This is a genomic window from Microcoleus sp. B4-C2, assembly GCF_036705265.1.
Classification (GTDB): Bacteria; Cyanobacteriota; Cyanobacteriia; order Cyanobacteriales; family Microcoleaceae; genus Microcoleus.
In genome coordinates this window covers 6,779-88,080 of record NZ_JAUBUB010000010.1, presented here as the reverse complement: position 1 = coordinate 88,080, position 81,302 = coordinate 6,779, and the positions used below count along the sequence as shown (strand labels likewise).

At 45.5% G+C, this 81,302-nt stretch carries 64 protein-coding genes and 1 tRNA gene; 27 read left to right on the top strand and 38 right to left on the bottom strand.

Annotated elements, in window-relative coordinates; genetic code table 11:
* Nucleotides 1-280 precede the first annotated feature (280 nt).
* Nucleotides 281-1,792 carry an FAD-dependent oxidoreductase gene (locus QUB20_RS06155; RefSeq protein ID WP_333250919.1) on the bottom strand — a complete coding sequence of 504 codons (1,512 nt, stop codon included), beginning with the start codon at nucleotides 1,790-1,792 and terminating at the stop codon, nucleotides 281-283.
* A 101-nt stretch (nucleotides 1,793-1,893) separates the two neighbouring features.
* Between QUB20_RS06155 and QUB20_RS06150 the strand changes: the two genes are divergently transcribed.
* The 4 genes from QUB20_RS06150 (at nucleotide 1,894) to QUB20_RS06135 (ending at nucleotide 6,122) form a co-directional block, all read left to right on the top strand.
* On the top strand, nucleotides 1,894-2,739 hold the full coding sequence (locus tag QUB20_RS06150; protein WP_333250922.1) for an ABC transporter permease: 846 nt from the start codon (nucleotides 1,894-1,896) through the stop codon (nucleotides 2,737-2,739).
* Nucleotides 2,740-2,849: 110 nt separating this feature from the next.
* Nucleotides 2,850-3,701: an ABC transporter permease gene (locus tag QUB20_RS06145; protein ID WP_333250925.1), complete on the top strand. Its 852-nt coding sequence runs from the start codon at nucleotides 2,850-2,852 to the stop codon at nucleotides 3,699-3,701.
* 51 nt (nucleotides 3,702-3,752) lie between these two features.
* Nucleotides 3,753-4,814 (top strand): spermidine/putrescine ABC transporter substrate-binding protein, encoded by a 1,062-nt coding sequence (locus tag QUB20_RS06140; protein WP_333250927.1) that lies wholly within the window; start codon nucleotides 3,753-3,755, stop codon nucleotides 4,812-4,814.
* A 219-nt stretch (nucleotides 4,815-5,033) separates the two neighbouring features.
* Complete coding sequence (locus QUB20_RS06135) at nucleotides 5,034-6,122, top strand: ABC transporter ATP-binding protein (RefSeq protein WP_333250934.1); 1,089 nt, start codon at nucleotides 5,034-5,036, stop codon at nucleotides 6,120-6,122.
* Nucleotides 6,123-6,412: 290 nt separating this feature from the next.
* Here the strand turns inward: QUB20_RS06135 and QUB20_RS06130 are convergent, their stop codons facing one another.
* Nucleotides 6,413-8,500 (bottom strand): thioredoxin domain-containing protein, encoded by a 2,088-nt coding sequence (locus QUB20_RS06130; RefSeq protein WP_333250929.1) that lies wholly within the window; start codon nucleotides 8,498-8,500, stop codon nucleotides 6,413-6,415.
* A 293-nt stretch (nucleotides 8,501-8,793) separates the two neighbouring features.
* On the opposite strand from QUB20_RS06130, the gene QUB20_RS06125 reads away from it, so the two are divergent.
* Nucleotides 8,794-10,368: an outer membrane protein assembly factor BamB family protein gene (locus QUB20_RS06125; protein ID WP_333250932.1), complete on the top strand. Its 1,575-nt coding sequence runs from the start codon at nucleotides 8,794-8,796 to the stop codon at nucleotides 10,366-10,368.
* Between the two features lie 362 nt (nucleotides 10,369-10,730).
* Here the strand turns inward: QUB20_RS06125 and QUB20_RS06120 are convergent, their stop codons facing one another.
* The gene (locus QUB20_RS06120) at nucleotides 10,731-10,994 is read right to left on the bottom strand and encodes a DUF255 domain-containing protein (protein WP_333058451.1); all 264 of its coding nucleotides are present in this window, start codon (nucleotides 10,992-10,994) and stop codon (nucleotides 10,731-10,733) included.
* Nucleotides 10,995-12,150: 1,156 nt separating this feature from the next.
* On the opposite strand from QUB20_RS06120, the gene QUB20_RS06115 reads away from it, so the two are divergent.
* From QUB20_RS06115 to QUB20_RS06105, 3 genes are all read left to right on the top strand, one after another.
* Nucleotides 12,151-12,825 (top strand): PEP-CTERM sorting domain-containing protein, encoded by a 675-nt coding sequence (locus QUB20_RS06115; protein WP_333291242.1) that lies wholly within the window; start codon nucleotides 12,151-12,153, stop codon nucleotides 12,823-12,825.
* Nucleotides 12,826-13,633: 808 nt separating this feature from the next.
* Nucleotides 13,634-14,470: a cyanoexosortase A gene (crtA, locus tag QUB20_RS06110; RefSeq protein ID WP_333240286.1), complete on the top strand. Its 837-nt coding sequence runs from the start codon at nucleotides 13,634-13,636 to the stop codon at nucleotides 14,468-14,470.
* 165 nt (nucleotides 14,471-14,635) lie between these two features.
* Nucleotides 14,636-15,133, top strand: coding sequence for a 2TM domain-containing protein (locus tag QUB20_RS06105; protein WP_333246637.1), 498 nt, complete (start codon nucleotides 14,636-14,638; stop codon nucleotides 15,131-15,133).
* Between the two features lie 236 nt (nucleotides 15,134-15,369).
* Here QUB20_RS06105 and QUB20_RS06100 read toward each other — a convergent pair whose 3' ends face one another.
* From QUB20_RS06100 to QUB20_RS06075, 6 genes are all read right to left on the bottom strand, one after another.
* Nucleotides 15,370-16,389, bottom strand: a complete 1,020-nt coding sequence (locus tag QUB20_RS06100) for a CHAD domain-containing protein (protein ID WP_333240290.1) — start codon at nucleotides 16,387-16,389, stop codon at nucleotides 15,370-15,372.
* Between the two features lie 436 nt (nucleotides 16,390-16,825).
* On the bottom strand, nucleotides 16,826-17,164 hold the full coding sequence (gene petJ / locus QUB20_RS06095; protein WP_333240292.1) for a cytochrome c6 PetJ: 339 nt from the start codon (nucleotides 17,162-17,164) through the stop codon (nucleotides 16,826-16,828).
* Between the two features lie 125 nt (nucleotides 17,165-17,289).
* The gene (psbV2, locus tag QUB20_RS06090) at nucleotides 17,290-17,790 is read right to left on the bottom strand and encodes a photosystem II cytochrome PsbV2 (RefSeq protein ID WP_190733403.1); all 501 of its coding nucleotides are present in this window, start codon (nucleotides 17,788-17,790) and stop codon (nucleotides 17,290-17,292) included.
* 154 nt (nucleotides 17,791-17,944) lie between these two features.
* Entirely contained in the window at nucleotides 17,945-18,433 is a 489-nt protein-coding gene (gene psbV / locus QUB20_RS06085) for a photosystem II cytochrome c-550 (RefSeq protein ID WP_190663569.1), read from the bottom strand.
* Between the two features lie 145 nt (nucleotides 18,434-18,578).
* Nucleotides 18,579-18,770, bottom strand: a complete 192-nt coding sequence (locus QUB20_RS06080; protein WP_333058460.1) for a translation initiation factor IF-2 — start codon at nucleotides 18,768-18,770, stop codon at nucleotides 18,579-18,581.
* 199 nt (nucleotides 18,771-18,969) lie between these two features.
* Complete coding sequence (locus QUB20_RS06075; protein ID WP_333291240.1) at nucleotides 18,970-19,131, bottom strand: hypothetical protein; 162 nt, start codon at nucleotides 19,129-19,131, stop codon at nucleotides 18,970-18,972.
* Nucleotide 19,132: 1 nt separating this feature from the next.
* Between QUB20_RS06075 and QUB20_RS06070 the strand changes: the two genes are divergently transcribed.
* Nucleotides 19,133-19,288, top strand: coding sequence for a hypothetical protein (locus tag QUB20_RS06070; RefSeq protein WP_333291238.1), 156 nt, complete (start codon nucleotides 19,133-19,135; stop codon nucleotides 19,286-19,288).
* On the opposite strand, the gene accD is transcribed toward QUB20_RS06070, so the two are convergent.
* From accD to QUB20_RS06050, 4 genes are all read right to left on the bottom strand, one after another.
* Entirely contained in the window at nucleotides 19,285-20,235 is a 951-nt protein-coding gene (accD, locus tag QUB20_RS06065; protein WP_333240294.1) for an acetyl-CoA carboxylase, carboxyltransferase subunit beta, read from the bottom strand. The genes QUB20_RS06070 and accD overlap by 4 nt on opposite strands.
* A gap of 129 nt (nucleotides 20,236-20,364) precedes the next feature.
* The gene (locus tag QUB20_RS06060) at nucleotides 20,365-20,586 is read right to left on the bottom strand and encodes a hypothetical protein (protein ID WP_333058464.1); all 222 of its coding nucleotides are present in this window, start codon (nucleotides 20,584-20,586) and stop codon (nucleotides 20,365-20,367) included.
* Nucleotides 20,587-20,647: 61 nt separating this feature from the next.
* Nucleotides 20,648-21,478, bottom strand: coding sequence for a prepilin peptidase (locus tag QUB20_RS06055; protein ID WP_333240296.1), 831 nt, complete (start codon nucleotides 21,476-21,478; stop codon nucleotides 20,648-20,650).
* 286 nt (nucleotides 21,479-21,764) lie between these two features.
* Nucleotides 21,765-22,025 carry a hypothetical protein gene (locus QUB20_RS06050; RefSeq protein ID WP_333058467.1) on the bottom strand — a complete coding sequence of 87 codons (261 nt, stop codon included), beginning with the start codon at nucleotides 22,023-22,025 and terminating at the stop codon, nucleotides 21,765-21,767.
* Between the two features lie 88 nt (nucleotides 22,026-22,113).
* On the opposite strand from QUB20_RS06050, the gene QUB20_RS06045 reads away from it, so the two are divergent.
* On the top strand, nucleotides 22,114-23,691 hold the full coding sequence (locus QUB20_RS06045) for an adenylate/guanylate cyclase domain-containing protein (RefSeq protein WP_333240298.1): 1,578 nt from the start codon (nucleotides 22,114-22,116) through the stop codon (nucleotides 23,689-23,691).
* A gap of 243 nt (nucleotides 23,692-23,934) precedes the next feature.
* On the opposite strand, the gene QUB20_RS06040 is transcribed toward QUB20_RS06045, so the two are convergent.
* From QUB20_RS06040 to QUB20_RS06025, 4 genes are all read right to left on the bottom strand, one after another.
* Complete coding sequence (locus QUB20_RS06040) at nucleotides 23,935-24,444, bottom strand: N-acetyltransferase (RefSeq protein WP_333246641.1); 510 nt, start codon at nucleotides 24,442-24,444, stop codon at nucleotides 23,935-23,937.
* A gap of 38 nt (nucleotides 24,445-24,482) precedes the next feature.
* A complete protein-coding gene (locus QUB20_RS06035; RefSeq protein WP_333246643.1) occupies nucleotides 24,483-25,547 on the bottom strand; it encodes a tetratricopeptide repeat protein in 1,065 nt (354 codons plus the stop codon).
* Nucleotides 25,548-25,738: 191 nt separating this feature from the next.
* Entirely contained in the window at nucleotides 25,739-26,005 is a 267-nt protein-coding gene (locus QUB20_RS06030; RefSeq protein ID WP_333240305.1) for a hypothetical protein, read from the bottom strand.
* A 119-nt stretch (nucleotides 26,006-26,124) separates the two neighbouring features.
* On the bottom strand, nucleotides 26,125-26,418 hold the full coding sequence (locus QUB20_RS06025) for a hypothetical protein (protein WP_333056919.1): 294 nt from the start codon (nucleotides 26,416-26,418) through the stop codon (nucleotides 26,125-26,127).
* A 240-nt stretch (nucleotides 26,419-26,658) separates the two neighbouring features.
* Between QUB20_RS06025 and QUB20_RS06020 the strand changes: the two genes are divergently transcribed.
* Complete coding sequence (locus QUB20_RS06020; RefSeq protein ID WP_333246645.1) at nucleotides 26,659-27,591, top strand: LysR family transcriptional regulator; 933 nt, start codon at nucleotides 26,659-26,661, stop codon at nucleotides 27,589-27,591.
* 287 nt (nucleotides 27,592-27,878) lie between these two features.
* On the opposite strand, the gene QUB20_RS06015 is transcribed toward QUB20_RS06020, so the two are convergent.
* Together QUB20_RS06015 and ispD are read right to left on the bottom strand one after the other, a co-directional pair.
* Nucleotides 27,879-28,202: a hypothetical protein gene (locus QUB20_RS06015; protein ID WP_333291235.1), complete on the bottom strand. Its 324-nt coding sequence runs from the start codon at nucleotides 28,200-28,202 to the stop codon at nucleotides 27,879-27,881.
* A gap of 85 nt (nucleotides 28,203-28,287) precedes the next feature.
* Nucleotides 28,288-28,974, bottom strand: a complete 687-nt coding sequence (gene ispD, locus QUB20_RS06010) for a 2-C-methyl-D-erythritol 4-phosphate cytidylyltransferase (protein WP_333246649.1) — start codon at nucleotides 28,972-28,974, stop codon at nucleotides 28,288-28,290.
* A 172-nt stretch (nucleotides 28,975-29,146) separates the two neighbouring features.
* Here ispD and QUB20_RS06005 point away from each other — a divergent pair, with 172 nt between their 5' ends.
* Entirely contained in the window at nucleotides 29,147-30,109 is a 963-nt protein-coding gene (locus QUB20_RS06005; RefSeq protein WP_333246688.1) for a glycosyltransferase family 9 protein, read from the top strand.
* A 96-nt stretch (nucleotides 30,110-30,205) separates the two neighbouring features.
* On the opposite strand, the gene QUB20_RS06000 is transcribed toward QUB20_RS06005, so the two are convergent.
* Both QUB20_RS06000 and QUB20_RS05995 read right to left on the bottom strand, forming a co-directional pair.
* Nucleotides 30,206-30,925: a response regulator transcription factor gene (locus QUB20_RS06000; RefSeq protein ID WP_333246650.1), complete on the bottom strand. Its 720-nt coding sequence runs from the start codon at nucleotides 30,923-30,925 to the stop codon at nucleotides 30,206-30,208.
* 54 nt (nucleotides 30,926-30,979) lie between these two features.
* Complete coding sequence (locus QUB20_RS05995) at nucleotides 30,980-31,612, bottom strand: ATP-binding protein (protein WP_333246652.1); 633 nt, start codon at nucleotides 31,610-31,612, stop codon at nucleotides 30,980-30,982.
* 347 nt (nucleotides 31,613-31,959) lie between these two features.
* Between QUB20_RS05995 and QUB20_RS05990 the strand changes: the two genes are divergently transcribed.
* The 5 genes from QUB20_RS05990 (at nucleotide 31,960) to QUB20_RS05970 (ending at nucleotide 39,969) form a co-directional block, all read left to right on the top strand.
* Complete coding sequence (locus QUB20_RS05990; RefSeq protein ID WP_333291233.1) at nucleotides 31,960-33,321, top strand: NACHT domain-containing protein; 1,362 nt, start codon at nucleotides 31,960-31,962, stop codon at nucleotides 33,319-33,321.
* A gap of 1 nt (nucleotide 33,322) precedes the next feature.
* Entirely contained in the window at nucleotides 33,323-35,617 is a 2,295-nt protein-coding gene (locus QUB20_RS05985; protein WP_333246656.1) for a hypothetical protein, read from the top strand.
* A 1-nt stretch (nucleotide 35,618) separates the two neighbouring features.
* Nucleotides 35,619-37,886 carry a WD40 repeat domain-containing protein gene (locus QUB20_RS05980; protein WP_333291231.1) on the top strand — a complete coding sequence of 756 codons (2,268 nt, stop codon included), beginning with the start codon at nucleotides 35,619-35,621 and terminating at the stop codon, nucleotides 37,884-37,886.
* On the top strand, nucleotides 37,883-39,028 hold the full coding sequence (locus QUB20_RS05975) for an ATP-binding protein (protein ID WP_333246662.1): 1,146 nt from the start codon (nucleotides 37,883-37,885) through the stop codon (nucleotides 39,026-39,028). The genes QUB20_RS05980 and QUB20_RS05975 overlap by 4 nt, the downstream gene beginning before the upstream one ends.
* A gap of 359 nt (nucleotides 39,029-39,387) precedes the next feature.
* Nucleotides 39,388-39,969: an HAD family hydrolase gene (locus QUB20_RS05970; RefSeq protein WP_333246664.1), complete on the top strand. Its 582-nt coding sequence runs from the start codon at nucleotides 39,388-39,390 to the stop codon at nucleotides 39,967-39,969.
* A gap of 15 nt (nucleotides 39,970-39,984) precedes the next feature.
* Here QUB20_RS05970 and QUB20_RS05965 read toward each other — a convergent pair whose 3' ends face one another.
* The 5 genes from QUB20_RS05965 to ftsH2 form a co-directional block, all read right to left on the bottom strand.
* Nucleotides 39,985-41,208: an ATP-binding protein gene (locus QUB20_RS05965; RefSeq protein WP_333246666.1), complete on the bottom strand. Its 1,224-nt coding sequence runs from the start codon at nucleotides 41,206-41,208 to the stop codon at nucleotides 39,985-39,987.
* A gap of 6 nt (nucleotides 41,209-41,214) precedes the next feature.
* Nucleotides 41,215-44,142, bottom strand: coding sequence for a PAS domain S-box protein (locus tag QUB20_RS05960; protein WP_333246668.1), 2,928 nt, complete (start codon nucleotides 44,140-44,142; stop codon nucleotides 41,215-41,217).
* Between the two features lie 254 nt (nucleotides 44,143-44,396).
* Complete coding sequence (locus QUB20_RS05955) at nucleotides 44,397-45,686, bottom strand: aminopeptidase P N-terminal domain-containing protein (RefSeq protein WP_333246670.1); 1,290 nt, start codon at nucleotides 45,684-45,686, stop codon at nucleotides 44,397-44,399.
* Between the two features lie 132 nt (nucleotides 45,687-45,818).
* Nucleotides 45,819-46,229: a hypothetical protein gene (locus tag QUB20_RS05950; RefSeq protein ID WP_333246672.1), complete on the bottom strand. Its 411-nt coding sequence runs from the start codon at nucleotides 46,227-46,229 to the stop codon at nucleotides 45,819-45,821.
* A gap of 133 nt (nucleotides 46,230-46,362) precedes the next feature.
* A complete protein-coding gene (gene ftsH2, locus QUB20_RS05945; RefSeq protein ID WP_333082514.1) occupies nucleotides 46,363-48,249 on the bottom strand; it encodes an ATP-dependent zinc metalloprotease FtsH2 in 1,887 nt (628 codons plus the stop codon).
* Nucleotides 48,250-48,653: 404 nt separating this feature from the next.
* Between ftsH2 and QUB20_RS05940 the strand changes: the two genes are divergently transcribed.
* Both QUB20_RS05940 and QUB20_RS05935 read left to right on the top strand, forming a co-directional pair.
* On the top strand, nucleotides 48,654-49,736 hold the full coding sequence (locus QUB20_RS05940; RefSeq protein WP_333041971.1) for a ParM/StbA family protein: 1,083 nt from the start codon (nucleotides 48,654-48,656) through the stop codon (nucleotides 49,734-49,736).
* 20 nt (nucleotides 49,737-49,756) lie between these two features.
* Nucleotides 49,757-50,275 carry a hypothetical protein gene (locus QUB20_RS05935; protein ID WP_333056950.1) on the top strand — a complete coding sequence of 173 codons (519 nt, stop codon included), beginning with the start codon at nucleotides 49,757-49,759 and terminating at the stop codon, nucleotides 50,273-50,275.
* A gap of 188 nt (nucleotides 50,276-50,463) precedes the next feature.
* Here the strand turns inward: QUB20_RS05935 and QUB20_RS05930 are convergent, their stop codons facing one another.
* The 3 genes from QUB20_RS05930 to QUB20_RS05920 form a co-directional block, all read right to left on the bottom strand.
* Complete coding sequence (locus tag QUB20_RS05930) at nucleotides 50,464-51,387, bottom strand: hypothetical protein (protein WP_333246675.1); 924 nt, start codon at nucleotides 51,385-51,387, stop codon at nucleotides 50,464-50,466.
* Between the two features lie 148 nt (nucleotides 51,388-51,535).
* Complete coding sequence (mgtE, locus tag QUB20_RS05925; RefSeq protein WP_333246677.1) at nucleotides 51,536-52,933, bottom strand: magnesium transporter; 1,398 nt, start codon at nucleotides 52,931-52,933, stop codon at nucleotides 51,536-51,538.
* A 304-nt stretch (nucleotides 52,934-53,237) separates the two neighbouring features.
* Nucleotides 53,238-53,561, bottom strand: a complete 324-nt coding sequence (locus QUB20_RS05920) for a hypothetical protein (RefSeq protein ID WP_333211537.1) — start codon at nucleotides 53,559-53,561, stop codon at nucleotides 53,238-53,240.
* A gap of 674 nt (nucleotides 53,562-54,235) precedes the next feature.
* Here QUB20_RS05920 and QUB20_RS05915 point away from each other — a divergent pair.
* From QUB20_RS05915 to QUB20_RS05900, 4 genes are all read left to right on the top strand, one after another.
* Nucleotides 54,236-59,725: a PAS domain S-box protein gene (locus QUB20_RS05915; RefSeq protein WP_333246679.1), complete on the top strand. Its 5,490-nt coding sequence runs from the start codon at nucleotides 54,236-54,238 to the stop codon at nucleotides 59,723-59,725.
* A 127-nt stretch (nucleotides 59,726-59,852) separates the two neighbouring features.
* Nucleotides 59,853-62,948, top strand: a complete 3,096-nt coding sequence (locus tag QUB20_RS05910) for a response regulator (protein ID WP_333246681.1) — start codon at nucleotides 59,853-59,855, stop codon at nucleotides 62,946-62,948.
* Between the two features lie 10 nt (nucleotides 62,949-62,958).
* A complete protein-coding gene (locus QUB20_RS05905) occupies nucleotides 62,959-63,933 on the top strand; it encodes a diguanylate cyclase (protein WP_333246683.1) in 975 nt (324 codons plus the stop codon).
* Nucleotides 63,934-64,282: 349 nt separating this feature from the next.
* A complete protein-coding gene (locus tag QUB20_RS05900; protein ID WP_333246686.1) occupies nucleotides 64,283-64,912 on the top strand; it encodes a macro domain-containing protein in 630 nt (209 codons plus the stop codon).
* Nucleotides 64,913-65,111: 199 nt separating this feature from the next.
* On the opposite strand, the gene QUB20_RS05895 is transcribed toward QUB20_RS05900, so the two are convergent.
* From QUB20_RS05895 to QUB20_RS05880, 4 genes are all read right to left on the bottom strand, one after another.
* The gene (locus tag QUB20_RS05895; protein ID WP_333238638.1) at nucleotides 65,112-65,768 is read right to left on the bottom strand and encodes a hypothetical protein; all 657 of its coding nucleotides are present in this window, start codon (nucleotides 65,766-65,768) and stop codon (nucleotides 65,112-65,114) included.
* Nucleotides 65,769-65,996: 228 nt separating this feature from the next.
* Nucleotides 65,997-66,947 (bottom strand): PIN domain-containing protein, encoded by a 951-nt coding sequence (locus tag QUB20_RS05890; RefSeq protein WP_333249847.1) that lies wholly within the window; start codon nucleotides 66,945-66,947, stop codon nucleotides 65,997-65,999.
* Nucleotides 66,948-67,187: 240 nt separating this feature from the next.
* Nucleotides 67,188-68,816 carry a site-2 protease family protein gene (locus QUB20_RS05885; protein WP_333249849.1) on the bottom strand — a complete coding sequence of 543 codons (1,629 nt, stop codon included), beginning with the start codon at nucleotides 68,814-68,816 and terminating at the stop codon, nucleotides 67,188-67,190.
* Nucleotides 68,817-69,146: 330 nt separating this feature from the next.
* A tRNA-Arg gene (locus tag QUB20_RS05880) sits at nucleotides 69,147-69,220 on the bottom strand.
* A gap of 1,321 nt (nucleotides 69,221-70,541) precedes the next feature.
* Between QUB20_RS05880 and QUB20_RS05875 the strand changes: the two genes are divergently transcribed.
* The 3 genes from QUB20_RS05875 to QUB20_RS05865 all read left to right on the top strand — a co-directional run bounded on the left by QUB20_RS05875 (nucleotide 70,542) and on the right by QUB20_RS05865 (nucleotide 73,986).
* The gene (locus QUB20_RS05875; RefSeq protein ID WP_333055855.1) at nucleotides 70,542-71,216 is read left to right on the top strand and encodes an Npun_F0813 family protein; all 675 of its coding nucleotides are present in this window, start codon (nucleotides 70,542-70,544) and stop codon (nucleotides 71,214-71,216) included.
* A 558-nt stretch (nucleotides 71,217-71,774) separates the two neighbouring features.
* Entirely contained in the window at nucleotides 71,775-72,848 is a 1,074-nt protein-coding gene (locus tag QUB20_RS05870) for a hypothetical protein (protein ID WP_333249852.1), read from the top strand.
* A 154-nt stretch (nucleotides 72,849-73,002) separates the two neighbouring features.
* Nucleotides 73,003-73,986, top strand: a complete 984-nt coding sequence (locus QUB20_RS05865; protein ID WP_333249854.1) for a hypothetical protein — start codon at nucleotides 73,003-73,005, stop codon at nucleotides 73,984-73,986.
* 14 nt (nucleotides 73,987-74,000) lie between these two features.
* Here QUB20_RS05865 and QUB20_RS05860 read toward each other — a convergent pair whose 3' ends face one another.
* Both QUB20_RS05860 and QUB20_RS05855 read right to left on the bottom strand, forming a co-directional pair.
* Complete coding sequence (locus QUB20_RS05860) at nucleotides 74,001-74,276, bottom strand: LapA family protein (RefSeq protein ID WP_333055858.1); 276 nt, start codon at nucleotides 74,274-74,276, stop codon at nucleotides 74,001-74,003.
* Nucleotides 74,277-74,615: 339 nt separating this feature from the next.
* Nucleotides 74,616-76,049 (bottom strand): phosphoglucomutase/phosphomannomutase family protein, encoded by a 1,434-nt coding sequence (locus QUB20_RS05855; RefSeq protein ID WP_333249867.1) that lies wholly within the window; start codon nucleotides 76,047-76,049, stop codon nucleotides 74,616-74,618.
* A 1,017-nt stretch (nucleotides 76,050-77,066) separates the two neighbouring features.
* Between QUB20_RS05855 and QUB20_RS05850 the strand changes: the two genes are divergently transcribed.
* Nucleotides 77,067-78,161 carry a hypothetical protein gene (locus QUB20_RS05850; protein ID WP_333249857.1) on the top strand — a complete coding sequence of 365 codons (1,095 nt, stop codon included), beginning with the start codon at nucleotides 77,067-77,069 and terminating at the stop codon, nucleotides 78,159-78,161.
* A 41-nt stretch (nucleotides 78,162-78,202) separates the two neighbouring features.
* On the opposite strand, the gene QUB20_RS05845 is transcribed toward QUB20_RS05850, so the two are convergent.
* From QUB20_RS05845 to nagA, 3 genes are all read right to left on the bottom strand, one after another.
* Nucleotides 78,203-78,595, bottom strand: a complete 393-nt coding sequence (locus tag QUB20_RS05845; RefSeq protein ID WP_333249859.1) for a DUF423 domain-containing protein — start codon at nucleotides 78,593-78,595, stop codon at nucleotides 78,203-78,205.
* A 352-nt stretch (nucleotides 78,596-78,947) separates the two neighbouring features.
* Complete coding sequence (gene bchM / locus QUB20_RS05840; protein WP_333249861.1) at nucleotides 78,948-79,634, bottom strand: magnesium protoporphyrin IX methyltransferase; 687 nt, start codon at nucleotides 79,632-79,634, stop codon at nucleotides 78,948-78,950.
* A 208-nt stretch (nucleotides 79,635-79,842) separates the two neighbouring features.
* Nucleotides 79,843-81,072, bottom strand: a complete 1,230-nt coding sequence (gene nagA, locus QUB20_RS05835) for an N-acetylglucosamine-6-phosphate deacetylase (protein WP_333249863.1) — start codon at nucleotides 81,070-81,072, stop codon at nucleotides 79,843-79,845.
* Between the last annotated feature and the right edge of the window lie 230 nt (nucleotides 81,073-81,302).

The window sequence follows — 81,302 nt, the reverse complement described above, 5'->3', positions numbered from 1 at the left end:
CCGTCTTTTTTGGACGGGCGGGACGCCCATCCCACAATAACAATTAAAATTGTAAGTTATTTAATTCGCGATCCTTAGCTAACCAGACGGGAATCCCCCTTCTTCCTGACATCCGTTAAATCTGACATCTTGCAACAATATCAATAAGAGGATTTTTCGTGGGGTCGGGCGGGTTTAGAGAACCTATTTGCAAGCTTTAAGGCTGTTGGCGAACCCGCCCCTACGGCTAATTGAGAATGGTGCAAGATATCTGTTAAATGCGTTGCAGAATTCCTTCTTTTTATGGCAGCCAAAAATCGGGAATGAAAGTTTTAGTCATACTGCGAGTAAACTGATTAATCTTTCGCCCAATTTGAATGTGCGGTTCATCAGCTTCCACGGGAATAATTGTCGCTTTGTTTCCGATTCCGAAACGCGAAATTACCAAATTTGCCGCTTCCAAACCAGTAACATAAGCCTTTTCCTGCGACCAAGAACCGTGGCGGGTCACAACCCAATCGCCGCTCATAAATACATTATCATAACTTGTTACCGCTGGCAACAAATACTGATAGCTGCCAGGGGCAAAATGCGTCACAGCCCGCGACAGCCGAATCGCGCTGCTGTCAATTACTTTTGCCTCCCGAAAAGCCGGAATGCAAGTCGCTAAATCCCGCTGAACTAAGGAAACTATTTCCTCATCTTTTAGGGGAATTAATTGGTTTGCGTGATAAAAGTCAGCTTCGACAACTGTTCCCGGTTCGTCTCGAAATTCGTCGTGCAAAGCATTCAAATCAAAAAACGTCCATCCCGTAGTTGAACTAAATCCAAAACAGGCATTAGAAGGCAGGGGAATGTCAATTTTTCGGTCAAACCACAGGCGAACAGCTAACACGTCAACGGCACCCAAATTCATCGCGTCCCGAAACTCTTGGCGACTTTGCAAAGCTGGGCTGCTGCTGATAATTTTTTGCATTCCGGTGACGCCAACTGCAAAAATAACTGCATCTGCATCGAAGGTTTCTTCGCCGCAAACAACGCCTGTGGCTCGGTTGTTGCTGTCAACTCTTAAATCAGTAACTCGCTGCTTTGTCAATACTTTTGCACCGAGTTTTTCCAGGCGATCGACCCAGGGACGAAAGATTTTTTCTCCGACAGTTCCGCGACACCAAACTACATCAAAATCCGGTTGGTGTGCTAATATGAAATAATACAGCATTCCTAAAGCTGCGGCGGCCGAACATTGTTCTCCGGGTGCAAATAAACCTACTAATAACATTGGCTCAAAAGCATCGCGGTAGAGTCTTGCAGAAACGCCAAACTGTTTGAAGAGTTCGCGGGCTGTGACGCGATCGTACCGGCGCCAAGCTTCGTCGGAATTGTCGAAATCTAGGACGGCGTAGAGTAAGGGCAACGCTGAAAGCCGATCGACTAATGGCAGCCTTTTAAATCTGGTGTAAAGAAAGGTTCCTAACGGTGTGGGAAGGCGCGGTTCGTCCTGAAAAATTGGCGATTCTACTTCCAATCCCGCGGGTGAATACTGACAAGAACGAGTCCAAGGTGTGAAGGGATCGAGTCCTAATTCCTTGACTAAGGAAAAGATATTTTTGTAGGGATACCAGAAGCCATGAATCCCAGCTTCTACGGAACGCCCGCCGGCGGTTTTCCACCCTGCAACTAAGCCACCCGGATAAGGGCCTGCTTCTAGCAGGGTGACATCATAGCCTTGCTGGGCTAGGTGATAGGTAGCGCCTAAACCGGCCCATCCTGCACCGACGACGACTATTTTGGGGGTTGACGATTCTGCTGACATTGCGTACCTCTTGATAATTTATTAATGATGACATAATTCATAAAATGCGGATTTGATATAAAATGTGTTGCATTATGTGCTAAATTTCGCTTGAGTAAATAATGAGTGTCAAAAACCGCCAGCAAACTAACCTGTTGCTGCTCTTATTTCCCGCTACAGCCTGGCTGATGGTTTTCTTCATTTTGCCCGTGCTAATTGTACTGTTGTACAGTTTCTTAGAACGCGGTACTTACGGCGGTGTTACTTGGATATTTACTCTCAGCAACTACCAGCGTTTGTTCAGTGGACTTTTCTTAGGAGTAATTGGGCGATCGCTCTGGCTGGCTTTTCTAACAACAGCCACTTGCTTGTTAGTTGGCTATCCCCTCGCATTCTTCATCGCCACCCGTTCTCCCCGCTGGCGCAATGCTTTGCTTTTGCTGGTAATTATTCCATTTTGGACTAATTTTTTAGTGAGAACCTACGCTTGGATCATACTCCTGCGTAGCGAAGGAGTAGTTAACACAGCCTTGCAAAGCTTGCAAATTATTAGCGAACCGTTAAATTTGCTTTTTACGCCTTTCGCTGTGGCGATCGGTCTTATTTACGGCTATTTACCTTTCATGGTTCTGCCTTTATATTCTAGCATAGAACGCTTCAATTTTTCATTGGTAGAAGCCGCTCACGATTTAGGCGCAAATGATATTCGCACTTTTTGGCGCGTATTTTTACCATTAACAACTCGCGGTATTGTGGCAGGCTCTATTTTAGTTTTTGTTCCCGCTGTCGGCGCTTTCATCACACCGGATATATTAGGTGGTTCTAAAACAGTTATGGTGGGGAATTTGATTCAAAATCAGTTTATGAAAGCCCGCGATTGGCCGTTTGGATCGGCGCTTTCTATGCTGTTGACGGTAATCATATTGATTCCTGTGTTAATTTACTTCCGCGTGTCTGACGAAACTTAAACAGGTAGATTGAGATTTACAGTTGGGTGGGGGCGGGTTTATGAGATTATTGGTCTTAGGCACAGATTGTCTGTAAAACCCGCCCCTACAGGCGAACCTATTTTTGACTAATGACTAAACTAGACTTGCTCGTGCGGGCGATCGGCAAAAAGTGGCTTTGGGTACAAGCTGTACTAGCATTAGCCTTTCTTTACTTGCCAATTCTCATCTTAATTATTTACTCCTTTAACGCCTCCAGATTCAATGCCGTTTGGCGCGGCTTTACCCTAGATTGGTATCGCAGTTTGTTTAGCAATGCAGGCGCGACGATTGCTACGAGTAGCAGTGCCGGAATCTGGACAGCACTTAACAACAGCTTGCTAATTGCAGCTATTTCGACGGTGTTAGCGACAATTTTTGGTACAATGCTCGCGTTAGCACTCGAACGCTTTCATTTTCCGGGGCGCAAAGCTGTAGAAGCTTTACTGTTTTTGCCGATTATCATGCCCGAAATTACGATCGGCATTTCGCTGCTAGTTTTCTTTACCCTAGTATTTCGGATCGTAGAAAATCTCACGGGAATTCGCCTCAATCTCGGCTTACCTACTGTAATTATCGGTCACGTTGTCTTTAATATTTCCTTTGTGACTATTACTGTCAGGGCGCGTTTGGCGGAACTAGATCCTCAATTAGAACAAGCAGCTTTTGACTTAGGCGCTAACGAATGGCGGGCTTTTTGGCGCATCACTCTCCCTCTGATTTGGCCCGCTATTTTCAGCGCGGCACTGCTGGCTTTTACTCTGTCGCTAGACGATTTTGTCGTGACATTTTTTACCACCGGCGTCGGTTCCATGACGCTACCATTATTTGTTTATGGCATGATAAAATTCTCAGTGACGCCAGCGATTAATGCCATTTCAACTTTGATGTTGTTGGCTTCCTTGTTGCTGGTTATATCATCTCTCAAAGTTCAGAAAAGTTAAAAAAATTGCTTTCTGTGTCATAATTATTTTTGTCTGCAACTAACCAAACCTATGAAACGCCTGCTGACTTTCCTACTTTTGTTTGTGATGAGTGCAACGGTGGCTTTCGGCTGTAGCCGCACAGGTGGCAACCAACAGCAAGTGCTCAGCATTTACAATTATGCAAGTTATATCGCTCCAGAAGCGATCGCCCAATTCGAGAAAGAGAACAATGTTAAAATTCAATACGACACTTTCGAGAACAGCGACGCACTCTATGCCAAACTCAAACAGGGCAACCCCGGTTACGACTTAATATTTCCCGCCGATTACATGGTGAAAGTCATGATCGCAGAAAATCTAATTGAGCCGCTGAATTTAAACAATATTCCCAACAAGAAAAACCTAGAACCTAAGTTTATTAATCAAGCTTTTGACCCTGGGAATAAATATTCCCTGCCCTACCAGTGGGGAACGATGGGAATTGGCTACAACACGAAAGAAACAAAGGGCGCTATCAACAGTTGGGCGGTGATGTTCGACCCAAAATATACCGGAAAAGTCGCGTGGCAAGACGATGCCAGATACACATTAGCAGGAGTTTTAATGTATTTAGGGTTTGACCCAAATACAACCAATCCCGAAGAGATTAACAAAGCCCGCGATTTGCTGATTAAAAGTAACAATATCATTGCAGCTTTTGTCCCCGACACCGGGCAAAATATGCTAGATCAAGGAGAAGTAAATTTGACAATGGAATGGAGCGGTGATATTTTCCAAGTGATGACAGAAAATCCTAATCTCCGTTACGCTATTCCCAAAGAAGGAACAATCATTTTTTCGGACAACATGGCTATTCCCAAAGGTGCGCCCCAGAAAGAGTTAGCGGAGAAATTTATTAACTTTATTTTGCAGCCAGAAGTCGGCGCCCAAATTTCCAATTTTACCCACTTCGGATCGCCCAACAAAGCAGCAATTGATCAAGGTTTAATCGACCCGAAAGATTTGAATAATCCTCAAATTTACCCGCCGGCTGAGGTGTTTGGCAAAATGAAATTATTGGAGGATGTCGGGAAAGCAACTGCATTGTACGATCGAGCTTGGACGGAAGTTAAAGCAGGGGCCGGAAAGTAGATATAAAACAGGTTTCTGCCGGGGCTGGTTTACTTAATTTTTTAGCTTGTTTTGGAGTTGCACCATTCTCAAGAACAGGCAAGATGCCTGTTCCACAAAGAATAAATTTCTTGTGGAACGGGCAAGATGCCCGTTCCTAAACCAGTAATTGAGAATAGTGCAAGATATCAGTTTAACCGGACTCGAACTCAGATTTTTATACTCACACATACTAACACAATGCACTCTGTCGAAGTTTTAGAAGTTTCCAAAGTATTTAAAAGTGCCCGCAGTCAAGATTTCTTAGCTGTAGATAACATCAACCTGCAAATTTACGATCGAGAATTCTTTTCTTTACTCGGCCCTTCCGGCTGCGGCAAAACTACAACTTTGCGAATGATCGCCGGTTTTGAAATTCCCACAGCAGGCGAAATTTACATTCACGGCCAACCGATGCAAAATCGCCCGCCATTTCACCGCCCAGTAAATACGGTATTTCAAAACTATGCTTTATTTCCGCACATGACAGTAGCACAAAATGTCGCTTTTGGGTTGGAAATGGAGAATTTGCCTCAGCAAACAATTCGCGATCGCCTTGCTGAAGCCTTAGCATTAGTGCAGTTAACCGAGGTAGGAAAACGCTATCCCCGCCAACTGTCAGGGGGACAGCAACAGCGAGTAGCACTAGCAAGAGCATTAGTCAAACAGCCGTCTGTTTTGCTGTTGGATGAACCCCTAGGAGCGCTGGATTTAAAATTGCGTAAAGAGATGCAATTAGAATTAAAAAAAATGCAGCGAAAATTGGGAATTACGTTTATTTATGTAACTCACGATCAGGAAGAAGCACTAACGATGTCGGACAGAATTGCAGTGATGGATGGAGGAAAACTGCAACAAGTCGGGACGCCTGTTGATATTTATGAATATCCTAAAACGCGGTTTGTTGCTGATTTTATTGGCGATAGCAATTTTTTAAGTGGTCGAGTAGTAGAAAAGCAAAACGGTAAAATAATCGTGTTGGTTGACCAGGAGTTGCCCGTGTTAGTTGCGACAGCAGAATATCTGCCCGCCGGGAAAGTTGTCACCCTGGTATTGCGGCCAGAAAAAGCTGCTATTTATCCTGCTAATTATGACGCTGAAAATACCTGGCCCGCAATAGTAGAAGAGGCTATTTATATTGGCACTGATACGCGCTATACGGTGCGGTTGACTGCTAAAAGTTCGATCGCCCTTCGCCGACAAAACTTGCACAGAGATGACTTGCAGCGACACCAAGTCGGCGACAGCGTTCGAGTTGCCGTGCCGCCGGAAAGTATTTGCATTTGTTGACAGTCAAGCGGGCTGAAGCCACTGAGATTCTTTGGAAGATTAGACCTCTTGCAAAAATAGCTGGGACGGGCAAGATGCCCATCCCACAAAAAGTTTTTTTTCTTGTGGGATGGGCATCTTGCCCGTCCGAAAATTTGCTTAAAAGGACTTTTGCAAAAAGTCTATTGAGGAGCCGATTGAAGATGTACTTCCTTCCCGGTAGGAGATAATCTACTTCTTCCTTCTGCTTCCTCCTTCTTCCTTCGCGTTTTTCGCGTCTTCGCGGTTCAATAATATAGACAGTATTGGTGCTAAACTCGCGTTTGACTTTGCAAAATTTCCTCCAACAGCCGCTCTTGACTTTTCGCAGGTTCCTTGCAAGTCAAACACTCGCAAACTAACCCGATAACACCTTCAGGCAAATCAGCCTCAATCTGACAGACAGCAGTCGGATAATACTGCGAAATCAACCCAGCAATTTGATCGGGAGTCGTGCGAATCAGGGTAGAATGCTGATACCAGTCGATCGCCGAAAGTAGACTCGGACAAGCTTGCGGAGCATCTTGTACAATACTGCTGAAAGCTTGCAAACCTTGCTCCGCGCGATCGAGATATTCCAAATTCGGGCCCAACAGCGCGAGGCGAACCAAAGATGCGATCGCAATTCCATTCGCCGCCGGAGTTGCATTGTCTATATAGCTGCGTTCCCGCACCAACAAATCTCCGCTAGCATCCTTAGCAGTATTGTAATATCCTCCCAATTCCACGCTCCACAAAAACTCATCAAATTCTTCTTGCACCTGCACAGCTTTCTCCAACCAAAACTGAGAATTCGGCAACTGTTTTGCCTCTTCCCCGTTGCCTAAAGTCAAACTCGCTTGGTGCAAATCCAACAAAGCTTTCACAAACAAAGCATAATCTTCCGACTGCGCGGTAACAGCAGATTGTCCGTCATAATTCAACCGCTGAAACCGCCCATCCGTCCACTGATTGTCTAAAATAAAATTAGCCGCTTTCACAGCTAATTCTAGATATTCCCAATTTCCAAAAACAGCCGCCGCGCGGGCCAATCCCGAAATCATTAAGCTATTCCAAGCAGCAATCATTTTCGTGTCAGTAACTGCGGGAATTCTACCCGGCCAACTGTCATTTTTAGCTTCTTGATTGTTGCGAGCTGGCGGAAAGGTTTTTACAGTATCGGGATTGCCACCGTAGCGAACTTGAAAGAGTTTAGCCAAAGCCGTTTCTACTGTATCGCTTAGTTTTCCCGGATGGCGGCGCTGCAAGACATTCTTGCCTTCAAAATTGCCGCTGCGACTAACAGTAAACTGTGCTTTAATTTCCGCCAATTCCTCAGCAGTTAATAGTTGTTCCAGTTCGGCATAAGTCCAGATATAAAATGCTCCTTCTTCCGGTTCAACTTCCTCTGAAGTGTTAAAGCTGTCGGCATCCTGTGCAGCATAAAAATAGCCTGTTGGCGCAATCATTTCTCGCTTCAACCATTCTACTGTCCCCGCGATCGCACTTTCAAAAGCGGGTTCTTGTATTCCCGCGCTCCACAAATTTGCTAAATACTCAACAATTTGACCGTTGTCGTAGAGCATTTTTTCAAAGTGTGGCACAGTCCAAGTCGCATCAACCGTATAGCGGTGAAATCCGCCTCCTACGTGGTCATAAATACCGCCCAATGCTAAGTCTAATCCGCGCTGAGTGCAGACTTGTTTGCTGTCGTATTTTGACTCAAAATTAAATCGCGTTCCCCGCAGTGCTAGCTCAGCATAAGGTATCATCGGAAAACTGGGGCCGGGGTTGCTGCCCGCAATAATTCCGGTGTTGAGTTCTAAGCCTTTTTGGAAGAGTTCGCGATTTAATTCGGCGGTTACTCCTGACAGCGCTGCCGTCTGTTGGAGGTTGCCTAAAATCTCTGCTTTGAAGGCTTCTACTTTGCCTTTTTCTGTGTCGTAAAAGCGGCGAATTGCTTGCAAAACTTCTAAAAATCCGGGGCGTCCGTAGCGCGGTTCTACGGGGAAATAAGTGCCTCCGTAGAAGGGAACTCGCTCGTCTGGAGTGAGAAAAACGTTGAGCGGCCAACCGCCTTGACCGGTCATCATTTGCAAGGTTTGCATATAAATGCTGTCGATATCCGGGCGTTCTTCGCGATCGACTTTTACCGGTATAAAATGCGAATTCATGTATTGGGCGATCGCGCGATCGGAAAATGCTTCTCCTTCCATCACCGTACACCAGTGGCAGCTAGAGTAGCCAATTGACAGGAAAATCGGTTTATTTTCGCTTCGGGCCGTTTCTAGGGCTTCGTCGCACCAGGGCCACCAGTCGATCGGATTTTCGGCGTGTTTCCGCAGGTAAAGGCTTTGGGATTGAGCAAGACGGTTGACCATAATCAAATCTACTTTTACTCGTGCTGGGTAAGCTTGTCATACCAATTTTTTATGAGGCCCCGTAGAATCTGATCCCCCCTAGCCCCCCTTAATAAGGGGAGTAGGGGGTGGGACAAGATTCCGCTCAAAGTCAACCCCTACTCCCCTTCTTAAGGGGGATTTAGGGGGATCGAGATATGTGCAACTTCACATTAAATTGGTATCAGTCCTCTAGCAGTTTAGCGCGAGATGTTTTAGTTGAGTTGTTGCTGATCATTATGTTTTAATATTAAGGCTGATTATCTCGATCTAATATGAGCTTATCATCTCGGAGAACCTTCAATCAACAGCTAGGACAATTTTTGCTGAGTGCTGCTGTTCCTCCTGCTGTTATCAAACTGTACCAAACTGAAGATTCGGAGCCAGCTTTATTAGAAACTAATCTTAACAATTTGCTGGCTAAAGCAGACCCAGAAATAGAATTATTAGTCCCGACCTTTTTAGGTAACGACAAGCGTCGGTTCTACGGCAGAGGTGTTCCGAAAAGCTTGAAGTTAATCGACAAATTTCAACTCGGCAGCGGCCGGACTTTTCTGGGAAGGCGGTCTGTAGTTTGGAGCGGTGCCGGTTGGACAGGACAGCCGACAATTACCAGAGACGGGGGAAAAACTTATTTAATTATAGGTGCTTATGACCACAATTTGCGAAAAATAGATATTGCTACTAATAAAGAAGTTTGGCGCTATAAATTTGATGATGTAATCAAAGGTTCATCAACGATTTATATCGATCAAAAAGCTAGCCCCGAAAACAGAATTGTAATTTTGCAGGGAAGCCGCAGTGGCGGTGGTGGCAAAAGTATCGTGCCGAGTTTTAGGGCAATATCTTTTAGAACTGGCAAGGAACTTTGGAAATTAGACATCAGGAAAACGCCCAGCTACAGCCGGGATAATGACAGCAGCGCTTTGTACATCGGCGGTGGCGTTTTGTTCAATGCGGGGGAAAATGCGATCGGCTATTTTCTCGATAGTTCCACAAGCAATGCAAAAATCAAACAAGGCATCAAGCAGCCAAATATCTTGTCAGAAGTACAGCTTTATGCAGCAGGAGATATCAGAAAGCACGGCGGCAACTTGGTAGCGGAATCATCGCCATCAAGGCTCAAAGATAGAATATTTATAGCTGCTGGTTCCGGTCATATTTACGGTATTAGCATTGCAACTAAAAAGATTGTTTGGGATTTTTATACTGGTTCAGATTTGGATGGAAGTGCAGTAATTTCTAAATCAGGTAAACTGTTTTGTGCCATTGAAAAACAATACATTCAGGGCAACGGCGGAGTGCTGAAGCTGAATCCAAATAAAGAACCGAATGCCAGCGTCGAATGGTTTTTGCCGACGGGGAATCGCCGAGTTTCTAGCTGGGAAGGCGGGATAATTGGCTCGGTGGCTTTGAATGATGAGTACAATCCAGGGGAGTTTCCGGCGCTGTTTGCCACAAATGCACTCGACGGCAATTTGTACATCGGTTCCCAAGATATGATTACAGGTAAAAAAACTTTTGTGCCTTGGCGAAACCAGTCTTACGATACTCCGGTAATAGTATTTAAAAAAGCGATTGGTTCTTCAATTTCAACTCCGATTTTTACCGATGGCAATAAACTGATCAGTGCGGGATACAACGGTGTTTATTTGTTCAATTTGAATTGGGAACGAGCGAAGTCGGGGGATCAGAATGCTTTGAGAAATGCTAAAGGGGAGTTTTACCGTTTGAAAGTAATAGAATCGGGGAGATTTAAGCCGGGTTTGTCTTTTGAGGCGACGCCTGTAGTTTGGGACGGAATTGTGAGGATTTGCGCGAGGGATGGCTGGATGTATACTTTGGGTTAGTTATGGGTGTTTTGTACCTCTATCGGGAACAGGCAAGATGCCTGTTCTTAAAAGGGTGTTGAAATCCGCCAATGCCACTACCTGCCGTTTAACTGCGCTTATATCTTTCATATAAAGGATGTCAGGAATTATCCGAAACCTGTTATAGCAATCCTCGCATCATTTGTGAATTTCTTACTCCCTCCCCTTACTAAGGGGAGGGTTGGGCTGGGGTAAAAAATTTACGACTTATTTAGGATTAATCTAGCAGCAGTACACGGGCTTGATTGGTCGCTGTTGATTTTACTAAGGTGGGGCTTGGGATTGTCGCTGAATGCTGGGAATGTCGATCGAACTGAAGGGAAAGAGTACGAAAAAACGTTTCAACTGTGGCGGTAGAAGAAACAGGCGGGACAGTGAAAAGCGCTTTTTATCGGTATCAAGTGCGAATTCAGGTATTGGACGATCGCCCGATCGCAAAATCCTTCACATTCCATCACCCTAAACCAGTGGCAGCTAGAGTAGCGAATTGACAGAAGAAATCGGTTGATTTTCCCTCCGGGCCCTTTCTCAGGCTTCGTCGCACCAGGCCGAAAAGTCGATCGAATTTTCGGCGTGTTTTCGCTTTTGCTGGCTAAGCTTGTCATATTATGTCCGATCGATAACCCCTAATATGGTAGGGGATCCCCTCACCAACAATACCGGCCAATAATTGACAATCCCAAAAACCCGCCCCTTGTATCTTAAAAGAGTGAGACGGTAGACGCAGGGCTGTTTCATTCTCTTGTAGGGGCAATCCCCCCGTGGTTGCCCCAATCCCCCCGTGGTTGCCCCAATCCCCCGTGGTTGCCCCAATCCCCCCGTGGTTGCCCCAATCCCCCCGTGGTTGCCCCAATCCCCCCGTGGTTGCCCCAATCCCACCAAAGGCCTAACAAATTCTGGATTGGTCGGCATTCTTGGCACGAACCCTACAAAAAGCTGGTTTTCCCTAGGGGCAATCCGACCCCTACTCCCCGTGGTTGCCCCGAAACAGCCCCGACGGTAAAGGTGTTCCCAAAACTATGTCCCAGAAAGTCCAGTCGTCCCTTTAGTCTGCCAAAGTTCCGGCGTCACAGATAATAACGAGCACCGAAACCATTGGTTTCTAAACAGAGATGTTGCACCATGATCAACAAGCCTGTTTTGGGCGGCCTCTCCTGCCCACCCCCTACTCCCCACAAGAAAACTCATTCTTTGTGGAACGGGCCCCAAAGCCGGTTCTTGGTAATGGTGCAATATATAAGTCTAAATGGCGCTGGTTGCTGAATCCGAAAGCGAGAATCCACGCACCGAATATGATCCAAGATTTTGTCCTGAGTTATAGCCCACATTCCGCAGATTCCACTGTCATCATCGGTTTTTACCTGTTTTTACCCACCAATCAACCTATCACTTAAACTTTTCTACCGTACATTCACGGATAAAAAACTTTTTAAGGGCATACTTTAGAGCTTAAAAAGAGTTTTATCAGTAATTATGCTGTGTGACACCCCTGTTTAGGAAGGTGAGTTATAGCTTTTTAAAAGAGAGAGAAGTCAGGACTAAAATCCGGATGGCAGCACCCCTATTTTTTGATGCACGCCATAGGAAATAGCTAGCTAGAAGCCATCAATTTAGGCATTTTGCCTAAATCCAATCAGCTTATTCCCAATCTTCATCGAATCTTTATCAAACCTACTTGCATTAACTTGTGCTTTGCTTTAGATTGAATATGTGAAGGAAAAAAACCTGCTTCCAGTCAACATAAAAATAAAGGTGTCAGCCATGAAAATCCAATTAAACTTAGTCAAATCTATTTTAGCTGTTGCCGGTGTCGCTACTCTTAGTGCAGTATCCGCAGCACCTGCCTCTGCCTTCAGCTTTAGTAATATTGCTAGCGATAATACATCGGGAGATGCCTATGTAAATAGCTTTAGGTTTGATGTCCTAGATAATGGCTCCAATAACGTTTTATTCAACATTTTCAATGACAATAAAGACGAATCCGCCGCCGATATCTTTATTGCTGCAGTTCACTTGGACACAGGTTCTAATACCAATTTATTGAGCAACTTTGGCATTATAAATGGTCGTGGTGTTAACTTTACAGAGGGAGCTACTCCTCTGCCACAAACTAATAACCTTGCTACTCCTTGGTCTACGGATTTTGCAGCTGGGATAACTGGTACGCGGAACGGTGTCCAAACTGGTGAGGTTTTGGGATTGAGCTTTACTGGAAATTATAATAACGTAGTTTCCGCGTTGAATAATGGTACTTTGAGACTAGGGATGCACGTCCGGGGTATTGGTAGCAAGGGCGATAGCGATGTTTTTGTCAGCACCGGCACTAGCAACACTGAAGCTACTCCTGAACCTTTAACAATGCTTGCTGCTGCCGCCGCTGTTGGGTTTGGTGCTAAGTTCAAAAAGCAACGCGCTCAAGCTCAAAAAGCTGAATAGGCGATCGTTTGAACTAATTTTCGATTCTGGCTTGATGCCAAACTGATTACTTTATGTTCGAGCTAAAAACCTGGTTTCTTGGTGAAACCAGGTTTCTTAGTATCTGATAGCGCGGCACTCTGAAAACCCCGGACTTTTAAGGCGATATGAAACGCAGTTGTAGCGTTACCGCTGTTATTAAGAGTTACAGCATATTCCATGTAGATGTGGTACACACAAGAAGAGCGATCGCCTGCTGTTTTGTGCGGATACACCCGTCAATCTGTAAGTTTTATCGACCAATATTTCGCAGATCCGCACCCGGAGGATTAACACCACACAATATAGCTTTATAGTGTGCTTCATGAACATGGAAGAGGCTGTATTTTTAATTTTGATTGATTTACTCGCTTTTTAGTCTTTGCTTACAGGGGCCCAGTAAACAAGTGCTAGGCATCCAAGCAATCATTTCGAGTAACAGTCTTTTCACTAGGTGTCCTAATGCTGAGCTATGCGTTGCATCTGAGTTTCACCATTCATCAAATTCCAGAGTGTCTACTAACCTCATCTCAAAGATTAACGGCGATTAAAATCCTCCAAGTCCTTTCCGTAGAAGGGGTTCAAGCTACTGAGTTGTCCACATCCCCTACTATTTTTATGATATCATCTAAGAATAGTCTGGACTGTTTTTTAGTTCGGAGTCTAAAACCATCGATTTTCCGTTGGTACTTCGATTGCCGAATCGGCTGGAAACCCTTATTCTAGGGTTGGCAATCAAAAACAGTCCGCAGTATGGCTCTCATCGATCAACTAATAACTAATATCTAAAATGTTCAAGAGAAAAATTTTTTGGCTCATCATTATCGCCACAGCCTTAGTAACTCTGAATATGACACTCCTGTGGAAGCTGGACGATGTTGCTCATTTTTGGATGAGTATAGTTTTTTGGTTCGCTGTGGGTTCCCTGCTTTGGGACAACCAGGATATTCTCAAACAGCGTGAGATAAAAAGTGACCTATTATCGACAATAGCAGGGACGCTATTAATAGCTTTTATTTTATTTCAAAGTGCTGTGGTTTCCAGTAAATCCGAGCCTTTTTTAAGACTGGCACCTTTTTTGTCTGGTTTAGGTGTGAGCCTACTGGCGGTAGGTTTTCAGAACTTAAAACTATATTGGCGTGAATTGGTAATACTATTTTTTCATGGCACCCCCAGTGTCATTACGTTACCTTTAGTGGATTTTGTTACCTCGCTTACTGCTAAATTTGCTTATTATTCTTTGTGGTATGTCGGTTTTGATGTAACACGCGATGGTAATTATGTTGCTTTGCCGACAGGAAGGGTGTTGGTAAATGGGGGTTGTTCGGGTATAGAGGCAATGAATTACTTATTAGGTTTAGCTGTAATTTGTTTGGTGATGTTTCCTACTAAACAAAATAAGGCTTTGGTAATAGGTGTCGCTGTCATTTTGGGTTTTATTATTAATGTTTTGCGAGTGGCGGGAATGGCATTGTTAGTTGCATCTTATCGCCTAGATTTGTTTAAATATTGGCATGAGGGTGAAGGTTCTTTAGTCGTGGGAATGATTGCGGTGATTTTGTTTGGTATCTTTTATCAATTTATGTTGAAACGAGATAGCCAACTTAGTCACAGTTCGGGAAATTAATTAGTTGCCATTTGGGGAAATATATCGGTTCTTCGATTTCCCCTCCCATAGTCAAGAGTCTCACTCAAATATCCGGGTGTTGAAATCCGCCAATGTCACTACCTATCGTTTAACTGCGTCTATATCTATGATAGAAAGGATGTCAGGAATTATCGGAAACTTGTTATGGCAACCAATGAAAGTCAAATAAGTCAAATTTACGGTTCAGAGGATGCTCAGGGTATTTTACAGCTTGCGATCGCGCGGCGACAGGATGAAGGGGAATTATCCAGAGTGCAGCTTTTCGAGATTGCAGCGGAATTGGGCATTTCCGAACAGGATATTGTGGCGGCGGAACAACAATGGTTAGCAACTAGAGGAGAAGTTCAAGAAAAGCTGGTTTTTAACTCTTACCGTCGTCGCAAATTGCAGAAAAATGTGACCAAGTACGGCATTATCAATACTTTTTTAGTTTTGTTTAATCTAGCAGGTTCGCACGAGCTTTCTTGGTCACTGTTCATTTTACTAACGTGGGGCTTGGGATTGTCGCTGAATGCTTGGAATGTTTATCAAACTGAAGGCGAAGATTACGAAAAAGCGTTTCAGCGGTGGCGGTTGAAGAAACAAGTCGGAGAGTCTATTGGTACTGCGACGAATAAGTTTATGAAGTGGTTGCAGTCGTGAGTTGCTATGGTAAAAAACGCGATCGCCCTTTCTTTTACTTCACACTCGTGAAGTAATTCGGGTTTTAACTCGTTACTGGAAAGAATAATTGTTAAGGTTTTTTCTTGAACCTCTCCCCAAGAGCGATCGCCCTTTATTGAGTTATACAATGAAGGACACTGCAAGGCTGTGTCCCTACAAATATCCCTCTTTTAGTCCCTCCCGGCAGTCGATCGCATTCTCAGGGCCCGAAAAACCTAACTTTCCTGGGGCAACTTTCCATTAGCAGCATCTTCAACCACAGGATGAATTAAAGCAGATCGAAAACCTTGCCGCATTTCCGAACTCAAATACCTGCGTTGCAAAACCTGCCATTTTTGCCAAGCTGCATAGCGATTTTCGACCAACAAAGCAGCCAATTTCGGCAACTCTTTTTCCAGATCGCGATTGACAAAATCTGTCAGAAACTCGCCTAAAACTTCACTGTCTTGAATATCGCCCAAACATTCCTGAATAGCTTTCACATCTTCGACATAAACTTCGTAAGTCTCGCTGTAAAAATCGCCAAACAGATTCATCAAATAGCGAACCCGCTTAGCTTGCTTCCGCAAATCGTGCAGAATAGTTCCCTCGGCTGCTAACTTCTGTTCGACAGCCTCAGCATTCAAATCCTTAGCAACTTTAACTTTGCCATCTTCATATTCTGTACCCAACAGCCAAGCCGGATGGAGAAAAAACTCGCTGACTTGAGGTAACAGTAAATCTGGCAAAACCTCAGCAATTGGCAAATGTTCGATCGCCTGAAACTTCGGTTTTTCCAGCCAATCCTCGATCGACTGCTTCAGCGATTCGTAGGTTTTGTGCTCTAAAATCGCCCTCACCCCTTTCAAAGCCCGGTGGCGCTGTTTGAGCAAATTCGACAAAGCCTTATCCAAAACTTCCTGTTCCTCAGTCGGCAAATTCGGGTAATAGCGATTTTGGAGACTTTCGAGCATCACATCCAAATCCCTGAGAGTTCCCAGAATCCGCCCCACCTTACCAATTTTACGTTCAGAAGCCTCTTTTGGCCAATCTAAAACCGGAGCAAAACCAGTCACAGCCGATCGCAAACGTCTCAATCCCACGCGCATTTGATGAAGTTCTTCCGCGTCTTTGTCTTTGATAACTTCAGCCTCGTGCGCTACACTTTTGCGGAAATATTTCTCAATCGCCCCAGATGCAGCGTCTCCGAGAGTTTTAACTGGAGTTTTAACTTTTGCTGATGTTTTTACGTTCATGGCAGGTGTAGATTCCAGATCCCCGATCGACTTTAATTTGGATTTCAAGGCTTTGGTAGTAAAGGGTTTACATCCTAGCACACAACTCCAATTTATGACTGGCTTCAATACATGAATCTTAATATTAGGTGCTTGACAGTTTATACAAAGTCAGCATTTAGCAATCTCAAATCTTTAAATCTTCAAATCTTCAAATCTTCAATTCTTCAATTCTTCAATTCTTCAATCCAAAATCTAAAATCTAAAATCTAAAATAAAATGTCCCTCCCTCGCCCTTGAGCTAATAAAAATCGGATTTCTGGCGCGCTTTCCCAAATAGGTTAAGATTGCTGCAAACCGATGTTTATTCGCCAAAGGGTGAGAGAGGGTGCGATCGGGAGGACAAGTTTTAAATTAAATCAAACCCGCCCAGGTTGCCCGACTTCCAAGAGGCAGTTTAGCCTTTCCAGTCTTTCTCAGATTGCTCGAGCACGTAGGTTGCTACATCGTCGATTTGTTCGGGCTTCAAGCGGCCGGCGAAAGCAGGCATAGCATTTTTGCCCTTAGTTACCTGAGTGGTAATAGCTTCCAGAGAATTCATGCCGTACTTCTCAAGAGCAGTCTTTTTCAAGGTTTTCTGGGCCATAACCACGTTGCCGCCACCGATGTGACAAGCAGCACAGTTGGAGCTAAAGATTTTAGCTCCTTTAACAGCATCACCTGCCAAAGCAGGGCGACCAAAGCCGACGGTAAAAATTGCGAACGCTAATAGGGCGATCGATAAGAGTCTTTTCAACGCAGTTCTCCTCTAATGGACACGCAAAGGGTGATTCTTTAGATATTTTACCTGTTAAAACAGGCGCGATCGCACACTCGTATCGCCTTCTTCCGAGTAATTTACCACTTTTTGGCAGTGGCAGTTCAACTCTCAAAATTCTCCACGCCCCAGCCCGGAGCTTTCTGAGCGGCCCGGATCACAAAAGCCGCTAAATTTTCAATCTCAGCCTGTGGCATCCAGCTTTCCGGCACTTGGCGGCACCAAAAAGTCTCCTCAGTACCGTCATAAGTCATGGGTTCTCTCAGATACGCCACCAAACTATTGATGTTGTTGCGGGGAGGGGTTGCCCCCTTGAGGTCAGCCAAAGACAGAGATATCGTCGGATCGGGCAAATTAGCACCTCCGACGTGACAATTCAGGCAACTTTGCTCGAACAACACCTTGCCCGCAGACAAATCCTGAGCCGAAAACAAGCGAGTATGTCCCTCAGAGTCCAACTCCAAAGCCACAGGTTCGCTGGCTTGTAAATACCTATTCACGTAAGAATCGGCAGCAGCCAAAACAGGTTGAGGAGCCAACAGCACGAGTGGCAAAATAATTAACATCCCCAACAGAAAGCAGACAAAAGCACCACGACGCAGCATGAGGGACTACAACCTTTTGCGAGAATCAATGAGCCGGACGTAAATTTTAGATTTCAGATTTTAGAGCGAAAAACGACCAGCCAGCAATCCTTGCCGAACTTCAGCCCTCTCCCAATCCAAAATCCAAAATCCAAAATCTAAAATCTAAAATCGATTAGCGAGCGCCTTTGCCACCAGCCCACTGCTTGGAGACAATTTTTGGCTGCAACAGAATGTGACCGGCAATCGCGTACAAATCGTCATCCGAGAGATTTCTCATCTCAGCGAAAATATCCGCACTCTTCATGCTCGGATGCAGTTCCGAAATTTCCTCAAACCCGTCATAAGTGGTGGGATTTTTCATAAAGTCCACCAGGGACTCAATATTATTCCGGGGCGGGTTGGCCAAAGCCAGAGTTTCCGGGCTCAAATTCACGTTCGGGTCAGTTTTGGTCATGCCCGCAGCGTGACATTGAGCGCAAGCCGAATTGAACAGGCGTTTGCCTTGCTCAACTTGTTTGAGGCTCAGCACCACTGGAGTACCCTTGTCATTCAAAGGCAGAGTGCGAAGTTCAGGACTCAGTTCGATAGCCATCGCACTGCTGACAAATAACTGAAATGTCAAGAATACAGCGGTCAGAGCAATGAAATATCTTTTAAGCATGGTTCTCCTTAAAAAAATCCGGCAAATTATTGAACGCTAAGAGAGCATAGCTGGCAAACAGATTTCTGTTCAAAATTCCCTCCTTCTGCGACAACTGGCGAAAGTTTGTGCAGCCATACCTTTAAAGGTAGAGGAATTTTGCGCTCTAATCTGCAAGAAGTTTTGAGTCGCGCCTTTTTTCGAGAGTGGACATAATTGCCTTAACATCCTCCAAAGCCAAACGGGTTTGAGGGTGCTTGTAGGCAATTTCCAACTCATCGCACAAGCGGATCACCTCTTCAACAGGGACGTTGAAGTCCTCTGCTATTTCTGCGATGGACAGGTCTGCAAAACCCATAATTTTTAGGTCGCTGACAGGTCAAAATTGAGTTGACGGCTATTAACTGAAAGCCGGACAATTTTAGAAAGCGCTGTTAGCTTGTTCTGTTAGTTTGTTCTGAGATTTTGTTCGATCTATCGCAAGCTAACTAACCGCTAACTGCGACTAGGCATTTTTGCCCAGCCTAACTTCAGGGCCAATCAACTTCCGATCAATATCATCCCACTGCTGGGTCGTTATTACCAATAGGAGTTGGGCGGCCGGGGATCAAAACCCGGTGTCTGCGTGAATGTCTGGCTACCTCACATCTTGCACCATTCTCAAGAACAGGCTTTTCGGCCTGTTCCACAAGAAAATTCACTCTTTGTGGAACAGGCATCTTGCCTGTTCCTAAAAAGCTTATTGAGAATGGTGCAACATCTCAGGCTACCCAACTCAATATTTTTCCTCGAAGCCGGGTTTTGAGCAATTCCTCAGAAATTTTTCGTCTCTCCCCCGGACTCACCAACAGACAATCCTCCGGCGCGGCAGCTTAGGGAGAAAGTTTGAAAGCGTGAGTCTGCGGGGGCAAAGCGTGGCTATCGCTGCCATTGAGGGCGGGGAATTCCGAGTCTGCCAAGAAAGGCTGGGGCTGGTGGAGGCTGATAAGCTGACCGAGAGTTTTCTTTAATTGAGTCCGGGGTACAATCAAGTCTACAAAACCGTGGGCGAAGGAGTATTCGGAAGTTTGATAATTTTCCGGCAGCTTTTCCCGCAGAGTTTGCTCGATTACCCGGCCGCCCGTAAAGGCTACAGTAGCTTTTGGCTCTGCAATTATAATGTCTCCCAGCATGGCAAAACTGGCGGTGACGCCGCCGGTGGTCGGGTGGGTCAAAATCGGGATGTAAAGCAGTCTCGCTTCCCGGTGGCGTTCCAGAGCTCCGGAAATTTTAGCCATTTGCATCAAGCTGAGCATTCCTTCTTGCATTCTTGCACCACCGGAAGCGCAGACAATAATCGCGGGCAGGCGTTCCCGCGTGGCGTGTTCGATGAGGCGAGTCAGCTTTTCTCCGACTACTGAGCCCATGCTGCCGCCGATGAACTGAAATTCCATGACTCCGAGGGCGACTGGCAAATTTTCGAGTTTGCCGATGCCTGTTTCTACGGCGTCTAGGTGGCCTGTTTTTTCTTGAAATTCTCGGAGTCGATCGCTATATTTTTTGCGATCGCGAAATTTCAGAGGATCTGTGGCGTGCAGTCCTTCGTTAAGGGGCACCCAGGTGTTGGGATCGATCAACTGCTCGATGCGATCGTCACTGTAAACTCTGATATGATGCCCGCATTCCAAGCAAACCATTTGATTTGCTCGCAGGTCTTTGGTATAACTGAGGGCACCGCAAGCTTCGCATTTATTCCAAAGTCCGTCCGCAATTTCTCGTTCCGGCCGTTCTTGGGAGTTCGGTACTGATTTTCGTCGATTTGCAAACCAATCAAATAGAGACATTAAAACTTGGTAATTGGTAATTGGTAATTGGTAATTGGGAATTGGTAATTGGTAATTAGTAATTGTTAGTTGTTAGTTGCTAGTTGTCAATTGCTAGTTGTTCAGTGACTAATGACTAATGACTAATGACTAATCACCCGCTTCTGGCTCATCTTCAACGGGACTGATGAGGAGCGATGCTGTTCGCTGGTGTTCTGGAAGAACTTGCAGGGCTGTAGCACTTCCAGCCCCCAAATAAGATGCTATGCCCAAGTCTACAATCCGGGCCGGGATTTCATGAGCAGCTAGGAGCTGCTGCATTAATTCCGCTTCCCAACGAAAGCTAGTTGTTGTAAGTGTAATCCAAGACACGGAACAATTTTACCAATTTTTGAGACAATGTTATGTTCGATCGCGCCTGACTGCCTGCCGATCAGAAACTAAAATTCGGGAAAAACAACTGCAAGTAAGTAGATAAGATCGCTTCGCCCCACAGAGCAGTAATTGCTGCACCGAGAGCCAGAAACGGGCCGAAAGGCATGGGTTGACGCCGATCGAGCCAGCCGAGGGCGATCGCCCCGCCACCCACAAAAGCCCCGGCTATACAGGCGATAAATCCCGCTAGCAGCAAGTATTTCCACCCCAGCCAAGCTCCCATCAAGGCGGCCAATTTGGTATCTCCGGCGCCCATAGCATTCTGCCCCAGCCCGATCGTCCCGGCGAGTCCGATCGCGTCAAACAGCCACAACCCGACAACTGCTCCCGCGATCCCATCGAGTACCAGATAGTTTACCGAGTCGATCGGACTAAATGTCGGCCACAAACCTTTCGCCATTTGGAAAACCAATCCGAGCACCAAACCCGATCGAGTTAAAGAATTAGGCAAAGTCATTGTATCGCAATCAATCAAAGACAAAGCCAACAGCCAGCTAAACAAAGCCCAAAAACCAAGAGTTTGCACTGTTACGCCAAACCGCCAAAAGATTAGCAAAAACAGCAAACCCGTAGCTGCTTCCACCAGTGGATAGCGGACAGAAATCCGACTGCGGCAGTGATTGCAGCGGCCTCGGAGCCACAGCCAACCGAAAACGGGTATATTTTCGTAAGTTCTGAGTTGATTTAAACATTTGGGACAGCGAGAAGGAGGGTTGATCACCGACAAACCCGCAGGCAACCGATAGACTACCACATTTAGAAAGCTGCCAATAGCCGATCCGACAATAAAGACGATCGCCATGACAAGGCAATTAAAGATTATTTCCATTAAGTTGACTGTTGACTGTTCACTGTTGACTGGGGTTATGTATCACTTGTTACTTCTCAATAGTTAGTTCTCAGTTGTTAGAGCTTGTACGGTCAATTACCCATCATAAAAGGTATTAATAGTCAAGAATGCAAGTTTTCATAAAATCCTGAAAACATGGCTCTTCACTAGAAACCTATTTTAGTGCGAGCGTTCGAGCGGACATAATATTAGTGACTAATTACCAATTCCCCATGCCCAATGCTTAATTATCAATTACCAATTACCACCAATGACCAATTAGCAATTAATACATTTGAGATTCAATTTCCTCAAAAGTAACAAAACGTTCACCGGGCAATAAAATCGGCTGCGAAGCAAAAATTACCTGACCTCGATCGCTTCCTTGACTGACAACTACACCCGCCGGACGCTGCATCTGCTCGGAATGCACTTTCAGATACATACCATAGGCTGATCGAGCAGCTCGGATCAAATCGGGAGCTAGCAAGCTGTGACGTTCGGAAGTTTCTCTAGTGGGTTGTGGGTTTGGCTGGTATGGAGTCACTGGAAACTTATCATAATGGTATAGGTCGAGTTACTGGTGTAGCATCTCGATCAATAGAACTTACCCTATTTTTTAAGAATAAACTTAGGTGGAAATTATTAATAGATTAACCTACAATCCTCCCCTGGCTGCGATCGAACTGCGACTGCGATCGCTCCTTTCCGCCCAACTGTACGCTGCTGCGTGGGTAGATCCGTCCCCCGCAACGCTCATGGGGGTTTTCGATCACCTGCGAACTCTGCGCTACATCCTCCACGACTACGTGCCCAGGCCCGTGTCCGAATCTCCGCCCAACCCAGGCGAGGTGCGCTACCAGTGGCAAACAGGCACCTTGCTGTTCACGGATTTGGCAGGGTTTACCTCGCTGTTGGAAGCGAACGCTACCCAGGGGCGCAAGGGAGCTGAAACCCTGCTGGGCGTGATTAACGACTATTTTGCCTCAATGATTGAAATTGTCAGCAAATCGGGCGGGGATTTGCTGGAGTTTACCGGAGATGCGATGCTGGTGCAGTTTCCGTCAGGGGTTTACCAAGAGGATACAGCGAGGGCGGTGCGGGCGGGTTTGCGGATGCAGCGGGCGATGGCTGAATTTGCCAATATTGAAACGGCGCGGGGTGTTTTGTCTTTGAGGATGCGGGTGGGCATCCACTGCGGGCGCTATATTAGTGCTGACATCGGTACGCCGCTGCGGATGGCTCACGTACTGCTGGGGCATTCAGTCCAGCAAGCCAAGCAAGCTGAGGGTTCTGGGACTGTGGGGCGGGTGTGTGTGACTGAAACTGCTAGAGAGTCTTTGGGAGAGCAATTTCGTTTTGAACCTGGGAAGCAGGGTTATTTTTTGGTGGCGGACGATTTAACGGACGATCGACTCGGAGAGTATGATATCACTTTGACTGGGCGGCGGATGCCGAGTTCGGTATTGCTCGATCGCAGCGTTGCGGGCTTGGTAAAAGAAATCGGGGAAGCTGTGAATCGGCTTGAACCCCTTGCTAGTTATATTCCCAAAACTATCCTGAGACTGCTGGTGGAAAATGCAGACAGGCGGAAAATTCCGCCGGATTTTCCTGAACCGACGGTGATGTTTGTCAACTTGATTGGTTTACCAGAGTCTGTAGACAAAGCTTCGCTGGAGGAAGAAGTCAATCTGATAGTGGCTTTTTCTAGAGTGTTTGCGTCGATCGATGCTGTAGTCTCAGCTAAAGGGGGCGTGTTGCAAAAAGTAACGGCGCACTTAGACGGTTCGGATATGCTGATTTATTTTGGCGTGCCCGACGCTAACAGGGATGACGCCAGCCGCGCGGCTAGTGCGGCGATTGCGATCCGAGATATGATTGCAGGTTTGCCTCTGGTAATTATCGCGGGTGAAGAAGTAAAAGTAAGCTGTCAAATTGGGCTATCCCTGGGGCCGGTGTTTGCTGCTGAGGTTGGGGAACCGCGAGGGCGCAGGGAGTTTAATATTCTCGGCGATACGGTGAATACGGCGGCTCGGTTGATGAGCAAGGCGGGGGAAAACCAAATTTTGATTGGTGAAAGGGTGTGTGAGTCGATCGAGCTAAACTTTATTTGCGAGGCTTTGGGATCTGTTGCTCTGAAGGGGAAATCTGCTCAAACTCCGATTTTTGCTTTGCAAGGTGCAAAAGGGGAGAAGGGGAAAGGGGGCGTTTAAATAACTTTGCTGGGCAATAGTTGTACAGGTTTTATGGTTCACAAAGGCAAGTACAGCACAACCTTTTTCCACTGTGACTACTAAATGTTATTTTTATATTTTTTTACGATACATCACGATAAAAACCGCCACTGCGTCAGATCAGTTCCGGTTGCATCGGAATGATTTAACCGCAGAGAACGCAGAGAACGCAGAGGGAGATCAGAGAGAGATGAATAATTCCGATGAATGACGGAATTAATATCACTCGCATAGACTAAACTCCGATCGATATTTCACCGTTCCGCTGCAATCCTGCAAGGCTCCGCTTTCTAACTCCAACACCATAAATGCTTCATCGGGCACATCATATTCACATCCCAAGCTCTTCCTACTAGCAGGAATGAACCCAAAACGCGGATAAAAATCTGGATGACCGAGCACAACCACTGCCTGAAATCCCGATCGCCCGCACTGTTTTAAACCTTCCCGAATCAGCAGCGTTCCTATACCTTGCCGCTGGTATTCTGGAAGAACTGCGACTGGTGCCAACCCCAGAATCGACAAATTCCTAGCACATTTTCCTTCGACGACAACCGGACTGAATAAAATGTGTCCGACAATGCGATCTGATTCTACCGCAACGAAGGAAAATGTAGATGCAATTCCCCGCAATCGATCGACTAGATTTGCCTCATTTTCTCGTCCGAATGCCACAATATTAACGTTGCGAACAGCTTCTACATCTTCTGGCTTTTCGGTACGGATATCCATAGCTTATATTGATTGATTGTTCTAGCAACTCACAGTCATTATTGCGGTACAAGCTGACTGGAAGACAATCGCTTAATGCCCTCCCTCGCTGTAGTTTCTCCGGCTTTGTCACCGCCCTCACGAGCAATTTTTAAAGCTTCCTCGTAGGATTCGAGAGCTTGAGCATTTTGACCGAGACTTTCATGAATTGCGCCCATATTGTTGAGCAAGCGTCCGATACTTGTCTTGTCGCCGATTGCTTCTAACATCGGTATTGCTTGCTGAAAATATATCAGCGCTTGAGTATCTTTGCCGAGTTTGCGGGAGGTAAGTGCCATGTTGTTGAGGAGGCGGCCGACGCCAGCCCTGTCTCCGATTTCCCGGCGAATTGCTAAAGCTTGGTGGTAAAATTCCATCGCTCTATTAAAGTCGCCGATGTTGTAGTAGACGCCGCCCATATTATTGAGGGTACGGCCTAAATCGCGTTTATCGCCGGCGGCCGTGCGAATCGTTCGCGCTTGCTGGTAAAATTCGATCGCCTTGGCATAATCTACCTGTTCTGCGTACACGGCCGCGATGTTGTGGAGGGATTCTCCAATTTCAATTTGGTCGTCGGTAGTTTTGGCAAGTTCCAAAGCTTCTTGGTGCAGTTTCATCGCTTCGGAAAAATTGTCCCCAATCCGGTTGACGAAACCGATGAGATTGAGAGTGCGCGCGATACGACGCCCTCCGCTGATTTCTCGGTGAATGACTAAAGCTTGCTGCAGAACTTCCAAAGCTTTGGGCCTCAAACCCATTTCACCATAAACTTCCCCCATATTGTTGAGGGTTTCTCCGATTCCCGCTTGGTCGCCTAGTTGCTTGCGGATTGCCAAAACTTGCTCAAAAGTCTCGATTGCTTCTCGAAACAAACCCTCGCGGTGCTGTTTTACTCCTGTTTCAAAGAGTTCGTCTGCTTGCGTTTTGGGGTCAGTTGCCTGAGCCTGGTCGCTCGCTTGGGCGCGCCTCGCATTTATAATTGGGGCATAAGCGCGGGCGTCTGAAATTGCCAGCAAGCTGAGTGCGGGCGATAACACAATACTTATAGCTGCGAGATAGCTGAAGTGGTAAGAGCGGCGGTGCACCGATCGAGTCCTCCAATAGCTAAGTGATAACTATTAAGATAGAGCTTTTTGGGGTGTTCCTGCCAATTTTTTTCTCCATCTCTAGGTTCTGATACCAGTTTCAAAAAAGAAGGCAACTGTAGACCCGTGCTTCAAACCCATACACAATCAGTCATTCCCAATTCTTCAATCCAAAATCTAAAATCTAAAATCTAAAATCCCATGACTGGGTTTTTGTCTTGCCAGACGGCCATAATCAGCGGCTTATTGTTGAGAGCGGATATGACAGCAAAGTTTTTGCTGGGTGGAAGCGATACTTTTTCAGAACTTTGCAAGATGATGTCCTGTTGGTCAACCGTGATCCAAGCAATTCCTGACAAAACTTGAATTTCTCGATGAGTTTGAGGCAATCTGTATACCTCGTTTTCCATCAGAATAATGCGATCTGGCGCTGCACATTCGGAAGATATTTGAAGCATAGCATCTCCTACTTGGTAATTGGTAATTGCTACTTGGTAATTGCTACTTGGTAATTGCTAATGGGTAATTGCTAATCGAGGGCTGTATTTCACTTGATTTCCCCGCAACCCACACACTACTATTGGCAATAACGCCGATCGATCCAAGCGCGCATTTCATCATCCGTCGCCACGCAGGTAGAGCGACCTGTAGCCCGATCGCAACCGTGCCACCAAGTGTTACCATAGCGATCGCACGTCTGCCAAATTCTCAGTTCGTCCTCACTCGAAATGAGGTAGAGCAAAAACTGCCCAATTTTTTTTATTGCTAAAAAGAGAGATAGCCCTTTATGTTTTTCGGATGGGTTAGCTCGATCGGTCATCGAAAAAATTTGGATACTTGGGGTATCGATTGGATTTTTGCAAGTAGACATATCCCACACCTTCAACTTATATTTTCCACAAGATTTGCACTAATTAAGATTACAATAAATGCTTAAGATTGTAATAGTCTCAGCGCAATTACAGCCCACTATTGTTGGCGTAAAATTCCTGTGAAAGTCAATCTCTTATCTAATAAATTCACCTTAACTCTTTGGTTATTGACAATCAAATCATTGCTTGCATAGATTGTATGAATAAAATAGATAGATTGACGATCGGGCAAAAAGGCTATGAATGAAATCAATACGCGGCGGATGAAACTCTCTCAAATTCAGGCTTTGATAGCCGTAGCAGAGTGTGAAAACTTTAGCGAGGCGGCTTTGCAATTGGAACTGTCCCAATCCGCCATCAGCCACGCCATCGCCTCTTTAGAAACAGAATTGGGAGTGCAACTGTTCCACCGGGGGCGACACGGTGCTCAACTGACGCCGGTGGGGGAAAGGGTAGTGAGTCACGGGCGTCAAATAGCCTGCGCCTTAGAAATGATGGTAAAAGAAGCGGATTTGGAAAAAGGTTTGCAGGGAGGCCAGGTACGGATAGTTACTTTTCGGAGTGTCGCCACTCATATCCTACCGGGTATTATTGCTAAATTTCGCAGTTGCTTTCCCAAAATTACGGTCAGCATTACCGAAGTTTATTATACTCAAGCTGTAGAAGAAGCTTTGCGATCGGGCAAAGCAGACATCGGCTTTGTTTCCCTTCCCATCTCCGATGAATTTGAAACTAGAGAAATTTTGCGGGACAAATATCTGGTTTTGCTGCCGCCGAAGGCGCAATGTAAAAGTGCTAAGATTACGTGGGAAGAATTAGCGAATTATCCGCTGATTTTGCAGCCGATAGAAAATGCTTGTTCGATACCGCTTCGCAAGTATTTGACGACTGCGGATTTTCCCATAAATATCGGTTACGAACTCAGCGAAGATTCAACGATTGTCAGTATGGTGATGCAAGGTTTGGGTGCAGCTATTCTGCCCCGTTTGGCTGCGGAACCGATACCGTCTTCGGTGAAAGTTTGCAGTTTACCGTCGGATTTTGAGAGGGTAATTGGGGTGGCTGTTTTGAGGGATGGGCTGTTAATTCCGGCCGTGTTTGCGTTTTTGGATTTAGTTAAAAGTGCCGCACAGGTTGATAGTGAGGGCGATTTTCCGATTAATCCTTCATGAAAAACCTGAGTCAGTTGTTATTGGTTATTGGTTAGATTGGGATTTTGTTACCGCAGATATCAGCAGATGAACACAGATGAACGCGGATGGGATTTTATCTGCGTTCATCTGCGTTCATCTGCGGTAAAAAAAATGGCCTAAAATAGTACGATAGCTGATTTCTTAGACTTCTTGCAAAAGTCCTTTCGATCAAATTTTCGGACGGGCAAGATGCCCATCCCACAAGAGAAAAAACTTTTTGTGGGACGGGCTTCTTGCCCGTCCCAGCTATTTTTGCAATAGGTCTCTTATTTCATGCGCTTAGCTACAAGACTAGAACTGTCGCCTTGGTGGAATTTGATTCGACCATCTACCAAGTTTTTATCCTTTAATATTAGCCAACCGCTACCAAATGCAGGATCGTTCTCATCATTACCGTCCCATGTAAACTCAAATCGCTGATCCTTTCCCTCTTTTACGACTTCGCCGTCAATTTCACCTGATACTAAACCGAATTGAAATTCTCCTGAACCTGCTTCATCAATCTCGATATAGGCTTCAACTTCCATGTCCAAATAATCACTATCCCACATTGCCATCTCTGTGATCCGCCATGTACCGCTATATTCCATTGCTTTCATCCTCCACTTGCATTACAGATTTTCTCCTAATGACGACAACATAGCCGAGTCGCATTCCCCATTACACAATTCAAAATTATTCCCCGTATCTCTGCCGCAAAATAAATTCAGCTAGTGCTAAATCAACGGGGGTTGTGACTTTCAAATTCGTCTCTTCTCCCTCCACAATTTGCACTGGTAAACCGCATTTTTCAAACAAAGCCGCATCGTCGGTAACTTCCCAACCTTTTTGTCGCCCTTCTTCGTGACACTGCTTTAACAATTTCACTTCAAATCCTTGGGGAGTCTGGGCTGCCCACAAATTGCTTCTGTCTGGGGTGTCTCGCACGATCCGACGCTCATCTACGACCTTAATCGTATCCTTGACCGGGACGGCTACAATCAAGCCTGGACAGGTCAAGAGGGCCTCTGCAGATCGATCGAACAATTCAGCAGTTGCCAAACACCTAGCCCCGTCGTGAATCAACACTCGATCGGCATTGGGCGGCAAAGCCTGCAAACCGTTGTAAACTGACTCTTGCCTGGTAGCGCCACCTTGAATCAGTTCCACGGGCTTAGCCAAAGATAAATCGCTCAGAATTGCTTTAAAATCAGGAAAATCGTCTGGCTGGCCCATGATGCCAATCCAGCTAATGTGCTGCGAAGCTTCAGCAGCAGCCAAAGTCCAACTCAGCAAAGGTTTAGAGAGCAAAGTCAGCAGCAGTTTGTTCCGCTGACTCCCCATCCGTCGCCCCGAACCCGCTGCAGGAATTAATAAGTGCATTTACTAACCGTTTTTAACCCAACTAGATATATATAATAAGAGCGTCCTGTACTTTTGAGTCAGTTGTTTAGCTGTCAGCCAGTAGATTTTAAGGTCTAGAAATACTATAAGCTGATAGTTGAGAGCCGATCTCTGAGAGCTACCTCGATCAATAATAGCCCGATCGTTTATGATGCGAATACTAGCACTTGTCCCTGGCGGGATTGGCGACCAAATTTTATTTTTCCCCACTCTTGATGACCTCAAGCAGTCTTATCCCGACGCGCAAATTGATGTCATCGTGGAACCGAGGGCAAAGGGTGCTTACCGAGTCTGCAAGTCGGTCAAAGAAGTCTTGACGTACAATTTCAAAGACCGCAACGCTATGGCAGATTTGGGCAATTTACTGGGCGTAATTCGCGATCGCGAATACGAAGCAGTTATTTCCCTCGGCCAGCGGTGGACTGTAGGGCTGCTGCTGTGGCTGACCGGCATTCCGCAGAGAGTTGGCTATTCGGGAACCAACGGTGCTCGATTTCTCACCGCTGCAGTACCGCTGAAAACTGAACAGTACGCCGCTTCAATGTACCATGATTTGCTGCAAGGATTTAACATTACAAATCCTTGTCCGGCGATCGCAATTAATGTACCAAAACAGGACATTCAGTGGGCGGAAGCCGAACAGCAGCGGTTGGGGGTAAAAGAAAGCGGCTACATTCTAATTCACGGCGGTTCCAGTCAATTAGCTGTGTCTAAAGGTATTGACAAAATTTACCCTACAGACAACTGGAAGCAAATAATTGAAGATTGTCAGCAGCGGCAGCCGAATTTGCCCGTTGTTGTTGTGAAAGGGCCCGAAGATGCAGAGTTCGTAACAAAGTTAATCGAGTTATGTCCGAATGTAAAAGTTATCTCGCCGGATGATGTCGGCAAGTTGGCGGCCACTATTGCTGCTGCTAATTTGATGATATGTACTGACAGTGCGCCGATGCACTTAGCTGTGGCGGTTCAAACTTATACAATAGCTTTGTTTGGCCCGACTGAACCGGCGAAATTGTTGCCAAAGAGCGATCGATTTTTGGGCATTAAATCTCCTACTGGCAAAATGGCAGACATCTCTCCTCAAGATGTTTTGAAGAAGGTTTGGGGCGGCTAAAAGCTAAGATATCTTAGCTGGTTCCCAGGCTGTGCCTGGGAACCCATATCTAGAGGCTAGGTTTTTCACAAAATCAAGTGGTTAATGCCGATGAGCTTAGGAAATTGCCATTGCAGTGCGCGAGGGCGGCTCGAACCTGTAACCGTAACCCCGAATAGTTTTAATAAACTGCGACGCAGTAGCATCAACTTGAATCATTTTCTTGCGAATCTGACCGATATGTACGCTAACAACTTGGTCTTCTCCTGTGTCTTGGCAGTTCCACCCCCAGATTTTTTCGATTAGCTGTTGGCGACTCCAAGACTGACCGGAATGACTTGCCAAAAAGTACAATATCTTAAATTCCAAGGCTGTTAACTTGATAATGCGATCGTTGAGGGTTGCTTCCCGACGCGCTGAATCGATCGCGAATTGATCGAATACAATACGTGATGGAGTGACAGGTCTCATCCGTCTCAACACAACTTCTATACGAATTGCCAACTCGGCCAAACCAAAGGGTTTACAGATATAGTCATCAGCACCTGCCGACAGGACTTTGAGTTTATCAGCTTCGTCTGTGCGGCTGCTTAGCATGATCACAAAAACATTAGTACGGCGCTGCATTTCCTGACAGAGGTGATAACCTGTAGTATCCGGCAAATTCCAATCGAGAACTACTAGCAGTGGCTTTAATTTGTCAAACAATTCTAACGCCGTCTCGCCATCTGCAGCCGAATCTACTTGATATTTCTGAGTTAAAAAACGATGAACTAGAGTGCGGATGGATGGGTCATCATCAACAACGAGAATCTTGGGAGTAGTATCAGTAATCATCACAAAAAAGTTCCTTTCTGTGGTCAATGGAAGGGTGGCAATTTCCGAACAGCTTTAGTGAAGAGTAAAGCCCAAGTCGTTCCAACTAAACACAGTTTTTTCTGGCAATTCTTCTTTCAGCTTAGTCTTGAGGTCAAAAGGCTTTCCCCAATCCCATATTTCGATCTCTAGGCGTTCGTTAAATACTGCGATCGCCAGCTCGATTTTCGGAGTTTCCACTGACAGATTTGTGTGGGCGTGGCGCACAGCATGGGCAAAACCCTCGATCGCAGCAAGTTTACAAAGCTGCAAAACTGTTTCGGGAATGGGTAAAGGCTCTAACTGCTCAATCCACCATAAAACTTGAGTAACAGCCTTGAGTTCGCTACTTACTTGAAGCTTTATCTTGTGAAGAGGCTGGTTATAACTTCGATCGGATTGGGGAGTTCGTTGCTCTTGAAGCCAGTTAAAGCTATGTAGAACGTCGATTGCACGCTTAAAAAAATCCGCTTGAGTGCTAGGTTGGGGTGATACTATACCGGGCTGAAAATATTTGACAATTAACAGACAGTTTCGACCGGCAGACGTGCGGGTATAACTTAGCTCATCGGCAATTTTGCCAATAAGTTTTATACCTATTTTGCCTATTTCATCGATTTCGCTAAAATCTTCGTCATTGTGCGAGTTTCCGAATAATTTAAAATTCATTTGACTGACCTCTGTTGTTTATCAATAACTGCTTGTCTGTGTTCTGATCAAATCATGGCATCACTTTAATTAAGTGAAGTTGACCAGAGGTATAAAGTTAGGTCTATTAGAGGTCGGTATAATCAAAGTATACTCAAGGTATAATTAAACTACTATCATGCAGAGTCCCTATCCTTCGCAAGGCTCACGACTGGCAAGCATTCCAGCCGTCTAAGAGATCCTTCGCGAGGCTCAGGATGATTTAAGTGCATGACAGTGCGTAAGTTGTAATAAAGTTATACTGGGGGTTAACCTAGATGGATTGGCAAGAATTTCTTACAGGCGAATCTGGGAGACATGAATTATCTATGGAACAAACAGAAACATTATTAGCACTCTTCTCTCGTGAAAGAGTACCCCTAAATCAGACAGAGCTTTCATTAACATTAAGCATATCAGAACCTACTGTAAAACAGCGGATGGGAGAGATTTACAGGAAGTTTTCAGCCAGTTTTCCAGAACTTGATAACCACCAAGGTGCCGGTAAGTCGAGGATTCTGCATACTAAATTAAAACAGAAGTATTATCAACCATCACAACCAGTAGTTGCCCCCTACCCGGAAGAATTTATATCGATAATAGAAGAAAAAATTCGCAGGTTTTGCGGACGCCAATTTGTTTTTGATACTTTTCAGCAATTTATCACCGACAATCCTCACGGTTATTTTACGATCGTCGGGGATGCGGGAATGGGCAAAAGTTCGATCGTTGCCAAATACGTCTGGGAACATAAATCTCCCTGCTATTTCAATATTCTCGTCGAACGTCGCAACAGACCCGAATTGTTTTTGAAGAGCATTCGCCGCCAATTAATTGACCGCTATCAATTGCCAAAATCAGAAGACGCCGATTTACCAACTTTACTGGCAAGGGCGGCGGCAAAACTCACTGGTACTGAACGTTTGGTAATTGCAGTTGATGCACTGGATGAAGTCGAACAAGAACCGGGAGGTAATCTTTTACATTTACCGAAAAATCTGCCCAATAACGTATATTTTCTACTGACGCGGCGACCATATAGTTCGGATAAAAAGCAGTTGTTAGTAGATGTTCCGGTAAAAGAGTTAGATTTAAGAGACAAGGAGTATGTTGATTTCAATCAGGATGATATAAAAGAGTATATTCGGTATGCGATGGATACCGATACGGAGTATAAAGATAAACTGAGAACCTGGATTCAAAATCGCAGCATTTTAGATACAACTTTTGTCGAGCAAGTGGCAAACAAAAGCGAAAACAATTTTATGTATTTGCGGTATGTTTTGCCTGCAATTGCTAATGGTGATTACAATGACTTGAGTTTAACGCAATTGCCCGATGGGCTGCAAGAGTATTATCAAAGCCATTGGGTGGGGATGGGGATGGAAGCTAATCCAGGGCAATTGATGGAGATTGCCTTGTATATTTTACTAGAGATTGGCACGGCGATTCCCTGCGAGATGATGGCTGGAATTGCCAAAGTGGATGAATGCGATGTGAAAAAGGTTTTAGAAGATGAGTGGGTTGAGTATTTGAAAAAGCAGAATGTAGAAGGAGAACTTTGCTATACCATCTATCATGCTAGTTTCCTTGACTTTCTGAAAGCAAAACGGGAGATGGATGCAAAGCGGACAATTTTTCTGGAGGTAAATCAACGGATTGCTGAGTATTTAGAAAAGGAGATGGCGTGAGATGGGAGAATTTGCTGACAAGTTAGCGGCCAAACCACTTTTCTATCAACGTGCTTACCTGGGCAGCTTACTGCCCAATTATGTCAAGTCAGGGAATTTAGAAAAGTATTATCAAAAACTGACTGATTTTAACTTCCTGATGGCAAAGATTCAGCATCCTGAGTTTGGGGTGCAGGCACTGATTGATGATTTCAATTTGGTTGACGATTCAGAAGCAGTAACTAACCCAGAATACAACTCAGAAACAGCGAAAGCCCTGAACTTGATTCAAAGGGTACTGTGGATGTCTGCCGATATTTTGGATCGAGATCGGACGCAACTGGCAGGCCAATTGTTAGGGCGCTTGTTGCACTTTAACATTCCAGCAATTCAGGCAATGCTAGAGGTAGCCCAACAGTGGAAAGCTGCAACTTGGTTACGTCCTTTGACACCCTGTTTAACTCCCTCTCGCAGAGGATTGCTACGCACCCTAGAAGGTCATGGCGATTCGGTTCATGCAGTAGCCGTCAGCGCTGATGGGAAGCGGGCGATTTCTGGTTCAGATGACAAAACCCTCAAGGTTTGGGATTTAACAACTGGAAAGGAACTGTTTACTTTCAATGGTCACAGCTACTCAGTCCATGTAGTAGCCATCAGCAGTGATGGGAAGCGGGCGATTTCTGGTTCATATGACAAAACCCTCAAAATTTGGGATTTAACAACTGGAAAGGAAGAGTTTACTTTCAATGATCACAGCTACTCAGTCCCATTAGCCGTCACTGCTGATGGCAAGCGGGCGATTTCTCGTTCAGATGACAACACTCTTAAAGTCTGGGATTTAACAACTGGAAAGGAAGAGTTGACCCTCTATATCTATGGTTGGAGAAACTCGGCAAGCTTCGTAAATGCAGTAGCCGTCAGTGCTGATGGCAAGCGGGCGATTTCTGGTTCATATGGCAGCATTCTCATGGTCTGGGATTTAACAACTGGAAATGTATTGTTTGCTGCCAATCGGAGTCACTCCTACTCGGTAAATGCAGTAGCCGTCAGTGCTGATGGGAAGTGGGCGATTTCTGGCGGAGATGATAACACCCTTAAAGTCTGGGATTTAACAACTAGAAACGAACTGTTTACTCTTAGTCACAGTGATTCGGTAAACGAACTGTTTACTCTCAAGGGTCACAGTGAATCGGTAACAGCAGTAGCCGTCACTCCTGATGGCAAGCGGGCAATTTCTGGTTCATTGGACAAAACCCTCAAAGTCTGGGATTTAACAACTGGAAACGAACTTTTTACTCTCAATGGTCACAGTGAATGGGTAACAGCAGTAGCCGTCACTGCTGATGGCAAGCGGGCGATTTCTGGTTCAAGAGACACAACCCTCAAGGTCTGGGATTTAACAACTGGAGATGAACAGTTTATTCCCAATGGTCACAGCGACTCGGTACATGCAGTAGCTGTCACTGCTGATGGCAAATGGGCTATTTCTGGCTCAAATGACAACACCCTCAAAGTCTGGGATTTAACAACTAGAAACGAACTGTTTACTCTCAAGGGTCACAGTGGCTCGATAAATGCAGTAGCCGTCACTGATGATGGCAAGCTGGCGATTTCTTGTTCATATGACAAAACCCTGAAGGTCTGGGATTTAACAACTCGAAAGGAACTTTTTGCTCTCAAGGGTCACAGTGGCTCGGTAACAGCAGTAGCCGTCACTGCTGATGGCAAGCTGGCGATTTCTGGTTCAGATGACAACACCCTCAAAGTCTGGGATTTAACAACTAGAAACGAACTGTTTACTCTCAATGGTCACAGATACTTGGTAAAAGCAGTAGCCGTCACTGGTGATGGCAAACGGGCAATTTCTGGTTCAGATGACAACACCCTCAAAGTCTGGGATTTAACAACTGGAAACGAACTGTTTACTCTCAATGGTCACAGCAACTCCGTAAATGCAGTAGCCGTCACTGCTGAGGACAAGCGGGCGATTTCTGGTTCAAGAGACAACACCCTCAAAGTCTGGGATTTAACAACTGGAAAGGAACTGTTTACTCTCAATGGTCACAGCAACTCCGTAAAAGCAATCGCCGTCACCTCCGATGGCAAGCGAGCGATTTCTGGTTCATTTGACAAAACCCTCGAAGTCTGGGATTTGTTGAGTGGAAGTGTCATTGCGAGTTTCACGGGTGAAAGTTCGATCGCCTGTTGCGCTATTGCACCCGATGGAGTCACAATTGTGGCAGGCGACGAATCCGGCCGCGTATATTTCCTGCGACTCGAAGGGATTACTGAGTATTTAGAACAGGGGATGGCGTGAGATGGGAGAATTTGCTGACAAGTTAGCGGCCAAACCACTTTTCTATCAACGTGCTTATCTGGGCAGCTTACTGCCAAATCATGTCAAGTCAGGGAATTTAGAAAAGTATTATCAAAGACTGACAGATTTTAATTTTCTGATGGCAAAGATTCAGCATCCTGAGTTTGGGGTGCAGGCACTTATTGATGATTTCGATTTGGTTGACGCTTCTGAAGCAGTCACTAACCTAGAATACAACTCAGAAACAGCAAAAGCCTTGAACTTGATTCAAAGGGTACTTTGGATGTCAGCCGATATTTTGGAGCGAGATAAAAACCAACTAGCGGAACAATTGTTAGGGCGCTTACTGTACTTTGAAATGCCAGAAATTCAGGCAATGCTGGAAGTAGCCAAGCAGTGGAAAGCATCACCTTGGTTGCGTCCTTTGACACCTTGTTTAACTCCCCCTGGCAGGGGACTACTACGCACCCTCACAGGTCACAGCAAATCGGTAAATGCAGTAGCCGTCACTGCTGATGGCAAGCGGGTAATTTCCGGTTCAGCAGACAAGCTCAAAGTCTTGGATTTAACCACTGGAAATGAACAGTTTACTCTCAAAGGCCACAGCAACTTGATAAATGCGGTAGCAGTCAGTGCTGATGGCAAGCAGGCAATTTCTGGTTCAGCAGACAAAACACTCAAAGTTTGGAATTTAACTACAGAAAAAGAAGAATTTACTCTCAAAGGTCATAGCGATTCAGTATATGCAGTAGCAGTAACTGCGGATGGCAAGCGGGCAATTTCTGGTTCAGCAGACAACACCCTCAAAGTCTGGGATTTAACCACTGGAAAAGAAGAATTTACTCTCAAAGGTCACAGTTACTGGGTAGGTGCAGTAGCAGTAACTGCGGATGGCAAGCGGGCAATTTCTGGTTCAGGAGACAAAACACTCAAAGTCTGGAATTTAACTACGAGAAAAGAAGAACTTACTCTCAAAGGTCATAGCGGTTCAGTATATGCAGTCGCCATCACTGCGGATGGCAAGCTGGCAATTTCTGGTTCAAAGGACAATACTCTCAAAGTCTGGGATTTAACCACTGGAAAAAAAGAATTTATTCTTGAAGGTCACAGTTACTCGGTAAATAAGAAATTGTTTACTCTCAAAGGTCATAGCGATTTAGTATATGCAGTCGCCATCACTGCGGATGGCAAGCGGGCAATTTCTGGTTCTTTCGACAACACCCTCAAAGTCTGGGATTTAATAACTGGAAAAGAAGAATTTACTCTCGAAGGTCACCGTTACTCGGTAAATACAGTCGCTGTCACCGCTGATGGCAAGCGGGCAATTTCTGGTTCACGGGATGCCACCCTCAAAGTCTGGGATTTAACCACGGGAAACGAACACATTACTCTTAAAGGTCATAGCTACTTGGTAAATTCGGTAGCAGTAACTGCGGATGGCAAACGGGCAATTTCTGCTTCAGCAGACAACACCCTGAAAGTCTGGGATTTAACCACGGGAAAGCAACTCTTTACTCTCAAAGGTTATGGCTACCTGGTAAATGGAGCCGCTGTCACTGGGGATGGCAAGTGGGCAATTTCTTCTTCAGCAGGCAACCCCCTAAAAGTCTGGGATTTAACTACCGGAAAGCAACAGTTTACACTCTCTGGTCACAGCAACTTAGTAAATGCAGTAGCCATCACTGTTGATGGCAAGTGGGCAATTTCTGGTTCAGCAGACAACACCTTAAAAGTCTGGGATTTAACCACTGGAAAGCAACACTTTACACTCACTGGTCACAGCAACTCAGTAAATGCAGTAGCCGTCAGTGCTGATGGCAAGCTGGCAATTTCTGGTGCATCGGACAACACCCTAAAAGTCTGGGATTTAACTACCGGAAAGCAACAGTTTACACTCACTGGTCACAGCAACTCAGTAAATGCAGTAGCCGTCAGTGCTGATGGCAAGCTGGCAATTTCTGGTGCATCGGACAACACCCTCAAAGTCTGGGATTTAACCACTCGAAAGCAACTGTTTACTCTCGAAGGCCACAGTTACTCAGTAAATGCAGTAGCCGTCACTACTGATGGGAAGCTGGCAATTTCTGGTTCAGATGACAACACTCTCAAAGTCTGGGATTTGGCGAGTGGAAATGTCATTGCTAGTTTCACGTGTAAAAGTGCGATCGCCTCTTGCGCCATTGCACCCGATGGACTGACAATGGTGGTAGGCGACGAATCCGGCCGCGTATATTTCCTGCGGCTAGAAGGGGTGGAGGCACTAACATGAATTCCTCACCTCTCTCAACACCCATCTATACCGCTGCTTACCCAATAGAATTTCAGCAACTCCTGCGAGAAAAAACCGAGAATTTTGTCGGCCGCAAGTTTGTTTTTTCTGCGATTTCCGACTTTCTGGACTCCCACAGCCGCGGTTATTTCACAATAGTCGGCACTCCCGGCTGCGGCAAAAGTTCCATCCTCGCCCAATATGTCACCGCCCATCCTCGCAGTATCTATTACAACGCTGCAGTTGAGGGCAAAAATCGAGCTGAAGATTTTCTCGCTTCTGTCTGCACTCAACTGATTGACAAATACCTTGCCGCCAATGGGGAAACATCGGAAATTGTCAAGCTAAGATCTCAACTTCAAAATCTCGAATCCGATGATGGGAGTTGGTTTCTGTCTTTGTTGCTTCAGCAAATTAGCGATAAATTAAACGTAGCTTGCGAGACGGCACGTCATCGCCAAAAGTTGATAATTGTCATTGATTCTGTAGACGCGATCGCCCGCACGAGTCAGCCTCCCAGCACAAATCTGTTTTATCTGCCGAGATATTTGGGCGATCGTACTTATTTTATCCTCGCCCGCCGCCCGTTTTTGAGAGAGAAATCCGGTTTGTTAATTGAAACCCCCTCTCAAACTCTCGATTTAAGAGATTATCCCGCCCAAAATCGCGAGGATGCCCTGAACTACATTCAGCAATACCTATCAACCGCACCGGATTTAACTCAACCCGAATTCTGCCAACAACTCGCCACTGTCAGCGAAAACAATTTTATGTATCTGAGTCAGATGTTAAGGGCCATTAACGAGAATTCACACCCCGATGCTAATCTGGGAGAGTCCTCACTACTCTGTGAACTTCCTCCCGGTTTAGCAGCCTATTATCAAAACCACTGGCTGCGGATGACAGGTGAGGGCTTATCGGCGATCGAGTTGTCTGTGCTCAATGTTTTGGTAAAATCCCCAACAGGTTTGTCTGTAAGTGCGATCGCCAATATAATTGATCGGGATGAATACGATGTTGAAAAAGTGTTAGACAATTGGATCGAGTTCTTAAATAAACAAGAAATTGGAGGAGAAATTTGCTATAGTTTGTATCATAATAGTTTCCGCGAATGGCTGGGAAAACAATCTATTTTAGAATGATGATGAGGACACGCCAGTGTCCATTGGAGTCAACAAACACGTTAAACCGATAGTCCGACAGGGGTTGAAACCCCTGCCTCAAAGCTGAAGTCCTCTTTTAGAGGACTAATAAGTAACCACACAAAATTAATTACATAAAGACTCCTTGCTAGGCAAGGGTTTCAGTAGAAATATTGTGTAATTAATGCGGAAAAAATACTTAAATTATTCAGTCCTCTTTTAGAGGACTTTCGCTATGAGACAGGGAATTCATTCCCTGGCGGGCTGGCGGGTAGGCGGGAGGAATAGCCGACGAAAAGCTTAAGTAATATCAATTCCGATGCCACCGAGTTTTATATTATATCAAAAACAATACAACAATGAAACGAGCAGTATTTCTTGACAGAGATGGCGTCCTCAATATCGAAGCTGGTTACATTCACAAAGTAGAAGATTTGCATTTAATCCCCGGAGTCGCCCAAGCTGTACGCCGTTTAAATGACAAACAAATATTTTGCTGTTTGGTTTCCAATCAATCCGGCCCGGCGAGAGATTATTATCCGGTTAGCCACGTAGAAGCTTTGCACAAACGCCTGTGTCAGTTATTAGAAAATGAAGCAAAAGCCAAGTTAGATGCTCTTTATTACTGTCCTTATTTAAGCGCAGCAGAAGGCGGAATAAACCCCGAATTTACGCGGTATACAACGTGGCGAAAACCAAATACAGGGATGTTGGTAGCAGCGGCTTGGGAATACGATTTGGATTTGCCGAATAGTTTTATGGTAGGAGATAAAGCGACTGATGTTGATATGGCTCACAATGCCGGCTGTACTGGCATTTTGGTGCAGACTGGTTACGGGGAAAGCGTGTTGAGCGGGGAGTATCAGCACCATACTAAACCTGATTTTATTGCAGCAAATTTAGCGGTAGCAGTGGAGTGGATTTTACAACAGTTTGATTAGTGTTTGTAGTGGCATTTAAGTTTTTTGCCGTTGAGTCGAACAGGAAAGTGCTACGTAAGGAAGGGCGACGGTGAAGGTTGTACCAACGCCGATTTTGCTTTCGCAGGCGATCGCCCCTCCTTGCAATTCCACAGCTTTTTTAACAATTGTTAATCCCAAACCGTTACCTTTAATCTTTCCCGTATTCTTGCAGCGGTAAAACATTTCAAATATTTTCCCTACTTCAGTTTCTGGGATGCCGATACCTTCGTCTCGGATACGCATAATTAGTAAGGTAGAGCTAATATTTGTAAATTGGGAAGTGGCAAACAAACACTGAGGAGACAAGCAGAAAATAGCTTCTTTGTCTCCCTCGCCTGCTAGACGGCATTCCAATTCCAAGGTGACTTGCCCGCCGTTGGGAGAATATTTGATGGCATTGACGATTAAGTTAGAAATAATGCCGTGCAGCAATTGTTGATCTAACATCGCGCTGGTAACATCTGACGGGATTAATGTTAGTTTGTGCTTGGCTTCATTTCCTAACTGCAATTGATCGAGCAAGTCTTGACAAAATTCGACTAAATTTATCGGTAATGGATTGCATTTGAGTTGGCCTGCTTCTGCTCGACCCATAAACAGCATATCATCGATTAGCTGGTTCATCTTTTGGGTAGCTGAGTGCACCAGCCGCAGGGTTCTAACTTGGGATTCGTCACTGCTGCGAGTTCGATCGAGAAGTTCCGCAGAGATTAAAATCGCGTTGAGGGGATTCCGCAATTCGTGAGCGGCCATTGAAATATACTGGTTTTGGCGGTGCGATTTTTCTTCCACCGACTCTCTGACTGCTTCCGCGGCTTTGAGAGATTCTCGCATCTTGGTTTCGATTTCGTGTCTGTGCAGGGCAATCTCGATCGCCACCCGCAAATCATTTTGTTGAAATGGTTTGATAATATAACCGAATGGATCTGTAAGTTTCGCTCTTTGCAGCGTTTGATCGTCGGCATAAGCTGTTAAAAATATTGTCGGCACATTCCTATTAGTTCGGATTTTCTCGGCTGCTGTTACCCCGTCCATGTCACCTTTAAGCACGATATCCATCAACACTAAGTCGGGCGGGTTTTCGATCGCTTTTTTAATTGCTTCTTCTCCTGAAGAAACTGTAGCTGTTACTACATATCCCAGTTTTTTTAATCGACCTGCTATGTCTTGGGCTACAATAACTTCGTCTTCTACAACCAAAATTTGTATAGGGTTCATTTTTTGTTAAATACGCTGCCGATAATTTAACTCTTGGAAAATCAGACTGTAGCAGGTTCCACGCTGACTGTCAATGGCAATACTCGCCTCTAATTGGTAAGCCAACATTTTTACTAATCGCAATCCTAATGTTTCAGTATTTTCCCAGTCAAAATTCGCCGGAAATCCGCGACCGTTATCTTGAATAGTTAAATGAAATTGGTAATTATTTATTTCATGAAAATTGATAGATATTTCACCAGCAAGACTTGAGATAAAGGCATATTTTAAAGAGTTAGAAACCAGTTCGTTAATAATTAAACCGCACGGAATTGCTGTTTCTATGTTTAAATAAATGGGGTCAACTTTGAGATTAAATTTGATTGAAGTGTTGCCGCAACCAAAAGATTGATACAAATTAGCAACCAAGTTTTCGACGTAGGGGGAGAGGGCGATGCGATCGAGATGTTCGGATTGATAAAGTTGCTCGTGAATCAGAGCCATTGAATGGATGCGGGTCTGGCTTTCTTCAAATAAAGTTAGCGTCGCTTCGTCTTCAATGTATTGAGCTTGAAGTTGCAGCAAGCTGGAAATTACCTGCATATTATTTTTGACTCGGTGGTGAATTTCTTTGAGCAATACTTCTTTTTCGCGGAGTGCTGCTTGGATGCGGGCATCGGTCAATTTGCGATCGCTGATATCTTCGCAAATACCGGCGATGCGGTAAATTTTACCCGATTCGTCGTAAATGGGAAAAGCTCGATCGCACACCCAGCGAATTGTGCCGTCTGGCAGAAAAATCCGATATTCGGTATTGGTGGACTCGCCCTGCAACACTCGCCCCATTGCCTCTTCCAACAGGATTTTATCTTCTGGATGCACCCACTCCATCATTTTTAATGGATCAGCATACAATTCTTCGCGACTGCGCCCCCAGATTTGTTCGTAAGCTGGACTCAGATACAATAAATCGGTGAATTCTGCAGACATTAGCCAGACGGAATCTTGGATATTTTCTGCTAGCTGGCGGAAGCGTTCTTCACTTTCACGAATGGTTTTTTCTGCCTGTTTGCTTTCACTTATATCTTCTGCAATGCCAACGATGCGGTAAACTTGACCAGCTTGATTTCTAATCGGAAAAGCCCGAGCGCGAATCCAGCGAATTTGGCCGTCAGGTCTGAAAATTCGATATTCGATATCCTTTTCAAACTCCATTTGTTTCGTGAAGGTAGCAATAACGCGGTCGCGATCTTCTGGATGGAAAGACTCTGTAAAAAAGCGCCCGTAAGCATACAAATCAGCACAGCTTCTGCCCCATATTTTTGCATAAGCCGGACTAATATAAATAATTTCCTGGGGTTGAACGTTTACCATCCAAAACACGCTTTCAATGTTTTCTGCTAGCTGTCGGAACCTTTCTTCGCTCTCTTTCAGTGCTGCTTCGGTTTTTTTGCGATCGCTAATATCTTCTGTCACTACTACATTGTAAATTGCCCCACTCAGCGGTTCTTTGATTAGCGATACTGTAATATTTACCCAAACTACAGTGCCGTCTTTGTGCAGCAAGCGTTTTTCCATTTTAAAACTGTCAATTTTTCCGGCAAATAATTTCTTGTTTTGTTCTAAATCTGCATCTATATCTTCTGGGTAAGTAACGTCCATCCAAGTTCGCGACAGCAGTTCGCTCGCACTATATCCCACTATCTCGCAGAATTTTTGATTGACTCGCAAATAGCGGCCTGTTGCGTCAGGGTGCGTAATACCGACTGCCGCTTGTTCGACGGTGGCCCGAAAGCGTTCTTCGCTATCTCTGAGGGTTGCTTCTGCTTTTTTGCGATCGCTAATATCGCGCTGCACGCCAAAATAGCCCACGATTCTGCCGTGGGAATCGTAAATGCAAATATAGTCGCCTTCTATCCAAACTGGAACCCCGTCAAACGTGCGATTCTCATTTTCGATGTGGATTCTGCCAGCATCAAAAAATTCCCTGATTATCTCTCTGCCACCAGTCAAGTTGTGCGATAACAAAGAGTAAAGCGTGCGACCAATAAACTCTTCCCTAGTACCCCCGTATTGAGCTATCAAAGCATCATTTGCCTTCGTTACCCGCCCGTTAGTAAATACATAATCCAAAACTTTTTCTTTGTCAACTGTATCGTCCCAGTGCACTGGTTCGTCCAGCATCATAAATAAAAAACCATCTAAAGATTGAGAGAAAAACAATTCTAGCTGTTCCTGGCTTTCTCGCAAAGCTTCTTCTGCCTGCCAGCGATAGATAATTTCTTCCCGCAATTGAGTGTTAGCTGTTTTTAAGTCTTCTGTGCGCTTTTGATATTTAATTTTTAGCTGATTTTTGATTTCTTGCAGCGCTATTTCTGCCTGTTGTTTTTCGGTGATATCATGAGTAACTACCATGCCGGCAAAAATTTCTTCTCGGTCGTTTTTGACGGGAACAGTTGTTGTTAAATAAACGCGATCGCCGTATTTATATTCAAAAGTATTCTCTTTTCCTGCCAAAGCAGCGCGATATGTAGTCTCAAAAAGTTGCCAATCTTCAGGTGGCGATGCTTCCCACAATGTTTTGCCTTCCAACAGTTCTTTGGACAAACCAACTACTGCCAAACCTTGGCCGTCAACCAGAGTATAGCGCAAATCGCGATCGAACAAAAACACCGACCCATTGGGATAATGTTTGATGAGAGTTCGGTACATTTCCTGGCTTTTTTCCAGAGATGTGATTAACCCAATGCGATCGTCCTCGATGATATCAAATTCTGTTGCCGAACCCGAAACGCCAGCATTCTCGACTGCTTTGAGTTGTGCTTCTAATTTCTGGCACAATTCTCTCTGCTGCTGCAAATCCTCTTCGAGTTGCCGAATCTTTGCTTTTTGCTCTGCTACTAATGCTTCGCAGGTTTCCAGAGGTCGATCGATCTTGGTAGGATCAATACACATAATTGCTCTAGGTTTTGCAGTTGCGGACTTGAGCTTTTTCAAGTTAATACTAACTCACATTTTGCACCATTGTCAGCAACAGGCTTTCCGGCCTGTTCCACAAGAAAATTTATCTTTTGTGGAACAGGCCGAAAAGCCTGTTCATAAAAGGCTAATTGAGAAGGGTGCAATATCTCAATACTAACAAAGCTCAAGCCTTTACTGCCAACTTAATTAATCAATTTTTCTTGACTTATCCCCAAAGCCTTCTATCTTTATTTAGGAACTCCCGCCGTCAAGACTTCATGACTTTCCAATGTCACCAAAACATCATCTTCAATTCTCACGCCAATACCGCGCCATTTTTCAGGAACCTCCGGCTGTCCTTCAACGGGTTTAATATAAGGAGAAATATAAATCCCCGGTTCCACCGTCAGCACTTGTCCTGCCTGCAAAACTTGCGGATTTTCGCCGTACTGATAAACGCCGACATCATGCACATCCAATCCCAGCCAATGACCAGTGCGGTGCATATAAAATGGCTTGTATTTCTCTTCTTTAATTATCTCTTCAATGTCGCCCACCAAAAGTTTTAAATCCATTAAACCTTCCACCAAAACGCGCACCGCTGTTTCATGAATTTTGCTGTAAGGATTTCCGGGATATACTTGACTAATTGCCTGCAATTGTGATTGCAAAACTAAGTCATAAATTATCTGTTGTTCAGTTGTAAATTTGCCACTAACAGGAAAGGTGCGAGTAATATCAGCGTTGTAGTAGTCGCAAGCACAACCGGCATCTATTAGCAACAAATCGTTTTCCTGCATTTGGCGGTTGTTTTCGATGTAGTGGAGGACGCAGGAATTGTAGCCGGATGCAACAATTGAAGGGTAAGCGGGAGTGCAGCCATTTAAGCCGAAAGTATGTTCTATTTCAGCTTGAATTTCATATTCGTATCTGCCCGGTTTGGCGAATTCTTGGGCGCGGTTGTGCGCTGCAACTGAGATATTAGCGGCTTTTCGCATTAATGCTAATTCAGTTTCGCTTTTCACCAGCCGCATTGGGTGTAAAATGATGTTGGAATCTTCGATTGCTGTCGGGCCTGTGCCACGTTTGGGATAGGTTGCCATCAAGCGCTGCCAGTGATTGAGGACTGTTTGGTCGAAACTACGATCGCGCCCGAAGTGATAATATATGCGATCGGCCTTTTCTAAATATTTCGGCAATTTTTCCGCAAGTTCATTAATCGGGAAAGCTTCATCCGCGCCGTACAATTCCTTAGCGCCTTCTACTCCGGCGCGATAACCGTGCCAAGTTTCTTTTTCCAAGTCTTTTGGCTGCACAAACAACACAAATTTGTGTTCTTCGTGGTGTGGCGCGAGCACTGCTACCGCCGCAGCTTCGTTGAAACCGGTTAAGTAGAAAAAATCGCTATCTTGTCGGTAGGCATATTCTACATCGTTGTGCATGACGGCTGCGGGTGCGCTGCGAAATATCGCCGTCCCGCTGCCAATTTTTGCCATTAATTGTTCGCGTCTTTGCCGATATTCGGTGGGGTTTGTCATCCGATTTTAGATTTTAGATTTTAGATTTTAGATTGATTGTAATATTAACACTCGGCGGTTTCAAGCGCTGTCAAACTTGCACCCGCAAGGCAAGGGTGGAAGATATAGGTGTCTGTTTTTTTCTGGGTCTACTTATTTATTCTCTTGTTCTGCGATCGCCAATTTACAAGTATAGTCAACCAGCCGAGACAAAGATGAGTGGCCATCGACTAAAGTCCATTTCGGAGAGAAATTCGACCAATTTTCGCCATCTTGGCTAACTCTGACCGTTCTCAACTGTCGTTGCTGGCAGTCAACTTCCATTTGCGCCAACAATTTATCGTTACTAAACTGTTGAGTTACTAAAATAGTTCTGACTGGATAAGAGGGAGCACCGGGAATATCGGATTTGCTTAATTCAACGCTGCTGGAGTCGATGCAAATATCTACAAAACATCTTGATTTTTCGGCGCGGGCGCTCAAAGTATTGACACCAACACAAATAAAAGCTGCTATAAAAAAAAATGACAAATTCTTAGTATGTAGGGCCAATGTAGTATTCATCTGCGTTAATTGGCGTTTAGGGGCGGTTTAATATTATTGACAGTTTAATAAAAAAGTAGGGACGTGGCAATAGTCTTGCGTCCCTACTTTTTAAAGACACGGCAATGCCGTGTCCCTAATGTTCAAACAACTATTAAAGTTGAGGAACGTATTGTTCTTTTTCAGGAACAAAAGTGTATTCAGAGACGATTAGGCGCAACTCTTCGCCGTCGATGGTTTCTTTTTCGATCAACAAATCGACTAAGCGATCGATCACGGTGCGATTTTCGCGAATAATTCGGCGGGCGTCGTCGTAGCAGTGATCGACAATCGATCGAACTTGTCCGTCAATCCGAGAGGCTATTTCTTCGGAATATTCCGATCGCGCTGTGTAGTCGCGGCCGAGGAAAATTTCGCTTTGCTGGGCTTCCAGGGCGATCGGGCCCAAGGTAGACATCCCGTAGCGAGTTACCATTTGGCGCGCCATACCGCTTACTTGCTGCAAGTCGTTGCCGGCACCGGTGGTTACTTCGGCATCGCCGAAAACTACTTCTTCGGCTGCGCGGCCACCCAAAGCACCGCTAATCCGGGCTAAAATTTGCGATCTTGAAATCAAACCTTGGTCTTCGCTGGGCATGAACCAAGTCAAGCCCCGGGCCTGTCCGCGAGGAACTAAGGTAACTTTTTGAACTGGATCGTGGGCTTGAATGATTGTACCGACGATCGCGTGGCCGATTTCGTGGTAAGCAATCAAGCGCTTGCTCTTGCTGTCCACCAAAGGAGTGCCTTCCATACCTGCTACCACGCGATCGACTGCATCGTCAACTTCGAGCATCGTAATCGCTTCTTTGCGGCGGCGGGCGGTTAAAATCGCAGCTTCGTTGAGCAAGTTAGCCAAATCAGCGCCGGTAAAACCAGGAGTGCGGCGGGCGATAGCGTCCAAAGAAATCTCTGGAGACAGCTTCTTGTTGCGCGCGTGAACTTCCAAAATTTCCAAGCGACCTTTGATATCCGGCGTATCTACGCTAACTTGGCGGTCAAAACGTCCCGGACGCAGCAGCGCTGAGTCGAGCACGTCGGGGCGGTTCGTGGCAGCAATGATGATAATGCCAGTATTGCCCTCAAAACCGTCCATTTCGGTCAGCAACTGGTTCAGGGTTTGTTCCCGTTCGTCGTTACCGCCACCGATACCGGCGCCGCGCTGGCGGCCCACTGCATCGATTTCATCGATAAAGATGATGCAAGGAGCATTTTCTTTAGCTTTCTTGAACAAGTCCCGAACGCGGGAAGCGCCGACACCGACGAACATTTCGACAAATTCCGAACCGGAGATGCTGAAGAAAGGTACGCCGGCTTCGCCTGCGATCGCTTTTGCCAGCAGGGTTTTACCGGTTCCGGGAGGGCCAACTAGCAGCACGCCTTTGGGAATCTTCGCCCCGACTGCGGTGAAGCGTTCGGGTTTTTTGAGGAATGTCACTACTTCTTGTAGTTCTTCTTTGGCTTCCTCAACGCCTGCTACGTCGTCAAACAGTACGCCTGTTTTAGCTTCCATTTGAAAGCGAGCTTTGGATTTGCCAAAGTTCATCGCTTGGCCAGGGCCCCCTGGCACGTTGCCACCGCGGCGGAAGAGGAAAAACAGGCCTCCTACTAACAAGAGGGGAAATACTAGATTGCCTAAAAGTCCCCAGACAGCACCGTCGTTGCGTAGTGGGTGAGTGTCGAAGCTGATTTTGGAGTCTCTGAGCCTAGAAACCAGTTCCGGGGCATTTGAGGGCAAGTCTACCCGCCACCGCTGCTCGTGATTGTCCAGTTCGGGATCGACTGCTAGGACAATAGCCGTCCGGCCTCCGTCGTAAAGGTCAACGCTGGTCACTCGACCGGCGTTTAAGTAATCTAAGAATCGACCGTAGCTCAGGCGGGTGCTGGCGGTGTTCTTGCTCATTTCTGCCGGGGATGGCGCAAAGGCCCCCTGCCACAAGAAAAAGCCGATGACTAAGGCGGGTAAAGTCCAAAGTAGTATAGTTCGCCAAGAAATTTTCATAAACGCGGATGCCTTGAATTGGGGACAGATCGGGTAAGATCGCGGTGTGGGAGAAGTGCGACAAAAGTTTACACTCAGAATCTTAACTAAATTTAACTTAACAATGCACTCTCAGGCAACAGGCCGTATTGCCGCGATCGATCGAGAATACTCCTCGACCGAAACCATCCAGGGTACAAGCCCCCGGACCGCGGCCCCTGTTGTCGCCTCTAAAATCTAAAATCTAAAATCTAAAATCTAAAATCCATTAAGGGCGATCGTCCCGAATATAATGTTTGGTGCTGATTTCGATACCGATCTAGGTAGAGTTAGAAGAATCGCCGCAAAACCCACTGTCTTTAAGCGTGGCAGTGTCAAGGGATAAGGCATGATAATGGTGAGGCTCAGTGAGGTAACACATTTCAATGACAACTAGACAGCTTGTTCCTAATTCGGCTATGCTGACCCAGCAGACTAAAGTCGCTTCTAACAAATCGATTATTAGTGCTGATTTGGGTCGGACGGCAACTAAAGCTTGCGTGAGTCGCAACCCGAGTAGCGTTGTTTTCATCCCTGCCAACGTGGCTACTATGCCCGTAGAAAAGGTGCGGGGCGGCAGCTTTGAGTCCAAAGCAACAGACCCTCTGTTGGATATGTGGCTGGAGTACCAGGGCAAGGGCTACGCGATCGGTCAATTGGCAGCAGATTTTGGCGCTAATCTCGGTGGCGCTGACCAATCGAAAGTAGTAGATGCTTTGGTTAAGGTCTTTTCCTGTGCTGGATATTTCCAGATGAAAGGCGAAATAGCAGTTGTGCTGGGTTTGCCGTTTTATTCGCAGGATCAGTTTGAGAAGGAAAAGGAAGAGATTATCAGCCAACTGCGCTCTCCCCACGTTGTGGTGTACCGGGGCGAGCGGGTGGATATTAACATCAGTCACGTTTGGGTGATGCCGGAAGGGTTCGGCAGCCTGATTTGGTGCGAGGCTCAAGATAACAAGGAGTTTACGCCGGAGTTGCCGGAACTGTCGGTGGCTGTTGTAGATATCGGACACCAAACTACCGATTTGTTAATGGTCGATCGTTTCCGTTTCGCCCGGGCGGCTTCAAAGAGCGATTCCTTCGCAATGAACAAGTTCTACGAACAAGTTGCCTCAAAGATTCCGGGGGCAGACCCTCAATCTCTGTCTTTACTGGAAGCGGTGAATAAACCCGAAGGCCAGCGTTTCTACCGTCCCAGAGGAGCGACTAAGCCGACTAATTTAGATCCGATTATTAAGGACTTGCGGGAGGCTTTCGCTAACGAACTGTCCGAACGTTTGGTGCAGTGGTTGCCCGAACGTGTGACGGATGTGGTTCTGACTGGCGGTGGCGGCGAGTTTTTCTGGGAGGTTTTGCAACCTTTGCTTAAAGACGCCAATCTTAAGGCTCACTTGGCTCAGCCTTCCCGGAAAGCTAATGCTTTGGGACAGTTTATTTATGCTGAGGCTCAGCTAGCCACGATAAAGTAACGCATTAAGGCTTGAACCCTATGGCACTGTGGGCAAAAAATAAGGCGAATTTCTCGGTGGCGTTTACGGAAGATGCTGCGGATCAAACTTTGCTGGCCGCTATTGAAAAAGAGTTGGCTTTCACGAAGTATCAGACTTTCAGCAATCTCTGCAAGCAAGCTTTGTGGCAGTTTTTGTCTGTATCTGAGTCTGCTAGCTCTACACAGAACTTTCAGCGGTTGGAACAGCGTATTGCTGAACTTGTGGTGAAATTTGCTGAGTTTGAGCACAATGTTTCGGCAGAGGAATTAAGCCGTTTGGAGGGACTGGAACATCAACTGAGTCAACTCAGCGCGCAGTTGGATCAGTTGCAGGGGAGTGTTAACAGTAAGTTTGCTCAAGTTTCTTTTGCCCCAGTTTCAAAAGTAGTAGAGCCTGGCCCGATTGAGTCTGACTCTGTGGCGGATGATAATGTAGTGCCTGATGCTGAAGTTGCTCCTCCTCGGAATTCCGATCCTTTGTTGGAGCGTTTAAGTTCTTTGTTACCCCAAGATTTCTAAAATGAGGTAGACCCAGGCTAAAAAGCCTTGAGATGTAATGTTAGTGGCCCGCTGTTAGCAGCCGGTACTGAATACAGAAACAAAGCGATCGCTCTTTTGAAAAAAAAGGGCGATCGTTTTGTTATTGCCGATTTTAGATTTTAGATTTTAGATTTGAGATTTACTCATTTTTATCTATACCATTCCCATTATTTGATTAATCCTAATTTTTGTAAGCGCGAACGAATCGCACTAGGCTGTCGCTGAAATCTCTGAGCTAATTCGTCAATTTGTTGACCGCTAGCATATTCTTTCTTCAAATTTTCGTCTTCATCCTGACTCCACTTGACATAAGCTCTGGGATATTTCTGGCGAATTTTCTCATTCTGGGTTTTAGGTCGATAACCATTCTTTTGCTCGCCATTCAAACCAGAACCCAACTGTGGGTTAATTTCCCCACCGCGATGGGCTAGCGCCTCTTGCACGCGGTTGGGAATCACAGCAATTTCTTCTGAGAGTTCCGCTAAAGCATTGTCTACTTTTTGCTGAAGTTCTGTTAGCTGCCGCTGCTGCAAATTGCCCCACTGTGGCAGTTCGTTGATAAACTGCTGCAAGTCCAGAATTATTGTGGTCAAAGTTTCGACTTGTTGCAATTCCGGTCGCTGTTTGAATTGGCGGCTGGTGAGTTCGATCTCACTTTGAATCATTTTAATAGTTTTTTCTAAAATTATTAGTCGCTGGCGCAGGTTCTCAATTGCTGAAATTAGAGAGTGTACGTTTTCTCCAGGCCCAACATTGAGATTTTCGCGAGATGTTTGAGAAAGAGCTTCGTCTAAAGCATTTACAGCAAGTTGCAATTGCTCGATCGCGCGATCGGTAGTAGCTGCTTGTTGATTTACGCGATCGAACGTGGCCGCCGTACTTGCTTTAACTTGCTTGTGCAGCTTCTGCCGGTTCACAAAATTCAACACCAACGCAATCACGATCGCGCCTTGAGCATAAACGCTCTGTTCCCAAACCAAACTAGCAGCCAATCCCACAGCAGAGGCAGCAATAAAAACCACTTCAGCAGTTTCTAACAAATTGCTCGACGTGGGATTTTGGATTTTTGTTGGTGAATTGGATGATGACATAAGTTAATTAGGAATTGGGAATTGGGAATTGGGCATAGGGAATTGGGCATAGGGCATAGGGCATAGGGAATTGGGAATTGGGAGGCTGTACATCACGGAATTTAAAATTACTATGGGTTTTTTATTGACAGCCATGTAATTAAATATATTAAAGCTGCAAAATTTGTCGAGCTAAAGTGAAATAAATCAAGACCCCGAGGACATCAACTGCGGTGGTAATAAAGGGAGCAGACATTAAAGCGGGGTCTAAACCCAAAGAACGAAATAGAAAAGGCAGAGCTGAACCGGCAATAGAAGCTAAAATTGCGATCGCAAACAAACTCACTCCCACCGCGAGTGCCACTGCTAAACTCCCTTGCAGAGTATAAGCCCAGCCCGTCGCTACAGTCCCCAATATAGCTCCTAGTAGCGCTCCCGCCATCCCCTCGCGAACAATTACTTGAAACGGGCCCATTGCTGTAATTTCGTCAGTGTTCAAACCGCGAATTACAACAGTTGAGGACTGAGCTCCGACATTGCCTCCAGTGCCCGTCAGCAGGGGAATAAAGGCTGCTAGGGCGACTACTTGGTTCAAAATATCTTCTTGAGCTCTAATAATTGCGCCGGTGACAGTATTAGTTAAAAGCAGAACAAACAGCCACACGACTCTTTTCCGGGCAACGGTGATTAAATCGGTCTGAAAATAATTGTCGCCACCGGATTGGACGCCGCCCAAGGTATAAATATCTTTGGCTGCTTCTTGTTCTAAAATGTCGATCGCATCGTCAACTGTAATGATGCCGACCAAACGCTGTTCGCGGTCTACAACGGGCACAGCTAAAAAATCGTAACGCTGGATCAGCCTAGCTACTTCTTCTTGATCCGTTCCTGTTTGAACAGAAACTACGTCGCGGGTCATAATTTCGCCGACGGTTTTGTCGAGGGGCGAAGTGACTAAATCCCGCAGGGATAAAATACCTGTCAAGCTGCGTCCGGCGTCGGTGACGTAAAGAGAATAAATTGTTTCGGTAGTTTTAGCCAAAGAGCGAATTCGGTCTAAAGCTTGGGCGACGGTAAAGCTTTCTTTGAGAGAAATATATTCCGGGGTCATGATCCGACCGGCGGTACTGGCTTCGTAACCCAAAAGTTGAGCCGTAGCTTCCCGTTCCGTCGGGCTCAATTCACCCAACAGGCGACGGACTAATATTGCCGGCAGTTCGTCAAAGAGTTTAGCTCGATCGTCCGGGGACATTTTGTCTACAATGTCAATGACTTCTTGGCGTTTGAATTTTTCGCAGAGGGACTGCTGAACGCTGGAGTCGAGATATTCGTAGACTGCGATTGCTTCGTCTTTGGAAAGCAAGCGGAAAGCTATTACTTGCATGGTTTCTGGCAGGCCTTCGATAGCTTCAGCTATGTCTGCTTCCTGCACCGGGTGCAAAATCGCTTTTGCTCCTTTAAAGTCTCCTTCTTCCAACAGGGCCCTTAACTGCGATCGAACTAATTCCCGCAGTTCTTTTCGCGCGTAGGTTGGTAGAGAAGACGATTGATAACTTTTTTCTGTCACTGATGACCCTCCTAAACCTGTGCTGCGCGCCTTCCTGAATCCAGTTTAGAGCCTATTGACGCCACTGGTTACAGCGATCGGACTTGCCCTGACAAGATCCGCACCTGACCACGAATTTCAAAGGTAGTACCCGCCACGTGATTTATCCGTGGAATCAATCCCAAATCGAAAATCGAAAATCACTTATTGCCCCCGCATTGATCCGTGGGGTCGCCTCTAAAATCTAAAATCTAAAATCTAAAATCGCGCAATCGATTGACCCCTATTCTTCTGGTGCGCGCCGACCACCTTGCCCGATTTGGGTTCAAATACATTTATCTTGAGCGGCAACACTCATCGGTAGGAAAGGAGAATTGCGCCCCAGCACTTTTTCCAACAGGTTTGTCGAACTTTGATTGCGAATATAATTATTGACTGTTTCTTGCCATTCAGTGTCACTTGCTGGCAATATCATGCCGTAAGAAATGCAGGTTAAAGGCTGCTCCGGTATCACAGAATATTGGCTTGGACTTAAACCCTGTCTCAGCGTTTCTCCTACTAACAGCATTCCGTCGCTAGCGAAGGCATCGATTGTTCCTGATACCGCATCTTTTACACCAGACTGTCTGCCCGCGATACCTTCATACAAAGGTGTAGGGCTAGGATTTAGACTCTCAGATCAAATCAATGAACAGGGAACAGGAAAATTCTTTGATGTAGGAATGAGTCTCAAAAGCTGCATCTGAATAGTATATAATTATCACACAACAGATGTGATATTACAAGGTGCGTATGGTGGGATAAAAATTCTCTTCGCTCTTATTTTTATTACGGAATGTTTAAACTTGTATCTTTTCCTTAACCCTTTTATATTCTTTACCAAATCTTTATTTTTTTTGTATAGGGTCTTGTTATCGTTGCTTCAAGCGAGCTTACAGCATTTTGCAACAAGAGTGAAATAGCCTTTAGTTAAAAAAGAGGTCTTTATGACACAGTGCCCCTGCTGCTCGAATCAAATGCTCCGTCACGTTCGCCAGCATCAAATCTACTGGTTTTGTCGCCAATGTTGGCAAACAACACCTATTTACAATCTGAACAGATGTTGCTCATCGCCATCTCTAAATCTAGTTAGAGGGCTAGGGCTTAATGAACAAGATTCTTTACCAGTGGAATCTAATAGCTCATTTGAGGGGGTATAAAGTTTAGATAGTGCCTTATAACTAACTGGTTTTCCGGCTCAAGACTTAGCTCTCTTGCCTCAGTAAATTACCCAATTATAGCCCAATAAATCGAAAACAGCTCTATTCATCTATCGCTTAATTTATGGTGATCCCTCGACGCAAAGTCATTATAAGTTTAGACCAAACACCACTTAAACGATTGCTACCTCTTTTGCTTGGTGTGGTGGCTTCTTTTGCTGTTTTATTTACGTGGCAACAGCTAACCATCAATGCACAAATTCACATTGAGCAGTTAATTCAGCAGGAAGCCAATGCGATTCAGTCACAACTAACCGAAGGATTATCCATTCGAGTGTTGACGCTTCGGCAAATGGCGAGTCGCTGGCAAGCCAATGGCGGTACACCAAAGGCTCTTTGGGAAGCCGATGCTGAGGCTTATGTAAAGGATTTTTACGGTTATCAGGCGATCGCATTAGTCGATCCATCATTTAAAGTGCGATGGGTTGCACCACTGGCAGGGAATGAGGCAGCGCAAAACCTAGATTTGAATGGGGAACTACGTCGGAAAATTACTTTGCAAGTAGCTCGTGATTTGCGTCAACCTATCTTAAGTGGCAATATTTCACTTGTTCAAGGGGGTAAAGGATTTTTAGCAAGTTTTCCTTTGTTTGTAGGTGAACGGTTTGATGGGTTTATTGTCGGAGTTTTTCAATTTAAAACTCTATTTGAGAGTATTTTAAAAGTGTCATCTGGGTACAATGTGGCTATATATGATGGCCAAAATTTGATCTACGGTCAAAAGTATTTGCCTCAAAAATCCGAGGATAAAACAGTTGTAGTGAAAGCCTATGGTGTAGACTGGAGGATAGAGGTTTTTCCAACTTCATATCTACTAAATAATGTCAAATTTTATTGGCCAAGAGTTGTATTAATTGGTGGTTTAGTTTTGGTTTTGATCCTGATGTGGGTCGTGTATCTCGCACAAATTAGTTATGGCAAAGTCGATAAATTCAAAAAAGCTAATCGCCAGTTGCAATGGGAAATTCACCAGCGAGAACAGGCAGAAATTGCGATCGCCCGACTAGCTGCGATCGTTGAATCTTCGGAAGATGCCATTCTTAGTAAAGATTTAGAGGGTGTAGTTACAAGTTGGAATGTAGGAGCCGAAACAATTTTTGGCTATACAGCGGCCGAAATAGTAGGGCAATCAGGGAGAAAAGTGATTCCCGCAGACTATCGAGATGAGGAAAACGAAATTATCACTAAAATCCAGCGAGGAGAACGCATCGAACACTACGATACAAAGAGGCTGAGGAAAGATGGAACATTAATCGATGTCTCGATGAGTGTCTCCCCCATTAAAGACCATGCAGGGAATATAATTGGAGCCTCAAAGATTGCCCGGAATATTGCTGACCGCAAACAAGCAGAAGCAGCACTACGTCAAAGTGAAGAACGCTGGGAACTTTCTGTACGCGGGAATAATGACGGCATTTGGGATTGGAATGTTCAAACCAACGAGGTCTTCTTTTCTAGTCGTTGGAAGGAAATGCTGGGCTATGAAGACCATGAAATCCAAAACATTCTAGACGAATGGGCTAATCTGGTACATCCCGATGATTTGGGATGGGTGATGCAAGCCGTTCAAGATCATTTTGCCAAGAAAACTCCTTTCTATATCACAGAACATCGCATTCGCTGCAAAGATGGTTCCTACAAATGGATTTTGGATCGTGGTCAAGCACTTTGGGATGATGCAGGTAACGTAATTCGGATGGCTGGCTCTCACACCGACATTACGGAGCGCAAGCAAGCTGAAGTTGCTTTACAGGTCAGCGAAGCCAGATATCGGCAATTGATCGATAACTTAAATGCGGGTTTTGTGATTCATGGGACAGATACCTGCCTCCAATTCTGTAATGAAACGGCCGCTGAATTACTAGGGTTTTCAATGGATCAAATGCTGGGAAAACCCGTGAGCGATCCGGCATTGCATTTGGTGCGGGAAGATGGCAGCGTTATGCCCCTAGAGGAATATCCCGTGAATCAGGTTTTATCCACTGGAAGTGCCCTCAAAAATTATGTTTTAGGAATTCAAAAAGAAATTAATAGTTTTGTTTGGGTATTAGTTAATGCCTACCCTGAGTTAAATCAAACTGGTCAAATCCAACGAGTTGTAGTTACGTTTATTGATATTAGCCAGCGCAAAAAAGTAGAACTGGAAATCCAAAAAACGCGCAATTTCTTACAAGCACTGCTGGATAATTTACCGATCGCAATTTTTGTTAAGGACGCACAGCCTAAACGATTTGGGGTATTTCAGTTTTGGAATAAAACCAGCGAACGGTTATTTGGCATTTCAGCCGAACAAGCGATCGGCAAAAGTGGCTATGATTTTTTCCCAACAGAACAGGCTATCTTTTTTGACCAGAAGGATAGAGAAGCCTTTGAGAAAGGTAAGAGTGAGGATATTGCTGAAGAAATCATTGACAGTCATAGTCTCGGAAAACGTTGGCTGCATACGGTGAAGATTCCCATTTACGACGAGCAGCATCAGCCCCAGTACCTACTTTGTTTTTCAGAAGATATCACCGATCGCAAACACGCAGAAGCAGAGCTTAGAGAACTGAGTGAGGTGATGAAAAATGCGCTGTCCGGCATTTCCAAACTGGATGTACAAGGGCGTTACATCTATGTCAATAAAGCATATTCTGACGTGACAGGCTATCAGCCAGAAGAAATGATCGGGATGTCCTGGGAAAAAACCGTAGATCCCGATGAGTTGAAAAAACTCGTTGCAGCCTATGAGCTGATGGTGCAAGAGGGCAGAGTTGAAGTTGAAACCAGAGGGGTTCGTAAAGAAGGTTCGGTTTTTTATAAGCAATTGGTGATGATTTCAACTTACGACGAACAGCATCAATTTTTGGGGCATTACTGCTTCATGAAAGATATTAGCGATCGCAAAAAAGCCGAACTTGCACTAGAACAGGAACTCCTGCGGAGTAAAGCCTTCTTCAACACTTCAATGGACGGTGTTGTTGTCATGGATTGGGTCGGAAAAGTTGTCGAAGCTAGTCCCAGTTTTGCTCAAATGCTGGGCTACACCCTAGAAGAAACCCTGAATCTGAGTGTGTTTGATTGGGATGCTGAATGGACGAAGGAAGAACTACAACTTATGCTCCAGAGAGAGGAGGTTATTCCGCTGTTTGAAACGCGACATCGCCGCCAGGATGGTTCTGTATATGACGTGGAAATTAGCTGGAACCGGGTGGAATTACAAGATGAGATAATGAACTTCTGTATCTGCCGGGATATTAGCGATCGCAAACGCAACGAAGCGGAACGCCAACAAGCAGAACAGGCACTCCGAGAGAGTGAAACTCGCTTCCAAGCCTTCATGAATCACAGCCCTGCTCTTGCCTGGATTACCGATGAAAATGGTGTAATGCTCTATGCCAGCCAGACTTATCTCAATACCTTGGAGTTACCCAGTGAGGATGTGATTGGAAAATCCCTTTTTGAACTTTACCCTGCCGCCTTCGCCCAACAATATCTAGACAATATCCAAACGGTTGTTGAAACCAACGAGCTAATTGAAACGATTGAGATGGCGTCCCGTCGAGATGGGACTCTGGGTGAGTTTTTGGTTTACAAATTTCTCATCCCCGACTTACCTGGGCAAATGCTAGTAGGTGGTGTGGCGATCGATGTGACGCGACAACATCAAGCGGAAACCGCTTTACAACTGAGTGAAGAACGCTTAATGCTGGCACTAGAAGCCTCTGGAGATGGATTATGGGATTGGAAAATTGCAACTGGAGAAGTTTACATTAATTCCTACTACCAGGAGATGCTGGGCTACAAGCCCGGTGAGTTGGTGATGGATGTGAAAGTCTGGGAACAGATGATTCACCCTGATGATAAATGCTGGGTTTTTGAGGCTCTCAATAGTAACTTGCAAGATAGCTCTCTCAAATATGCCTTTGACTATCGTGTGCGTTGCAAGTCAGGTGAGTGGAAGTGGATCGCTAACTACGGGAAAATCGTTGCCTACGATGAAGAGGGTAAGCCTTTACGGATGATTGGAACGCATAAAGATATCAGCGATCGCAAACAAAAAGAACTGGCACTGCTGCACGCCATGGAAGCAGCAGAAGCAGCGAATTTGGCAAAAAGTACCTTCCTAGCCAATATGAGCCACGAATTACGCACTCCTCTCAATGTAATTCTAGGATTTGCTCAGGTAATGACCCATGACATCTCTTTAACTCCCAACCAAAAACAAGACCTGCAAACAATTCGACGGAGTGGGGATCACCTCTTGAGTTTGATTAACGATGTGCTGGATCTCTCGAAAATTGAATCGGGACACTGCACAGTTGAACAAAGCGGATTGGACTTAATTGCGCTGCTGCATTCCCTCCGAAATATGTTGGCGGAACGAGCAAGTTCTAAAGGACTTGACTTTTGTTTCGAGATTGCGCCAGAAGTTCCCCAATTTATGATTGTCGATGCTCAAAAACTGCGCCAGGTTTTGCTCAATTTGCTGAGTAATGCCATCAAATTTACCGAGAGGGGAAGCATTACTTTGCAAGTCAGCATTGAGGCGGACGGTACAGGGGCATTAACCACAACTCGGCAGATTCTCCAGTGTGTAGTCGCTGACACAGGTGTAGGGATTGCATCGGTCGAACTCGATACTATCTTCGATGCGTTTGTGCAAGCCCAAGCTGGGAAGCGATCGATCGCCGGTACTGGCCTAGGTCTCACCATTAGCCGCAAATTGTTGGAACTCATGGGCGGAAAAATTTCTGTCAGCAGCACTCTGGGAGAGGGGAGTACCTTCACATTTACCCTTCCCGTCAGCCCCATCAGTGGAGTTAATGTTACACCGGAAGAGAATAATCGCCTCGTGATTGGGCTGGCTCCCAGTGAACGGGATCATCGCATTTTGGTGGTTGACGATCAAGCAGAAAATCGCTTGCTAATGGTCAGATTACTGACACAATTAGGATTAGAGGTAAAAGAAGCTACCAACGGACAGCAAGCTGTGCAGATTTGGCAACAATGGCAACCCGACCTAACCTGGATGGACATTCGGATGCCCGTGTTAGATGGATATGAAGCTACCAAGCAAATTCGGGCAATGGAAGACGGACAGAACAGTATCATTATTGCACTTACGGCCCAAGCTTCCCAGAGCGATCGCGCCCTCGCCTTAGCTGCTGGCTGCAATGACTACATCAGCAAGCCCTTCCGGGAACAGACCCTATTTCTTAAGATGGCCCAATACCTAGGTTTAGAGTATGTATATGAGGAAGAGGAAACAGAAAAAGGCGAACGGGGAACAGATTGTTTTCCTTCTGATCTCTGTTCTGTTGCATCTTCCGTTTCAAATTCCCTCGATCCAATGCTTCTGGCAACATTACCAAAAGAATGGGTGGTGGAGTTGGAAGATGCTGCTTTATGTGGGGATGATTTTGCGATCGTTGAACTGGTAGCTGAACTTTCATCAGACCTGGCTCAATTCGGTACTCATCTGACGGAACTCGCCCACCAGTATCAATTTGAGAAAATCCTTAATCTAATTCAAGGTAATTTCCCAAGTGAAATTCCTCCATTGGATTTATAAGCTGTTGTGCAGTTAAACGTTTGATTAGGACTCGTAAATTAGGCACACCCAACAAGAACTCAATTTGATTGTTGGTAAAATTTCCCAAAAAACATCCTTAATTTTTATTGATAACTACTGCTCTAAAATGCCTCATAAAGTACCAAAAATTTCGGAAATCACTCCTTTAGATTTAACAAATTTAGAGGAATGCAGTGAACAATCAGTATATGCTCCCGGTCATATTCAGCCCCACGGAATCCTTTTATTGCTGCAAGAAAAAACTCTCAATATTTTACAAGTAAGTGACAATGTAGAAGTGTTTTTTGGCATTGCTGTCCCAGAATTGCTAGGTCAGCCATTGCCATGGTTATTTGGTCACGAGCAAGTACAAGAAATGGTCAGGTATCTCAATCAAGAAAAGGTCAAAATTCATAATACTTTTAATCTAAAAATACCTCTAAAAGACGGAAAAATTCAAACATTTAGAAGCACACTGCATCAGCTACCGAATGAGTTGATTCTGGAAATAGAACCCCAATTGACTATTGAAAATAATCATGCAATGGATTTTTATCAGCGTCTGCAAACAGTTATCCTCAACTTTCGCACTGCGCTCGGTCTTTCTGATTTAGCTCAAACCATTGCTAGAGAAGTAAAAGCCATGACAGGGTTCGATCGCGTGATGATTTATCGGTTTGAAGCCGATGAGCATGGGGTGGTGATTGCTGAAGAGAAAGAAAGCTATCTAGAAAGCTACTTGGGATTGCATTACCCGGCGATCGATATTCCCGTACCCGCCCGCAAATTGTTTTACAGCAATTGGGTGCGCCAAATTCCCAATATCAATTACACCCCGGCCCGCCTAATTCCCACCAACCATCCCCTAACCAATACACCCCAGGATCTCAGTGCTTGTGTGTTAAGGGGAGTATCTCCCTACCACATTGAATATTTGCAGAATATGGGAGTGGCTGGGACACTAACGATTTCGTTAATTGACGATCGGCGTCTCTGGGGATTAATTGCCTGTCACCATTACAGCCCGCGATTGGTAGATTACGAAACTCGCAAAAGCTGTGAATTTTTAGGACAATTTGCCTCGATCGAACTGGTGCATCAGCAAGAGCGAGAATTGAACGTTTACCGATCGCAGGCGAAAACTATTCAGGATAAACTTCAGCAGGCATTCCGGCGGGATTCTAATTTTATCGAACAGGTATTGACCGAAAATGCTTCTCAATTGCTAGATTTAGTTCATGCTCAGGGAGCTGCAATTCTGCTCGATGGTCGTCTGACATTGGTGGGTGAAACACCATCTGAAGCTGAGGTAGACGAACTCGTGCAGTGGTTGCTGCAACAGAACAAAGAACGAGTGTTTGCAACAGCTTCTTTGTCTCAGTTGTATCCCCAAGCCAAGCAATTCAAAGAGCGAGCTAGCGGTGTTTTAGCAATCTCAATCTTCCTATGCTATGCCAAACAAAAGTCATATCATATCCTTTGGTTCCGACCCGAACAAATTCAAACGATAAACTGGGCAGGTAATCCACAGGATGCTGTGTCGATCGACGAAATTGGAAAAATGCACCTGTGTCCCCGCAGATCCTTTGAACGGTGGCAAGAGACAGTGCGCCAGATGTCTTATCCGTGGCAGATTGCAGAGTTAGAAGCTGCTGCCGAAATGAGACATATCCTCATGCTGGCGGTGTTAGAATTTTCGCAAGCAGCCCTAGAACACGCTGCTGAAAGGGCCGCTATAGCCAACCGTGCCAAAAGCCAGTTCCTTGCCAACATGAGCCACGAGCTCAGAACGCCACTCAACGCGATTCTGGGATTTACCCAGCTTATGAACCGCAGCCCCTATATCCCAGAAGAATTTCAAGAGCATTTAGGGATCATTACCCGTAGTGGAGAACACTTGCTGACATTGATCGACGATGTTTTGCAAATGTCTAGGATTGAAGCAGGGCAATTGGTACTGAGTAAAAGCTGTTTTAATCTGCATCGACTGCTAGGTTCTATTAACGAGATGTTCACCATCAAAGCGCCTGAGAAAGGGTTACATCTGAGCAGCGAGTGGGATGCTACTGTCCCCCGTTATGTGTGTGGCGATCAAGCAAAACTTCGCCAAATCTTGATTAATCTGCTGGGGAACGCGCTCAAATTTACAACAACAGGAAGCATAGCCCTACGTGGACGAGCTTTTTCATTAGATGATATGCCATCCGGTACAAATTGCGATCGCGCCACTAATCCACCCGATATTAAACCAACTATTACTTTGTGTCTCGAAGTTGAGGATACCGGGCCTGGCATTTCTCCCTCAGATTTAGAATCAATTTTTGACGCTTTCATGCAAACCAATCGCGGTTGCCACGATCGAGGAACAGGTTTAGGACTGTCTATCAGTCGTGAGTTTGCGCGTCTGATGGGAGGGGATATCACCGTGCGAAGCACCCTGAATCGAGGCTCGACTTTTACCTGCCAAGTCGTTTTGGAACTACCAGAGTCGGTTGATTTAGATGAACCTGAAATTAGCGATCGGATTATCGGGATCGAACCTGGGCAACCTATCTACCGAATTCTAGTAGTAGAAGATGTTCTAGAAAATCGGCAACTGCTGGTGACGCTGCTGGAGTCAGTTGGGTTTGATGTGTGTGCGGTGGAAAATGGGGTAGAGGCGATCGATCGTTGGCAAACATGGCACCCTGACTTGATTTTGATGGACATTCAAATGCCTGTCATGGATGGTTATGAAGCGACGAGACAGATTCGATCGCAACAGTCATTAGTCATGAGTCATGAGTCATCAGCAGATAACTCAGGGCAAATGTCACAGGACAGAAGACAAATTACACGCATAATTGCCCTCACTGCCTATGCTTTTGAGGACGATCGTATCGCCAGCCTGCAAGTCGGTTGCGATGACTACATTGCCAAGCCGTTTACTGAAGACACACTTTTCGACAAGATAGCTCATCACTTGGGCGTCCGCTACTGCTACGCCGAAAAAATTCCGCCAAACTCATCAGCTTCGCCACCAAAGATATTGACTCCATACTTGAAAACCATGCCCCCCAAGTGGATTGCAGAAGTTCATGAAGCAGCACTCGATCTTAGTGATAATAAGCTTTATGAACTTATCGCTCAAATTCCCAAGGAGAAACAAGATTTCATCGCGGCGATGACATCTCTGGTAGATAACTTTCAGCTTGAAGCGATCGCAACTCTCACCCAGATTTAGGAATAAGAACATGACAGCTTTATTCAAACTTGTAGCCCAAACGCATATTCTCATCGTGGATGATACCCCAGACAATCTACGCTTGTTAGCCAAAATTCTAGAGTCACAGGGCTATATTGTCCGTAAAGCCCTCAACGGCAGAATGGCACTCCAAGGTGTTCATCGCGACCCACCGAGTCTAATTTTACTTGACATCAATATGCCGGAGATGAATGGGTACGAAGTCTGCCAAAAGTTAAAAGCATCGGAAGCGAGTGCTCAGATACCGGTTATTTTTATCAGTGCCCTCGAACGACTAGAAAACAAGGTACGAGCCTTTGAACTCGGTGGCGTAGACTATATTACCAAACCCTTTCAAGAACAGGAAGTGCTGATGCGAGTAAAAAATCAATTACTCATCCAACAGCAACGCCAACAACTGCTAGAACAAAATCAACGTTTAGAACATGAAATCCAAGAACGTCTGAGGGCAGAAGCAGAAGTAAGACAGCTATCCGTGACCGATGAATTAACGGGATTATATAACCGACGGGGCTTTTTTTTACTAGCAGATCAACAACTAAAAATTGCGAGGCGCACGCAAACATCTTATTTTATTTTGTTCGCTGACTTAGATGGTTTGAAAAAAATTAACGACACTTTAGGACACGAAATGGGAGACCGAGTAATCGTGGACGCAGCTCAAATATTGAAACAAACCTTTCGTGAGGCGGATATTGTTGCTCGACTGGGAGGAGATGAATTTGCTTTATTTATTCCTAACTTTTCTGGTGATTCATCTACTAATTTTCATGCTCGGCTGCAAGACAATATAGATCGCTTTAATCAACAGTCAGAGCGAGCTTATATATCAATAAGTCTTGGTGTGCAGTTTGGGGATTTAAATAATGAAGTTTTATTAGAACAATTGCTGGCAAAGGCTGATAAACTGATGTACGAGCATAAACGCACCAAACGCTGTTTCAATCCTCAACCTTTCTTTTGAGAACACCGATATCGTAGTGCCATAAGCAGTATTTATTAAACGTGAGTTCAACCGAGAAAGAGTAAACTGAAAACAAGATCGGGAAACAGCTTGCAGACTTTAGCCCCTGGGCCAGAAAACACGATGCAGTACAGCTCATCACACCTAAACCTGAGAGGGTGGCAACCCCGTTAAAAGCTCTCTCTGTATTAGGTTAAGGGTGTGTGCGAGCAAAAAATGTCGTAGCTATTGAACATTTGGTAGTTGAAATTGAGATGAATTTAAAATTTAGCGGACTTATGTAAAGTATTGTAGGATTAAATTGGCGCTCGCTCTGGCTGTTCGCCATTAAAATTAAGAGAGAGTATTTATGCAAATTGTGCTGGCTGCCTTAGACGATAGTTTAGTTAGAGCCTGGGAAAGCACTTGCGGCAGTATGGAAAATGTAAAGATACATCACGGTTCAATATTTGATGTGAAATGCGATGCTATTGTTAGTCCGGGGAATAGTTTTGGTTTCATGGACGACGGCTTAGAGTTAGAAATTTCGGAATATTTTGGAGGGCAGGTTCTTGAACGCTTGCAAAAACTAATTCAGGCGCGACATCACGGCGAGCTCTTAGTAGGCATGGCAGAACTTGTAGACACAGATCATGCAGAAATTCCCTATTTAATAGCTGCCCCAATTATGCGCGTTCCCACAGTTTTAAGAGAAACAGTAAATGTTTATCTAGCAACCCGCGCTATTTTGACTCTCGTAAAATTTGGCTCTGTCCCAGATGGAACGCCTGTCAAACATATAATTGAAACTATCGCTATTCCCGGCATGGGTACGGGAATGGGCAAAATGCCGCCACATATCTGTGCCAATCAAATGAAAGTTGCGCTGGAAGATATCCTCTTATCTCAGTACGAATTTCCTCAATCTTTACTGCACGCTCAAAGAGGTCACCATTTGTTATATACCGACGATCGCGAAGATTTGCAGTTGGCAAATTAAAATTATTAAATTGGCCCGTTTTATTGGGTTGAGAAACCAAGTTGATTGGTGTGTGTTGTTTTAGGTAGAGAGACTTATCATAAATTTAAGGAATGAGAATTAAATAACTTCCACTCTTGAAAGTGGGATGGGCGTCCCGCCCGTCCAAAAAGGACGGGCCCGACGCCCATCCCACAAACTTGTGGAAGTTATTTAATTCTCATTCCCTAGCAGCCTTGATATCCTGCCACCAAACATTGACATAGGGCCACATCAATCTTTCGTCTCCTCCAGAATCTAGTTTCACTGTCACCTCATAACGGTCAATATGCGTGAGCTCGCCAGTTTTACCATTCAAATAAAATTGTTTGGGATTGTCGGTGATAATTTCTACCCTTTGATTCAACAGCGGCAGCATCTGGGTAGAAGAACCCTGAAACGGATTTTTGCCTTTGATCGCATAGCCACCAATCAAAGATAAGTACATTAAAGCTAGGAAAAATACCGTCAATAAGCCCACAATTACCAGTGTTTTTTGTTGTGAAAAACTGGTATAAACGCTCCCATATCCTACGCACATAGTTCCCAAAAACAACAAATTTGGCAGGTACAGCCCATCTTCCAAAAACACGCTACCAAAAAACATCAGGACTACCTGAAAACCAAATAATGCCGCCACCCAACTCCAGCCAGTTAGCAACGATGCAGATAGTAGCCAATTCATGGCTAGAGTAAGGGCGATCGCCATTGCTATTGCCCCAAGTGGTGCTGCATAATCGTATTGTCTGAAGGGAAGAAGAACAAAAAATACTAAAGCATACGCAAAACCCGCAAAAGCCAGTGCTAATCCACTAATTATTTGGTTCCCGTTCAGCATGGCGAGGAATTTTTAGAACACTAAAGTGGAGCGTTCATCTTGTGTTGTGATAGTAGCCGTTGAAAATTCCCAGCGGACTAAGGCCAGAAATTCTAACCGTAGGGTGCGCCACGAGCAGCTTACCGCTATATTTAGGGGAGAGAACCGATTTGTTAACCAAGCGTGCTATCCCAGTTTCCCAAGGTGCAAATCAGCCACATCAGAAGGTAGAATTTTCAGCAAACTACATTATTTAGGGTCGATCGACTTAACAAATTGTTGCACAGGCTGCGGTAGAGCCGGCACAAAAGTCTTTCTAAAACCCCTAACATCGAACACTCGCCACAAAATACCCACCGCTACCGTCAAGAAAAATAAGGCTCCCAAAAAATTGAACACACTAGACAGAAAACCGCTGTCCCTTTTTTTCGGAGGTGTAATATGTTTCATGCGATATACAGCCGGCTCGTAATCTATCGACTCCTCGCGATTGCGCCGTGGCGTTTTGGGCCGGGAACTCGCACTGCGCTTCTCAGTCAAACCCGTTTTATTAGTTTTAGTAAAACTGGTAGACGACTTCAATTCAGAAGCGCCGCGCGTCCCCGTTAACTTGCTAGCAGAAGCCCCCGTTTGGCCCACAGCAGCATCCTGAATTCTGCTGTTAGGGCGCTGAGTCGATTTGCGTTCGGCGAGGGTACGCATCAAACTTTGCAATTGCTGAGTCGCCGCCGGCGGGCGTTCCCCTTTCCTCGCCCAATTTAACAGCATCGCCCCGGTAATCCCGCAGAGATTCGTAGCGCCTACAGAAGCCAGCCGCTTCAGCAGAGGCTGGCTGTTGGACACAAAAATCACCAATGCGTCCGGGTGTTCTTGAGCCAAACCGTAAACGCACTGAGCCGTCGCCACCACCAGCATTGCTGGCTTGCTTTGATTTTTGATCGAAGGTTCGAGAGCGCGGTGTGTTTCCTGAGCGTCAGTTGCAATCCAACCGCTGTCGGCAAAAAAGCGCATAAACTCTCTAGCTACTTGCTCTTGAGCTTTTTCCACCGCTTGCCCTGTCAGACGATCTATTTCGTCGTACACTACTTCTGGGATATAGCAAGTTCCCACCTTCGCATATTCTTGCCAAACTTGGGTTCGGCCAGTCATTAAAACATCTGCATCAAAAGTTACCAATACAGGAGGAAGTTGATTAGCCATGACTTTATCCTATAGGCTCAGATAAGTTATTTAAACTTAATCGATCAAGTTTAAACAAATTTTGGGTTATAAAAAAATCAACTTTTGGTAGTAGATAAATTGCCCTGGGCGCGGGTATTAATGGGAAATTAGTAGTTAGGAACCCGATCGCCCTTCAGTTCCGAGTTCGATCGCTCAATTCCTATATTCCACTAATTTACCGCAACCCAAGAGCCTATTACCAAAGATGCCCGACTACTCCTAGTTGCCAATTCCCAGACGGCCAGCCAAAGCCGGAGTCAACGGCAACAGCGCAGCAATCATCAAGAACAAAGCTAGCAAACCCAAAGCCGCGCGAGCGTCGTCAGGCTCAGTCAGCTCGTTGAGGCTAGGCCGCTCCAAATTTCGCTGTAAAATCAGAATCACGATCGCCCAATACAGAGCCAAAGGATTAACTAAAGAAACGATAGCCAGCACCACAAAAGTCGCCAAAGTAGTGCGACTGGCTATTTTCCGACCGTAGATGGCTTGCACGATTCTACCCCCGTCCAACTGTCCCGCCGGCATCAAATTAATCGCCGTTATTACCAAGCCCAACCAACCGATAACTACCAGCGGGTGAACGTCAACAATCTGCTGCTGCAACGCCGAACCCAAAACCACTTTTGCCAAAGTTCCCACCAAAACCGAGCCCTTGAAAAATTCTGCGGGAATTTGAAACAAACTGCCGGGGTGAGACAGCAGCAAACCCGTTACCAGCATTAGCAGAGAAACTATTCCCCCAGCCGCTGACCCGGCAAAAGCGATGTCAAACAAAACTTTACGGTTGGGCAGCAGCGACTCAAAACGGTCGATCGCGCCAAAACAACCTATCTGCAAAGTTGGTATAAAAAACGGCCAACTCAAGCCAACCTTGTACCGATTTGCCAGCACTCGGCGAGCAATTTCCCCAGAGCCTAAAACCGCCCAAATTCCGGCTGCAATTGGCAGAACTTCTAGATATCTAGCCGGCGAGTTAAAGAAATCGAAACCTAGCAGCAAACCGCCTGTCTCTAAGCTAGTAGCAATTGTTGCCAGCAGGAGCACGACTGCTAGGATTTTTTGAGACACGGTTGTGGGCTGCGGGTCGTTGGTGCTGGGCAAGATAATAACTACGGGCTTGTCGTCCTGATTTTCTACTAAAAATAGACGGTAGCGATCGTTTAATCTTTCTTCCAAACTTGCCGTCAAACGTGAGTGTACTTGTTCTGGGTCTCCTCGGAGATTGCCTTTGAGAATTACCCCATCTTGATAGGGAATCGTTTCTGTGGCAAAGAAAGTATCAATTCCAAAGATACCTTTAATTGCCTTGAGGTCTTCCACCGGAACGGGAATTATTTCTGATTCATTATTCGCAGGCGACGAGGTGACGATCTTAATCGTTTCTGGGCCTGGTGGTCGCTGCGACTCAGGGGCTGAGAAAGCATCGCTTTGGGACTTTACCTCAGCAGCATCCGGCCGCGGCAGCACTGTATCAGATGCAGCCTTACGCAATTGCCGGCCCAGATAAATGTATAATCCCGTGGATGCCACCAGCAGCAACAATACCGCAACTAGATTGAGGTAAATTCCGGCGGCGAACAAACCAAAGAACAGCAGCCAGGGACTCATCAGCGCAACAGACTGCAACCAAGCCAAAATTCCCAGTTTGCCAAAAGGTCTGGCGCGATAAAATCCCCAACCCAGAATTCCCATAGCAACCAATACGAGCGCAATTGTTGCCGTATTTTCCGATGCAACTATAGGCATTCCGGTTGCTTGCGCCAATAGGGGCTTTAATCGGTCGATCGCGCTGCGGTCGAGTAATAGCATTAAATTTTGGGGAACATGAAATAGAGTTGTTGGGAACATATCCAAACCTGTCGGAAACTAGCCTGATTACTAAGGATAACCTCTGAGGGCTACTCGGCCCACAACCTGCTGCTGGTGCTGTTTGAACATCGCAAGATATAGGCTATTGACACAATAGACTTTTTATGATACCACATCGGCTGTGGCAAACCTATACTCAGAATGAGAGCAGAAACGGGCAGATTGGTTAGGGTTTGGCAGGCGGGGCTTTTTTAAGGATTTGTTTCGGAGCCCGAATCCAAAACAAATCCGAAGCAAATAAGATATCAGCCGCTCTTTCCTTGGCGCTAGAAAAGTGCTGAAACCCTTGATATCATTTAATTTGTGTAACGGGTACGGCAGGACTTGAACCTGCGACTCGCTGCTTAGAAGGCAGCTACTCTATCCAACTGAGTTACGCACCCAACTCAAAAAGCGCTAACAAGATTATTGTATCGGTGCAGTGTGCGATCGAGCAAGTAAATTATTTGATGACTTACGCAGAAACCGCTTTTATCTAGAAAAATATAGCTTGCAGCGCGATGGTTCGGGAAAAAAACCAAGATGATGAGAGTGCCTTTGCCTTCAAGACTGTATCTGACAAAAGCTGGAGGGACTCACCTGCAAACCGCATAATTGTCAATTTACAATCAAAACTAGGTAGGACGTAAACTCGGGTAAAGTATTTAGAGGTCGAGTTGAAACCCCAATATTTGGTCGATCGAATATCTCTCCCCAAATTAAGACGGAACTCAGACAGCCAAAGAGTCACAGGTGCTTTTTCCCAGATGTCTATGGGTTATGTTAACCTCGCCTAGTGGCAAAGCCTAAAACGCTGACCGCATTACCGAAAAACCAGAACTCGTCCCCTGATTGGAGGTATTGTAAAACTTCATTAAGTTTCTCGTCAAAGATAGTCAGGAGTAGTATATGTTGACTGAGCAGAAGGATTTGGACTGCCCAAGCAACCGCTTTCACCGCGGCCTTTATTTACGAGCCACACCTATCACTCATGCAGCTAGCCGATTGGCAAACACATCCACAGAGGTTTGTACAAAACCGCAGATGGTTTGTTAATTAATGCGCTCCGTGAATGGGTATGACACGATCGTGGCAAAAGCACTCCCAAAAGCATTGAGCAATGGGATAGGGAGCTGCGTAGCTCAGCCGAGGCGGGTCAATCCGCTCAAAGTAAAAGTGAAGGGGGAGGGACCGAAGGCCTCCCATGTCATGTAATAGATGACTATACTTTTACCAGCTATGAGCTGAGCCAGAATGACTAATTTGCTGATATTGAGTTATGTTGGCTAACATTCTGCTCGACTTGATATTTGATAAAAATGTGGTAGAACTAGGATTGAAAGACTCAGGTGAAAATCCCTGATGGTACGGAGCCTCTATATAAGCTTCCTCTACGGCATCAAAGCAAAACAGTCAATCGCCTGCTCGGCACGAGCGCGAAAATCAAGCGTTGCCAGTACAGCAGTCCTAAATTGTGCGCGGGGGATTTTCCTTCGTGCATTGATTTATACGCCAAGGCTGAGAGACAATCTCAGCTTAGATATTTGTTACCATTTGTTAGCAAAAAAGTATCGGAACGCTTGAGGAGAGCACCATCTCTGGGTGATCGGGAGCAATCCTGCTAATTTAAGTGGACTCGCTGAATCAAGAATCCCTTCGCCTTTAGGCATCGGGAGTGTCAAAAGCACAGCACCTCGGCCATGACAGGAGTCAAATCGCAGTGTCATGTTTATTCTGAAACGGCAGGATGTTGAAATAACCAATTTTCAACACCCAAAACGGGATCAACAAATTCCCATTCTCAATTATCAGGGGCAGACTTTTCGCCTAATCAGCGCCTTCAACGGCAAGCAAGCAGAAGACGCCAGAGCCTTGTGGCGGGACTTAACCGACAACCGAGGCAAAGCCTGTGTTCTGCTAGAAGAGCCGGATAGATATAGCGTCTGGGGAAAAGTCCGTTTAGATCAGCTTGCCGGTGAAGAACCGGCAGGGAATGAAGCAGCCAAAGCACCACTGTTCGCGCAGGCTTGTCTGCTGCTCCTCCAAGCGGTTTACTTCGATGTAGAAGACCTCTTAGGCGCAAGGCAAGCCACATCGTTTCAGAAAGATATCGCCAAGGTATTTCAGCAGGGAAACTTCCCCCAGGCAGACTCCCCTGATGCGATAAAAAACTGGCTAACCGTTAGTCCCTTGCAAAATCACAAGGTGCCTCCTTGGCAAGAGCAGCATCTCAAGACCTTATTGCAAGAACTCCACCGCTTGGGCAAATCATATTTTGGCAATACGGACTTCGCGGAGGGAGTGAGCGATGTGCTGCAAGATATGCCAGCACCGGATCGGACTCAGTTTCTAGATTGGCTGAAACAATCAGCCCTCAACAAGTTGTGGATCGCAGGATAGAAAATCTGTGACAATTGCTCAGACAATTGGGTCGAGATAATGGATCTTAGATAATTGCACTGTAGGGGGTACGCGATATACAGGTTGGATGGCCAACTTGTATTGACCAACCAAATTGTTGATTCGGTTTGGATGCCACCTATGGTCTGGCAATTTAACTAAGTTTCGATCGCATTCCCCACCTAGAATCATTGATATGAGTAGGGGAATGGGAAAGCAAAAAAACAGATACCTCAACCTTTGAGGGTATAATTTCAGAGATAGATTTGGTACTGTAAAAACCTTAAGGGTGGAGACATCTACCGTATGTCTATCATTATATTTCCGGGTACAAGATCGACTAACAACTAATTTATTGAATTAGTAAATAGATATTATTCTTGCTTAGTCTTTCTATAGTGTACGAGGGCAAAAGCCCCGACGACACACTGAGGACGCCAGTTATCCCGGAAGCGTCTGATCGAGGTTTTTTAAGGTTTTTGGCGAAAGAATCCTCATCTCCAATCAAAGATTGAGATGGGGTGCGTTCAACCGCTAGTTAGGTCTCGTGGAATCCCTATGAGTAGCACTTCAGAAAAGTCATCTACATCTTCATCTTTACTGTCAGCTCAGACCCTAGTGATTGTGGGCATTGTCTGGGCTGTCATGGCGCTGCTGTTCTTTTTGCTGTTCAGCGTCCCCCTCTCAGCAGAAGAGGGTTTACCTCTGTGGTACTCGATCGGCACTTATATTTTTGAATGCGGGGCATACCTGGGAGCTGCATTAGTTTGTTTTAGAAACTGGCAAAGCCCGCACATGGTCAGCGGGCGCAACGTCTGGCTGGGCATTGGTCTGGGGATGCTGTTCTATTTTATCGGCGGTGTGCTATTTGGAATTTGGGAACTGTATTTCGAGGCCGACCCGGACGTGTCCCCCGCAGATGCCTTTTATCTGGGCAGCTATGTGGTACTGATTGGGGGCATGGTGATCGCTGTGACTTCCAAACGGCTGAATCTAGAAATTTGGCAGTGGGCTTTGTTAGCGGGAATTGCAGCCTTCGGGATTGCTGTAGCTATCTGGGTTGCTGCACCTGAGTCTTGGAGGCTACAGCTAGGAATGTCTCCAGCAGCCACCCAGGAAGTAGTGACAGGCTCTGCGCCAGCGCCAGGAGCAAAAGGGGCTGGTTTAGAAAATTCGTCCAACTCAATGGTAAAAGGAACAGCCGCGACTGCTGCTAAATCCGCACCCGAAGAAGAAGAAGAAGAAGAAGAAGAAGCAGCAGAACAAAGTAAAACTCCCGCATGGGTAATAGCACTTGACAAGCAACTGTCGCCTTACGCCTATGCAATCAATTTGTTTTACATCGTTGGAGACGTTTTTCTGCTGATTATTGCTACTGCATTGCTGCTGGCGTTTTGGGGAGGACGTTTTTCTCAATCTTGGAGAATGATTGCGGCTGCAACTTTTTCGCTTTACATCGCAGATATGTACTTTAAATGGCGGGATACTCAGGCTGAGGGTAGTTATCAAAGCGGAAGTTTGCTGGAAGTCTTTTTTGTTTTCAGCGCCATCCTGTTCGGAATTGGAGCTATCTTGGAACATGACATCTCAACCCGTTCTCGCCAGAGCAGGCGCAGTCGTCGCGCAGCCTAGCGATTTGAGATTGGGGTTGCTTTGGCAAGCGATGGGGACGCGAAAGCTTTTTTGCCATTGTCAGCATCTCTGAGCTTGAAATCGAAAAGGAAAAATCACAGTTCGCTGACTGCTCGCCTGCGTCTTTTCACGTCTTTTTGCTGGAAAACTTGGCATGACGCCTACAAAACTCTCCGATTCAGACAAACGCGAACTCATCAGGCTGTACCGACAGTCCAACGAGAATACTATCACTCTGGCAAAGCGCTACGGAGTGAGCAGTTCGACTGTGAGGCGCATCATTCAGGGGGCTTTGTCGGAGCCGGAATATGAATTTCTAGTGCAGCAAAAACAAAAGCGTTTGTCCGATCGCACAAGTGTTTCTGAACCGACAGAGGCGACTACTGAGTCGTCGGCAGATGGCGAAATCGAGCCTGTAGCTGTTCCCCTGTCGGAGTCAGCCCCCCTCCAGCAGTCAGCCTCAAATTCGAGACCGACGATCAGAAAGCGTTCTGAATCAGTCCCTGAACCAGTTGCAGAATTGGATGTTTCTGATGTGCCAGATGTCCCAGCAGCCAATTTTGCCGATCGAAGCCACCGCGCTGTTGTGACTGGTGAACTAAAGGCAATGCTGCCAGCAGCCCTTCTGCTGGCAGGTGAAGACTTTAGCGATTTCGAGGAAGATGACGAGGATGAGGATGAGGATGAAGATGAAGACGATTTAGATGACGACTTCGACGAAGATTTAGAGGATGAAGACTCTCTATTTGAAGGCAGCCTGCTGGGTTCAATATCGTCAGGGGAGTCGATCCTCTTCGAGGGCTTCGCTAACGAGCTTAGGGGTACAGGGCTGATTGAAGTTTTGCCTTTAAGCGAAGCATCTCTGCCCAAAATTTGTTATTTGGTGGTCGATCGGGCGGCAGAGTTAATCACCAGGCCTCTAAAAGCTTTTGGCGAACTGGGTCAAATTCCGGCGGCGGAAATTCGCGAGAAAACCCTGGCAGTGTTTGACAATCACCGAGTGGCCCGCCGATTTGCTACTCGCAATCAAAGGGTTTTCAAGATTCCTGACAGCAGTATGCTGCAAAAAGCAGCGCCTTATTTGCGAGCTAAGGGAATTACTCGGTTGCTGATTGACGGTCAGGTATATTCCCTGTAAGGGATCAAATATATTTAATATTGTACGGTGTCAGATTCTTCTGGAGTGGCCGGAAATTTAGGACGCGAGTTTTGGGAATCTGAAAGGTTCCACAGCGGTTGCAGTAGCGCACCTCCGATCAGTCCTGCACTCAGGCTCATTGCCAATACTACTCCTACGGGCATTTGTATCGATTGAAAAAAGATAAAGTTTAAGGATACTGGGGCGGCATTTTGCACTGAAATAATGCCGATCGCGCTGACTAAAATTGCTACTAAAAAACTAATGGCGAGCAGAGGAATTGTTTTCATAAACCGGTTGACAGGCTAGTAATTTAACTTGTATAATTGTTTTATAATCGGAATATGTGTGAAAATTTTATTTTTGCAAACACCCCATTATTTAATAATATACAATTATATCTGGATAAAAGTCAAGTAGATTCGGAAAAAATTTAGGAATTTTTTAAATTAATTAAAAATTAAAAATAAATAGATAAATTTACAAATCCCCAACTTTAACAAATCCCAGTGTATTGCAAATATATAACTGGCCCAGCAAGCAGTTATCAAAAATACGTAAGGTGCGCTTCGGCGCACCTCACAATCCCAAGCGCTAGGGGAAAAACCCCCGTTGGAATAGGTAGAAAGTTAAACAGGTTCTAACTGGGCAATTACCTTTTCCATGTGTTGGGCAACTTGGCTTTCTTTTTCCACAGAATTGGTTTCCATGTAAACGCGCATCAAGGGTTCGGTTCCCGAAGGCCGCAGCAGTACCCAGCCACCGTCTTCGAGATAAAGTTTAATCCCGTCTTTGCGGCCGATTTCCTTAACGCGGATACCTGCTACTTCTGTGGGGGGATTCTTGGTAAAAGATTCCAAAACGGCTGCTTTGTGGGCTTCTTCTAGGTGCAAGTCCAAACGTTTGTTGTACAGGGGGCCGTTGGCTTCTTTAATGGCTTCTTCGACTAGCTGAGAAAGCGGTTTGCCTTCATAGGCGATCGCCTCAGCAACTAGCATATCAGCCAAAATCCCGTCTTTTTCGGGAATGTGACCCAAAACGCTCAAACCGCCAGATTCTTCGCCACCGATGAGCACCGCAGTTTCCCGCATTTTTTCGCCGATGTATTTAAAACCGACTGCGGTTTCGTAGATTGTTAAACCATACTTGGCGGCCAAATTGTCCAGCAAGTGGGTAGTTGCGACTGTACGGACGATCGCCCCAGTCAAGCCTTTATTCTTAACCAAGTGACGCGCCAGCAGCAACAGGACGGTGTTTGGAGTCAAGACATTTCCCAACTCGTCAACAATACCAAAGCGATCGCTGTCACCATCGGTAGCTAAACCCAAATCCGCCGCATCCTTCTTAACAGCTTCCACCAACTCAACTAACTGTTCCCCCTTGGGCTCGGGCATTCCGCCGCCAAACAGCACATCGCGGTAGGTGTGAAAACTTTCGACATCGCAGCCGCAGTGTTCCAAAACGCCGTCGAGATAGCCGCGAGAAGTCGAGTAGAGAGCGTCGTACTTCACCTTCAACTTAGCAGAGCGAATCCGCTCCACATCGATCAAAGTATAAAGAAACTTCAGATATTCGGGTTTCGGGTCAAAACTGGAGATTTTATCGTTGTGGCTGCCTTTGGCTGGGGCATCAGAAGCACCAGCAATATTTGCCACAATTGTATCGGTAATTTCCGGGGTTGCCGGGCCCGCGTAGTCGGGGATGTATTTGATGCCGCAGTAAGGTGCGGGATTGTGCGAAGCCGTGAACATCAGGGCTCCTGCGGAGTTGAGATGCTTGGCGCTGTAGGCGATGACTGGTGTGGGGCAATCTCGATCGACCACTTTCACTGTCCATCCCAAATCTGCCAATACTTCCGCCGAAGTGCGGGCGAACTCGTCTGCCAGAAAGCGGGTATCGTAGGAGACTAGAACTGGGCGGTCTTTGGTGTAAGCGGTTTCTAGGTAACTGGCGATCGCCCGGGTGACTTTTCGCACGTTGGCAAAAGTAAAGTCATGGGCAATCAGTCCTCGCCACCCATCGGTTCCGAACTTAATTTCTGTTGAATTGCTGCTAGCGCTCATTTTTTCCACTTCCTCTCGTCCTACTAATCCTACCCGAAGCCATAGCCTTAAAGACATACCGGCCGTGCTGTTTGTGAGGATCGATCGCCCGTGGGGCCCGCATCAACCTAATCCTCTCGTTGTCGGGACAGGCTTGGGCCTCCGACAGAGGACTCGAACCCGCCGGATTTGGCAAAATGCGCGGGCTACCGGGCGAGTCATTCGCTAATTCCGCTTTTGAAGGGTAGGTGGTCGATCGAATGGACGACGATCAATTGCGGGCGATTCCCTACGGGATAGCTTCGCTTCACGGGGAAGCTAAGGATCGCGAATTAAATAATTTACACTCTTGAAAGTGCGTTGGGCACTCTTAGCCCGCCCTTTCTGGACGGGCTATAAGAGCCCATCCCACAAGAACCATCACGCATTCTAAGTTATTTAATTCTCATTCCTAAACAACGGATCACAAAAAACTGCCCTGGCAATGGCATTAACTAAATGCACATAAATCTGATTCTCATCTCAAATTTAATTTTTTATTTAGAAAAGCCGATTGTTAAAATTGTCAGGGTTTCATAACAATCGTCAGGCTCACAATACATTTCTAATTCAGCTATAGAAATAAATTAACCAAAGTCACCCTTAGAGCGTGCTGTAGCTTAGCTTATTTAATAGATTAGGGCGATCGACCAAAGCGCTCCAAAACCAACATCAAGTATTTCAAGCAGCAGTTTTTTTGAGGTAGACTTGACTTTAATTATCCGATTTTAAGACAAATTAAATTTATTTGCAGCCCTCTTTATAGGTCAAAAAAATCACTTAGGATCGCGATCACAGGGTGATGGTGATCGATCACACAATAAATAACGTTATTAACGTGCAACTTATAAAAGATGCAGGCAGTCGAGCCAAATGGCTTATAGCTTTAAGCGTAATGGCTGATGACGGTCAGCGTACAAATGCAGAAAATTGTAGTTAACAACGTTAAAAATTAGGGGAATCGATCGGGTGCGACTTAATAAAAAAACGAGGTTTATCATGACGGGTATTTCACAAATATCTTCAAAATCTTTACCAGCAGCCGACCAATTTCAACAGGGCGCAAGTCAGGCGTCCCAATGTATTACCGAACTGGACATTGACCAACTCCCAAAAGCTAAATGTGTCAGCGTTTCTTCCTTCGCAGTTAGCTGGGCAAAAAAATATTACAGTACAGTGGCGACAAGAGAGAACCAAGCGCCACGCCAAATTCTCCCAAGCCTAGATTTAACTAATTTTGAGGGCAATAGAGCCCCCATAGTTGACAAATTGACAGATACCCTGAAATTAGCCAGCGAGATAGCTTGGAGTAGAGTAGAAGCTCTTTTAGAGACACAAATAGAGCGACACGCGATCGATCCAAGTTTAATTAATTCTTTAGAAATTGCCGCCGATTCTCGCACCTTATATCGGAAAGCAATAGACGCTTATGCGGATAGAGAACCTGTTTTCCGCTTGTCAGTGCTGGTGGGAAAAGATATTATCAAAGTGAGGCGAAAATACTCAAAGACAGATCCGTTAGTGCTGGGATTTGTGACAATGGAGTTTCAATACACTAGCAAAATCTTGTTAGGATGTCTTTCGGAATCAGAGAGAGCGGAATTTGCGCCCTACTTAAAAGTTGTAGACGACTATCTGCACATTCCCTACGGAGAGATTAACGAGGCGGCGGCGAATCAGCCCCCGAATTCAAGAGCTCTATTAGCCGTTCAGCATTTGTTGCAGCACACGACTCAGATTGCTAGTGCAGTGTACGATCGAGCTAGTGCCCAGCATCAAGGATACCGCAGCAGCAGCGGGTATTTGAGCGATCGCGAGGTAAAAATTTCTGGTATCCGAGATGTCGAGATTTTTCAAAGCTATTTGTGCTGGTGCGTTTTGGAAGGTAGCATTCACCCGGTACAGCAAGAATTGTTTCCAATTTGCGTGATGTTGTACCCGAAACTTCATGTAAGTTGGGAGTTAGTGCAGGATATGCTGCTGATTTTGTTTTGGGAAATATGCGAGCGGCTTCCTGCTGAAGATTTAACGGTATTTGTACCTTACTTGCGTACTTTGACAGAGCTGTTTTCCAGGGATGTGTTTGATAATTAGGTAATTGCTAATTGGTAATTGCTTCAAAATTTACCAGTTGCCTATTTAAAACTAAAAGCTGCGACTGCCAAACATCCCCAACCCACAATAAAAGCAACTCCCCCCAGCGGCGTAATTGCACCCAGCCCTTTGATGTCGCTCAAACTCAGGGCGTACAAACTGCCTGAAAAGATGATAGTGCCGGCAATAAAAGCCCATCCAGCCACTGCAAAAAAGGTTTGAGACTCTTGGGCGCGGCTCAAGAGTAAAGCGACGAGTAATAGAGCCAGGGCATGGTACATTTGATATCGGGCGCCGGTCTCAAAAATGGTTAAAGCTCGATCGCTCAATTGATTTTTCAAAGCGTGGGAGGCGAAAGCACCGCCTGCAACGGATAAACCTCCGAATACGGCTGCCGCTGCTATAAAAATGCGAATTAAAATTAGCGTTGACATAATATTTATTGAATTGGGAAGAAGGAAGTTCGGCAACGAGCAATGTACGGGATGTAAAGGATAGAAGGAAGAAGGAAGAAGGAAGAGGGAAGTTCGGCAACGGATTCTGTAACGGATGTAACGGATGTAAAGGATAGAAGGAAGAAGGAAGAAGGAAGAGGGAAGAAGGAAGAGGGAAAAACATCTAATTGTTGAGATAGAAGGTGCGCGGTGCGTGCCTTACTTGTCATTGCGAGCCGCCGCGAAGCAATCGCAGAGTATGGAGGTTCACTTGCGTAACTTTGGTAAGGGAAGGTGCGCTAGGCGCACCCTAGGCTGATGAGAAATTAGCTTTTTTGCAAATATTTTTAACCTATTTCCGCACAGCTTCTAGCAAGCGAGAATAGTAAAAGCTAGTGCTAGTCATCGCTGTTCTGTTAATCACAAAACCATTGTTTTCTAGGATTTTGATAATATCAGCTTCGCGGTGCTGGTAAGCCCGGGTAGTTTTGCTGGGGCCTGGGAAAAGTTCACCAATTTTTTTGAGGGCGGTGAGTGCTAAAGTTTTGGGTGCAAAACTAAGAATTAGTCGCGATTCGGCGATCGAACTTAGGTGTGCGATCATTTCCGCAGCCTTATTTTGAGGATAGTGGATGAGCACGTCCAAACATATCACCGTGTGAAATTTGCCGGTTAAAGCTTCCAAATCTTGGGCGGCGAAGGAGATGTTGTAGAGCTTGCCGGGAACTGCTGTCGATCGATCGTAAGCTTCTGCTACCATCTTTTCAGAAATATCGCTAGCACAAACAATTGCCCCAGCTTCAGCCAGGGGAATGCTCAGAGAGCCTACACCGCAGCCGGCATCGCAGACACAAAGCCCGGGCAAATTGCCGTCAGCTTGCAGCCATTTGATGACTGTATCCACCGTTTGCTGATGCCCGGTGCGGATGTCTAGCTGAACTTTATTGACTTGGCCCTCGCCGTAAATTCGCTGCCAGCGATCGAATCCCGTCGAGTTAAAATACTGTCTAACTATAGTCTTGTCGTCTACCAAATTCATCGATCTGCCTGCTGCTGATTTATTGCCAACGGTTAGATATTATATAGCAATCCGGTTCAGAAAATGTGCAACTTGCAACAACCGATTTTAGATGGGCGATTTGAGATTTTAGATGCAAACGGCACATCTAAAATCTCAAATGTATCTGGTAATACCAGTTCGCCGATTCCCCCTTTTTCAATTCTTTAATCTAAAATGGTATAACAGGTTAAAAGAGTCGATGCCAAGTCAATTCCTTTGTCGTCGCATTTAAATTCCAGCGCAACAATTGAGTTGCATATTTGCCAATAATTCCCGAAATTCCGATCGCCATTCTGGGAGATTCAGTTGCCAGGGCGATCGCACTTTCGGCATCGCAAATTCCCCACTCCACTAAATTCTGCACTCCCGCCAACAGCGGCAGAGTTGTACCCGCCAAAGTAGCAGATTCGAGGACTGAGTGGTAATCTAATCTTACCCAAGCTGTACCTTTTCTGACTTCAATTTGTCGGGAATCCCAAGGATAAACACCATCTGGCAAACCCAAAGGAGCTAAAGCATCGCTCACCAAAAAAACGCCTTTTTCATACCTACCAGCGCGCAGCAAAAAATCAATCATTGTCGGAGAAACGTGCTTCCCGTCAGCAATTAAACCGCATTTTACCCCCGGATAAACAATCGCCGCTCCCAACAAACCCGGTTCTCTGTGGTGCAAACTAGGCATCGCATTAAAAGCGTGAGTTACCATTGAAGCTCCCCGATCAAATGCTTGCTGTGCTTGCTCTGCCGTCGCTTGGGAGTGTCCAAGACTGACGGAAATTCCCAAACTTTGCAAATAGGAAATGACTTCGCCAGTGCTGTCTAACTCCGGTGCTAAAGTAATTATTTTGACAATATCGGCACAATCTCCTAAAACTTGCTTGACATTTTCTATAGTTAGCGGTAACAAAAACTCAACTGGGTGAGCTCCTCGCTTCTGGGGGTTGAGAAAAGGGCCTTCGAGGTGAACGCCGATAATTTCCGCTGTTTTGGCTTTATTGGTTGTGGCAACAGTAGTTTGTACAGTGCGGATATAATCAGCTATAGTCGAGAGCGATCGCCTAAACTTATCCACCGAAGTTGTCACCAATGTCGGCAAAAAAGCATCGACTCCCTGATTCCACAAAAATTGACAAATTTTCGGCAAAATTTCAATATGCTCGATTTCTAAATCGGGAAAAGCAAAACCGAGCGCCCCGTTAATCTGCAAGTCAACACCGCCCAGAGAAATCCAATCGCCTGCTACATCAACGACTTGCAAATGGGGAGGACAAATCCGTTTAAATACGGCGTCCATCGGCAAAACTTCTTGAATAATTCCCGTTTCGTCAACAGCAAGCATCTGCAAATCCTTGCAGCCGGGGAGGCGAGCATTGAGAATATCTGTGGGGGTGGCAGTTGGGGTTGTGGCTTCAGTCATCCGATTTTAGATTTTAGATTTTAGATTTTAGATTTAATATTCGCTACGGATAAATCCGGTGGCTGGCGATGAGGAGGGGGAGCTTTTTGCTTTTTGCTGGCTGCAGGGCTGCTCAGACGGGGGCTGGTGGCAAAATTGCTTTTAAGGGTCAGTTTCAGTCATCCGATTTTAGATTTTAGATTTTAGATTTTAGATTTAATATTCGCTACGGATAAATCCGGTGGCTGGCG

Excerpts from the sequence above, each read along its gene's own strand:
- QUB20_RS06155 (WP_333250919.1), bottom strand. The coding sequence starts at position 1,792 with ATGTCAGCAGAATCGTCAACCCCCAAAATAGTCGTCGTCGGTGCAGGA.
- QUB20_RS06150 (WP_333250922.1), top strand. The coding sequence starts at position 1,894 with ATGAGTGTCAAAAACCGCCAGCAAACTAACCTGTTGCTGCTCTTATTT.
- QUB20_RS06145 (WP_333250925.1), top strand. The coding sequence starts at position 2,850 with ATGACTAAACTAGACTTGCTCGTGCGGGCGATCGGCAAAAAGTGGCTT.
- QUB20_RS06140 (WP_333250927.1), top strand. The coding sequence starts at position 3,753 with ATGAAACGCCTGCTGACTTTCCTACTTTTGTTTGTGATGAGTGCAACG.
- QUB20_RS06135 (WP_333250934.1), top strand. The coding sequence starts at position 5,034 with ATGCACTCTGTCGAAGTTTTAGAAGTTTCCAAAGTATTTAAAAGTGCC.
- QUB20_RS06130 (WP_333250929.1), bottom strand. The coding sequence starts at position 8,500 with ATGGTCAACCGTCTTGCTCAATCCCAAAGCCTTTACCTGCGGAAACAC.
- QUB20_RS06125 (WP_333250932.1), top strand. The coding sequence starts at position 8,794 with ATGAGCTTATCATCTCGGAGAACCTTCAATCAACAGCTAGGACAATTT.
- QUB20_RS06120 (WP_333058451.1), bottom strand. The coding sequence starts at position 10,994 with ATGACAAGCTTAGCCAGCAAAAGCGAAAACACGCCGAAAATTCGATCG.
- QUB20_RS06115 (WP_333291242.1), top strand. The coding sequence starts at position 12,151 with ATGAAAATCCAATTAAACTTAGTCAAATCTATTTTAGCTGTTGCCGGT.
- crtA (WP_333240286.1), top strand. The coding sequence starts at position 13,634 with ATGTTCAAGAGAAAAATTTTTTGGCTCATCATTATCGCCACAGCCTTA.
- QUB20_RS06105 (WP_333246637.1), top strand. The coding sequence starts at position 14,636 with ATGGCAACCAATGAAAGTCAAATAAGTCAAATTTACGGTTCAGAGGAT.
- QUB20_RS06100 (WP_333240290.1), bottom strand. The coding sequence starts at position 16,389 with ATGAACGTAAAAACATCAGCAAAAGTTAAAACTCCAGTTAAAACTCTC.
- psbV2 (WP_190733403.1), bottom strand. The coding sequence starts at position 17,790 with ATGCTGCGTCGTGGTGCTTTTGTCTGCTTTCTGTTGGGGATGTTAATT.
- psbV (WP_190663569.1), bottom strand. The coding sequence starts at position 18,433 with ATGCTTAAAAGATATTTCATTGCTCTGACCGCTGTATTCTTGACATTT.
- QUB20_RS06080 (WP_333058460.1), bottom strand. The coding sequence starts at position 18,770 with ATGGGTTTTGCAGACCTGTCCATCGCAGAAATAGCAGAGGACTTCAAC.
- QUB20_RS06075 (WP_333291240.1), bottom strand. The coding sequence starts at position 19,131 with ATGCCTGTTCCACAAAGAGTGAATTTTCTTGTGGAACAGGCCGAAAAG.
- accD (WP_333240294.1), bottom strand. The coding sequence starts at position 20,235 with ATGTCTCTATTTGATTGGTTTGCAAATCGACGAAAATCAGTACCGAAC.
- QUB20_RS06055 (WP_333240296.1), bottom strand. The coding sequence starts at position 21,478 with ATGGAAATAATCTTTAATTGCCTTGTCATGGCGATCGTCTTTATTGTC.
- QUB20_RS06040 (WP_333246641.1), bottom strand. The coding sequence starts at position 24,444 with ATGGATATCCGTACCGAAAAGCCAGAAGATGTAGAAGCTGTTCGCAAC.
- QUB20_RS06030 (WP_333240305.1), bottom strand. The coding sequence starts at position 26,005 with ATGCTTCAAATATCTTCCGAATGTGCAGCGCCAGATCGCATTATTCTG.
- QUB20_RS06025 (WP_333056919.1), bottom strand. The coding sequence starts at position 26,418 with ATGTCTACTTGCAAAAATCCAATCGATACCCCAAGTATCCAAATTTTT.
- QUB20_RS06020 (WP_333246645.1), top strand. The coding sequence starts at position 26,659 with ATGAATGAAATCAATACGCGGCGGATGAAACTCTCTCAAATTCAGGCT.
- QUB20_RS06015 (WP_333291235.1), bottom strand. The coding sequence starts at position 28,202 with ATGGAATATAGCGGTACATGGCGGATCACAGAGATGGCAATGTGGGAT.
- ispD (WP_333246649.1), bottom strand. The coding sequence starts at position 28,974 with ATGCACTTATTAATTCCTGCAGCGGGTTCGGGGCGACGGATGGGGAGT.
- QUB20_RS06005 (WP_333246688.1), top strand. The coding sequence starts at position 29,147 with ATGCGAATACTAGCACTTGTCCCTGGCGGGATTGGCGACCAAATTTTA.
- QUB20_RS06000 (WP_333246650.1), bottom strand. The coding sequence starts at position 30,925 with ATGATTACTGATACTACTCCCAAGATTCTCGTTGTTGATGATGACCCA.
- QUB20_RS05995 (WP_333246652.1), bottom strand. The coding sequence starts at position 31,612 with ATGAATTTTAAATTATTCGGAAACTCGCACAATGACGAAGATTTTAGC.
- QUB20_RS05990 (WP_333291233.1), top strand. The coding sequence starts at position 31,960 with ATGGAACAAACAGAAACATTATTAGCACTCTTCTCTCGTGAAAGAGTA.
- QUB20_RS05985 (WP_333246656.1), top strand. The coding sequence starts at position 33,323 with ATGGGAGAATTTGCTGACAAGTTAGCGGCCAAACCACTTTTCTATCAA.
- QUB20_RS05980 (WP_333291231.1), top strand. The coding sequence starts at position 35,619 with ATGGGAGAATTTGCTGACAAGTTAGCGGCCAAACCACTTTTCTATCAA.
- QUB20_RS05975 (WP_333246662.1), top strand. The coding sequence starts at position 37,883 with ATGAATTCCTCACCTCTCTCAACACCCATCTATACCGCTGCTTACCCA.
- QUB20_RS05970 (WP_333246664.1), top strand. The coding sequence starts at position 39,388 with ATGAAACGAGCAGTATTTCTTGACAGAGATGGCGTCCTCAATATCGAA.
- QUB20_RS05965 (WP_333246666.1), bottom strand. The coding sequence starts at position 41,208 with ATGAACCCTATACAAATTTTGGTTGTAGAAGACGAAGTTATTGTAGCC.
- QUB20_RS05960 (WP_333246668.1), bottom strand. The coding sequence starts at position 44,142 with ATGTGTATTGATCCTACCAAGATCGATCGACCTCTGGAAACCTGCGAA.
- QUB20_RS05955 (WP_333246670.1), bottom strand. The coding sequence starts at position 45,686 with ATGACAAACCCCACCGAATATCGGCAAAGACGCGAACAATTAATGGCA.
- QUB20_RS05950 (WP_333246672.1), bottom strand. The coding sequence starts at position 46,229 with ATGAATACTACATTGGCCCTACATACTAAGAATTTGTCATTTTTTTTT.
- ftsH2 (WP_333082514.1), bottom strand. The coding sequence starts at position 48,249 with ATGAAAATTTCTTGGCGAACTATACTACTTTGGACTTTACCCGCCTTA.
- QUB20_RS05940 (WP_333041971.1), top strand. The coding sequence starts at position 48,654 with ATGACAACTAGACAGCTTGTTCCTAATTCGGCTATGCTGACCCAGCAG.
- QUB20_RS05935 (WP_333056950.1), top strand. The coding sequence starts at position 49,757 with ATGGCACTGTGGGCAAAAAATAAGGCGAATTTCTCGGTGGCGTTTACG.
- QUB20_RS05930 (WP_333246675.1), bottom strand. The coding sequence starts at position 51,387 with ATGTCATCATCCAATTCACCAACAAAAATCCAAAATCCCACGTCGAGC.
- QUB20_RS05915 (WP_333246679.1), top strand. The coding sequence starts at position 54,236 with ATGGTGATCCCTCGACGCAAAGTCATTATAAGTTTAGACCAAACACCA.
- QUB20_RS05910 (WP_333246681.1), top strand. The coding sequence starts at position 59,853 with ATGCCTCATAAAGTACCAAAAATTTCGGAAATCACTCCTTTAGATTTA.
- QUB20_RS05905 (WP_333246683.1), top strand. The coding sequence starts at position 62,959 with ATGACAGCTTTATTCAAACTTGTAGCCCAAACGCATATTCTCATCGTG.
- QUB20_RS05900 (WP_333246686.1), top strand. The coding sequence starts at position 64,283 with ATGCAAATTGTGCTGGCTGCCTTAGACGATAGTTTAGTTAGAGCCTGG.
- QUB20_RS05895 (WP_333238638.1), bottom strand. The coding sequence starts at position 65,768 with ATGCTGAACGGGAACCAAATAATTAGTGGATTAGCACTGGCTTTTGCG.
- QUB20_RS05890 (WP_333249847.1), bottom strand. The coding sequence starts at position 66,947 with ATGGCTAATCAACTTCCTCCTGTATTGGTAACTTTTGATGCAGATGTT.
- QUB20_RS05885 (WP_333249849.1), bottom strand. The coding sequence starts at position 68,816 with ATGTTCCCAACAACTCTATTTCATGTTCCCCAAAATTTAATGCTATTA.
- QUB20_RS05875 (WP_333055855.1), top strand. The coding sequence starts at position 70,542 with ATGTTTATTCTGAAACGGCAGGATGTTGAAATAACCAATTTTCAACAC.
- QUB20_RS05870 (WP_333249852.1), top strand. The coding sequence starts at position 71,775 with ATGAGTAGCACTTCAGAAAAGTCATCTACATCTTCATCTTTACTGTCA.
- QUB20_RS05865 (WP_333249854.1), top strand. The coding sequence starts at position 73,003 with ATGACGCCTACAAAACTCTCCGATTCAGACAAACGCGAACTCATCAGG.
- QUB20_RS05860 (WP_333055858.1), bottom strand. The coding sequence starts at position 74,276 with ATGAAAACAATTCCTCTGCTCGCCATTAGTTTTTTAGTAGCAATTTTA.
- QUB20_RS05855 (WP_333249867.1), bottom strand. The coding sequence starts at position 76,049 with ATGAGCGCTAGCAGCAATTCAACAGAAATTAAGTTCGGAACCGATGGG.
- QUB20_RS05850 (WP_333249857.1), top strand. The coding sequence starts at position 77,067 with ATGACGGGTATTTCACAAATATCTTCAAAATCTTTACCAGCAGCCGAC.
- QUB20_RS05845 (WP_333249859.1), bottom strand. The coding sequence starts at position 78,595 with ATGTCAACGCTAATTTTAATTCGCATTTTTATAGCAGCGGCAGCCGTA.
- bchM (WP_333249861.1), bottom strand. The coding sequence starts at position 79,634 with ATGAATTTGGTAGACGACAAGACTATAGTTAGACAGTATTTTAACTCG.
- nagA (WP_333249863.1), bottom strand. The coding sequence starts at position 81,072 with ATGACTGAAGCCACAACCCCAACTGCCACCCCCACAGATATTCTCAAT.